Source organism: Micromonospora sp. WMMD882, from assembly GCF_027497255.1.
In the GTDB taxonomy this organism is placed as follows: domain Bacteria; phylum Actinomycetota; class Actinomycetes; order Mycobacteriales; family Micromonosporaceae; genus Micromonospora.
In genome coordinates, this window is sequence record NZ_CP114903.1 from 5,403,144 (window position 1) to 5,516,242 (window position 113,099).

General features: G+C 72.6%; 110 protein-coding genes and 4 tRNA genes (2 of these 114 cut by a window edge). 90 read left to right on the forward strand and 24 right to left on the reverse strand.

Translation table 11 applies throughout. The features are described from left to right. Positions 1–911, reverse strand: partial view of an alpha-N-arabinofuranosidase gene (locus O7606_RS23210; RefSeq protein WP_281596135.1) — the 5' portion only. The gene continues 601 nt to the left of window position 1, outside the view; only the first 911 of its 1,512 coding nucleotides appear in the window; its start codon is at positions 909–911; its stop codon lies off the left edge, out of view. Positions 912–993: 82 nt separating this feature from the next. On the opposite strand from O7606_RS23210, the gene O7606_RS23215 reads away from it, so the two are divergent. From O7606_RS23215 to O7606_RS23225, 3 genes are all read left to right on the forward strand, one after another. Further along, the gene (locus O7606_RS23215; protein ID WP_281599828.1) at positions 994–1,341 is read left to right on the forward strand and encodes a hypothetical protein; all 348 of its coding nucleotides are present in this window, start codon (positions 994–996) and stop codon (positions 1,339–1,341) included. Between the two features lie 142 nt (positions 1,342–1,483). After that, complete coding sequence (locus O7606_RS23220; RefSeq protein WP_281596136.1) at positions 1,484–2,077, forward strand: hypothetical protein; 594 nt, start codon at positions 1,484–1,486, stop codon at positions 2,075–2,077. After that, positions 2,074–3,579, forward strand: coding sequence for a hypothetical protein (locus tag O7606_RS23225; RefSeq protein ID WP_281596137.1), 1,506 nt, complete (start codon positions 2,074–2,076; stop codon positions 3,577–3,579). The genes O7606_RS23220 and O7606_RS23225 overlap by 4 nt, the downstream gene beginning before the upstream one ends. 122 nt (positions 3,580–3,701) lie before the next feature. On the opposite strand, the gene O7606_RS23230 is transcribed toward O7606_RS23225, so the two are convergent. Next, complete coding sequence (locus O7606_RS23230) at positions 3,702–4,427, reverse strand: methyltransferase domain-containing protein (RefSeq protein WP_281596138.1); 726 nt, start codon at positions 4,425–4,427, stop codon at positions 3,702–3,704. 86 nt (positions 4,428–4,513) lie between these two features. After that, positions 4,514–6,151, reverse strand: a complete 1,638-nt coding sequence (locus O7606_RS23235; RefSeq protein ID WP_281596139.1) for an ABC-F family ATP-binding cassette domain-containing protein — start codon at positions 6,149–6,151, stop codon at positions 4,514–4,516. Between the two features lie 63 nt (positions 6,152–6,214). On the opposite strand from O7606_RS23235, the gene O7606_RS23240 reads away from it, so the two are divergent. The 3 genes from O7606_RS23240 (at position 6,215) to O7606_RS23250 (ending at position 8,097) form a co-directional block, all read left to right on the forward strand. Beyond that, a complete protein-coding gene (locus tag O7606_RS23240) occupies positions 6,215–6,964 on the forward strand; it encodes an ROK family protein (protein ID WP_281596140.1) in 750 nt (249 codons plus the stop codon). A gap of 381 nt (positions 6,965–7,345) precedes the next feature. Further along, on the forward strand, positions 7,346–7,714 hold the full coding sequence (locus O7606_RS23245) for a tetratricopeptide repeat protein (RefSeq protein ID WP_281596141.1): 369 nt from the start codon (positions 7,346–7,348) through the stop codon (positions 7,712–7,714). A 128-nt stretch (positions 7,715–7,842) separates the two neighbouring features. Further along, positions 7,843–8,097 (forward strand): Smr/MutS family protein, encoded by a 255-nt coding sequence (locus O7606_RS23250; protein WP_088987488.1) that lies wholly within the window; start codon positions 7,843–7,845, stop codon positions 8,095–8,097. Between the two features lie 257 nt (positions 8,098–8,354). On the opposite strand, the gene O7606_RS23255 is transcribed toward O7606_RS23250, so the two are convergent. Both O7606_RS23255 and O7606_RS23260 read right to left on the reverse strand, forming a co-directional pair. Further along, positions 8,355–9,269 carry a hypothetical protein gene (locus O7606_RS23255; protein WP_281596142.1) on the reverse strand — a complete coding sequence of 305 codons (915 nt, stop codon included), beginning with the start codon at positions 9,267–9,269 and terminating at the stop codon, positions 8,355–8,357. A gap of 115 nt (positions 9,270–9,384) precedes the next feature. Then, on the reverse strand, positions 9,385–11,772 hold the full coding sequence (locus O7606_RS23260) for a M28 family peptidase (RefSeq protein WP_281596143.1): 2,388 nt from the start codon (positions 11,770–11,772) through the stop codon (positions 9,385–9,387). Positions 11,773–12,010: 238 nt separating this feature from the next. On the opposite strand from O7606_RS23260, the gene O7606_RS23265 reads away from it, so the two are divergent. The 7 genes from O7606_RS23265 to O7606_RS23295 all read left to right on the forward strand — a co-directional run bounded on the left by O7606_RS23265 (position 12,011) and on the right by O7606_RS23295 (position 21,138). Further along, positions 12,011–13,261 (forward strand): fused response regulator/phosphatase, encoded by a 1,251-nt coding sequence (locus O7606_RS23265; protein WP_281596144.1) that lies wholly within the window; start codon positions 12,011–12,013, stop codon positions 13,259–13,261. Further along, a complete protein-coding gene (locus O7606_RS23270; protein WP_281596145.1) occupies positions 13,258–15,072 on the forward strand; it encodes a sensor histidine kinase in 1,815 nt (604 codons plus the stop codon). Before O7606_RS23265 ends, O7606_RS23270 begins: the two co-directional genes overlap by 4 nt. After that, positions 15,069–15,521 carry a response regulator gene (locus O7606_RS23275; protein ID WP_281596146.1) on the forward strand — a complete coding sequence of 151 codons (453 nt, stop codon included), beginning with the start codon at positions 15,069–15,071 and terminating at the stop codon, positions 15,519–15,521. The genes O7606_RS23270 and O7606_RS23275 overlap by 4 nt, the downstream gene beginning before the upstream one ends. Further along, entirely contained in the window at positions 15,514–16,338 is an 825-nt protein-coding gene (locus O7606_RS23280; RefSeq protein WP_281596147.1) for an inositol monophosphatase family protein, read from the forward strand. Before O7606_RS23275 ends, O7606_RS23280 begins: the two co-directional genes overlap by 8 nt. Before the next feature lie 310 nt (positions 16,339–16,648). After that, positions 16,649–17,620: a hypothetical protein gene (locus O7606_RS23285; RefSeq protein ID WP_281599829.1), complete on the forward strand. Its 972-nt coding sequence runs from the start codon at positions 16,649–16,651 to the stop codon at positions 17,618–17,620. A gap of 108 nt (positions 17,621–17,728) precedes the next feature. Next, positions 17,729–19,216, forward strand: a complete 1,488-nt coding sequence (locus tag O7606_RS23290; RefSeq protein ID WP_281599830.1) for a fused MFS/spermidine synthase — start codon at positions 17,729–17,731, stop codon at positions 19,214–19,216. 188 nt (positions 19,217–19,404) lie between these two features. Beyond that, positions 19,405–21,138 (forward strand): serine/threonine-protein kinase, encoded by a 1,734-nt coding sequence (locus O7606_RS23295; protein WP_281596148.1) that lies wholly within the window; start codon positions 19,405–19,407, stop codon positions 21,136–21,138. A 29-nt stretch (positions 21,139–21,167) separates the two neighbouring features. On the opposite strand, the gene O7606_RS23300 is transcribed toward O7606_RS23295, so the two are convergent. After that, positions 21,168–21,833, reverse strand: coding sequence for a TrkA family potassium uptake protein (locus O7606_RS23300; protein WP_281596149.1), 666 nt, complete (start codon positions 21,831–21,833; stop codon positions 21,168–21,170). Beyond that, positions 21,823–23,157, reverse strand: coding sequence for a potassium transporter TrkG (locus tag O7606_RS23305; protein ID WP_281596150.1), 1,335 nt, complete (start codon positions 23,155–23,157; stop codon positions 21,823–21,825). Before O7606_RS23305 ends, O7606_RS23300 begins: the two co-directional genes overlap by 11 nt. A 181-nt stretch (positions 23,158–23,338) precedes the next feature. Between O7606_RS23305 and O7606_RS23310 the strand changes: the two genes are divergently transcribed. Continuing rightward, positions 23,339–24,484 (forward strand): glycerophosphodiester phosphodiesterase, encoded by a 1,146-nt coding sequence (locus tag O7606_RS23310; protein WP_281596151.1) that lies wholly within the window; start codon positions 23,339–23,341, stop codon positions 24,482–24,484. Between the two features lie 151 nt (positions 24,485–24,635). On the opposite strand, the gene O7606_RS23315 is transcribed toward O7606_RS23310, so the two are convergent. Next, positions 24,636–25,196 carry a hypothetical protein gene (locus O7606_RS23315; RefSeq protein ID WP_281596152.1) on the reverse strand — a complete coding sequence of 187 codons (561 nt, stop codon included), beginning with the start codon at positions 25,194–25,196 and terminating at the stop codon, positions 24,636–24,638. Between the two features lie 2 nt (positions 25,197–25,198). Beyond that, positions 25,199–25,735: a hypothetical protein gene (locus O7606_RS23320; RefSeq protein WP_281596153.1), complete on the reverse strand. Its 537-nt coding sequence runs from the start codon at positions 25,733–25,735 to the stop codon at positions 25,199–25,201. A gap of 584 nt (positions 25,736–26,319) precedes the next feature. On the opposite strand from O7606_RS23320, the gene O7606_RS23325 reads away from it, so the two are divergent. Beyond that, positions 26,320–26,826 (forward strand): AAA family ATPase, encoded by a 507-nt coding sequence (locus O7606_RS23325; RefSeq protein WP_281596154.1) that lies wholly within the window; start codon positions 26,320–26,322, stop codon positions 26,824–26,826. Between the two features lie 151 nt (positions 26,827–26,977). On the opposite strand, the gene O7606_RS23330 is transcribed toward O7606_RS23325, so the two are convergent. Further along, positions 26,978–27,208 (reverse strand): winged helix-turn-helix domain-containing protein, encoded by a 231-nt coding sequence (locus tag O7606_RS23330; RefSeq protein ID WP_281599831.1) that lies wholly within the window; start codon positions 27,206–27,208, stop codon positions 26,978–26,980. 544 nt (positions 27,209–27,752) lie between these two features. Here O7606_RS23330 and O7606_RS23335 point away from each other — a divergent pair. The 9 genes from O7606_RS23335 to O7606_RS23375 all read left to right on the forward strand — a co-directional run bounded on the left by O7606_RS23335 (position 27,753) and on the right by O7606_RS23375 (position 37,188). Further along, positions 27,753–27,962, forward strand: a complete 210-nt coding sequence (locus O7606_RS23335) for a DivIVA domain-containing protein (RefSeq protein ID WP_281596155.1) — start codon at positions 27,753–27,755, stop codon at positions 27,960–27,962. A 104-nt stretch (positions 27,963–28,066) separates the two neighbouring features. Continuing rightward, a complete protein-coding gene (locus tag O7606_RS23340; RefSeq protein ID WP_281596156.1) occupies positions 28,067–28,351 on the forward strand; it encodes a hypothetical protein in 285 nt (94 codons plus the stop codon). A gap of 267 nt (positions 28,352–28,618) precedes the next feature. Further along, a complete protein-coding gene (locus O7606_RS23345; RefSeq protein WP_281596157.1) occupies positions 28,619–29,824 on the forward strand; it encodes a substrate-binding domain-containing protein in 1,206 nt (401 codons plus the stop codon). Positions 29,825–29,832: 8 nt separating this feature from the next. Beyond that, positions 29,833–30,576: an ABC transporter ATP-binding protein gene (locus O7606_RS23350; protein WP_281596158.1), complete on the forward strand. Its 744-nt coding sequence runs from the start codon at positions 29,833–29,835 to the stop codon at positions 30,574–30,576. A 264-nt stretch (positions 30,577–30,840) separates the two neighbouring features. Beyond that, positions 30,841–31,695, forward strand: coding sequence for an ABC transporter ATP-binding protein (locus O7606_RS23355; RefSeq protein ID WP_281596159.1), 855 nt, complete (start codon positions 30,841–30,843; stop codon positions 31,693–31,695). Next, the gene (locus O7606_RS23360; protein WP_281596160.1) at positions 31,692–32,582 is read left to right on the forward strand and encodes a branched-chain amino acid ABC transporter permease; all 891 of its coding nucleotides are present in this window, start codon (positions 31,692–31,694) and stop codon (positions 32,580–32,582) included. Before O7606_RS23355 ends, O7606_RS23360 begins: the two co-directional genes overlap by 4 nt. Next, positions 32,579–33,715 carry a branched-chain amino acid ABC transporter permease gene (locus O7606_RS23365; protein ID WP_281596161.1) on the forward strand — a complete coding sequence of 379 codons (1,137 nt, stop codon included), beginning with the start codon at positions 32,579–32,581 and terminating at the stop codon, positions 33,713–33,715. The genes O7606_RS23360 and O7606_RS23365 overlap by 4 nt, the downstream gene beginning before the upstream one ends. 79 nt (positions 33,716–33,794) lie before the next feature. Continuing rightward, a complete protein-coding gene (locus tag O7606_RS23370; protein WP_281596162.1) occupies positions 33,795–36,107 on the forward strand; it encodes a DEAD/DEAH box helicase in 2,313 nt (770 codons plus the stop codon). A gap of 202 nt (positions 36,108–36,309) precedes the next feature. Next, positions 36,310–37,188 carry a hypothetical protein gene (locus O7606_RS23375; RefSeq protein WP_281596163.1) on the forward strand — a complete coding sequence of 293 codons (879 nt, stop codon included), beginning with the start codon at positions 36,310–36,312 and terminating at the stop codon, positions 37,186–37,188. 44 nt (positions 37,189–37,232) lie between these two features. On the opposite strand, the gene O7606_RS23380 is transcribed toward O7606_RS23375, so the two are convergent. After that, entirely contained in the window at positions 37,233–37,652 is a 420-nt protein-coding gene (locus O7606_RS23380; protein WP_281596164.1) for a helix-turn-helix transcriptional regulator, read from the reverse strand. Between the two features lie 212 nt (positions 37,653–37,864). Between O7606_RS23380 and O7606_RS23385 the strand changes: the two genes are divergently transcribed. Further along, the gene (locus tag O7606_RS23385; protein WP_281596165.1) at positions 37,865–38,179 is read left to right on the forward strand and encodes a hypothetical protein; all 315 of its coding nucleotides are present in this window, start codon (positions 37,865–37,867) and stop codon (positions 38,177–38,179) included. Between the two features lie 130 nt (positions 38,180–38,309). Here the strand turns inward: O7606_RS23385 and O7606_RS23390 are convergent, their stop codons facing one another. The 4 genes from O7606_RS23390 to O7606_RS23405 form a co-directional block, all read right to left on the reverse strand. Further along, the gene (locus O7606_RS23390; protein WP_281596166.1) at positions 38,310–39,455 is read right to left on the reverse strand and encodes an SAM-dependent methyltransferase; all 1,146 of its coding nucleotides are present in this window, start codon (positions 39,453–39,455) and stop codon (positions 38,310–38,312) included. A 138-nt stretch (positions 39,456–39,593) separates the two neighbouring features. Continuing rightward, complete coding sequence (locus O7606_RS23395; RefSeq protein ID WP_281596167.1) at positions 39,594–41,270, reverse strand: DEAD/DEAH box helicase; 1,677 nt, start codon at positions 41,268–41,270, stop codon at positions 39,594–39,596. 486 nt (positions 41,271–41,756) lie between these two features. Then, positions 41,757–41,984, reverse strand: a complete 228-nt coding sequence (locus O7606_RS23400; protein WP_013288692.1) for a DUF3107 domain-containing protein — start codon at positions 41,982–41,984, stop codon at positions 41,757–41,759. 64 nt (positions 41,985–42,048) lie between these two features. Further along, positions 42,049–42,714 carry a TetR/AcrR family transcriptional regulator gene (locus O7606_RS23405; RefSeq protein WP_281596169.1) on the reverse strand — a complete coding sequence of 222 codons (666 nt, stop codon included), beginning with the start codon at positions 42,712–42,714 and terminating at the stop codon, positions 42,049–42,051. A 1,270-nt stretch (positions 42,715–43,984) separates the two neighbouring features. Here O7606_RS23405 and O7606_RS23410 point away from each other — a divergent pair. The 5 genes from O7606_RS23410 to O7606_RS23430 all read left to right on the forward strand — a co-directional run bounded on the left by O7606_RS23410 (position 43,985) and on the right by O7606_RS23430 (position 50,410). After that, complete coding sequence (locus O7606_RS23410; RefSeq protein WP_281599833.1) at positions 43,985–46,051, forward strand: hypothetical protein; 2,067 nt, start codon at positions 43,985–43,987, stop codon at positions 46,049–46,051. 23 nt (positions 46,052–46,074) lie between these two features. Further along, positions 46,075–47,151, forward strand: coding sequence for an alpha/beta hydrolase (locus tag O7606_RS23415; protein WP_281596170.1), 1,077 nt, complete (start codon positions 46,075–46,077; stop codon positions 47,149–47,151). 5 nt (positions 47,152–47,156) lie between these two features. Then, a complete protein-coding gene (locus tag O7606_RS23420) occupies positions 47,157–48,017 on the forward strand; it encodes a DUF3152 domain-containing protein (protein ID WP_281596171.1) in 861 nt (286 codons plus the stop codon). Between the two features lie 202 nt (positions 48,018–48,219). Continuing rightward, the gene (gene moeZ, locus O7606_RS23425; protein ID WP_348651121.1) at positions 48,220–49,452 is read left to right on the forward strand and encodes an adenylyltransferase/sulfurtransferase MoeZ; all 1,233 of its coding nucleotides are present in this window, start codon (positions 48,220–48,222) and stop codon (positions 49,450–49,452) included. Between the two features lie 124 nt (positions 49,453–49,576). Beyond that, positions 49,577–50,410: a prenyltransferase/squalene oxidase repeat-containing protein gene (locus O7606_RS23430; protein WP_281596172.1), complete on the forward strand. Its 834-nt coding sequence runs from the start codon at positions 49,577–49,579 to the stop codon at positions 50,408–50,410. Positions 50,411–50,440: 30 nt separating this feature from the next. On the opposite strand, the gene O7606_RS23435 is transcribed toward O7606_RS23430, so the two are convergent. The 3 genes from O7606_RS23435 to proB all read right to left on the reverse strand — a co-directional run bounded on the left by O7606_RS23435 (position 50,441) and on the right by proB (position 54,086). Further along, entirely contained in the window at positions 50,441–51,457 is a 1,017-nt protein-coding gene (locus tag O7606_RS23435) for a methyltransferase (protein ID WP_281596173.1), read from the reverse strand. Between the two features lie 185 nt (positions 51,458–51,642). Then, positions 51,643–52,887, reverse strand: coding sequence for a glutamate-5-semialdehyde dehydrogenase (locus O7606_RS23440; protein WP_281596174.1), 1,245 nt, complete (start codon positions 52,885–52,887; stop codon positions 51,643–51,645). Positions 52,888–52,928: 41 nt separating this feature from the next. Beyond that, positions 52,929–54,086, reverse strand: a complete 1,158-nt coding sequence (gene proB / locus O7606_RS23445; protein WP_281596175.1) for a glutamate 5-kinase — start codon at positions 54,084–54,086, stop codon at positions 52,929–52,931. A gap of 13 nt (positions 54,087–54,099) precedes the next feature. Here proB and O7606_RS23450 point away from each other — a divergent pair, with 13 nt between their 5' ends. Genes O7606_RS23450 through O7606_RS23460 form a run of 3 tightly spaced genes read left to right on the forward strand, consistent with a single transcriptional unit; the run spans position 54,100 to position 57,388 of the window. Continuing rightward, a complete protein-coding gene (locus O7606_RS23450) occupies positions 54,100–54,411 on the forward strand; it encodes an MGMT family protein (protein ID WP_281596176.1) in 312 nt (103 codons plus the stop codon). 20 nt (positions 54,412–54,431) lie between these two features. Continuing rightward, positions 54,432–55,856: an MFS transporter gene (locus tag O7606_RS23455; RefSeq protein ID WP_281596177.1), complete on the forward strand. Its 1,425-nt coding sequence runs from the start codon at positions 54,432–54,434 to the stop codon at positions 55,854–55,856. After that, complete coding sequence (locus O7606_RS23460) at positions 55,856–57,388, forward strand: aminotransferase class V-fold PLP-dependent enzyme (protein ID WP_281596178.1); 1,533 nt, start codon at positions 55,856–55,858, stop codon at positions 57,386–57,388. Before O7606_RS23455 ends, O7606_RS23460 begins: the two co-directional genes overlap by 1 nt. 109 nt (positions 57,389–57,497) lie before the next feature. Here O7606_RS23460 and O7606_RS23465 read toward each other — a convergent pair whose 3' ends face one another. Beyond that, entirely contained in the window at positions 57,498–58,451 is a 954-nt protein-coding gene (locus tag O7606_RS23465) for a hypothetical protein (RefSeq protein WP_281596179.1), read from the reverse strand. 221 nt (positions 58,452–58,672) lie between these two features. Between O7606_RS23465 and O7606_RS23470 the strand changes: the two genes are divergently transcribed. The 3 genes from O7606_RS23470 (at position 58,673) to O7606_RS23480 (ending at position 61,200) form a co-directional block, all read left to right on the forward strand. Next, positions 58,673–59,248 (forward strand): NADH-quinone oxidoreductase subunit B, encoded by a 576-nt coding sequence (locus O7606_RS23470; protein WP_281596180.1) that lies wholly within the window; start codon positions 58,673–58,675, stop codon positions 59,246–59,248. 426 nt (positions 59,249–59,674) lie between these two features. Next, a complete protein-coding gene (locus O7606_RS23475; RefSeq protein ID WP_281596181.1) occupies positions 59,675–59,872 on the forward strand; it encodes a hypothetical protein in 198 nt (65 codons plus the stop codon). Between the two features lie 11 nt (positions 59,873–59,883). After that, positions 59,884–61,200 (forward strand): DUF2252 domain-containing protein, encoded by a 1,317-nt coding sequence (locus O7606_RS23480; protein WP_281596182.1) that lies wholly within the window; start codon positions 59,884–59,886, stop codon positions 61,198–61,200. Between the two features lie 7 nt (positions 61,201–61,207). Here the strand turns inward: O7606_RS23480 and O7606_RS23485 are convergent, their stop codons facing one another. Further along, positions 61,208–62,254, reverse strand: coding sequence for a glucose 1-dehydrogenase (locus tag O7606_RS23485; protein ID WP_281596183.1), 1,047 nt, complete (start codon positions 62,252–62,254; stop codon positions 61,208–61,210). Positions 62,255–62,429: 175 nt separating this feature from the next. Here O7606_RS23485 and O7606_RS23490 point away from each other — a divergent pair, with 175 nt between their 5' ends. Together O7606_RS23490 and O7606_RS23495 are read left to right on the forward strand one after the other, a co-directional pair. Further along, the gene (locus O7606_RS23490) at positions 62,430–63,272 is read left to right on the forward strand and encodes an NADH-quinone oxidoreductase subunit C (RefSeq protein WP_281596184.1); all 843 of its coding nucleotides are present in this window, start codon (positions 62,430–62,432) and stop codon (positions 63,270–63,272) included. Continuing rightward, positions 63,272–64,234: a complex I subunit 1 family protein gene (locus tag O7606_RS23495; RefSeq protein WP_281596185.1), complete on the forward strand. Its 963-nt coding sequence runs from the start codon at positions 63,272–63,274 to the stop codon at positions 64,232–64,234. Before O7606_RS23490 ends, O7606_RS23495 begins: the two co-directional genes overlap by 1 nt. A gap of 186 nt (positions 64,235–64,420) precedes the next feature. Here O7606_RS23495 and O7606_RS23500 read toward each other — a convergent pair whose 3' ends face one another. Next, on the reverse strand, positions 64,421–65,692 hold the full coding sequence (locus O7606_RS23500) for a S8 family peptidase (protein ID WP_281596186.1): 1,272 nt from the start codon (positions 65,690–65,692) through the stop codon (positions 64,421–64,423). Between the two features lie 285 nt (positions 65,693–65,977). After that, entirely contained in the window at positions 65,978–67,015 is a 1,038-nt protein-coding gene (locus O7606_RS23505; RefSeq protein ID WP_281596187.1) for a glutathione S-transferase C-terminal domain-containing protein, read from the reverse strand. Positions 67,016–67,677: 662 nt separating this feature from the next. Here O7606_RS23505 and O7606_RS23510 point away from each other — a divergent pair. The 8 genes from O7606_RS23510 to O7606_RS23545 all read left to right on the forward strand — a co-directional run bounded on the left by O7606_RS23510 (position 67,678) and on the right by O7606_RS23545 (position 76,957). Continuing rightward, positions 67,678–68,277: an NADH-quinone oxidoreductase subunit I gene (locus tag O7606_RS23510; RefSeq protein ID WP_281596188.1), complete on the forward strand. Its 600-nt coding sequence runs from the start codon at positions 67,678–67,680 to the stop codon at positions 68,275–68,277. Next, positions 68,274–68,798 (forward strand): NADH-quinone oxidoreductase subunit J, encoded by a 525-nt coding sequence (locus tag O7606_RS23515; protein WP_281596189.1) that lies wholly within the window; start codon positions 68,274–68,276, stop codon positions 68,796–68,798. The genes O7606_RS23510 and O7606_RS23515 overlap by 4 nt, the downstream gene beginning before the upstream one ends. After that, the gene (gene nuoK, locus O7606_RS23520; protein ID WP_281596191.1) at positions 68,795–69,142 is read left to right on the forward strand and encodes an NADH-quinone oxidoreductase subunit NuoK; all 348 of its coding nucleotides are present in this window, start codon (positions 68,795–68,797) and stop codon (positions 69,140–69,142) included. Before O7606_RS23515 ends, nuoK begins: the two co-directional genes overlap by 4 nt. Next, entirely contained in the window at positions 69,139–71,139 is a 2,001-nt protein-coding gene (locus O7606_RS23525; RefSeq protein WP_281596192.1) for an NADH-quinone oxidoreductase subunit L, read from the forward strand. The genes nuoK and O7606_RS23525 overlap by 4 nt, the downstream gene beginning before the upstream one ends. An 85-nt stretch (positions 71,140–71,224) precedes the next feature. After that, positions 71,225–72,784, forward strand: coding sequence for an NADH-quinone oxidoreductase subunit M (locus O7606_RS23530; protein ID WP_281596193.1), 1,560 nt, complete (start codon positions 71,225–71,227; stop codon positions 72,782–72,784). Continuing rightward, entirely contained in the window at positions 72,781–74,334 is a 1,554-nt protein-coding gene (locus O7606_RS23535) for a proton-conducting transporter membrane subunit (protein WP_281596194.1), read from the forward strand. The genes O7606_RS23530 and O7606_RS23535 overlap by 4 nt, the downstream gene beginning before the upstream one ends. A gap of 167 nt (positions 74,335–74,501) precedes the next feature. Continuing rightward, on the forward strand, positions 74,502–75,380 hold the full coding sequence (gene htpX / locus O7606_RS23540; protein WP_281596195.1) for a zinc metalloprotease HtpX: 879 nt from the start codon (positions 74,502–74,504) through the stop codon (positions 75,378–75,380). A 296-nt stretch (positions 75,381–75,676) separates the two neighbouring features. Next, positions 75,677–76,957 carry an MFS transporter gene (locus tag O7606_RS23545; protein ID WP_348651122.1) on the forward strand — a complete coding sequence of 427 codons (1,281 nt, stop codon included), beginning with the start codon at positions 75,677–75,679 and terminating at the stop codon, positions 76,955–76,957. A gap of 13 nt (positions 76,958–76,970) precedes the next feature. On the opposite strand, the gene O7606_RS27685 is transcribed toward O7606_RS23545, so the two are convergent. Next, complete coding sequence (locus tag O7606_RS27685; RefSeq protein ID WP_348651123.1) at positions 76,971–77,078, reverse strand: GNAT family N-acetyltransferase; 108 nt, start codon at positions 77,076–77,078, stop codon at positions 76,971–76,973. Between the two features lie 601 nt (positions 77,079–77,679). Further along, positions 77,680–78,174 carry a YajQ family cyclic di-GMP-binding protein gene (locus O7606_RS23550; RefSeq protein ID WP_281596196.1) on the reverse strand — a complete coding sequence of 165 codons (495 nt, stop codon included), beginning with the start codon at positions 78,172–78,174 and terminating at the stop codon, positions 77,680–77,682. Positions 78,175–78,330: 156 nt separating this feature from the next. Between O7606_RS23550 and O7606_RS23555 the strand changes: the two genes are divergently transcribed. The 44 genes from O7606_RS23555 to rpsE form a co-directional block, all read left to right on the forward strand. Next, positions 78,331–78,414, forward strand: a tRNA-Tyr gene (locus O7606_RS23555). A 1,166-nt stretch (positions 78,415–79,580) separates the two neighbouring features. After that, on the forward strand, positions 79,581–79,868 hold the full coding sequence (locus O7606_RS23560) for a hypothetical protein (RefSeq protein WP_281596197.1): 288 nt from the start codon (positions 79,581–79,583) through the stop codon (positions 79,866–79,868). Next, entirely contained in the window at positions 79,865–80,104 is a 240-nt protein-coding gene (locus O7606_RS23565; RefSeq protein WP_281596198.1) for a hypothetical protein, read from the forward strand. Before O7606_RS23560 ends, O7606_RS23565 begins: the two co-directional genes overlap by 4 nt. A 478-nt stretch (positions 80,105–80,582) precedes the next feature. After that, positions 80,583–80,735, forward strand: a complete 153-nt coding sequence (locus O7606_RS23570) for a hypothetical protein (RefSeq protein WP_281596199.1) — start codon at positions 80,583–80,585, stop codon at positions 80,733–80,735. Between the two features lie 122 nt (positions 80,736–80,857). Then, positions 80,858–83,389: a bifunctional diguanylate cyclase/phosphodiesterase gene (locus O7606_RS23575; RefSeq protein WP_281596200.1), complete on the forward strand. Its 2,532-nt coding sequence runs from the start codon at positions 80,858–80,860 to the stop codon at positions 83,387–83,389. A 108-nt stretch (positions 83,390–83,497) separates the two neighbouring features. Continuing rightward, positions 83,498–83,570, forward strand: a tRNA-Thr gene (locus O7606_RS23580). Positions 83,571–83,596: 26 nt separating this feature from the next. Then, positions 83,597–83,669, forward strand: a tRNA-Met gene (locus O7606_RS23585). Between the two features lie 128 nt (positions 83,670–83,797). Beyond that, positions 83,798–83,965 carry a 50S ribosomal protein L33 gene (gene rpmG / locus O7606_RS23590; RefSeq protein ID WP_013288652.1) on the forward strand — a complete coding sequence of 56 codons (168 nt, stop codon included), beginning with the start codon at positions 83,798–83,800 and terminating at the stop codon, positions 83,963–83,965. Between the two features lie 130 nt (positions 83,966–84,095). Then, positions 84,096–84,542 carry a MaoC family dehydratase N-terminal domain-containing protein gene (locus O7606_RS23595; protein ID WP_281596201.1) on the forward strand — a complete coding sequence of 149 codons (447 nt, stop codon included), beginning with the start codon at positions 84,096–84,098 and terminating at the stop codon, positions 84,540–84,542. 10 nt (positions 84,543–84,552) lie between these two features. After that, positions 84,553–84,945: a MaoC family dehydratase gene (locus O7606_RS23600; protein WP_281599837.1), complete on the forward strand. Its 393-nt coding sequence runs from the start codon at positions 84,553–84,555 to the stop codon at positions 84,943–84,945. Between the two features lie 162 nt (positions 84,946–85,107). Further along, a tRNA-Trp gene (locus tag O7606_RS23605) sits at positions 85,108–85,180 on the forward strand. 214 nt (positions 85,181–85,394) lie between these two features. Continuing rightward, positions 85,395–85,793 (forward strand): preprotein translocase subunit SecE, encoded by a 399-nt coding sequence (gene secE, locus O7606_RS23610; RefSeq protein ID WP_281596202.1) that lies wholly within the window; start codon positions 85,395–85,397, stop codon positions 85,791–85,793. A 29-nt stretch (positions 85,794–85,822) separates the two neighbouring features. After that, on the forward strand, positions 85,823–86,545 hold the full coding sequence (gene nusG / locus O7606_RS23615; RefSeq protein ID WP_281596203.1) for a transcription termination/antitermination protein NusG: 723 nt from the start codon (positions 85,823–85,825) through the stop codon (positions 86,543–86,545). Positions 86,546–86,743: 198 nt separating this feature from the next. After that, positions 86,744–87,175, forward strand: coding sequence for a 50S ribosomal protein L11 (rplK, locus tag O7606_RS23620; RefSeq protein ID WP_281596204.1), 432 nt, complete (start codon positions 86,744–86,746; stop codon positions 87,173–87,175). Positions 87,176–87,261: 86 nt separating this feature from the next. Then, positions 87,262–87,978 (forward strand): 50S ribosomal protein L1, encoded by a 717-nt coding sequence (gene rplA / locus O7606_RS23625; protein ID WP_281596205.1) that lies wholly within the window; start codon positions 87,262–87,264, stop codon positions 87,976–87,978. A gap of 528 nt (positions 87,979–88,506) precedes the next feature. Next, positions 88,507–89,067, forward strand: coding sequence for a 50S ribosomal protein L10 (rplJ, locus tag O7606_RS23630; protein WP_281596206.1), 561 nt, complete (start codon positions 88,507–88,509; stop codon positions 89,065–89,067). Positions 89,068–89,121: 54 nt separating this feature from the next. After that, complete coding sequence (gene rplL / locus O7606_RS23635) at positions 89,122–89,508, forward strand: 50S ribosomal protein L7/L12 (RefSeq protein ID WP_281596207.1); 387 nt, start codon at positions 89,122–89,124, stop codon at positions 89,506–89,508. Between the two features lie 572 nt (positions 89,509–90,080). Next, positions 90,081–93,521, forward strand: coding sequence for a DNA-directed RNA polymerase subunit beta (locus O7606_RS23640; RefSeq protein ID WP_281596209.1), 3,441 nt, complete (start codon positions 90,081–90,083; stop codon positions 93,519–93,521). 87 nt (positions 93,522–93,608) lie between these two features. Beyond that, positions 93,609–97,502 carry a DNA-directed RNA polymerase subunit beta' gene (locus O7606_RS23645; protein WP_281596210.1) on the forward strand — a complete coding sequence of 1,298 codons (3,894 nt, stop codon included), beginning with the start codon at positions 93,609–93,611 and terminating at the stop codon, positions 97,500–97,502. 146 nt (positions 97,503–97,648) lie between these two features. Next, positions 97,649–98,020: a hypothetical protein gene (locus O7606_RS23650; protein WP_281596211.1), complete on the forward strand. Its 372-nt coding sequence runs from the start codon at positions 97,649–97,651 to the stop codon at positions 98,018–98,020. A 704-nt stretch (positions 98,021–98,724) separates the two neighbouring features. Further along, positions 98,725–99,078: a hypothetical protein gene (locus tag O7606_RS23655; protein ID WP_281596212.1), complete on the forward strand. Its 354-nt coding sequence runs from the start codon at positions 98,725–98,727 to the stop codon at positions 99,076–99,078. Positions 99,079–99,542: 464 nt separating this feature from the next. Then, positions 99,543–99,917 carry a 30S ribosomal protein S12 gene (gene rpsL, locus O7606_RS23660; protein WP_007465318.1) on the forward strand — a complete coding sequence of 125 codons (375 nt, stop codon included), beginning with the start codon at positions 99,543–99,545 and terminating at the stop codon, positions 99,915–99,917. 1 nt (position 99,918) lies between these two features. Beyond that, positions 99,919–100,389: a 30S ribosomal protein S7 gene (rpsG, locus tag O7606_RS23665; RefSeq protein ID WP_046567226.1), complete on the forward strand. Its 471-nt coding sequence runs from the start codon at positions 99,919–99,921 to the stop codon at positions 100,387–100,389. Between the two features lie 75 nt (positions 100,390–100,464). Continuing rightward, positions 100,465–102,564, forward strand: coding sequence for an elongation factor G (gene fusA / locus O7606_RS23670; RefSeq protein ID WP_281596213.1), 2,100 nt, complete (start codon positions 100,465–100,467; stop codon positions 102,562–102,564). Between the two features lie 172 nt (positions 102,565–102,736). Next, a complete protein-coding gene (tuf, locus tag O7606_RS23675) occupies positions 102,737–103,930 on the forward strand; it encodes an elongation factor Tu (RefSeq protein WP_281596214.1) in 1,194 nt (397 codons plus the stop codon). Between the two features lie 351 nt (positions 103,931–104,281). Further along, the gene (gene rpsJ, locus O7606_RS23680) at positions 104,282–104,590 is read left to right on the forward strand and encodes a 30S ribosomal protein S10 (RefSeq protein WP_007073037.1); all 309 of its coding nucleotides are present in this window, start codon (positions 104,282–104,284) and stop codon (positions 104,588–104,590) included. Positions 104,591–104,601: 11 nt separating this feature from the next. Next, complete coding sequence (gene rplC / locus O7606_RS23685) at positions 104,602–105,267, forward strand: 50S ribosomal protein L3 (protein WP_281596215.1); 666 nt, start codon at positions 104,602–104,604, stop codon at positions 105,265–105,267. Next, positions 105,264–105,929, forward strand: a complete 666-nt coding sequence (gene rplD, locus O7606_RS23690; protein ID WP_281596216.1) for a 50S ribosomal protein L4 — start codon at positions 105,264–105,266, stop codon at positions 105,927–105,929. The genes rplC and rplD overlap by 4 nt, the downstream gene beginning before the upstream one ends. Then, positions 105,926–106,228 carry a 50S ribosomal protein L23 gene (rplW, locus tag O7606_RS23695; protein WP_088997375.1) on the forward strand — a complete coding sequence of 101 codons (303 nt, stop codon included), beginning with the start codon at positions 105,926–105,928 and terminating at the stop codon, positions 106,226–106,228. Before rplD ends, rplW begins: the two co-directional genes overlap by 4 nt. Positions 106,229–106,240: 12 nt before the next feature. Further along, positions 106,241–107,080, forward strand: coding sequence for a 50S ribosomal protein L2 (rplB, locus tag O7606_RS23700; protein WP_281596217.1), 840 nt, complete (start codon positions 106,241–106,243; stop codon positions 107,078–107,080). 12 nt (positions 107,081–107,092) lie between these two features. Then, the gene (gene rpsS / locus O7606_RS23705; protein ID WP_067359615.1) at positions 107,093–107,374 is read left to right on the forward strand and encodes a 30S ribosomal protein S19; all 282 of its coding nucleotides are present in this window, start codon (positions 107,093–107,095) and stop codon (positions 107,372–107,374) included. Positions 107,375–107,409: 35 nt separating this feature from the next. Then, positions 107,410–107,898 carry a 50S ribosomal protein L22 gene (gene rplV, locus O7606_RS23710; protein WP_281596218.1) on the forward strand — a complete coding sequence of 163 codons (489 nt, stop codon included), beginning with the start codon at positions 107,410–107,412 and terminating at the stop codon, positions 107,896–107,898. Beyond that, the gene (gene rpsC, locus O7606_RS23715; protein ID WP_281596219.1) at positions 107,898–108,782 is read left to right on the forward strand and encodes a 30S ribosomal protein S3; all 885 of its coding nucleotides are present in this window, start codon (positions 107,898–107,900) and stop codon (positions 108,780–108,782) included. Before rplV ends, rpsC begins: the two co-directional genes overlap by 1 nt. Before the next feature lie 3 nt (positions 108,783–108,785). Beyond that, complete coding sequence (rplP, locus tag O7606_RS23720) at positions 108,786–109,211, forward strand: 50S ribosomal protein L16 (protein ID WP_007465292.1); 426 nt, start codon at positions 108,786–108,788, stop codon at positions 109,209–109,211. Then, positions 109,211–109,447 carry a 50S ribosomal protein L29 gene (rpmC, locus tag O7606_RS23725; protein ID WP_088982056.1) on the forward strand — a complete coding sequence of 79 codons (237 nt, stop codon included), beginning with the start codon at positions 109,211–109,213 and terminating at the stop codon, positions 109,445–109,447. Before rplP ends, rpmC begins: the two co-directional genes overlap by 1 nt. Then, entirely contained in the window at positions 109,444–109,731 is a 288-nt protein-coding gene (gene rpsQ / locus O7606_RS23730; protein WP_281596220.1) for a 30S ribosomal protein S17, read from the forward strand. Before rpmC ends, rpsQ begins: the two co-directional genes overlap by 4 nt. A 97-nt stretch (positions 109,732–109,828) precedes the next feature. Next, on the forward strand, positions 109,829–110,197 hold the full coding sequence (gene rplN / locus O7606_RS23735) for a 50S ribosomal protein L14 (RefSeq protein ID WP_007465279.1): 369 nt from the start codon (positions 109,829–109,831) through the stop codon (positions 110,195–110,197). Further along, entirely contained in the window at positions 110,194–110,514 is a 321-nt protein-coding gene (gene rplX, locus O7606_RS23740; protein ID WP_281596221.1) for a 50S ribosomal protein L24, read from the forward strand. The genes rplN and rplX overlap by 4 nt, the downstream gene beginning before the upstream one ends. Further along, positions 110,514–111,083, forward strand: coding sequence for a 50S ribosomal protein L5 (rplE, locus tag O7606_RS23745; RefSeq protein WP_145815463.1), 570 nt, complete (start codon positions 110,514–110,516; stop codon positions 111,081–111,083). Before rplX ends, rplE begins: the two co-directional genes overlap by 1 nt. Position 111,084: 1 nt before the next feature. Further along, positions 111,085–111,270 carry a type Z 30S ribosomal protein S14 gene (locus O7606_RS23750; protein ID WP_007073023.1) on the forward strand — a complete coding sequence of 62 codons (186 nt, stop codon included), beginning with the start codon at positions 111,085–111,087 and terminating at the stop codon, positions 111,268–111,270. A 96-nt stretch (positions 111,271–111,366) separates the two neighbouring features. Next, a complete protein-coding gene (gene rpsH, locus O7606_RS23755) occupies positions 111,367–111,774 on the forward strand; it encodes a 30S ribosomal protein S8 (protein ID WP_018784557.1) in 408 nt (135 codons plus the stop codon). A 16-nt stretch (positions 111,775–111,790) separates the two neighbouring features. After that, positions 111,791–112,333, forward strand: coding sequence for a 50S ribosomal protein L6 (gene rplF, locus O7606_RS23760; protein ID WP_281596222.1), 543 nt, complete (start codon positions 111,791–111,793; stop codon positions 112,331–112,333). Further along, positions 112,330–112,719 (forward strand): 50S ribosomal protein L18, encoded by a 390-nt coding sequence (gene rplR / locus O7606_RS23765; protein ID WP_281596223.1) that lies wholly within the window; start codon positions 112,330–112,332, stop codon positions 112,717–112,719. Before rplF ends, rplR begins: the two co-directional genes overlap by 4 nt. A gap of 32 nt (positions 112,720–112,751) precedes the next feature. Then, positions 112,752–113,099, forward strand: the 5' portion of a protein-coding gene (rpsE, locus tag O7606_RS23770; protein WP_013288621.1) for a 30S ribosomal protein S5. The gene runs 267 nt beyond the window's last position; the window shows 348 of its 615 coding nt (coding positions 1–348); the start codon lies at positions 112,752–112,754; its stop codon lies off the right edge, out of view.

Consider the following 113,099-nt stretch of genomic DNA (forward strand, 5'->3'; position numbering starts at 1 on the left):
TCCGCCTGGAGGCGGGACTGGTACCAGACGTTCCACTCGTCGAAGGAGATCTTCAGCTTGCGGCGCTGGCGGAGCTTCGCCGCGACGTGGTCGGCGGTGGCCACCACCTCGTTGATGAAGTGGTCCATGTCGACCGCCGAAGCCAGCATGCTGGCCCGGTCGCCGTCGGACGGGTCGTAGTAGGTGTGCGCGGAGACGTAGTCGACGTGCTCGTAGGTGTGCTCCAGCACGGTCGCCTCCCAGGAGGCGAAGGTGGGCATGCCCCGACCGGAGCTGCCGCAGGCCACCAGGCTGACCGAGGGGTCGATCAGCTTCATCGCCCGCGCGGTCTCGGCGGCCAGTCGGCCGTACTCGTCGGCGGTCTTGTGGCCGACCTGCCAGGGGCCGTCCAGCTCGTTGCCGAGACACCAGAGCCGCACCCCGTACGGCCGCTCCGCGCCGTGCTTGCGGCGCAGGTCGGACAGCGCCGTCCCGCCCGGGTGGTTGGCGTACTCCAGCAGGTCGCAGGCTTCCTGCACGCCCCGGGTGCCGAGGTTGACCGCCATCATCGGCTCGACCCGGGCCTGCTCGGCCCAGGTCATGAACTCGTGCAGGCCGAAGGCGTTCGTCTCGATCGTCTTCCAGGCCAGGTCGAGTCGGCGGGGCCGGTCGGCGACCGGGCCGACGCCGTCCTCCCAGCGGTAGCCGGAGACGAAGTTGCCGCCCGGGTACCGGACGACGGAGACGCCCAGCTCGCGGGTCATGTCCAGCACGTCGGCGCGGAAGCCGTGGTCGTCGGCGGTGGGGTGGCCGGGCTCGAAGACGCCGCCGTACACGCAGCGCCCCAGGTGCTCCACGAACGAGCCGAAGAGCCGACGGTCGGCCGGGCCGATCGCGAAGGCGGGGTCGATCGTCAGCTGAGCGGTTCGCAAGGGTGCCCACCTCTCTGTCGTGTGGCCGGGCCACCCGGGTGTCCCGGACGTGGCCGAGAAGGCCGGTGTCTCGGTCAAGACGGTGTCCAACGTCGTCAACGGCTACCAGCATGTCCGACCGACCACCCCGGGGGCGAGTCGAGCAGGCCATCGCCGAGCTGAACCACCTGCCCAACCTCTCCGCCCGCAATCTTCGCAAGGGGCGCGCCGGACCGCGGCCCATGAGATCACCACCCACCTGATCGGCCTCGGCCGCCGCCGGATCGCCGCGATCGGCTCACCACGCGACCCGGAGGGGGCAGCGCGCGGCTGCGGCTCGCCGGCTACCGCGCCGCCCTCGCCGCCGCCGGCATCGGGTAGACGAACGCCTGGTCGCGCCCCCACCACCCCGTACCGCCTCGGACTCCGGGAGAGCGCCCTCGGCCGCTGACGTCCACCCGCCCGGGCGGATGTTGCGTCCAGATGCGACAGTCCTGATGTCCGTACGGGAACACCGATCGGGGGATGGGCGCGGTGCCGGCGGATCACGATGATGGCCGCGACACGCGGACCACCGCACACCTGGGGGCGAGATGAGCACCGATTCGAGCTGGGGCGACTACCTGTCCACCGACACCGCCACGACGGACGTGGGCGCCTTCGACACGTACGCCGCCGCGCCGGACCCGATCCTGCCCGACCCGATCCTGCCCGAGGCCGTTCTGTCGGACCCGGTCCTGCCGGAGGCTGTGCTGCCCGAGCCGGTGCTGCCCGAGCCGGTGGTCGACGCGGTGGAGACCGAGCTGACCGGCGCGGCGGCCGACCAGGACTGGTCCTCCTGGCACGCGGACAGCGGTGACCAGTGGGCCGACTCGGCGCAGGACTGGGTCGACTACGCCAACGACAACCTCGCCGCCGGCAACCTCGAGGTCGCCGAGAGCGCCTACGCGCACGCCGCCACCCACGCCGACATCGCCGAGAGCAACTACGACGTCTCGGTCGACTACTCCGCCCAGGCCGGCGCCCACGTCGACGCCGCCGCCGCCGAGGTCGCCCCGTACGACACCATGTCCTCCTCGTACGACGCGGGCTCGACGTACGACGCGGGGTTGTCCTACGACGCCGCCTCGTCCTACGACGCGGGCACCGGCTTCGACGCCGGCACGAGCTTCGACCTCGCGGAATGAGCTGGGCCGACACCCCGGACGCCGGGGGCCAGCCGGACCCGGCCGTCCTCGCCGCCGAGGCGGGACGGCTGAGCGCGGGCGCGCAACGCCGGATCGCCGCGCCGCCCAGCGTGGTCCGCCAGCACCTGCTCCGCGCCATCCGGGATCTCCACTTCGAGCTGCGGACCGAACAGCTCAGCCTCCTGGAGGCGGTCCGGGGCTCCAAACTGGGCGGGGTCACGCTCTCTGCCGCCCGGGTGCCGGTCGCCCTGCGGGTCGGGCTGGACACCGACGGCCCCGGCACCCGGATAAGCGTCCTGCTGGCCGACCGCTGGGCCGGCAAGGTCGGCCGCAACTGGGGCCTGACCTCGGTCTACGTCGAGCTCTTCGAGACCGTCCTCGGCGCGGTCGACGGCACCCTCGGCCGCCTCGACCCGAGCGCCGCCGCCACGTTCCCCGGCTGGTGGCGGCAGACCGGACCAGGCGACGTGGCGATCATGCAGAACGCGGCCAGCCTGGCCAACCGGGCCGGAACCGTGCTCTCCCGGCACGCCTCCCGCCTCCTCGACGGGGACACCGGGGCCCAGCGCCGGGCGGTGGTCAGCCGGGCCGGCGCCCGTACCGTCACCTTCGAGACGCCGCAGGCGGTCGCCGAGGTGCCGGCCGAGGTGGCGGACGGCATGCTGATGGTCGGCGCGCTGGTCGCGAGCCGCCCCGGTGACATGCCGCCCAGACTGGTGGCCCAGGTGCAGTCGCTGGTCTTCCGGATCGAGGAGCACCTCACCGCGCCCACCAGCGGCACCGGCGGCACCGGCGGCACCGGCGGCACCGGCGGCACCGGCGGCACCAACGGCACCGGCGGCACCAACGGCACCGGCGGCACCGGCGGCGCCGGCCCGACCCCGGACGCCCGGTTCGCCGTCGAGCCGGCGGACGTGCCGGTGGTGACCTTCCTGCACCAGCAGGCCCGACTCCGGGGCCTGCTGCCGGCGCGAACCCTGCGCACCTGCACCACCTGCCGGCTGGAGAAGGTCACCAACCCGGATCTGGAACGGTTGCAGGAGCGCACCCGGCGTACCCGAGACCTGGCCAGCAGCCTCAGCGCCGTGGTCACCCCGTACGTGCTGGCCGGCCGGCTGGTGCAGCTCAACGGCAGGGGGCCGAGCTTCGCCTGCCCGCGCTGCCAGGGCATGGACGCCGACGAGACAGTGGTGACGTACTGCCAGCGGTGCGGCGACCGGCGGGCCGAGACCGCCCTGCGGACCTGCTCGAAGTGCCAGTTCGACTTCCGCAGCCTGATCAGCGGCGACCGCCTCTGGCAACCCCGCGCCTCGTCCCCGCCCTCACCCGTCCCGCCCTCACCCGTCCCGCCCTCACCCGTCCCGCCGTCATCCACCCCGTCCTCATCCGTCCCGCCCTCATCCGTCCCGCCCTCACCCGTCCCGTCCTCACCCGTCCCGCCCTCAGCGGTGGACCCTGAGGCGGAACAGTGGCCGCGGCCCCCCGGGTATCGGCCGAACTGATCAACTCCCGCTCCTGATCCTTGATATGGGGGCATCGGCCAGCTCTGATGCCCTCATATCAAGGAAACGAAGTGGATCATGGGGGATCCGGGGCGGCGAGGGCGCCCCGGGGTCTGGGGGAGTCAGTCGAAGAAGCGGGCCAGGTGGGTTTTGTCTGGGCCGGGGGCGTCTCGGGTGAGTGGGGTCAGGTCGGCGAAGATCGAGGCCCCGTCGCAACCCACGTGCAACGGGTACCAGCGCGGCGTTCCCGGGGGGCGCTGCCCGCACACCCCCTTGATCGTCTGGACGTCGAGGAGCCGGACGTGGGTGGGGTCGGCGACCGCGTTGACGTGCCGCCACCACGGGCTCATCACGTGCAGGACGCCGCCCGGCCGGAGCACCCGGTGGCACTCGTCCAGCAGCGGCAGGAAGTCGATCAGGTGCTCCAGGATGTGCACCGCGAACAGCACGTCCACCGAGTCGTCGGCCAGCGGCAGCGCCCCGGACAGGTCCGCCACCGCGTCCACCCCGGGCGCGGGATAGATGTCCAGCCCGAGGTTGCCCGGGTACTGCTTGGTGCCGCCGCAGCCCAGATCCACCACGACCGGCGCCCGCCCGGCCACCGCGACCCGGCCCCAGACCCCGAACACCCCGGCCAGCCGCCCCACCCGGTCCCGGAGCAGGCGCAACTCGGCCGGTGCGGCCACCGCCCCGGTCAGGTGGGCCACGCCCCGGTCGAAGGCCACCTCCACCGAGAGGCCCCGCAGCCGGTCGTCGTGCCGGGCCTGGTCCGCCCACGCGTCGGTGAGAAACACGTCGATCGCCCGCAGCCGTTCGGCCGAGGGCGGGGCCTGCGCCAACGCGACCATCCGAGCCACCTCCCGCCGCCCGTTACCCGCATCCGCGCCCGGTATGCCCGATGCCTGCCGGCCGTGTCGACCCGGCTCGGTCGGGCTCAGTCCTCGGTGACCTGGCCGGCGGTGACGTGCAGGCGGCGGTTGGTGTGGACCGCGTCGAGCATCCGGCGGTCGTGGGTGACCAGCAGCAACGTGCCCGGGTAACCCGCCAGCGCCGTCTCCAACTGCTCGATCGCCGGCAGGTCCAGGTGGTTGGTCGGCTCGTCCAGCACCAGCAGGTTCACCCCGCGCCCCTGGAGCAGGGCCAACGCGGCCCGGGTGCGTTCGCCGGGGGAGAGGGTCGCCGCCGTCCGCAGCACGTGGTCGGCGCGCAGGCCGAACTTGGCCAGCAGGGTCCGCGCGTCCGCCGGTGACAGCTCGGGTACGGCCAGCCGGAACGCGTCGATCAGCGGCTGGTCGCCGAGGAACAGCCCGCGGGCCTGGTCGACCTCGCCGACCACCACCCCGGGGCCGAGCGTGGCGTGCCCGGCGTCCAGCGGCAGCCGCCCGAGCAGCGCCGCCAGCAGGGTGGACTTGCCGGACCCGTTCGCCCCGGTCACCGCCACCCGGTCGGCCCAGTCGACCTGGAGGCGTACCGGGCCGAGGGTGAACTCTCCCCGGCGTACCACGGCGTCGCGGAGCGCGGCCACGACGGCGCCGGCGCGGGGCGCGGCGGCGATCTCCATCCGCAGCTCCCACTCTTTGCGGGGCTCCTCGACGACGTCCAGCCGCTCGATCAGCCGTTCGGTCTGCCGGGCCTTCGCCGCCTGCTTCTCCGAGGTCTGCCCCCGGAAGTGCTTGACGTGCTTGTCCGGGTCGCTGGCCTTGCGGCGGGCGTTACGGACGCCCTTCTCCATCCAGGCGCGCTGGGTACGGGCCCGCTCCTCCAACCCGGCTTTCGTCTCGGCGTACTCCTCGAACTCGGCCCGCGCCTGGCGGCGCGCCACCTCGCGTTCCTCCAGGTACGCCGCGTACCCGCCGCCGTAGTGCCGCACCTGCTGCTGGTGCAGGTCCAGCTCCAGCACCCGGGTCACCGTCCGGGTCAGGAACTCGCGGTCGTGGCTGACCAGCACCGTGCCGGCGCGCAGCCCGGTGACGAACTCCTCCAGCTTCGCCAGCCCGGCCAGGTCGAGGTCGTTCGTCGGCTCGTCGAGCAGGAACACGTCGTACCGGCTGAGCAGCAGCGACGCCAGCCCGGCGCGGGCGGCCTGGCCGCCGGAAAGCGCGACCATCGGATGGTCCAGGTCGACGGTCAGACCCAGCTCGGCGGCCACCTGCTCGGCACGTTCCGGCAGGTCGGCGCCGCCGAGGGCGAGCCAGCGCTCCAACGCGTCGGCGTACGCGTCGTCGGCCCCGGGCGCGCCCGCGGTGAGCGCCCCGGTGGCGGCGTCCAGCGCGGCCTGCGCCGCCGTGACCCCGGTCCGGCGGGCCAGGAAGTCGCGGACCGTCTCGCCGGGGCGGCGCTCCGCCTCCTGCGGCAGGTGCCCGACGTTCGCGGTGGGCGGGCTCAGCGTGACGCCGCCGGCCTCCACCGGCAGCAACCCGGCGAGGGTACGCAGCAGCGTCGACTTGCCGGCCCCGTTCACCCCGACCAGGCCGATCACGTCCCCGGGGGCGACCACCAGGTCGAGCCCGGCGAAGAGGAGCCGGTCGCCGTGCCCGGCGGAGAGACCCTTGACGATCATCGTGGCGCTCATCAGGAGGCGAATGCTATCCAACCGACCGCCCGTCGGCCGAGCGGATTAGGCAGACTGACGGGGGTGACGACCACTTTGGCGATCGACTGCGGTGGCGGCGGGATCAAGGGGACGGTGCTAGACGAGGCGGGCACGATGCGCGCCCGGCCGTTGCGGGTGCCCACGCCGTACCCGCTGCCTCCGGCCCTGTTCGTCAAGACGCTGCTGGAGCTGGCCGGTCAGCTCCCGCCCGCCGACCGGCTGACCGTCGGCCTGCCCGGCATGATCCGGCACGGGGTGGTGGTGGCCACCCCGCACTACGTGACCCGGGCCGGGCCCCGCACCAGGGTCGACCCGGAGCTGCTGGCCCAGTGGTCCGGCTACGACGCGCGTACCGCCCTGGCCGACGCGTTCGGCGTGCCGACGCTGGTGCTCAACGACGCCGAGGTGCACGGCGCCGGGGTGGTCGCCGGCAGCGGCTGCGAGCTGGTGCTGACCCTCGGCACCGGGCTGGGCAGCGCCCTCTACGACGGCGGGACGCTCGCCCCGCATTTGGAGCTGTCGCACGCCCCGGTGCGCTGGGGCACCACCTACGACACGTACGTCGGCGAGCCGGAACGCCGGCGGCTCGGCGACGGCTTCTGGTCCCGCCGGGTCCGGCAGGTGGTGGACGGGCTGCGCCCGGTCTTCCGTTGGGACCGGCTCTACCTCGGCGGGGGCAACTCCCGGCTGATCCGCCCCGAGCAGCTCGCCCGGATGGGTGACGACGTGGTGGTCGTACCGAACACCGCCGCCCTGGTCGGCGGCGTCCGCGCCTGGCAGCTCCGGGTGTGACCCGGGCCGGGCCCCGCCCGTCCGGCCGCCGCCCGGGTCGGTCGTCGTCTGGCCGCCGCCCACGGGTGGCCTCCCGCGCCGGTCGCCGTACGGGCCGTCGCTCACGGGCGTCGGCGGGGTCGGGTGGACGCGGTGGGGTGGTGCCGGGCGGAGGCTGTCGAGCTGCCCCAGATATGGGGCAGCCCCACCGGGGTCCCGCCGCCCTTCCCACCGGGCCCCGCCGGCATCCCACGTGCTTCCCTGGTGTCCCGCAGTGACCCGCCCGGGACCTGTCCGGAGCCGCCCGGACTGCGGAAACCGTCGCGGGGAACAGTCGTGACCGGGGGAGCGTTGTGCCAGCGTCGGCGCAGGACGGTGGTGCGACACGAGGAGGTGGGTCGAATGGATCTTCTGGCGGACTACCGGCGGGCGACCATGTTCTTCGAGGCCGGTGACCCGACCGGGGCGGCCCGGCTGCTGGAGCCGATCGTCGAGGCCGAGCCCGGCAACACGGCGGTACGGCAGCTCCTGGCCCGGGCGTACTTCCAGTCCGCCCAGCTCGGGCGGGCCGAGACGCACCTGCGGGAGCTGGTCGACCGGGACCCGAGCGACCACTACGCGCACCACGTGCTGGGCCGGACGCTGGAGCGGCTGAACCGCCCGGCCGACGCGCTGCGGCACCTGCGGATCGCCGCCGCCATGTACGCGACGAACGACGCGTACCGGACGGCCCTGCGACGGGTCGAGACCCGGGTCGGCGGCGGACGCTGACCCCGGGGTGACAGTCGCCGGCCTACCATTGGCCGGCATGGAGCCGATCCGCCCGGTCGGTCGGCCCGACGCGGTGACGCGCGGGCCGACCGACCGGCGGGCGGCACGACACTCGACCGGGGCGTGCGATGAAACTCAAGCTGGACCTGCACGACATCTTCAACAAGGGCCAGGACATCGACCGGGCGCTGCGCGGAATCATGGACGAGGCGGTGGCGAAGAAGGCCACCCTGGTCGAGATCATCCCCGGTAAGGGCTCCGGCCAGCTCAAGAAGCGGGTGCTGCGCTTCCTCGACCAGAAGGACGTCAAACAGCTCTACCACCGGGTCGAGAAGGACTCGAAGAACTTCGGCCGCCTCTTCGTCCACTTCCGCTGGAAGTAGCGGGTAGCGGCGTCAGGGTGGCCTGCTTCTGCGCCAGCGGAGATCGAATCCGCGCCGCCGCCCGCTGTCCCAGATTCGGGGCAGCTCGACAGGCTCAACCCACCACACCGTCACCCCCGGGTGGGACGCTTCGAGGGCTCCCCGGAGCGGACGGTCGACACCGGCCAGCCGAGAATCCTCGTCCGGATTCGGCAGAGCCCCGGGCCGACTGACCCGGGGCTCTGCGCGAAGCGCGAAGCGCGAACTGAGCGGACGGCTCAGGGCGCCTCGACGGCGCGGACGGAGAAGGTGGCGACGTTGTCGCTCGGGTCGGCCTCCGGAGCCGGGTTCATCTGCCAGGCGCGGACCTCCAGGCCGCCCGTGCCCAGGTCACCGAGGGTGATGTCGGAGGCGGCGCCGAAGACCAGGTCGAAGGTGCGTTCCTCGCCCTCCATCATCGGGCCGCCGGGCACGCAGAAGTGGCTGCACTCGGTCCACGGGTCCCAGAAGCCGGCCGGCATGCCCACCGGGCGCACTTCGAGGCTGGTGTGCGGGGCGTCGCCGGCGTAGCGCACCGTCACCGGCAGCCGGCCCTCGAAGTAGCCTTCCGGCTGGCGGACGACGGTCAGGTCGCCGGTGACGCTGATCGCGGCGTCCGGCCGGGTGTCCCGTACGTACGGCTGGGGGTCGGCGAGCGAGCCGGTGGGCGAGCGGAACCGGGTCCGGAAGCTCTCCTGGGTGACCAGCGTGCCGCCGACCTTGACCGCGAGGGTCCCCTTGCCGGCTTTCATGGCGTACGGCTGGACGGTGGTGAGCACCTGGAAGGGCACGGTGAACTCCCGCCGCTCGCCCGGCGCGAGCATGCTGCCCGGCACGATGCACTCGACCTGGACCCGTCCGTCCGCCAGCCAGTCGCCGGGGCTGTAGCAGTCGGCCGCCCAACTGTCGTTCCGGTAGGAGCCGGGGACCGGCTCGGTGATCACGTAGCTGGCCCACACGGTCTCGGCGCTCTGGTTGGTCACCTCGGCCGTCAGGGCGCCCCGGTAGCCGCGTTCGGTGGGCTCCAGGACGAGCCGGTCAGCGACGCTGGCGGTGCCGGCGTCGGCCGTGGCGGGCGCGGCCTGCGCGCCCGGGGCCCCGGCGAGCGTGACCGCCAGCGCCGTCGCGGCCACTCCGGCCACTCCGGCCACCATTCTGGACATTCTGGTACGCATTTGACTCCCCCGTTGGGTCAACTGCTCGACGAGCGTCCATGATGGCAGCTCGCCCCGTCTCTCGCCGCCCCATTTCCGATCATCAGGCCCGGGATCAGAGGGAGTGCGTGCGGGCCACCGCCAGCATCTCGGAGGAGTGCGAGCCGACCACGCCGACGTCCGGTGGGCGGGGACGGAAGCCGGGCAGCGCGGCCAGGCCGTCGCTGGCGTCCATCACCCGCAGGTCCACCTTCTCCGTCTTCGGGGTCAGGGTCAGGGTCACCTCGACGCCCTCCGGCGGCGGGGCGTGGAAGACGATTCCGAAGTCCCACCGCTGCTCGCCGGTGATCCGGTCGAAGAACACCGGCCGCCCGGCCACCACCGCGTTCTGCACCATCGCGGTGGTCGTGTCGACGTGCAGGGTCAGCAGCCGGGCCTGCCGCTGCGGCACGATCCGCAGCCGCAGCTCACGGCCGACGGTGGTGCGGGTGTCGGCGAGCACCCGGACCTGTGCCGCCGGCAGGTCGGCCCGGGGCGCGGGGCCGGTACGCAGCTCGGTGTCGCCGAGCCCGGGGAACTCGTCGCCGACCTGTTCGACGCCGTCGACGTACCCGTCGGTCCAGGGTTGCGGGTCGGTCTCGTGGCTGAGCCAGCGGGCCTGGCCGGAGCCGGCGTCCAGCGCGTACATCAGGTGGGTGGGGATCGGGTGGGCGGCGTCGAACCGGTCCACCGACAGCCCGACCCCGGCGCACACCGCCGCCGCGAGCGTCGCGACCAGCGCGGGCAGCGCGCCCCGGCGGCGGGCCCGCGCGGCGGCCATGCCGCGCGCCCCACCGGCCTGTGGGTGCAGCAGGTCCACCACGGGCAGCGCGGCCAGGCCGAGCAGCGCCGCGAAGAGCGCGGCCACCGCCCCCATGCCCATCCCCAGCGCCGGGAACAGCAGCACCACGGTGGGCAGCAGCACCAGCACGCCGACGGCCGCCGCGGCGGTCACCGCGACCACCGGGCCGGGGCCGTCGATCCGCAGGGCCAGCGCGACCAGGCCGCCCAGCGCGCCGGCCAGGGCCGGCAGGGTCGTCAGGTACGACCCGCCGGGCGCGACCGCCGCCAGGGCCGCCCCGAACACGACCAGCCAGCCGAGGCCGCCGACGGCCAGCGCGGCCGGGCCGACCAGGCGGCGGGTCGACGCGTACCAGCCGAACAGGACGGCCGCGGCCAGCGCCAGCACGGCCAGCCGGTACCAGCCCGGCCGGTACGGGTCGAGCAGCTCGGCGTGCCCGGGGCGGAGCGCGCGCACCCCCGCCCAGAGCAGCCACGCGGTCAGCGGGGCGACGACCACCGGCACCACGGCCAGCGCGAAGCCGGCGGCCAGCCGGGGCAGGCTGGTCCGGCCGCGCCGCCGGGCCGCCCAGCCGAGCGCGCCGACGGCGAGCAGGGCGGCCAGCACCAGCGGCCAGGTCGCCCAGCCCGGGTAGCGGACCAGTCCGCCCGGCACCGGGAAGTACGTGGCGTCGTGCGCCGCGTACAGGTCGCCCAGGTCGGTCCGGCCGAACTCGCGGGCCAGGGCCAACGCGTTGTCCCCGTGGTGCTGGAGGCTGCGCCGGTCCATCGACTCCGGGGTGTCCAACGGGGTGTGGTAGATCGCCCCGCCGTCCAGGTACGCGGAGTTCAGCCCGACGAACCCCTCGGCCAGGAACGCGGTGAAGTCGGTGTCGTTCGGCAGCAGCCGGTACACCTCCACGGCGAACGAGGTGCCCACCGGGTGCGGGGCGGCCCGGCCGAACGCGTCCACCAGGGCGGCGTTGCGCCGGGACGTCTCGAACATGATCACCGGGCCGGTCGAGCCGCGTGCCTCCAGGTTCAGCACCACCCCGCCGTCGGCGGCCAGCGGATGCCCGGCGGCGAAGGCGGCGGCCCCGCACAGGCACGCCTCCTCGGCGTCGGTCAGCACGAACACGACGTCGTTGCGGGGGCGCGGGCCGCTGGTCAGCGCGCGGGCCACCTCCAGGATGGCCGAGGTGCCGGCCGCGTCGTCGTTGCCGCCCGGCCCGGACTGCACCGAGTCGTAGTGCGCCACCAGGAACACCCGTCCGGTCGGATCCGTGCCGGGCAGCCGGGCCACCACGTTGCGGACCCGGGCCAGCGTCGTGCCGCCGGCCGCCCCGCTGAGCTGCCCGGCCTCCGGGGCGACAGTGTCCTGCACTGAGGTTTCCAGGCCGAGGCCGCGCAGGGTGGTCTCCAGGTGGGCGCGGACCCGGTCGTTGGCCGGGCTGCCGGCCGGGTGGGTCTCGGCGGCCACCACCCGCACGTGCTCGTACGCCCGGGTGGCGCTGAAGCCGGCGGCGGGCGCGTCGGCCGGGGCCACCGCCGGCGTACGCAGGTCGAACAGGACGCCGGCGGCGACGGCGGCGAGCGCGGCGAGCGCGACCACGGCGGCGACCGGTCGGCGGCGGGGCCGGGCGAACGCCCGGTCGGCGGCCGACCTCGGAGGTGGTGCGTCCACGGCGTTCTCCTCGGCAGGGGGGTGAGGTGAGATGTTAGGAAGGGTCCCTCCGCCGCGCCAGGTGGCGGGAAGGATCCCTTCCGCTGCCTGTCCGGAATGTCAAGCGATGCGCAGTGACGGACCCCATTCCCGTCCGTGCCGTGGCCGTCGTGTTGTGTGCGACCGTTGTCTAATACAGGATCAGCAGGGCACTCGGAAGGAGCCCGACATCAGTAGTGATCTTCCGCGCCTCGCGGCGGTGACCCGGCCCGTGCCGGGAGCCGGGTCGACCGGTTCCACCGTCGCGCCGCTGGCGTACCCGCACGGCGGTCTCGGGCGGCACCCGACCCTGCCCCCGGGGGAACGGCTGCGGGTCCTGCTGGTCGAGGACGACGAGGGCGACGCGTTCCTCGTCGGCGAGCTGCTCGCCGAGACGAACTCGATGATCGACCTGCTGGTCGCGACAAGCCTCAGCGAGGCGCGGCAGCGGGTGGCCGGCGTCGACTGCGTACTGCTGGATCTCGGTCTGCCCGACGCGCAGGGCCTGGACGGTCTGCGGCAGGTGCTCGACATGGCCAGCGGGGCCGCGGTCTGCGTGCTCACCGGCCGCTCCGACGAGCACCTGGGCATCGTCGCGGTCGCCGAGGGCGCCCAGGACTACCTGGTCAAGGGGCAGGTCGACGGCATCCTGCTGACCCGGGCCCTGCGCTACGCGGTGGAACGGAAACGGGCCGACGAGAACGCCCGCCGGCTGCGCGAGGTGGAGCTGCGCCAGGCCGAGTCGGCCCGCCTCGAACGCGGTCTGCTGCCGCAGCCGCTGATGGAGACCGACGAGGTCGCCGTGCACACGTTCTACCGGCCGGGCCGGCACGCCGCGCTGATCGGCGGGGACTTCTACGACGTGGTGCAGACCCGGCCCGACCGGGTCGACCTGATCGTCGGGGACGTCTGCGGGCACGGGGTGGACGAGGCGGCGCTCGGCGTGGAGCTGCGGGTGGCCTGGCGGGCGCTGATCCTCGCCGGGGTGCCCGACGACGAGGTGTTGCCCGCCCTGGAGCAGGTGCTGATGAGCGAACGCCGGCTCCAGGAGATCTTCGCGACGGTGGCCACCACCCGGCTCGACCTGGCCGCCAACCGGGCCACCGTACGTCTGGCGGGTCATCCGCCACCGCTGCTGATCGCCGGGGGTAAGGTCGCGCCGGTGCCCGCGCCCGGTGGGCTGCTCCTCGGCGTACGACCCCGTCGGCCCATCGCCTACGACCTGGAGTTCTCCACCGATGACTGGTCCCTGCTGATGTACACCGACGGGCTGATCGAGGGGCGCGTCGGGGGCAGCGAGGAGCGACTCGACGTGCCGGGGCTCAGCGAGCTGGTCGCCGAGCCGGCCGCGCGGGCGGTGCCGCTGGCCGAGCTGCCCGCCTGGCTGGTCGGCCGGGCCGAGCAGATCAACGGCGGCCCGCTCGCCGACGACGTGGCGATGCTCCTGGTCACCCGGGGCGGTGGCCGGTGACGCCCACCGCGCGGGGTTGGACGTTGCGGCAGCGGGTGGTGGGCCTGCTGGCCGTGGTCGGGTTGCTGCTGGTGGCGCTGGCCGCCGCCGAGGCGGTCGTGGCGACGCAGAACCGTTCCCACACCAACGCCCTGCTGTCCAAGGCCGGCCCGTTGCGGGTGCAGAGCCAGGAGCTGCTCAACGCGCTGCTCGACCAGGAGACCGCCGTCCGGGGGTACGCGGTCAGCGCCGACCGGGCCGACCTGGCCCCGTACGACGGCGGGGTGCGGCAGGAGCAGGAGCGGCTGGCGTCGATGCGTCGACTCGCCGCCGGCTACGTGGGGATCGACGACGACCTGGACCGGGTCCAGGCACAGGCGGAGCAGTGGCGACGGTCGGTCGCGGCGCCGGTGATCGCCGCTGTCGAACAGAACGGCACGGCCGCCGGTCAGGCGCTGATCACCGACCAGACCCGGGCCCAGTTCGACCAGATCCGGGCCACCATGGCGCAGGTCGAGGCCGAGATCCTCACCGTCCGGCAGGCCACCGTGCGGCACGTGGAACGGACCGGCGACCTGCTGGTCATCCTGCTGATCGTGGCGGCGGCGGTGGTGACGGTCGCCGGTCTGCTGCTGCTGGTCTCGCTGGAGCGGATGGTGATCCGGCCGGTGACCGGCCTGGCCGGTCAGGTCCGCCAGGTCGCCGGGGGCGACTACCAGCACGGCATCGAGGGTTCCGGGCCGCCGGAGTTCCGCCAGCTCGCCGACGACGTGGACGCGATGCGCCGCAAGATCGCGAAGGACCTGGACGAGGTACGGCAGGCCCGCGAACGCATCGAGTGGGTCAACAGTCAGCTCCAGAAGCAGGCCGAGGAGCTGGTCCGCTCCAACCGTGACCTGGAGCAGTTCGCCTACGTGGCCTCACACGACCTCCAGGAGCCGCTGCGCAAGGTGGCGAGCTTCTGTCAGCTCCTGCAACGGCGTTACGCCGGGCAGCTCGACGAGCGCGCCGACCAGTACATCGCCTTCGCGGTGGACGGCGCGCAGCGGATGCAGCGCCTGATCAACGACCTGCTGGCGTTCTCCCGGATCGGCCGGCTCACCACCGGCTTCACCGAGGTGGACCTGGGCCGGGTGATGGGCGAGGTGGCCGGCCAGACCGAGGCCGCCCGGCAGTACGCCGACGCCGAGCTGACCTGGTCGTCGCTGCCGACCATCCGGGGCGAGGAGCCCCTGCTGACCAACCTGCTGGTCAACCTGGTCAGCAACTCGGTGAAGTTCCGTCGCCCGGACGTGCCGCCGAAGGTGCACGTCTCCGCCCGGCTGGTCGACGGCGAGTGGGAGATCACCTGCCAGGACAACGGCATCGGCATCGAGCCCGAGTTCGCCGACAAGATCTTCGTCATCTTCCAGCGGCTGCACTCCAAGGACGCCTACCCGGGCACCGGCATCGGCCTGGCGATCGTCAAGAAGATCGTCGAGTACCACGGCGGGCGGGTCTGGGTGGACACCGACCTGCCGGAGGGCACCGCGATCCGGTTCACCCTGCCGGCCCTCCCGGCGGACGTCGAGGCCGCCCGCGCCGACGCCGACGGGGCGGACGCCGCCCGCGCCGGGGAGGCCGGCGCTGAGGCCGACCAGTCGGCGCCGCCGGTCGAGGCGGAAGGCGGCGGGACCGCCGCCGACCGGCGGGAGAACGGGACGGTGGCCGCGGGCGCCGACGACAACGACAAAACCGGACCGGACGCGTCGACCGTCCCGGACGCTGACGGTCAGCGCCCGGGCCCGCCGGAGCCCCGACGACCGGGTGGCACGAAGGAGACAGTTACATGACCGCTCCGGCGGACGGCAAGAGCCCGATCGAGGTCCTCCTGGTCGAGGACGATCCGGGTGACGTGTTGATGACCCAGGAGGCGTTCGAGGAGCACAAGCTCCGCAACCGGCTGACCGTGGTCAGCGACGGGACCGAGGCGCTCGCCTACCTGCGGCACGAGGGCCAGTACGCCGACTCGGTGACCCCGGACCTGATCCTGCTCGACCTCAACCTGCCCCGACGGGACGGCCGGGAGGTGCTGGAGGAGATCAAGAAGGACGAGCGGCTCTGCCGGATCCCGGTGGTCGTGCTCACCACGTCCCAGGCCGACGAGGACATCCTCCGCAGCTACCAGTTGCACGCCAACGCGTACGTGACGAAACCTGTCGACTTCGAGCGGTTCATCTCGGTGGTCCGGCAGATCGACGAGTTCTTCGTCAGCGTGGTCAAGTTGCCGCCGCGTGGCTGACGACACCCTCTCCGACGAGGTCGGCGCCCTGCTCCGCAGCGTCGCCGACGAGATCGTCGTGCCGATGTTCTGTCGGCTGGAGGAGCACGAGGTCACCGAGAAGGCCCCGGGCGAGGTGGTCACCGTCGCCGACCAGCGCGCCGAGGAGATGATCACCGAGGGGCTGCTGCGGCTGCGTCCCGGCTCGGTGGTGGTCGGCGAGGAGGCGGTCGCCGCCGACCCCGACCTGCTCGACCACGTACGGGCCGGCGACGGGGACGTCTGGGTGGTCGACCCGATCGACGGCACCGCCAACTTCGCCGCCGGGCAGCGGCCGTTCGCCCTGATGGTGGCCCTGCTGACCGACGGCCGGCAGGCCGGGGGCTGGATCCTCGACCCGCTGGCCGGCGACCTCGCGGTGGCCCGGGCCGGCGTCGGCGCCTGCCTGGGCGGTCGGCCGGTCGGGTTGGCCGACGTCGTCCGGCCCCTGGCTGACCTGCGCGGCGCGGCGATGAGCCACTACCTGCCGCCGGACGCCCGGGACCGGGTGACCGACGGGGGCCGGCGGATCGGCGAGCTGCTTCCCGGGCAGCACTGCGCCGGCCGGGAGTACCTCGACGTGCTCTCCGGCGCGCAGCAGTTCGTCCTGTTCTGGCGCACCCTGCCCTGGGACCACCTCCCGGGGGCGTTGCTGGTCCGGGAGGCCGGCGGGGTGGCGCGCCGGTTCGACGGCGGCGAGTACGACCCGGCGGACGACGAGCGGGGCCTGCTGGTCGCCGCCAACGAGCGGATCTGGACGCAGGTGCACGCCGCGTTGCTCGACGGTCACGCCGGGTAGAGCTTTTCCGACCCGGGCGCTCGGCGGCTCCGTCCCGGCCCCGCGGTCCGGTATTGTGACCGGCGGTCCACGCCGGAGCGTGTCGTCGCCCCGTGCGGACGGGCCACGGCTGTCGTCGATCCGCGAGGACCGCGGCTGACGAGAGGAATCGGCTTTCGTGCGCAGGACGGCTGTTCCCCGGTGTCGCGTCCCCCGGCGGCCGGTCGCGTCGCGCGTCACCGCGTCCGCCCGCCGCTGGCTGGGCGCGGCACGGGCCGTCGCCCCCCGCCGGCCGGTCGCGGCGGGCGGCGTGGCCCGGGTGTCCCGGCGGTTGGTGGCGGCGCTGGCCGTGGCGGCGCTGCTGGTCGTCGCGCCCGCTCCGGCCCACGCCGAGCCCGACGAGGGCGGCACCAAGGCGCTGCGGGACGCCCTGGAGGCCAGCGCCAAGGGGCACATCGAAGCCAAGGCCAAGCTGGACAACTCCAAGAAGCGGCAGGCCGCGCTGACCGCCGAGCTGAAGCGCATCGAGTCCCGGCTGGTCGGGCTGAGCGCCCAGGTCGGCGAGGTGGCCGTCCAGTCGTACAAGCTGGGTCGACTCAACGCGACCGGGTTGCTGTTGCAGAGCACCGGCCCGGAGCAGCTCCTCCAGCGGGCCGCCGAGCTGGACGTGCTGGCCCAGCGGGACGGCAAGCGGCTGCGCACCCTCGCCGAGGAGCGGGACCGCGCCAACCTGGCGAAGCTCGCCATCGACGCCGAGGTCCGCGAGCAGCTCAAGCAGGTCAACCAGATGGCCAAGAAGAAGCGGGACGCGGAGAAGGCGCTCGCCGCGGTCAGCTCCGGCCCGAGCGGCGGCTTCGGCAGCGGTGGCTCCGCCTCGGCGCGGCCCGCGCCGCGCAACCCGGACGGCTCCTGGCCGAAGGAGTCCTGCTCGGTGAACGACCCGACCACCTCGGGCTGCATCACCCCGCGCACGTTGAACGCCCTCAAGCAGGCCCAGGCGGCCGGCTACCAGCGGCACGTCTCCTGTTTCCGCAGCGGCGGCTCCGGCGAGCACCCGAAGGGCCGGGCCTGTGACTTCTCCGCCGCCACCGGCGGCTTCGAGGACAGGACGGCCACCGGCGGCGACAAGAGCTACGGCGACCGGCTGGCCGCCTGGTGCGTCCGCAACGCCAGCCGGTTGGGCGTGCTCTACGTGATCTGGTACCGGCAGATCTGGCATCCCGGCACCGGGTGGCAGGCGTACGGCGGCAGCGGCAGCCCCGCCGCCGACCACACGAACCACGTTCATCTCTCCATGTACTGACCACGGCTACCAGGAACGCTGCGTACCATCGCAGCGGTGAGCTCCCCAGAGTCCCCCGTCGAGGTCGACGCCGCCGCCCCGGCGACGCCGGTCGCCCCGGTCCGGGCGCTGTCCAACGGTCTGGCCGCGTTCCTGGTCTTCTTCTCCAGCGGCGCGGTGCTGGTGCTGGAGACGGTCGCCCTGCGCCTGGTCGGCCCGTACGTGGGTGTGACGCTCCAGGTGACCAGTTCGGTGATCGGCATCGCGTTGGCCGCCATCGCGTACGGCACGTGGACCGGCGGCTGGCTGGCCGACCGCCGGGACCCGCGACCGATGCTCGCCCCGGCGCTGGTGCTGGCCGGCATCGCCACCGCGATCACCCTGCCGGTGGTCCGGTACGCCGGTGAGGTGCTGCGCGGCGACGCGGCCAGCGGGATCATCCTGTTGGTCGCGGCGGCAGTGTTCGTGCCGGCGGCGCTGCTGTCGGCGATCAGCCCGCTGGTGGTGAAGCTCCAGTTGGCCGACCTGCGGCGCACCGGTCAGGTGGTCGGGAAGCTCTCCAGCGTCGGCACCCTCGGCGGCATCACCGCGACCCTGGCCACCGGTTTCGTGCTGGTGGCGACCCTGCCCAGCTCGGTGATCATGGTCGGGTTGGCGGTGGCGCTCGGGTTGACCGGGCTCGCGCTCGGCCTGCACCTGCGGTGGCAGGACCGGACCGGGGTGCCCGGCCCGGCCCGGGTCAAGGCCGCCGTGGCGGTGCTCGGGCTGGCCGGGGCGAGCCTCGCCGCCGTCGCCCCCGACCCGTGCGACGTGGAGACCGCGTACCACTGCGCGTCGGTGCGGGTGGACGCCGACCGGCCGACCGGTCGGATGCTGCTGCTCAACTCCGCCCAGCACTCGTACGTCGACCTGGCCGACCCGACGTACCTGGAGTTCGCGTACACCCAGTGGATCGGGGCGGCGGCCGACGTGGTGGCCCCGGCGGGGCAGCGGCTGGACGCCCTGCACCTGGGTGGGGGCGGTTTCACCATGCCCCGGTACCTGGCGGCCACCCGCCCGGACACCGACAACCTGGTCTTCGAGATCGACGGCGGGCTGGTCGACCTGGGCCGCGCGGAGCTGGGCCTGCGTACCGGGCCGGAGCTGCGCGCCGAGGTGGGGGACGCCCGGATGCTGGTCGCGGAGGAACCGGCCGCCAGTCGGGACCTGGTGGTGGGAGACGCCTTCGGACATCTGGTGGTGCCCTGGCACCTGGCCACCCGGGAGATGGCCGCCGAGATCCACCGGGTGCTCCGACCGGGCGGCGTCTACGTGCAGAACGTCATCGACTACCCGCCGCTGCGGTTCGTCCGGGCCGAGGTGGCGACCGTCGCCGCCGAGTTCCGGCATGTCGCGCTGGTCGCTCCGCCGGCCGCGCTCGCCGGCGAGTACGGCGCGAACTTCCTGATCATGGCCTCGGACGCGCCGCTGCCGCTGACCGCGATCGCCCCCCGGCTGGGCGCGCTGGCCGAGCCGACCCGGGTGCTCTCCGGCGCCGACCTGACCGCGTTCGTCGGTGACGCCCTGGTGCTGACCGACGACTACGCCCCGGTCGACCAACTCCTCGCCACCGCCTGAACCGCCCGGCCTCCGCCGGCCCGGCTCCCGCCTCCGGGGCGAGCCGGCCACCCCAGATCGGTGATGCGGCGGTGTCCCCGTTCGAGGGCTCCGCCACATCCTGGAAACGGGGCGGCGCGCAGAGGTCGGGATGACCGATTCCGACGGTCCGGGTGTAGGTTCCCTGCCGCTGGGCAAGAAAGATGCCCATGGGTCGAGGGGGTCGAGGGGGCAGGACCGGGGCGCAACTGCTCGGCGAGCGGTACCGGTTGATCGAGCAGCTCGGCGCGGGCGGCATGTCCGTGGTGTGGCGCGGCTACGACGAGGTGCTCGGCCGGCAGGTGGCGGTGAAGGTGCTCGCCTCGCGGCTGGCCAGTGACCGGGCGTTCCGGCACCGGATCCGCACCGAGGCGCAGGCCGCCGCCCGGCTGGTCCACCCGCACATCACCAACGTCTACGACTACGGCGAGTCCCAGCAGGTCGGGCTGACCGTGCCGTACGTGGTGATGGAGCTGGTCGACGGCGAGCCGTTGACCGTCCGGCTCGGCCGGGACCGGCAACTGCCCTGGCCGGAGGCGCTCACCATCGCCGCCGAGACGACGTCCGCGCTGGCCGCCGCGCACGCCCGCGGCGTGGTGCACCGGGACGTCACCCCGGGCAACGTCATGCTCACCCCGACCGGGGTGAAGGTCGTCGACTTCGGCATCTCCGCGCTGACCGGCGAGAGCGAGAAGGGCCCGGACGGCGCGCTGCTCGGCACCCCGGCCTACCTGGCCCCGGAACGGCTCGACGACGGCCAGGTCTCCCCGGCCACCGACGTGTACGCGGTCGGGCTGCTCCTCTACCGGATGCTCACCGGCCGGCTGCCCTGGGCGGCGAGCACCACCACCCAGATGCTCCGCGCCCACCTCTACACCGAACCGGCGCCGATGCCCCCGGTGCCCGGCCTGCCCGAGCAGGTACGCGACCTGGTGCGCCGGTGTCTGGCCAAGCGCCCCGACCAGCGCCCGACCAGCGCCGAGCTGGCCCGTGCCCTCGCCGGGGCGGCGGGCGTGCCGGCTGCCGTACCGGTGTCACCGACCGCCGACCCGGGCCCGCTGGCCAGCGCCGAGACCACGATCCTGCCCTGGTCGGCGGAGACCGACGCGCTGCCGTCGTCGGTGCGTCGGGCCCGCCCGGCGGCGGGCCGGCGGCGGAGCCTGCAGGCGGCGGCGGTGGCCGTCGGGCTGTTGACGGTGACCGGCGTGGCGTGGGGGATGAGCGGTCAAGCCCCCGCCAGCGGCGACCAGACCGACCCGGACGCGACCCGGATGGCGCTGACCGCGCCCGCCCCCTGCCTGGTCTCCTACACGCTGGGCAGCGACGACGGTAAGACCTTCGCGGCAGACCTGACGCTGGCCAACACCGGTCCGGTCGAGTTGCGGGACTGGACGCTGCGGTTCGACCTGCCCGGCGAGCAGACGGTGACCGGCGCGAAGCCGGTCGAGGCACGCCAGCAGGGACGGACGGTCGAGCTGGCCCCGGCCGCCGACGCCGCGTCCCTCGCCCCGGCCGCCACCACGCGTATCGCGCTGACCGGCCGGTACGTCGGCGCGAACCCGCTGCCGGTGCGGTTCCAGGTCGGCGACCGGGCCTGCGACGTGCGGGTCTCCGGGGTCGCCGGCAGCGCGCCGTCGCCCACCGCCGTCACCCCCACCGCCACCACGGGCGGGAGGTCCGCCGCCACCGGAGGGGCGGGTGACGTCACGGCCGGCTCGTCCGGCGGCGCTGCGGTGGCCAAGCCCAGACCCGGCCCCGAGCCGAAGGCCAAACCCAAGCCCAAGCCGAAGCCGAAGGGCAAGGGTGAGGACACAAAAAAAGCGGCAAGCCCGGACCAGGACCGGGACGACGACGATGACGATGACGATGACGATGACGATGACGACGGTGACGACGATGACTGACGGGGTGGCGGCGCTCGGCTGACCTGGCCTCAGGTGAGCGCGGCGAAGCGCTGCACCTGGTCGATGGCGCCCTCCACGATGAGCAGGCAACCCTCGGCGAGCACGGTGTCCGGCCCCGCGTAGCGGAACCGCTCCCCGGGCTCCTTCGCGCCGACGACCATCACCCCGTACCGCTCGGTGAGCGCCGCCTCCCGCAGGGTCCGGCCGACCAGGGGCGGCGGCACCCGCACCTTCGCGATGGCGAAGTCCACGTCGATCTCGATGTAGTCGAGCATCTTGCTGACGATCAGGTGCGCGACCCGCTCCCCGGTCTCCGCCTCCGGGAAGACCACGTGCCGGGCCCCGACCGAGGAGAGGATCCGGGCGTGCTTGCCGGAGGTGGCCCGGGCCCAGATCTCCGGCCCGCCGATCTCGGCCAACGCGAGGACGGTCAGCACGCTCGCCTCGACCGACGCGCCGATGCACACCACCGCCCGCCGGTAGTCGCCCACCGCGAGCTGGCGCAGCGCTTCCTCCTCGGTGGAGTCCGCCTGCACCACCCGGTCCAGGTGGGCGGACCACTTCTGCACGACGGCCGGATCGCGGTCGACGGCCAGCACCTCGTGACCCAGCCTGCCCAGCGTGGCGGCCAGGTAGGTGCCGAACCGGCCCAGTCCGATCACCACCACTCCGGTGGGCCGCAGCTCAGCCGACAACGGGTTGCTCCTCCGGGTAGCGGTACAGCCGGCGTCGGGTGTTCAACGCGATCGCCGACCCGAGGGTGAGGGTGCCGACGCGGCCGACGTACATCAGGACGGCCAGGGCGAGCTGACCGGCGGCGGGCAACCGTGGGGCGACCCCGACCGACAGCCCGGCGGTGCTGAACGCGGAGGTCACCTCGAACAGCGCCTGGTAGTAGCGGACGCCCTCGGTCAGCAGGATCAACCCGACCGTCCCGGCGACGACCACAGCCAGGCTCAGCAGGGCCACGGTGAGCGCCTGCCGCTGGCTCGCCCCGGCCACCCGACGCCGGCCCACCGTGACGTCCGGCTCGCCCCGCACCTCGGCCCAGATGACGAAGGCGAGCAGGAAGAACGTGGCGACCTTGATGCCGCCGGCCGTACTGGCGCTGCCCCCACCGATGAACATCAGCGCGATGATCAGCAGGTAGCTCTCCTCCGCCAGCCGGGTCACGTCGAGCGTGCCGAACCCGCCGGTACGCAGGAACGCGTCCTGGGTGGACGCGACCAGCGCCTTCTGCGCCCAGCCCGCGGGGCCGAGCGTCAGCGGGTTGGTCCACTCGGCGGCCAGCAGCCCGACGAAGCCGACCAGCAGCAGGACGATGCTGCCCCACACGGTGAGCTTCGTGCTGACCGACCAACCGCTCGGCCGTCGCCACTCCCGGCCGGCCTCGAACAGCGCGGGGAAACCGAGCCCGCCGACGATCGCGCCGAGGGCCAGCGGCACGGTGACCCAGGCGTCGTACGCGAACCGGACCAGGCTGTCCGGGTAGAGCGCGAAACCGCTGTTGTTGAACGCCTGGACGGCGTGGAACAGCGCGTACCAGAGCGCCCGGCCGGGCGGATAGGCGTACGCGAGATGCAGCCGCGCCGCCACGACCACCGTGATCGCGGTCTCGCAGACCAGCACGGTCAGCCCGATCCGCAGCAGCAGCCGGCGGACGTCGCCGATGCCGAACTCGGCGGTCTCCGCCTGCACCAGCAACCGGTTGTGCAGCCCCAGCCGCCGGGACACCGTCAGCACGACCAGGGTGGCGCCGGTGAGGATGCCCAGCCCGCCGAGCTGGGTCAACACCGTGATCATCACCAGGCCGGGGGCAGCCCAGTAGTCCGACGTGTCGACCACGCTCATCCCCGTCACCGACACCGCCGAGGTGGCCGTGAACAGGGCGGTCATGAACGGGGTGAACCGGTGCCCGGCGTTGGCCTGGGGCAGCATCAGCAGGCCGGTGCCGAGCAGGATCGCCGTCAGGAACCCCAGGGGCACGAGCCGTACCGGATGACGAAGGAACCGGCGCACCAGCCCATCCTCGTGGCCGGATCGGATCAGGGGAGGCAAAACCGGCATCCCGCCCGCGGTCGGTCCGTCCTGCCGGACGTTCACCTTCCGGTCAGCCCGAGATCAGTCCCCGGTCGCCGATCGACGCTTGGCTGTGGGTGCTCCCCCTCGACGGGGCACTCTTCCACGACAGGAGACGGCGTTGCGACGTACCCTTTCCGCCCTCGGCGTGGCCGGCGCGCTGCTCACGGTCGCGGTGGCCGTGCCCACCGCCACGGCCGTCGGCGCCGCGCCCGAGGCCCGGGCGGACCGGTCCCGGGCCGGCGACCGGGCCGGCGACCGGGCCGGCGACCGGCCCATCGTGATCGCCCACCGGGGGGCCAGCGGCTACCGGCCCGAGCACACCCTGGAGGCGTACCGGCTGGCGATCCGGATGGGGGCCGACTACATCGAGCCGGACCTGGTCTCGACGAAGGACGGCGTGCTGGTCGCCCGGCACGAGAACGAGATCTCCGGCACCACCGACGTGGCGGCCCGCCCCGAGTTCGCCGCCCGCCAGGCGACCAGGACCATCGACGGGGTGCGGGTGACCGGCTGGTTCACCGAGGACTTCACGCTCGCCGAGCTGCGTACCCTGCGGGCCAAGGAGCGGCTGCCGCAGGTCCGGGTGACGAACACCGCGTACGACGGGCAGTTCCTGGTGCCCACCTTCCAGGAGGTCGTCGACCTGGCCCGCGAAGAGGGCCGCAAGCGGGGCCGGACGATCGGCGTCTACCCGGAGACCAAGCACCCCACCTACTTCCAGTCGATCGGGTTGCCGCTGGAGGAGCCGCTGGTCGCGGTGCTCCGCGCCAACAAGCTGACCAGGCGGAACTCGCCGGTGATCATCCAGTCCTTCGAGACGGCAAACCTCCGCAAGCTCGACCGCATGATCGACGTGCCGCTGGCCCAGCTCCTCGACGCCTCCGGCCGCCCGTACGACTTCACCGCCGCCGGTGACCCGCGCACCTACGCCGACCTGGCCACGCCGGCCGGGCTGCGGTGGATCGCCGGGTACGCCGACGGCATCGGCGCGAACAAGAATCTGATCGTGCCCCGGGACGCCGCCGGGAAGCTGCTCGCCCCGACCACCCTGGTCCGGGACGCGCACCGGGAGAAACTGATCGTGCACGCCTGGACGTTCCGCGCGGAGAACCAGTTCCTCCCCGCCGACTTCCGTGCCGGCGCCGACCCGAACGCCCGCGGCGACATCACCGCCGAGTACGAGCTGTTCTACCAGCTCGGCCTGGACGGCGTCTTCGCCGACCACCCGGACACCGCCGTCGCCGCCCGCGCCGGCCTCGCCTGAGCGGCCGTTTCTGCCTGAGCTGCCGTTCCTCCCCTGAGCTGCCGTTCCTGCCCGAGCTGCCGTTCCTCCCCGGGCCGCTCGCGCTGACCGGGCTTTCCTCTCCGCTGGCCCGCCACCCGCCGCCCGGGTGGCGGGCCAGCCCCGCCTCGGCTCAGTGGGCGGGGGGAAGCTCCTCGGGCCAACGCTGGTCGGCGACGTTGCGCCGCCACTCGGCGACCGGACGGGAGGCGCCAGCCGTCACCGCCGTCTCGTCCACCACCGGGAAGTCGGCGCCGCCCACCAGTTGGTGGGTGCCGCGTCCGCGTTCGGTGCGGGCGGCCAGCACGTACGTCGTGCCGGTCTCCAGCAGCGGCTCACCCGCCACCCGCCAGGTCTCGTCGCCGAGCGTGCCGCCGAGCTGGGTGACCCGCAGCGTGCGTACGGGCCGGCCCTTGAGGGTCTGCCGGACCCGCACGTCGAAGACGGTGTACGGGGTGCCGCCGTGCCGTTCCTGCACCTCGGCGACGCGCTCGACGGTGCCCACCACGACGTAGTCGGCGAACCCGGCGACCTTGGCGTCGTCGTGCACGTCGAAGGCGTACGAGGAGTGCACGACGTGGATCCCACCGGCCCCGGCGGACCGCCACGTCCCGCCCAGCGTGGCCCACCCCCCGACCGCCAGCGCGCCGGCGACGAGACCCACGACCAGCGCCTTGACCAGGCGACGAGGCATGTTCAGTACCCCCACACGGCGTGGTACGAGGTGACGTCCCAGGGCTGGAGGTTGTTGCTCATGTTCGGGTTGTAGCAGGCCGGGCAGGGGTCCATGACGGCGGCCTCCGGCCCGTGGCCGAGCTTCAGCGCGTGCCCGAGCTCGTGGGTGACGACGGCGTGCCGCTGCGAGGTGTTGTAGTCGTCCATCCAGTGCGTGTTCAGCTTCAGCTCGTCGGCCCCGCTGCTGCAGTCGAACCACCCGGCCCGGCTGTCGCTTGTCGACGTGTAGTCGGAGACGTCGACGTCGGCGTACGTGAAGGCGTCGTCGGGTCGGACGGTGATCGGGCTCAGCGCGTTCCACTGGTTGACCGCGTGCGACAGGGAGGCGTCGTACCTGGTGAAGTCGTCGTAGACGAGCTCGCCGCCGTCCACCGACGTGCAGTGGTCCAGTGGTGTCACCTCGGCCGACGCCGAGCGGCAGAGCCCACCGGTCACCACCAGCGACGCGACCGCGACCAGCGCCACCCACCCCATCCTCGGGAGCCTGTCACCCGACATCCGCCCTCCCTTTAATTGATAAATCTCGATATAACGTAGCGGGGTCCGCGCATGATCACAAGAAGTGTCGGGACGGATGCGATGGGTGACGCCAGACTGTCTTCCACCGGTCCGGGTGACCACGCCATGCGTCCACTGTCGACGACGGGAGCCACCTGGACCTGTTCGCCATCGGCACTGCCGAAAGCGCCATCCCGGCGCCGCTGCTCGGCGCGTTCATCGTCATTGCCCTGGTGGGGCTGCTCATCTTCCTCGTCGTCCGCCGTTGACGCGGATCAGCGCGCTCTTCCGGCCTTTCCCGGCGGACTTCCGGCAACCGTCGTGGCTTCCCTGACCGTCGCGGCGTTCCCGCCACCGTCACGCCCGAACCGAACGAACCGGGCCGGGCCGGGGTGGGCCGGGTCGGTGTGGGCCGGGTCGGGGCGGTGTGGGCCGGGATGGTGGGTGGGCCGGGTCGGGCCGTGATGGTGGCCGGGCCGGGTCGGGCCGGGATGGTGTGGGTGGGCGGACGCTGTCGAGCTGCCCCGTCCATGCGCCCCCACCGGGTCCGCGGGTAACTGCACTGGGCCGGTGCCCGGCTGATCGTGCTGAACGGACCGCCCGCATGCGGCAAGTCGACGCTGGCCCGCAGGTACGTCGAGGATCATCCGCTCGCGCTCGACCTGGACGTCGACCGGATCCGGGACCTGATCGGCGGTTGGCGTGACCACGCCGGCCCCGCCGGACTGCTGGCCCGCGCGGTCGCGCTGGCCGCCGCCCGGGCCGACCTGCCGAACGGGCACGACGTGATCGTCCCGCAACTGCTGACCCGCCCCGGGTTCATCGAGCAGGCGGAACGAGTCGCGTACGAGGTGGGCGCCGATTTCCACGAGATCGTACTGATGGACAGCCGGGGAGAACGCCCTGCGCCGCTTCCTCGACAGGTCCCGTACCAGCGACGACCTCACCCACCGCGACGCCGCGCGGATGCCCGACCGCCAGGGCGGCCCCGACGAGCTCGACGCGTTGGCCAGCTCGCGGGTGGTCGGGAGCTTGTCGCCCGGCCGCAACTCGCCGCTCTCGATCTTCGCGGTGATCTCGTGATCTGGTGATCTGGCGGTACGGGGCCTCTGCGGTGGGCATGTCGGACGACTCCAGCCGCCCTGTTCCCGGTCGCCTCCCGGGTGGACCGATCGACATGCTGGATCTTGGACACTTGCCGTCGCATATCGACGGCAAGTGTCCAAGATCCAGGTGAGCTGACTACTGCCCAGGGTGTTGAGCGACGAAGGTGCCGCGCCCCGACTGGCCAGTGATCAAATCCCGGTCGTGCAGCAGGGAGAGTGCGCGCGAGGCCGTGTTCATGTGGACCTGGTACGCCTCGGCCAGCTCCCGCGTGGACGGGAGCTTGTCGCCGGGCTTCAGCCCGCCGCTCTTGATTCTCGCGGTGAGCTCGTTGGCGATCAGGCGGTATGGGGGTTCTGCTGTGGGCATGGTGAAGGCTCCGGTTGGTCCGGCATCCTCGATCATGCCGGACTTACGCCAGTAACTGCAATAAGCGGTGGTGTCGCTACTTTCCGGGTTGGCCTACACAAGCATTTTGGGTGGGTCGTGGGTGTCCGGCTCCGGTTGGTTCGGCAAAGCCCTGGAGGCTGGACAACCCCAGTGGGCTCCGTGGACGTACCGCCGTCGAAGGTTGCGATCACGGAAGCCGGCGGCCCGGCCCGCATCCCCTTTCTGCTGGCCGGGCCGCCTTCCACTGCGCACGCGCCAGGGACGCGCCGTGACCCGTCGACGACGGTTACCACGGCGAAGAGACGGAGGGCGAATGAACATCCTGGGCAGACTGTTCCGGCCACGAGACGATCACCGCTCCGCGCGGCCACCCGACCACCGGCACGCGCCGCCCCCCGACCGCCGGCCGATGCCGCCTCCCGACCACCGGCACGTACCACCATCCGAGCGCCGGCCCACGGCGCGACCCGGCCGACGGCGGTCGCCGAACGAGGGGTGGTACCGCTCGGGGGCGGACCGGCCGTTGACCGCCGGCCAGGTACGCGAGCGGCAGTTCCGCAGCGTACGACGTGACGGGCTGGACCCCTCGGAGGTGTACGCGTTCCTGCGCCGGGTGGCCGGTGAGCTGGCCGCCGCCCGGCGCGAGCCGGCGTACACGGTCGAGGAGAACGTCCGGATCAAGCGGGCGCTGCGGAGTTGGCAGTCCCGCTTCGCGCCGAGGCTGCACCGATGAGCGCGGAAGCGTCCGTGACCGCGGGAGCTTCCGTGACCGGGGGAGCGTCCGTGACCGGGGGAGCGTCCGTGACCGGGGGAGCGTCCGTGACCGGGGGAGCGTCCGTGAGCGGGGAACGGCAACGGTTCGTGGCGCATCTGCCGGTGGTCGCCGCCGATCTGGCTGCCGCCCTGCGATTCGCCCGCTCGGTCGCTCAGGCGGTGAGCTTCCTCGCCGACGTGGATCGGGCCGAGGCCACCGTGTCGTACGAGGACGAGCAGGGCGTACGGCACCGGGTCTACTGCGACCGTCCGCTCGACGGCGGCCGACGCTGCCCACGACCCGCCCGCCACCTGGGCGCCTGCGCGCCCCACCCATCCGATCCCGCCATCCAGCGTCCGTCCCGCTGAGCGCGTCCGCTCCCGCCCGAAGCGTGTACGCCAGGCGTTGACAGGGTGCCGCCCCCTGCCTGCACGCCGTGGGGGAAGTCGACACCGTCATGAGCGGGCGGGTGGGGACGACGGCCATCGAAAGGAAACATCGGGGAGCACGGTTGTCCCCGGCGGCCATCCCGAGGGTGCCACTTGTGTGTGGTGACCACATGGCCCGTGGGTGACGTCACTCCTAGCGTGAGCCGACAACGAATTCTCTTCCCCGAAGCATCACGTGGAGTCGCCATGACGGTCCGGACGACGCGGCGCGCGGTCCTCGCCGCCGCCACCATGATGGCCGCGGCGGTCGCCGCGACCGCCTGCGGCAGCCCGCAGGAGACCGCCGGTGGTGGCGGTGACGACGCCGCCCCGGTCAAGGTCGGGCTGGTGTACTCCCAGTCGGGAGCGCTGGCCAGCTACGGCAAGCAGTACATCGAAGGGTTCCGGGCGGGGCTGGACTTCGCCACCGACGGAACCGGCAAGGTCGACGGCCGGACCATCGAGGTCGTCGAGGTGGACGACGCGGGCGACCCGGCCAAGGCCGTGTCGGCGGCGAAGGACCTGATCGGCAAGGGGCACAAGATCCTCGCCGGGTCCACCGCCTCCGGGGTGGCGTTGCAGGTCGCCCCGATCGCCGCGCAGAACAAGGTCCTGTTCATCTCCGGCCCGGCCGCCACCGACGGCATCACCGGGGCCAACCGGTACACGTTCCGGTCCGGCCGGCAGTCGTACCAGGACGTGGTGACCGCCCGGTCGTTCATCGGCGACCCGACCGGCAAGAAGGTCGTCGTGTTCGCCCAGGACGGCGCGTTCGGTGACGCCAACGAGGCTGCCGTCAAGGCGGTCATCGGCGGCGCCGGCGCGACGGTGAGCAGCGTCCGGGCCCCGGCCAGTGCCACCGACTTCACCCCGTTCGCCAGCCAGATCACCGCCGCCAAGCCGGATCTGCTCTTCGTCGCCTGGGCCGGCACGACCGCCCCGGCCATGTGGCAGACCCTCGACCAGCAGGGCGTGCTGACCTCCACCACGGTCGTCACCGGCCTGGACATCCGCGCCTCCTGGCCGACCTTCGGCGCGGCCGGCAGCAAGATCTCGTTCCTGTCGCACTACTTCGACGGGGCCAGCGACACGGAGGCCGCCAAGGCCGCCAAGGCGAAGGTCGCCGGCGGGACGCTCGACCTGTTCCACCCGGACGGGTTCGCCGCCGCGCAGATGGTGGTCCGCGCGGTGACCGAGGGCGGCGACGACGTGGAGAAGATGGTCACCGCCCTGGAAGGCTGGACGTTCGACGGGGTCAAGGGCCCGATGACCATCCGTAAGGAGGACCACGCCCTGCTCCAGCCGATGTACCAGGCCAGCCTGACCGGCAGCGGCACCGCGTTCACCGCGACCGCGCAGAAGGCCCTCACCGGTGACGAGACCGCCCCGCCGGTCGCCGCGATGAAGGGCTGAGGCGGAGCATGCTCGCCACCCGCGGTCTGACCTGGCGGATCGGTGAGGTCGCCATCGTCGACGACGTGGCATTCGACCTGTCGCCGGGGGAGTTCCTCGGCGTGATCGGGCCGAACGGCGCCGGCAAGACCTCGCTGTTCAACCTGATCACCGGCCTGCGTCGGCCCACCGCCGGCACGGTCCTGCTGGACGGCCGGGACGTCAGCGCCCTGCCGCCGCACCGGCGGGCCCGCCTCGGGCTGGGCCGTACCTTCCAGGCGTCGTCGGTCTTCGGCTCGCTCAGCGTGCGGGAGAACGTGCGGCTCGCCGTCCAGGCGTACCGCGGGGGTTCGATGAGGCTGTGGCGGCGGGCGGCGGCCGACCGGGAGGTGGTCGCCGCCGCCGACGCGGCGCTCGACCGGGTCGGCCTCGCCCACCGGGGTACGGCGCTCGCCGGCACCCTCGCGCACGGCGAGAAACGCAAGCTGGAGATCGCCCTGCTGCTGGCCGGGGAACCCCGGGTGATGCTGCTGGACGAGCCGATGGCCGGGGTCAGCGCCGAGGACGTGCCCGAGCTGGTCGGGGTGATCAGGTCGTTGACCGGGGACAGCGGTCGGGCGGTGCTGATGGTGGAACACCACATGGACGTGATCCTGGAGCTGGCCGACCGGATCGCCGTGATGCACCACGGCGCGCTGCTGGCCTGCGACACCCCGGAGACGGTGATGGCCAACCCGACCGTGCAAGAGGCCTACCTGGGAGAGCAACTGTGAGCGCGAGGAGTGAGCCGGGTTTGCGAGCCCCGCAGTCGCGAGCGAGAGGTGGGGCTTGTGAGCGCGAGGAGTGAGCCGGGTTTGCGAGCCCCGCAGTCGCGAGCGAGAGGTGGGGCTTGTGAGCGCGAGGAGTGAGCCGGGTTTGCGAGCCCCGCAGTCGCGAGCGAGAGGTGGGGCTTGTGAGCGCGAGGAGTGAGCCGGGTTTGCGAGCCCCGCAGTCGCGAGCGAGAGGTGGGGCTTGTGAGCGCGAGGAGTGAGCCGGGTTTGCGAGCCCCGCAGTCGCGAACGGAAGGTGACGCTCCGACAGCCGTCCTCACCGTCGAGGATCTGTCGGTGCGGATCGCCGGGCTGCACATCCTCCAGGGGGTGTCGTTCGAGGTCGCGCCGACCGGGGTGACCGTGCTGCTGGGCCGCAACGGGGTCGGCAAGACCACCACGTTGCGCGCGGTCGTCGGCCTCACCCCGGCCGGCGGGGAGGTGACCGGTCGGGTCCGGATGGGCGGGCGGAGCCTGCTCGACCGGCCCACCCACCGGCTGATCCGGGACGGGCTCGGCTACGTGCCGGAGGACCGCTGCGTGTTCGCCGGGCTCACCGTCGCGGAGAACCTTCGGCTCGCCGAACGGCGCGGCGCCTCTCCCGCGTACGAGCGGGTGTTCTCGCTCTTTCCGGAGCTGGAGCGGCGGGGACGCCAGCGGGCCGGCTCGCTCTCCGGCGGTCAGCAGCAGATGCTGGCGATCGGCCGGGTGCTGCTCAACGACAACCGGCTGCTCCTGGTGGACGAGCCGACGAAGGGGCTCGCCCCGAAGGTGGTGACCGAGGTGGCCGAGGTGCTGGAACGGGTCGCCGAGACGGTGCCGGTGCTGCTCGTCGAGCAGAACCTCGCCGTGGTACGCCGGCTGGCCGACTCGGCGGTGGTGCTCGCCGCCGGTCGGGTCGCCTGGACCGGCGACGCCCGGGACCTGCTCGCCGAGGCGGAGCTGACCCGCTCCCTGCTCGGCGTCGGCTCGGCGGAGGCCCCCCACGGCGACGGCCATGGCCACGGCCACGGCCACGGCCACGGCCACGGTACGCGGACGGCGGCGCACGCTCCGGCCGCGCGGAAGGACGGGCAACCATGAACACCGTCGTGCTGCTCACGTTGACCGGGCTGGGGTTGGCCGCGCTGTACTTCCTGGTCGCGTCCGGGCTGTCCCTGGTGTTCGGCTTGGCCGACGTGCTCAACTTCGCGCACGGGCTGTTCCTCGGCGTCGGCGCGTACGCGACCTGGTGGGCGGCGGGGAACCTGCCCGGCGCCGGCCCGGACGGCCTCGGGTTCGTGGTGGCCGCCGCGTTCGGGGTGCTCACCGGCGCGCTGGTCGCGGTGCTGGTGGAGCTGGTGCTGATCCGCCCGCTGTACTCCCGCACCATCGCGCAGGTGCTGGTCACCGTCGGTCTGTCGCTGGCCGGGGTGGCGCTGCTCCAGGCGGTGTGGGGGGCCGACCCGCGCCCGTTCCCGAGGCCGGAGTGGACCCGGGAGGTGACGTCGGTGCTCGGGGCGCGGGTGCCCAACGCCGGGCTGCTGCTGATCGTCGCGGCGGCGCTGGTGCTGGCCGCGCTGCTGGCGTTCCTCCGGTTCACCCGGTACGGCCTGGTGATCCGGGCCGGGGTGGAGAACCGGGAGATGGTCACCGCGCTCGGCATCGACGTGCGGAAGGCGTTCACCCTGGTCTTCGCGATCGGCGGGGCGGCTGCCGCGCTGGCCGGCGCGCTCGGCGGCGTCTACTTCGGGTCGGTCTCGCCGGGGCAGGGCGGCTCGCTGCTGATCTTCGCGTTCATCGTGGTGGTGATCGGCGGGATGGGCTCGGTGGTCGGTTCCGCTTACGCGGCGGTCGCGGTCGGGTTGCTGCAACAGTTCGTCAACTACTACGGCACCTCCGGCCTCGGTGACGTCTGCGTCGTCGCGTTGCTGGCCGTGGTGCTGCTGCTCCGCCCGCAGGGCATCGCCGGGAAGGTGGCCACCGCATGACGAACTCCGTGGTCGACGCGGTCACCGGTACGCCGGTCGCCGCCCCGCCCGCCGGGCCGCAGCGCCCGTCACGCTGGCAGCGGGTACGCCCGTTCCTGCCGTTGGCGGCGCTGGCGGTGGCGGCGGTCCTGCCGTACTCGACGGCGCGCCTGCCGGGGATCTTCGAGGGGCCGCTGAACTCGCCCGGCACCCTGCAACTGCTCGCCATCTGCCTGGTCTTCGGCGGGCTCGCCGCCGGCTACGACCTGCTGTTCGGGCGGACCGGGATGCTCTCCTTCGGGCACGCGCTCTACTTCGCCGCCGGCGTGTACGGCACCGACATCCTGGTCACCCGGGCCGGGCTGCCGCTGTGGCAGGCGGCGCTGCTCACCGTGACCGGCGGGACGATCCTCGCCGCGCTGCTCGGCGCGGTCGCGTTGCGGACGGTGGGTATCGCGTTCGCCATGGTGACGTTGGCGTTCGCCCAGGTCGGGGCGATCCTGGTGGCCCGGGACTTCGGCGGGCTGACCGGCGGCGAGGAGGGGCTGCCGCTGGACGTGTCCGGGCTGCCCGCCGCCCTGGTCGGGGTGACGAACACGGTGAACCTGTACTGGTTGGCGCTGGCGTACCTGGCGGTGGTGGTGCTGGTGGTGCACCGGGTGGCCGCCTCGCCGACCGGGCGGGTGCTCGCCGGGCTGCGCGACGACGAACGGCGGATCGGGGTGCTCGGGCTGGACCCGTACCGCTTCAAGCTTGTCGCGTTCACCCTGGCCGGCGGCCTGGCGGCGGGCGGCGGGGTGGTGTACTGCCTGATCGTCGGCGGCGCGTCTCCGCACATCACCTCCAGCGAGCTGACGCTGTCCCTGCTGGTCATGGTGGTGCTGGGTGGCCCCGGCACCCGTTGGGGGCCGGTGCTGGGCGGTGTCCTCTACATGTACCTGGACCACCGGCTGACCGCGTTCGGGGCGAGCGAGGCGGTCGACGCCCTGCCCGGGTGGCTCAGCGCCCCGCTCTCGCAACCGCTGTTCGTCCTCGGCACGGTCTTCATCCTGGCCGTCTACTTCTTCCCCGGTGGCCTGGCCACCCTCACCACCCGCCTCGCCCCCCTCACCCGCGCCCTCCGCACCCCCCGCTCGACCCCATCAGGCCGTTGATCATGAGGTTTTCGCGCCCCGGCGGCGCACGAAGCTCTTGATCGACAGGGTGGGCGGGGGTGGGTGGTAGGAAGGTGGGATGCGGGAGAGCGTGCGGGAGCGGGCGGAGGAGGTGCTGCGGCGGCTGGCGGGCGAGCACGCCCGCCTGCGGGAGGACCAGTGGCGGGCCATCGAGGCGCTGGTGGTCGACCGGCGGCGGGTGCTCTGCGTGCAACGCACCGGATGGGGCAAGTCGGCGGTGTACTTCGTCGCCACCGCCCTGCTGCGCGAGCGCGGTGAACCCGCCGGCCCGCCGACGGCGGGGGAACACAACGGGCCGGGGGAGCACGGCGGGCACGGGCCGACGGTGATCGTCTCGCCGCTGCTGGCGCTGATGCGTAACCAGGTGGAGGCGGCCGGGCGGGCCGGCATCCGGGCCCGCACCATCAACTCGGCGAACCTCGACGAGTGGGACGGGATCACCGCCGAGATCCACGCCGGCGCCGTCGACGTGCTGCTGATCAGCCCGGAACGCCTCAACAACCCCGACTTCCGGGACACTGTCCTGCCGAAGCTGGCCGCGACGACCGGGCTGCTCGTGGTCGACGAGGCGCACTGCGTCTCCGACTGGGGGCACGACTTCCGACCCGACTACCGCCGCCTGCGGACGTTCCTGGCGAACCTGCCGACCCGTACGCCGGTGCTCGCCACCACCGCCACCGCCAACGCCCGGGTCACCACCGACGTCGCCGAGCAGCTCGGCACCACCTCCCACGACCCGGACGACGTGCTGGTGCTGCGCGGCAGCCTGGACCGGGAGTCGCTGCGGCTGGGCGTGGTCGACCTGCCCAGCCCGGCGCACCGGCTCGGCTGGCTCGCCGACCACCTGGACCGGCTGCCCGGCTCGGGCATCGTCTACACGCTCACCGTCGCGGCGGCGGGGGAGACCGCCGACTTCCTCCGCTCGCGCGGCTACCCGGTGGCCGCGTACACCGGGCAGGCCGAGGACGCCGACCGGCGGGCCGCCGAACAGGACCTCCTCGACAACAAGATCAAGGCGCTGGTCGCCACGTCGGCGCTCGGCATGGGCTTCGACAAGCCGGATCTCGGCTTCGTCGTGCACCTCGGCGCGCCACCCTCGCCGATCGCCTACTACCAGCAGGTCGGCCGCGCCGGCCGGGCCGTCGCGCACGCCGAGGTGCTGCTGCTGCCCGGCGTCGAGGACGCGGCCATCTGGCGGTACTTCGCCTCGCTGGCCTTCCCGCCCGAGGACCGGGTCCGTACCGTGCTGGCCGCCCTGCGCGCCGACCGGCCGACCTCCACCCAGGCCCTCGAACCCGTCGTCGACCTGCGCCGGGCCCGCCTGGAGATGATGCTCAAGGTCCTCGACGTGGACGGCGCGGTCCGCCGGGTCCGCGGCGGCTGGCTCGCCACCGGCGAGCCGTGGGCCTACGACGAGGCCCGGCTGCGCCGCGTCGCCCAGGCCCGCGCCGTCGAGCAACAGGCCATGCGCGAGTACGCGACCACGCCCGGCTGCCGCCTGCGGTATCTACGGGAACGCCTGGACGACGACACGGCCACCGACTGCGGCCGGTGCGACAGGTGCGCCGGCCCCCTGTTCGACGACGCCGTGTCCGATCCGGCGCTCGCCGCCGCGCAGGCGTTCCTCGGCCGCCCCGGCGCGGTGGTGCCGCCCAAGAAGCTCTGGCCGACCGGGCTGGACGCGGTGGGCGTACCGCTGAAGGGGCGTATCCCGGCGGGCGAGCAGGCGCTGGCCGGGCGGGCCGTGGGGCGGCTCTCCGACCTGGGCTGGGGTGGCCGGCTGCGGGCGCTGCTCGACCCGGCGACGCTCGACGCGCCGGTGCCGGACGACGTGGCCGCGGCCGTCGTCGAGGTGCTCCGGGACTGGGCGCACGGCGACGACCCGTGGCCGCGCCGGCCGGTCGGCGTGGTGGCGGTCGGCTCCCGGCGTCGGCCCCGGCTGGTCGGCTCACTGGCCGAGCGGATCGCCGCCGTCGGCCGGCTGCCGCTGCTCGGCCAGGTCCACCCGACCGACCCGGCCGCCCCTGCTGCCGATCCGACGGCGGTCCAGGCTGGTCCGGCTGCCGGTCCGGCTGGTCCGGCTGCCGGTCCGGCTGGTCCGGCTGCCGGCCCGGCTGGTCCGGCTGCCGGTCCGGCGGGCGCAGGGGCCGGGGACGGGCCGCGCGGCAACAGCGCCCAGCGGGTACGCGCGCTGCACGACGCCTTCACCGTGCCAGCCGACCTGGCCGACGCCCTCGCCGGGCTCGCCGGGCCGGTGCTGCTCGTCGACGACCTGGTCGACTCGGGCTGGACGATGGCCATCGTGGCCCGGCTGCTCCGCCGGCACGGCGCGCCGGACGTCCTGCCCCTGGCCCTGGCGATCGCCGGCTGACCCGACTGATCCGGCCGGGCGGTCGCGGGCCGGCGGCTCCCGGGCCGGCCCCGACCACGGCCGGTCGCCGGCCGGGCGGGACGCTCAGGCGGTCGCGGGCCGGCCGGGGTGGAAAAGTTCCCCGGGCGGGCGGATTGCGACGGTCGCCACGCCCTGCCGATGTCGCCCGGACGCCGTCGACCCCGACGGTACCGTGGGCCCCATGACCGACCAGCTTCCCGCCAGCACGCTCCGGCTTGCGCTGGTGGTGGGCGGTCTGGTCCTCTCGCTGCTGCTCGGCTTCGGGGTGGGGCGGCTCAACTCCGGCCCGTCTTCGGCGGCCGGGTCGGCCCTGGCGGCCGGCGGCGACCACACCCACCCGCCGGGCGCGGGCGAGCCGGGCGTCGGCGGTCTGGCGGTCACCTCAGCCGGCTATACGCTGACCCCGCTGGGCGGGGAGTTCGCCGCCGGTCGGGCCGGCGAGTTCCGGTTCCAGATCCGCGACGCGGGACAGCGGCCGGTCACCCGGTTCGCGATCGTGCACGACCGGCCGCTGCACCTGATCGTGGTACGCCGGGACCTGAGCGGTTTCCAGCACCTGCACCCGGGCATGGCGGCCGACGGCACCTGGTCGGTGCCGTTGACCCTGCCGCAGCCGGGCGTCTGGCGGGCGTACGCGGACTTCACCGCGGTGACCGCCGACGGCACGCAGGTCCCGGTGACCCTGGGGGTGGACCTGGTCGCCCCCGGCGGGTACGTTCCCCGGCCGCTGCCGGCGGCGGACCGGCAGGCCACTGTCGACGGGTTCACCGTCGGCTACGAGGGCAGCCCCGCGATCGGGGTGGACGTCCCGGTGCGGTTCCGGGTACGGGCCGGCGCGACCACGCCGACGCTGGAGCCCTACCTGGGCGCGTACGGGCACCTGGTCGTGCTGCGCGAAGGCGACCTCGGCTACCTGCACGTGCACCCCGACACCGAGCTGGCCGGGGACGCGGTGGCGTTCCAGCTCACCGTGCCCGGCCCCGGCCGCTACCGGCTCTACTTCGACTTCCAGGTCGCCGGCCAGGTACGCACCGCCGAGTTCACACTGAGCGTCCCCTGATCCTGTGCCGTGCCGTGCCGTGCCGCGACGGGCCGTGCCGGCGGTCAGCCGGCCTGCCGGGCGGGGCGGCGGGCGAGGTAGCGCAGCAGGTCCCGGATCTGGTGTTTCTCGTCGGCCGGCACGGTCGGGTCGGCCAGCCGGGCCAGGATCATCTGCACGTCCGCCTCGACCGGGGCGTCGTCGACGGCACGCCGGGCCGTCGGTGGACCGTCGGGCAGCCCGAGCGCCCGGAAGGCCGCCGCGACCGGCACGTCCAGGGCGGCGCAGAAGCCACGCACCTTGGCCAGCTCCGGGTAGTCGTGCCAGTCGCCGGCCAGCCAGCGGAAGACCGTGGAACGGCCGACGCCGGTGTGGGCGGCCAGCTCGGTGACCGTCCAGCCCCGCTGCTCGCGGGCGTCGTCGATGACCCGCCGTACGAAGCGGGCGAAGGCCATCTGCGGCGTAGCCTCTGCGGAGGAACCCATCTGCGGATGTCCCTTTCCGGCCGGATGCACCGGACGGTGCCCTTCGAGGGTAATCCCACCTGCCGGATATGCGATTGCCCGAACGCCGGCGGATCGCCGACCGGATCCGTCCGTCAGTTCCTCCGCAGGGCCCGCCACCAGCGTCGAGGAGCAGCATGGCCGACTCCAGCCGTCCCCTGTCACACCGCCCGGGTGCGGTCAGCGTCTTCTTCGTGGCCAAAGCGGCAGTCTTCGCCGCCGGTTTCTGGGGCTGGCTGGTCGTCCTGGCGCTTCGGGGCGGGACGCTCGGCGTGCCGCACCTGCTGGCCGCGACCGGCGCGCTGGCGACCACCGCGGCGGGCCTGGCGCTCGGCGTCCGGCTGGCGTTGCAGCACAACGCCGCCGTCCGGCACGCCGAGTTGAAGCGGGTGCTGGTGGACATCTCCTGGAACGCCTTCGCCGCCGTGGGCAATTCGGAGAGCCCGGCCAAGGTCGTCCCCTTCCCGATGTCCCCGCCGGAGCCCGGCCGCCCGGGCCGGCGGCCGTGACGACCCCGACCGTCCAAGGCCGTGCCGACCCCGGCCTCCTGACCGTGCCGACCCCGGCCGTCTGACCGTCGGCCGTGACGGCTTCTGGCCGCCCCGGGTCGGCGGCGGTGGCGGGCGCCCGGCCGCCCGGTCAGCGGGCCGGGTCGAGCAGCGTCTCCAGACGTGGCGTGACCTGCCACTGGTCGACCAGGGTCCGGTAGTCGGAGCGCTGCTCGTCGCCCCCGACGCCGGTCCGGCGGGCGCGGATCAGCAGGTTCCGCGGCGTGTGCCGGGAGTCGACGAACTCCACCACCTCGGCCCGGTACCCGTGTGAGCGCAGCAGACCGGCCCGCAGGGCGTCGGTGAGCACGTCGGCGAACCGCTCCCGCAGGATGCCCTGCCGGGTGAGCAGCTCGTACGGGGCCGGCGCGGGCCGGGAGCGGAGCTGCGCGGCGATGTCGTGGTGGCAGCACGGGGCGGCCAGCACCCAGCGGGCCCCCCACCGCACCGCCCGGGCCAGCGCCTCGTCGGTGGCGGTGTCGCAGGCGTGCAACGCGAGCACCAGGTCGGGGGCCGGGTCCACCTCGGCGTCGAGGATGGCGCCGGCGACGAACCGGACCCGGTCGGCCCAGCCGAGCCGCTCGGCGATGGCGGTGTTGCGCTGCCGCTGGTCCTCCCGGACGTCCACGCCGACCAGCTCCACGGCCAGCCCACGCTGGTCGAGGTAGCGGTACGCGGCGAAGGTCAGGTAGGCGTTTCCGCAGCCCAGGTCGACCACGCGCAGCGGCCCGGTCAGGTCGTCGGGCAGCGTGGCGGCGAGCGCCCGCAGGAACGCGTCCACCTGGCGTCGCTTCGCCGCCGACCCGCCGATCTCGGCGAAGATCGGGTCACCCGGGTCGAGCAGGTACTCCTTCTCCCGGTCGTGCCCGTCGTGCGCGGCGGCCGCCCGGACGGCCGCCGACCGGTGCACCTGGGCCTCGCCGGACTTGGTCACCCGGAGTTGGACGGTGGCGTCCGTGGTCTCCACGTGCCAGTTGCCGAACGGCTCGGCGAGCAGGGCGTCGACGGCCGCGTCCGCCTCCGGTCCGGGGGCCACGTTGCGGGTGTGCGGGCGGTTGCCGTCGGAGGTGGAGATCTGGATCCGGGGCCCGGCCTTCAGGGTGACCGGGCGCAGCTCCGCGCGGACCACCGACGGTCGCCGCCCGCGTCGTCGTCCTGCCGCGACCGCCCTGGTGAGGGCCGGGTCGAGCAGCAGGGCACGGATGTCGGTGAGCGCGGTGTCGAGCGGTACGGCCATCCCCCCATCATCCCCGCCCCCTGCCGTACGCGAGGAAGGGCACCCTGTCCCGGCGTCGGGGGAGGCGTCCGGTCGTACCCGGAAAAGGGCGTGTCCCCCGGGCCGGGGTCGGCGCGGGGGACACGGGAGGCACGGACGTCAGTCGGCGATCGCCTCGGTCGGCACGCCGGCGCCCGTGGAGCGGCGACGACGACGGCGGCGGGGCCTGGTGGCGTCGCCCTCGGTGGAGCGGACGGCGTCCCCGTCGCCCGGGGTCGCGGCGGGCCGGTCGCCCGCCGTGGCCGGTCCGTCGGCCGACGTGTCGGTCCCCGCGGTGACGCCGTTGTCGGCGACGACCTCACCGGCCCGGCGGCGCCGCCGACGGCGCGGCGTGCGGGTCGTCTCCTCGTCGGCCGCCCCCGGGGCCGACGGGGCGGCGGGGGCGTTGTCGGTGGAGTCGGATCGCCGGGCGGGGCGGCGGGAACGCTCGTTCCGGCGGCCCCCCTCGCCCCGGCGGCGGCCACCGCCGAGGTCCTCCTCGACCTCTGCGGCCAGCCCGGCCCGGGTCCGCTCCGCGGTCGGCAGGGTGCCGGTGATCTCGGTGGGGATGCCCAGGTCGGTGTAGAGGTGCGGAGAGGTGTGGTACGTCTCCGGCGGCTCGGGGAGATCCAACCCGAGGGTCTTGTCGATGATCCGCCAGCGGGGCATGTCGTCCCAGTCGACGAAGGTCACCGCGACGCCGGTGGCCCCGGCCCGGCCGGTGCGGCCGATCCGGTGGGTGTAGGTGTCCTGGTCTTCCGGACAGTCGTAGTTGATCACGTGGGTGACGCCGCTGACGTCGATGCCCCGGGCGGCGACGTCGGTGGCGACCAGCGTGTCGATCTTGCCGGCCCGGAAGGCCCGCAGCGCCCGTTCCCGCGCGCCCTGCCCCAGGTCGCCGTGGACCGCGGCGACCGCGAAACCGCGGAAGTCGAGATCCTCGGCCAGCCGGTCGGCGGCCCGCTTGGTCCGGGTGAAGATCATGGTCAGGGCACGGCCCTCCGCCTGGAGGATGCGGGCCACGATCTCCATCTTGTTCAGCGAGTGGGTCCGGTACGCGAGCTGCTGGGTCTGCGGCGACGGGCCGGTCTCGGCGGTGTGCCCGGCGTGGATCGTCACCGGCCGACGCAGGAAGCGCCGGGACAGCGTGACGATCGGGTCCGGCATGGTGGCCGAGAAGAGCATGGTCTGCCGGTCCTCCGGCAGCATCGACAGGATCTTCTCGACGTCGTCGAGGAAGCCCAGGTCGAGCATGCGGTCGGCCTCGTCCAGCACCAGCGCGTGCACCCGGTCCAGCCGCAGGTGCTTCTGCTTGGCCAGGTCGAGCAGCCGGCCCGGGGTGCCGACCAGGATCTCGACGCCCTTGCGCAGCGTGTCGATCTGCGGCTCGTACGCGACGCCGCCGTAGATCGGCAGCACCCGCACGCCCCGTGTGCGACCGGCGGCGGCCAGATCCTTGGCGACCTGGATGCCCAGCTCGCGGGTGGGTACGACGACCAGGGCCTGCGGCACGCCGTCGCTGCCCTCGTCGGGCGCGAAGACCCGCTCCAGCAGCGGCACGCCGAAGCCGAGGGTCTTGCCGGTGCCCGTCGGGGCCTGCCCGATCAGGTCGGTGCCGCGCAGCGCGATCGGGAGCGCGTACTCCTGGATGGCGAAGGCGCGGGTGATGCCGGCGGCGGCGAGCGCCTCGACCGTCTCCTGTCGCGCGCCCAGCTCGGCGAAGGTCGGGGCCTCCGGACGTACCGGGGCTGTCGGGGCCAGCTCCTGGCCCTCCGGGATGAGATTCTGTTCGCTCATGTGGTGTTGGGGGTGCCCTCTCGTGGTGCGCCCCGTCATGTCATCAGGGCGCGGTCGGTAGTGGCGCGGGCCACACGGTCGGCGGCGGAGTCGCCGTGCCGGACCGGGCCGCACGCGCGCCGTGGGCAGGACGTCAGGCCGGATCGACGGCCGCACCTGCGGCAGGTGACCTCGCCGACGGCACCCACGGCAACTGCCCCATACTAGCTGGTGGAGCCGGCCGTCGTCCCGGTTCGATTCCGGGGCGGCTCAGCGGGGGGTGAAGGTTGTGACTCGGGTCACAAGGTGGCGGGCTGCGGACGTCTGCCCCGCTGGGCGACGACCTGCCCGGACGACCTACGCGCCCACCCGGGCGGACGACCGCCACCGGGCCGGACAACCGGGAGATTCGTGACACGACCGTGAAGAGCCGGAGCGCGTCGCGCCTCCGGTGGTCCGTCCGCGGCAGGTGAGGTGCTGGTCACCTGCCGCGGCGACCCGATGGGATCAGCGGACGGTGAACCCGACCGCCCGGGGCGACGCCTCGGCGATCTCCACGTAGGCGACCTTGCCGACCGGCACGATGACCCGCCGACCCTTCTCGTCGGTCAGCGAGAGCGTGCCCTCGCTCTTGGCGAAGGCGTCGGTCACGATCTGCTCGATCTCGGCCGGCGACTGGGCGCTCTCCAGAACCAGCTCGCGCGGCGCGTACTGCACGCCGATCTTGACCTCCACGGTGCCTCCTCATCCGGGCGAAATAGCCGCCCTGGGAAGGCTAGCCGATCCCGGGACGCAATGGTCACGCCGACTCGGTCTGGGCGCTCCCGGCCGGCGGCTCACCCTGGAGGGGGAAACTGGCGATCCCCCGCCAGGAGAGCGCGGCGAGCAGCGCCTCGGCCTCCGCCTTGGGCACCCGACGGCCACCGGCCAACCAGAACTGTGCGGCCGTCTCCGCCGCCCCCACCAGGCCGGACGCGAGCAGCTCGGCGTGCGCCCGGCTGACGCCGGTGTCGGAGATGATCGTGTCGGTGATCGCCGCGATGCAGCCCTGCTCGACCCGCTCCACCCGCTGCCGGACGGCCGGCTCGTTGCGCAGGTCCGACTCGAAGACCAGCCGGAACGCCTCGCTCTCGTGGTCGACGAAGTCGAAGTACGCCCGGACCGCCCCGCCGACCCGCTCCTTGTTGTCGCTGGTCTCCCGCATCGCCTCGTGCACCTTGGCCACTATCGCGTCACAGTGCGTGTCCAACAGCGCGAGATAGAGCTCCAGCTTGCCGGGGAAGTGCTGGTACAGGACGGGCTTGGAGACCCCGGCCCGCTCGGCGATGTCGTCCATCGCCGCCGCGTGGTAGCCCTGCGCGACGAACACCTCCTGCGCCGCCGCGAGCAGCTGCTTGCGCCGCGCCGACCGGGGCAGACGCGTGGGACGGCCGGCGGTCTGGGCGCCGTTCCCCACAGCCGTCATGGCAACCTCCGAGTTTCTCCGTACGGGCCGGCTCGCGCCGCCCGAGCCGGTCGGGTCACTCGTTCCGTCGCCGAATTGGCCCGCCGCTGTAACTTATCGCCACTGTCACCACACGGTAGCCTCAGCGGGGGCGACCAAGGAGCGCGCGGTGGATGAAACAGGGCAACCCGGTGCCGCCACCCCGGGAGAGCACGACGACGGGACGGGTCGACACGACGACCTGGCCCACTCGGCCAGTGCCTGGGCGCCGTCGGGCGCCGGCTGGTCGCGTGCCGCCGACGGCGGGTCCCGGTCCGAGCCGGCCCTGGGCGGGTGGCGTTCGTCCGAGCGTTCCCCGGACGCGGGTGGCGGTTGGGCCGCCTCGTCCACCCGGCACGGCGATCTGCCCGCGCCCCTGGTCGGGGCGACCGGTTCGCCGGTCGGCCCGAGTGAGCTGCCGACCCGGGTCAACGGCCGGCAGCGCGTCAACGGCCACCCGCGCCCCGACGGCCCCCCGTACCCCGACGGCTCTCCGCGCTCCGACGAGTCGGTGCGGGGCCGGCTGACCCCGGTCAGCGCGCCCCCCGGCCGGGCCGACGACACCCGTGATCCCGACCACGGCCGGTTGGCCGTGCCCGCCCAACGGCCCGCCCCCCCGACCGAGCAGCTCGGCGAGCCGGGGCCGGAGGCCGACGGAGCGCTGCGGCAGCCGACCGGCGGGCACCCCGTCGTCGCCCCGGAGCAGGCTCCGCTGCGCCACCCCACCGGCCCGCAACCCCTGGTCGACGCGGGCGGGGCGGTCCGGCAGCCGACCGGCGCGCACCCCGTCGTGACGCCCGGGGCGACCCGCTACCCGACCGGCGCCCACCCGGTGCTGCCGGCGGACACCGGGTCGGCGCGGCACGCTTCCGACGAGCCGCCGACCGCCCGTCCGGACCGCTGGCCGGGGGCGGGTCGACCGTCCTCCGCCCCACCGGCGCCGCACTCCGTCACCGGCCCGGGCGACAACGTGCCACCGGCCGGCCCGGGTGGCCCGGCCACCGACGATCCGTCGCCGGCCGCGCAGCCCGCCCCGCCGAGCTGGGCCCCCACTGCCGGCCCCGGCCCGGCCGACGCCGCCGACGCCGCCGACCCCGACCGGCCGGGCCGGGGTACGGCTGACTCCGGGCCTCCCCGGGGGTGGGGTGGCGACGATCCGGAGCGGCCCGCCCGGGCCGACGACGCCCCGCAACGACCCGCCTGGGCGGGTGGCGGCTGGGCCTCCCCCCGGTCCGGCGAGCCGGCCTCGCCCCTGCCCCGGGAGGACGACAGCCCCCGGTTCCGGGAGGACGACGGATCCCGGTCCCGGGAAGACGACAGCCCCCGCTCCCGGGAGGATGCCAGTCGCCGGTTCCGGGAGGACGGCGGATCCTGGTCCCGGGAGGGCGACAGCCCACGGCCCGGGGAAGACGACGACCCCTGGCCCCGGGGGTCGGGCGGCCCCTGGCCCCGGGAGGACGGCGCTCCCGGCCGACGCTCCCGGTCGGACCGCTTCCGGGACGACTTCCGGGGCGACGAGCCGGTCGGCCGCCGTTCCCGGGAGAGCCGCGCCCGCGAGGACGTTCCGGCCGGCTGGGCCCCGCCGCCGGACGCGGGCGCTCCCGGGTCGCGTGGCTTCGGTGACGCCGAGTCCGGTCGGCCTGTCGACCCCGGGTCGCGTGGCTTCGCCGACGCCGGGCCGCGCCGGCCCGTCGACACCGGGCCGAGTGGTTTCGGTGCCGCCGGGTCGGCGGGGTCGACCGAGGGTCGGGCCGCCGGCTACCCGTCCGCCGGACGCCGCGCCTACCAGCCGGAGGCGGAACCGCGTCCGCCGTACCCGGTGGACGAGACCAGCCGGGCGGCGGCCGGTCGTCCGGCGTTCGCGTCCTCGGCGGCCGGGCCCGCTGCGATGCCCGCCGACCAGCCGACGTCCCTGGCCGACGTCCGCGCCACCCGACCGTTCCGGCTCCGGCCGGAAGCCGCCGAAGCCGACCAGCCCCCACCGGTGGAGGTGCCCCCCGGTCACCATCCGGATCTCACCGGAACCGGTCCGGTTCCGTCGTCCGCCACGAGCGGCGCCGACCGCGCCGAACTTCCCCCGCCCGCGCCCGCCCCGGCGAGCGCATCCCCGTACACGGCCCGCCGATCCGCGCCCGACCCGGCTCCCCCGGCCGAGCCCACCGTCGCCGACCGTCGGCCGGACGGCAGGCCGGCGGTGCTGCCCCAGCGCGTACCCGCCGAGCCGGATGTGCCCGTCGTGCCGGAGCCGCCTGCCGTGGAGCCCCCCGCCCACACTCCCGAACTCGCCCGCATCGCCACCCACCTGCGTCGGGAGGACGAGCCGGCCCCGCCACAGGAGCGCCCGGAGGGGTTCGACGTCGACGCGATCCTCGACGCCGTCCGAGGGGTGGACGGGGTCCGTGACGCGTCGCTGCGACGTACCCCGGCCGGCGCGCACAGCCTCCGGCTGGACCTCGCCGACGGGGCGGACGCGGCGGAGGTGAGCCGGCACGTGGCCCGCCTGCTCCAGGAGCGGATGGGACTGGCCGCCGCGCCGCAGCACGTCCCGGACCCGTCCGCCGCGCCGCTGCGGCGACGCGGTGGGCCGCCGTTCGAGAGCCGCGTGCCGGACGCCCGCACGTCCGACGCGCGGACGTCGGCCGGCCAACCGCCGGAGACCCGGGCGTCGGCCGGTCGGATCCCGGAGGGACGCGCCGAGGTGCCGTCCGACGTGCGGCGGCGACGCCGCCCGCCGGGGCCGGCGCCGCGGGGCCGGGCCACGGTGGAGGAACAGCCGGCCGCGCCGGGCACGCCGTGTCCGCCCCCGGGCGGCGCGGCCACCGGCAGCCCGGTGACGCTCGGCACGTCGTACTCGGGTGGGCAGCGGACCACGACGGAGACCGCGCCGTCCCGGCCGCTGGACACCGGCGGCGTGCCCGGCCCCCGCGTGGTGATCGACCACGTCCAGGTGAGCACGTTCGGACTGGACGCGGACGTCGAGGTCCGGCTGATGGCCGGCGGGCGGGACGCCGCCGGGCAGGCCGTCGGTCCGGCCGTCGACGGGTACGTCCTGCGGCTGTGCGCGGTCGCCGCGGCGGCGGCCGTGGACGAGCTGCTGCGGGTCGCCGGCGCCGGTCGGGGGCGGTGTTTCGTCGAGCACGCGGCCGTGGTGCCCTTCGGCACCTGCGAGGTCGCCACGGTGGTCGTCCTGCTGGTCTGCGACGGCTGGGTCGAGCAGCTCGCCGGGTCGGCGCTGGTCTCCGGCGGCGACCCCCGACAGGCGGTGGTCCGGGCCACCCTGGCGGCGGTCAACCGCCGGTTGGAAGCGCTGCTGCGCTGACCGCCCCGGGGCAGACTGGAGGCATGAAGCACGCGAGCCTCTGGCCGGACGACCGACTGCCGGCCGGTCACCTGCCGCCCCCGTGGCCCGGCCGGTCGGTACGTCTCGACGGCACGCTGATCCACGTCCGGGACACCCCGGCGACCACCGGGGGCGCGGAGCCGGCCCTGTACGTGCACGGCCTGGGCGGCTCGGCGCAGAACTGGACCGACCTGGCCGGCCTGCTCGCCGACCGCCTCGACGGGCAGGCCATCGACCTGCCCGGGTTCGGGCTCAGCGAGCCGGCCGACCGGTACACCGTCGCGTCCCTCGCCGACCGGGTGGTCCGCTGGATCGAACACTCCGACCGGGGCCCGGTGCACCTGTTCGGCAACTCGCTGGGCGGCACGGTCGCGGTGCGGGTGGCGGCGTTGCGGCCCGAGCTGGTCCGGACGCTCACCCTGATCTCGCCGGCCCTGCCGTTCCTCGACGCCCGACGCTCCTTGCAGGGGCGCATGCTGCCCGTGCTGGCGATCCCCCGGGGCGAACGCCTGTTCGCCTGGCGGCTGGCCCGGCTGTCACCGGAGGTGATGGCGCAGCAGGTGATGGAGGCGTGCGTGGCCGACCTGAGCCGGATCGGCGAGCAGCGCCGCCGGGAGGCGCTCGAGGAGATCCGGCTGCGTCACGAGGCCAGCCATCACGCCGCCGCCTACCTGGGCACCTTCCGGGGGATCGTGTCCAGTTTCCTGCGGTCGTACCTGCGGGGGCCGGACTCGCTGTGGCGGCTGGCCGCCACGGTGCGCGCCCCCACGTTGGTGGTGGGTGGGCAGCGGGACCGGCTGGTCGACGTGCGGGTGGCCCCGCAGACCGCCCGGGTCGTCCCGGACAGCCGGCTGTTGATGCTGGACGCCGGGCATGTGGCGCAGATGGAGCTGCCCCGGACGGTGGCGCGGGCCGTGCTGGCTCTGCTCGACGAGGCGGCGGCCACCCGCCCGGCGTCGCCCGCCCCGCGCTCCGTCTCTCCCGCCCCGTGCGCCGGAGATCACGTCCCGCGATCCGGGGATTCCGGTCCGCGCCCCGGAGGTTCGGACGACCTTCCCGAGGTGGACGTGGCACGCTGAGCGGGATGTCCCCGTCGACTTCGTTCCCGTCCCGTCGCCCCCGGGCCCGTCGTCCGTTCCGGCGGCTCCGACCGTACGCGCTGGCCACCCTGGCCGTCGGCGTCGTGGTCGCCGCGGTGGCGCTGTCGGCCCGTTCCGCGACCGGGCCGACCGGCGCCGCGCCGGCCGCCGCCGGGTCGTTCGCCGCGCCGACAGCCTCGGCGGTCCCGCCGACCACGCCTGCCCCGTCGCAGTCGCCGTCGCCCATCCCGTCGCCGGTGCTGGCGCTGCCCGGTCCGGTGCCGTCCGCCGGGCAGGGCGCCTTCCGGTACGACGACGAGCCCGGCGAGCCGGCCGGGCGTGCGGGCGCCCTGCGGCGCTACCGGGTGGCGGTGGAGACCGGCTCCGGGGAGGATCCCCGCGTGGTCGGCGCCGAGGTGGCGCAGGTCCTCTCCGCGCCGGGAAGCTGGATCGGCAGCGGCCGGCTGCGCCTGCAACGGGTGCCGGCCAACGCCCCGCACGACTTCACCGTCTACCTGGTCACCGCCCGTACGGCGGGGCGGATGTGCGCGGCGGGCGGGGTGGACATCCGGGTCGACGGTCGGCCGTACACGTCCTGCCGGGCGCCGGGGAAGGTGATCCTCAACCTCGACCGGTGGCGGACGTCCGTGCCGCACTTCGTCGCCGCCGGGGTGCCGCTGTCGGTGTACCGGACGTATGTGGTGAACCACGAGGTGGGCCATGAGCTGGGTCACCGGCACGTGCGTTGCCCCGGCCGGGGACGACCGGCGCCGGTGATGATGCAGCAGACCCTCTTCCTCAACGGCTGCGTCGCGAACCCGTGGCCGTACCTGGACGGCCGCGAGCACACCGGCCCCCGCCTCTGACCCCGTGCCGCCCGTGGCTGATCCCCGTCCCGCCCGGGGGTGATCGACTCCGTCTCGCGGAGATTGGGGTGTCGCCCGCGGACGATGCTCCTGTTTTCGTGAAGTGGTGGTCCGGCCCCGCGCCGTGTCGGGTGGGGTGGTTGGGGTTATTCCCGGTCCCGCATGGCGGGCCAGGTGTCCCTCCTCATGGCCGGGAGGCGCTGTGGCGAGCAACAATGGCGCGGCAACCACCGCCGATCCCGGGGAGTCCACCGTGTCGTTGCCCCCACTCGTCGAGCCCGCCGCCGAGCTGACCGTCGACGAGATCCGCCGTTACTCGCGTCACCTGATCATCCCGGACGTCGGGGTGGAGGGGCAGAAGCGGCTGAAGAACGCCCGGGTGCTCTGTGTGGGCGCCGGCGGCCTCGGCTCGCCCGCGCTGATGTACCTGGCCGCCGCCGGGGTGGGGACGCTCGGCATCATCGACTTCGACACCGTCGACGAGTCGAACCTCCAGCGCCAGATCATCCACGGTCAGTCCGACGTCGGCCGGTCCAAGGCCGAGTCCGCGGCGAACACCGTACGGGAGATCAACCCGCTGGTCACCGTCGAGATCCACAACACCGCGCTGGACCGGGACAACGTCCGGGACATCTTCGCCCGGTACGACCTGATCGTCGACGGGACGGACAACTTCGCCACCCGGTACATGGTCAACGACGCGGCGGTGCTGCTCGGCAAGCCGTACGTCTGGGGGTCGATCTACCGGTTCGACGGCCAGGCGTCGGTGTTCTGGGCCGAGCACGGCCCCTGCTACCGCTGCCTCTACCCGGAGCCCCCGCCGCCCGGCATGGTGCCGTCCTGCGCCGAGGGTGGCGTGCTCGGCGTGCTCTGCGCGTCGATCGGCTCGATCCAGGTCAACGAGGCGATCAAGCTGCTCGCCGGGTTCGGTGAGCCGCTGGTCGGCCGGCTGATGGTCTACGACGCCCTGGAGATGACCTACCGCAAGATCAAGGTGCGGAAGGACCCGGCCTGCGTCCTGTGCGGGGAGAACCCGACCGTCACCGACCTGCTGGAGGACTACGAGGACTTCTGCGGCGCGGTGTCGGTCGAGGCGCAGGAGGCGACGCTCGACGCCACCATCACCGCCGCCGAGCTGAAGGAGTGGCAGGACGCCGGCAAGGACGTCTTCCTGGTCGACGTCCGTGAGCCGGCCGAGTACGAGATCGTCCGGATCCCCGGGTCGACCCTGATCCCCAAGGGCGAGATCCTCTCCGGCGCGGCGCTGTCGACGTTGCCGCAGGACAAGCAGATCGTGCTGCACTGCAAGTCCGGTGTGCGGTCGGCCGAGGCGCTCGCCGCGCTCAAGGCGGCCGGTTTCCGGGACGCGGTGCACGTCCAGGGCGGGGTGCTCTCCTGGATCAAGCAGATCGACCCGTCGCTGCCCACGTACTGATCCGCCGACCGACCGGGGTCTCCGCCGTCACGGCGGGGGCCCCGCGTGCGTCTCCCGGTACGGCGGCGGCCGGTGTGATCTTGTCCGAGCTGCCGGGACGTGCGCCGCCGCCGTCGGTAACGTGATGACCGTGGTCGATATCAATGCCGCCATCGGATTCGTCGTGGCGCACGGTGACGAGGTGGAACGCGCCAGGCTCTCCTGGCTGTGCGCCGGCGCCCCACCGTCGGCGGGGGCGCTCGCCGCGGCCGAGGTCGGGCCGACGCCGGACGGCGGCTGGCCGGCGGTCCGGGCCGGCGAGGTGGCCTCGGTCGACGCGACCTGTTTCCGGCTCGCCGAGCTGGACGACCTGGGCGCGCTGGGCCGTCCGGCGGCCCGCGCCGCGTTGGACTGGCTGGCCGCCCGGCAGTTGCCCGACGGAAGCTGGGAGGAGGACGCGGCGCTGGCCGACAGCGCCCCGGCCTGGGCCCGGCCGGGCGACCCGGAGGCCCGGCTGTACCTCACCGCCAACGCCGCCTTCTGGCTCAGCGTCGCCGGTCTGGACGCCCGGGCGGCCGGCCCGCTCGACCACCGGGTGGGCGGGGCGTACGCCGGGGTGGCGCACGCCGCCGCCCGGGCGCTGACCGACGCGCTCGCGCCGGACGGCACCTGGCCGTCGTACCTGGCGGTGGGGTGGCTCAGCGCCGCCGTCCTGCACCTGCGGCGGGCGTACGACGAGGCGGCGCGGATCCGGGCGGTCCTCGACGACCGGATCGGTGACATGTCCCCGGCCGACGTGGCCTGGTTGGCGTCGACGCTGTGCCGGGTGGGCGTGCCGGCGGCGGAGTGGACGCTGGTGGCCGCCCGCCGCCGGCTCGCCGCCACCCAGCGCAGTGACGGCGGCTGGGACAGCGACGACGGCCACCGCTTCGACGTGCACACCACCCTCGCCGTCGTCCGCGCCTTCCGGACGGGGTGAGCACGCCCCTCGCGGCGGGTGGCGGCACGCCTACGGGCGGCGGGCGATCACCGCGCCGTTGGCCCCGGGCGCGTCGAACGCGACGACGCGGACGTCGGTGAAGCCGGCGTCGACGAGCCAGTCGGCGTACTCGGCGCCGGAGTAGTTCCGGCCGCCCTCGGTCTCGACCAGCATGGTCATCCCCATCAGGGCGGCCGACCGGGGGCCGGTCCGGTCGTCGTCGAGCAGCAGCTCGCAGACGACGATCGCGCCGCCGGGGGGCAGGGCGGCGTGGCAGCGGGCGAGGATGGCCCGGTTCTGCGTCTCGTTCCAGTCGTGCAGGATCATGCTGAGCAGGATCACGTCGTGGCCGGTGGGCAGGGCCGGGTCGGTGAGGAAGTTCCCGCTGGCCGTGCCGATCCGGTCGGCCAGTCCGGCCGCCGTGATCTTCTCCTCCGCCTTGGCCCGGACGTGCGGCAGGTCGAACACGGTGGCCCGCAGCTGCGGGTAGCGGCGGCACAGCTCGACCGGGAAGGCCCCGGCCCCGCCGCCGACGTCGAGCAGCCGGCGGTGCGCGCCGAAGTCGTACGCCTCGCCCAGCGACCGGGCGGTGAAGCTGGACGTCGAGTACATCGCCTCCCAGAACATCGCCAGCATGCCCGGGTCGGCGGTGGTGAACAGCGATTCCTGGGTCTGCGGGTCCCAGGTCAGCGGTCTGTCGGCGCGCAGCGCCTCACCGAGCCGGTGGTACGGCAGGTAGGTGCGCTCGTCGCAGTAGCGCACCTGCCCGCCGAAGTAGTGCGGCCGGCCCGGCACGAGGAACTGCTCGGCCAGCTCGGTGTTGCGGTAGCCGGTGCCGGAGCGTTCCAGCAGGCCGAGTGAGGCGCAGGCGGCGAGCAGCAGGTCCGCCGGCCGTTCGGGCAGGTCGAGCTCCTGCTGGACCTCCTGCTGTGTGACCACCCGCCCTCCGGAGAGCCGCCCGAACAGGTCGAGTTCGACGGCGGCGGCGAGCGTCTTGAATGCCCAGTAACCGGTGGTGATCTCCATCAACGGAGTGGGGGTGATCATGGGCTACATATGATCATTTTTCTCCGTCACTGACTGTCAGGAATACGATACGCTGAGCCAGCGTGTCGGGCTGGCTTTTCGGCCAGCCCATGATCCACGGTACGGCCGACCACCCTCCACCGAACGGCGCGCCCGGCAGCCCGGCCGCGCCTCGACCCGGCCGCCCGCGACCCCGGCGGAGGCGGTCAGCCGCGCAGGTGGCCGTCGCCGGTGACCACGTACTTCGTGCTGGTCAGCTCGGGCAGCCCCATCGGGCCCCGGGCGTGCAGCTTCTGGGTGGAGATGCCGATCTCCGCGCCGAACCCGAACTCGCCGCCGTCGGTGAACCGGGTCGACGCGTTCACCATCACCGCCGCCGCGTCCACCCGGGCCACGAACTCCCGGGCCGCCGCCTGCGAGTCGGTGACGATCGCCTCGGTGTGGCCGCTGCCGTACCGGCGGATGTGCGCGACCGCCGCGTCCAGCGAGTCGACCACGGCGACCGAGATGTCCGCCGACAGGTACTCGGTGGCGAAGTCCTCGTCGGTCGCCGGCACCACCGCCGCCGAGTGCCGGGCGACCTCCGGGGAGCCGTGCACGGTCACCCCGGCCTCGGCGAACGCGGCCAGCACCGCCGGCAGGAACGCGTCGGCGACCCCGGCGTGCACCAGCAGCGACTCGGCGGTGTTGCAGGTCGACAGGCGCTGCGTCTTGGCGTTCAGGGTGATCGCCACGGCCTTCGCCAGGTCGGCTGCCGCGTCCACGTACACGTGGCAGTTGCCCACCCCGGTCTCGATCACCGGCACCGTCGACTCCTCGACCACCGTCCGGATCAGCGACGCCCCGCCGCGCGGGATCAGCACGTCCACCAGGCCCCGGGCCCGCATCAGCTCCTTGACCGAGTCGCGGGAGGACGCGTCCAGCAGTTGCACCGCGTCCGCCGGCAGGCCGGTGTCGGCGACCGCGTCGCGCAGCACCGCGACCAGCGCCGCGTTGGAGTTCGCCGCCGACGACGAGCCGCGCAGCAGCGCCGCGTTGCCGGACTTCAGGCAGATCCCGGCCGCGTCCACCGTGACGTTCGGCCGGGCCTCGTAGATGATCCCGACCACCCCGAACGGCACCCGGATCTGCCGTAGCTCCAGCCCGTTCGGCAGGGTCGACCCGCGCACCACCTCACCCACCGGGTCGGGCAGCGCGGCCATCTGCCGCAACGCGTCGGCGATGTCGGCCACCCGGCCCGCGTCCAACGCCAACCGGTCCAGCACGGCCGCGCTCAACCCGGCCGCGCGCCCGGCCGCCAGGTCCGCCCCGTTCGCGGTCAGGATCTCCGGGGTACGCGCCACCAGCGCGTCGGCCATCGCGGTCAGCGCGGCGTCCTTGGCGGTACGCGTCGCCACGGCCAGCTCGCCGGCCGCCTCCCGCGCCCGACGGGCCTGCTCCGAAACGCTCATCTCACTCCTCAGGTGGGTGGCGCCCCCGGGTCGGGGTCCGCCTACAGCAGCACCAGGTCGTCGCGGTGGACGACCTCACGTTCGTAGCCGGGGCCGAGCGCCGCGGCCAGCTCGGAGGTGGACCGTCCGAGCAGGCCGGGCAGCTCCACCGCGTCGTAGTTGACCAGCCCCCGGGCCACCGGCGCGCCCCGCACGTCGACCAGGTCCACCGGGTCGCCGGCGGTGAACGCCCCGTCCACGGCGGTGATCCCGGCGGGCAGCAGCGACTTGCGTCGGCCCACCACCGCCTGCACCGCCCCCGGGTCCAGGTGCAGCCGCCCCCGGGGCGAGGTGGCGTGCGCCAGCCAGAACAGGCGGGCGGTCGGCCGTCGGCGTACCGGATGGAAGAGCGTGCCCACCGGCGCGCCGGCCAGGGCGGCGGCGGCCAGCGGCGCGGCGGTGAGCACCACCGGGATGCCGAAGCCGGTGGCGATCCGGGCCGCCTCGACCTTGGTGACCATGCCGCCGGTGCCCACCCCGGCCCGGCCCGCGCCGCCGATCTCCACGCCGGCCAGGTCCTCCTCGCCGCGTACCTCGGGGATCCGGGTGGCGGACGGGCTGGCCGGGTTTCCGGTCCAGAGCGCGTCCACGTCGGAGAGGAGCACCAGCAGGTCGGCGTGGACCAGGGCGGCGACCAGGGCGGCCAGCCGGTCGTTGTCGCCGAACCGGATCTCCTCGGTGGCGACCGTGTCGTTCTCGTTGACGATCGGCACCGCCCGCAGGTCGAGCAGCCGGCGCAGGGTCCGGTACGCGTTGCGGTAGTGCGCCCGCCGGGTCACGTCGTCGACGGTGAGCAGCACCTGCCCGACGGTGAGGCCGTGCCGGGCGAAGCTGGCCGCGTACCGGCCGATCAGCAGGCCCTGCCCGACGCTGGCCGCGGCCTGCTGGGTGGCCAGGTCGCGCGGGCGTCGCGGCAGGCCGAGCGGGGCCAGGCCGGCGGCGATCGCGCCGGAGGAGACCAGCACCACCTCACGACCCGAGCCGGTACGCGCGGCGAGCGCGTCGACCAGCGCGGTCACCCGGTCGTCGGCCAGGCCGCCGGCCGGTGTGGTCAGCGAGGAGGAGCCGATCTTCACTACGATCCGTCGGGCTGCCGTGACTTCTTCGCGCACCCGCCCATTCTGCGCGGTCGGCTCCGCCCCGCCCGCCGCCGTTCCCATATCGTGGCTGGTCGTGACTCCTGACGAGTACGTGGAGGCGGTGCTCGACCTGGTCGAGCGGATTCCGCCGGGCCGGGTGATGTCGTACGGGGCGGTCGCGGACGCGTTGGCCGAGCGTTCCGGTCGGGCGTCGGCGCGGCTGGTCGGGTCGATCATGGCGCGGCACGGCGGCGGGGTGCCCTGGCACCGGGTGGTGAACGCGGCGGGTCGGCTGCCACCCGGCCACGAGCGGGAGGCCCTGGCCCGACTGCGCGCCGAGGGCGCCCCGCTGCGCGGGAACGGCGTGGACATCTCCGCCGCCGCCTGGTCACCGCAGCAGGGGTGACGTGAGTAGCATTCGGCTTCATGAGCGCGCCGCCGGCCGAGCTGCCCCGTCGGGTGCACCTCGGCTACGCCCTGGGCTCCCTGGTGACCGGGGCGTTCGGCACCGTGCCCGGGTTGCTGCTGCTGCCGTACCTGACCGACACGCTGGGCGTCGCCGCCGGGGTGGCTGCCCTGCTGGTGCTCCTGCCGAAGGCGTGGGACGTGCTGGTCAACCCGGTCGCCGGGCGGATCTCGGACCGGACCCGCTCCCGCTGGGGCGCCCGCCGGCCGTACCTGCTCCTCGGGGGTCTGGCCCTGGCCGTGCTGTTCGCCGCGATCTTCGCCGCGCCGTTCGGGACGGGGCCGGCGGACGGGGCGGGGCCGGGCGTCGCCGGGGCGTACGTGGCGGTGGCCTTCCTGGCGACCGCCACCGCGTTCGCGTTCTTCCAGGTGCCGTACGTGGCGATGCCGGCCGAGCTGACCGACGACTACACCGAACGTACCCGGCTGATGAGCTGGCGGATCGCCGTGCTGGCGGTGGCCATCCTGGTGTCCGGGGCGGTCGCGCCGCTGGTGGTGACCGCCGGCGGTGACGGGGTGCCCGGGTACCGCTGGATGGGGCTGTTCGTGGCGGCGCTGATCGTGGTCGGCGCGCTCGGGGCGTTCCTCGGCACCCGGTCCGCGCCGGCCGGCGAGGTGACGGAGAGCGAGCCGAGCCTGCGCGCCCAGCTCGCGGTGGCCGCCGGCAACCGCCCGTTCCGGGTGCTGCTGATCTGCTTCGTGGTGCAGTCCGCCGGGGTGGCGACCATCCTGGCCGGCGTCAACTACTTCGCCGATCAGATCATGGCCGCGCCGGAGACCGGGCCGACCGTGCTGTTCGCCTGCTTCGTCGGCCCGGCCCTGCTGGTCATGCCGGTGTGGACCAGGCTGGGCCGCAAGCTGGGCAAACGGGCCGGGCTGGTCGTCGCCTCGGCGCTGTTCGCGCTCGGCGCGGCCGGGCTGGTCGCCGCGCCCGTGCTGCCGGCGGTGGCGGTCTACCTGCTGGTCGCCCTGGTCGGCTGCGGCTACGCCGGGCAGCAGGTGTTCGCGTTGGCCATGCTGCCGGACTGCATCGCGTACGACACCGCGCGCACCGGCCGTCGCCAGGCGGGGGTGTTCACCGGAGTGTGGACGGCGGGGGAGACCTTCGGGCTGGCTCTCGGGCCGGGCATCTACGGGCTGGTGCTCCAGGTCTCCGGGTACGCCTCCTCGGCGACCGGCTCGGCGGCGGCGCAGTCCGACTCGGCCCGCCTCGGCGTGCTGCTCGGCTTCACCGTGCTGCCGGCGCTGCTGGTCGGCCCGGTGGTGCTCCTGCTGCGCCGCTACGACCTGACCGCCGCCCGGCTCGCCGCCGTCCGACAGCCCACCGACGGGCCGGCCCCCGCCGGGCCGCCCACCGACCCCGTACCGAAGGACGTGATCATCTGATGAGCGACCACGCGGAGCCGACCGGTCCGGGCCCGTCGAGCGACGGTCCGGGTACGGCCGCAGCCGGGCCGCCGCCCGCGCTGCCGGCGGTGGGGGTGCCCGCCGAGCAGGCGCTCGCCGAGATCCGGGCGCTGCGCGCCGCCGACCGCCCCACCCACGGCGGACGCCTCTTCGCGTACGTCTACGACCCGGCCGTGCCCGGCCTGGACGAGCTGGCCGGCGCGGCCCACGGGTTGAGCGCGCACGTCAACGGGCTCGACCCGACCGCGTTCCCGTCCCTGCTGGCGATGGAGAACGCGCTCGTCGGGGCGGCGGCGACGCTGCTCGGCGGCGGGCCGGGCGGCGGCGCCCCGGAGGCGGTCGGCAGCGTGACCGGCGGCGGCACCGAGTCGCTGATCCTGGCCGTGAAGGCCGCCCGGGACGCCCACCCGGAGATCGCCGAGCCGCGGATGGTGGTGCCGGTCAGCGCGCACGCGGCGTTCGCGAAGGCGGCGCACTACCTGCGGGTGGCGCTCGATCCGGTGCCCGTCGACAAGGTCACGCTGCGTCCGGCGGTCGCCGCCGTGGCCGCCGCGATCCGACCGGAGACCGTGCTGGTGGTCTGCTCCGCCCCGTCGTACGCGCACGGGGTCGTCGACCCGGTCGAGGAGATCGCGGCGGTGGCCGCCCGCGCCGGCGTGCGGTGCCACGTGGACGCCTGCTTCGGCGGCTGGACCCTGCCGTACCTGCGGCGGCTCGGGCGGCCGGTGCCGGCGTTCGACTTCTCCGTCGACGGGGTCACCTCGATCTCGGTGGACCTGCACAAGTACGCGTACGCCCCGAAGGGCGTGTCGGTGCTGCTGCACCGGGATCCGGCGCTGCGTGCCCCGCAGTACTTCGCGTACGCCGACTGGCCCGGCTACGCCATGATCAACCCGGTGGTCGCGTCGACCCGTTCGGGCGGGCCGATCGCCGCCGCGTACGCCACCCTGCGGCACCTCGGCGACGCCGGCTACCTGGAGCTGGCCGGCCGCACGCTGGAGGCGGTCGACCGGCTGGCCGACGCCGTCCGGGGCGTGGACGGGCTGCGGCTGCTGGCCGAGCCGGAGTCCACGGTGGTCTGCTTCGCCGCCGACGACCCCGACCTGGACCTGTTCACGCTGGTCGACGAGCTGACCGCGCGGGGCTGGCACACCCAACCCCAGATGGCGTACGCCGACCTGCCGGCCAGCGTCCACCTGACCGTGACCGCCTCGGTGGCCCCGCAGGCCGCCGGCTTCGGCACGGACCTGGCCGACGCGGTGGCGGCGGCCCGCGCCGCCGGCCCGGTGAAGCTGCCGGACGAGCTGCTGGCGTTGGCGTCGTCGCTGCCTCCGGAGGCGCTCACCCCGGAGCTGGTCACCGGGCTGGCCGCCGGCCTCGGACTGACCGGCGGCGTCGGCCTGCCGGACCGGATGGCCCCGGTGAACACGCTGCTCGACGCCGCGCCGCCGGCCCTGCGGGAACGGCTGCTCGTCGAGTTCGTCAGCCTGCTCCAACGTCCCGTTTACTGACCCGCCGACCGGGTTCCCGGCCACGGGGTCGGCGGACGGACATGCGCCCCCGAGCCGCACGTACGCCCGCCGACCCTGCCCCTGGCCCCGGCGCGGGGGCCGGCCGGGGTCACGCCTCGGCGGTGACCACCGTGAACGAGGCGGTGTCGTCCGCCGGGTCACGGTCGGGGACGTCGCCGCCCTCGTAGTGACTCGACACGGTGAAGACGCCGGTGCCGAGCGTCCCCACCGGGCTGCCCGCCGGAGCGGTCAACCTGATCCGGAAGGAGCGCTCCTCACCCTCGGCCAGCCGCCCACCGGGCACCACGAAGTAGGTCGCGAAGACCGGCAGGTCCACCGGGTCCATGTCGACGATGTCCATGCCGTCCGGCAGGGCCGAGCGCACCTCCAGCGAGCTGTGCGGGGCGTCGCTGTCCCAGCGGGCGGAGACCCGCATCCAGCCGGTGAAGCGGCCGTCGGCCTCCCGGGTCAGCAGCACCTCGGGCGGGGTGACGATGCCCGCGTCCCCGGTGGTGTCCTGCCGGTACGGGCGGACGCCGTCGGAGCTGCCCGAGGTGGACCGGAACAGGGTGCGGAAGTCCTGCCGCGCGGTCACCGGCGCGGAGTGGCCCAGCTTGACGCCCACCTGGCCGCCGGTCGCGTACATCGGGTACGGCTGCGGCGCGGTCAGCACCTCGAACCGGGCGGTGAGCCGTTGGCTCTGACCGGGCGGGACGTGGACCGCGCAGTCGAACGAGCGGCGGTACTCGACGGGGCCCGTGGTCATGCAGAGCTCGTCGGTCAGGGTGCCCTGCCACGACCCGGCCACCGGCTCGGTGACCCGCACGTGGCTGACGGCCTTCGCGCTGCCGTTGCTGACCGTGATGGTCACCTGACCCTGGTAGCCCCGGGACGTCGGGTCCAGCACGAGCCGGCCGACGTCGACGGTGACCCCGCCGCCGGTGGCGCCCGGGGCGCCCGTCGGGCCGGTGGCGGCGCCGGCCACGGTCGGGGCGATCGGTACGGTCAGCGCGGCGGCGACCCCGACCGCCAGACTCCGACGCCGGATGACGTTTGCGTTCATCGGTCTTTCTCCTGTCCCCGTGCGCGCCCGGATGGCGCGTCCGGACATCACACGTGTGGATCTGCCGGGATCGTTGCGCCCCGCCACTGCCGGAAAACCGACACCGGCCGGCCGTCGCGGTCACACCGGTCACCCGTGCCGTCGCCGGAACAGGTTGCGCCGTTCGCCCCGCCGGCCGCTGTGGTTGACTGTCAACTCGGGGACAGTGGAGGAGGGCCGAGGTGCAGTTGCCGGCAGTGCTCGGTGAGCCGATCCGGTTCGTGCTCAACTGGGGTCGCCGCTACTCGCTCTGGGTGTTCAACTTCGGGCTGGCCTGCTGCGCGATCGAGTTCATCGCCACCAGCATGGGCCGGCACGACTTCATCCGGCTCGGCGTGATCCCGTTCGCGCACGGCCCCCGCCAGGCCGACCTGATGGTCGTCTCCGGCACGGTCACCGACAAGATGGCCCCGGCGATCAAGCGGCTGTACGACCAGATGCCCGAGCCGAAGTACGTGATCTCCTTCGGGGCCTGCTCCAACTGCGGCGGCCCGTACTGGGACTCCTACTCGGTGACCAAGGGCGTCGACCAGCTCATCCCGGTCGACGTCTACGTGCCCGGCTGCCCGCCCCGCCCGGAGGCGCTGCTGCACGGCATCCTGCGCCTCCAGGAGAAGATCGCCGCCGAGCGGTCCGGCATCGGCGGCGTGCCCCGTCCGGACCCGCTGGCCTCCCCGGCCGACGCGCCGACCGCCGCGCCGCCCCGCCCGGTCGAGTCTCTCACCGCCCCACCGGTACGCCCCCCGAACGCCCCCTGACCAGCTCGTCGGTCTTGACGAGCTGCGCGACTTTCCTGCTGGCGTGGCTGTCGCAGGACGCCCGTCAGGGCTCCCGCGCCCGCCTTGAGGCCGCGGGGCGGTCACCCGTTGCTCTCGACGCGGCGACCCACGCTGCCCGGTCAGCGCGGGGTACACCTTCGGTTTGCCTGTCGAGCTGCCCCGTCCGTGCGCCCACCCTCCGCCCTGCCGGATCTTTCCGACGGTCGTCTGCGATCTCCCGGCTCCCCGTACAGACCCGATCGAGCCGTTCGCCCTTTCGGGGATATGCCTGGATTGTTCGGTCCATTGCCGCTGCCCCATATCCGGGGCAGCTCGACAGGCGCTCCACCGCATGGCGCCGGCCCCGCAGGAGGCCTTCCGACGTGTGCTCAGACCCGTACCGATGGCTCCTCGGCATCGGCGGACGTGGCGGTCGTGGTGGCGGCGGTGCTCGTGTGCCCCGGGCCGGCGGTCCGCCAGCCGGCCCGGGGCACGACCTGGCGGTGCCGGGCCTGCGGGATCGCCTGGCCGTGCCCACCGGCGAAGCTGCGGCTGCTCGGCGAACGGTTCGTCGGCTGGGCGCACGCGCGGGGGCAGCCGGGGAGGGTGGTGGACGGGGGCTAACCTGAGCGGCCATGACCCAGACCGTGGACCGCCGGTCCGCTCACATCGTCGACGTGCTCATCGCCGAGTTCGGCGCGTCGATGGCCCTCGATCCGGCGGCCTTCCGGCGCAAGTTCCGCAAGATGGCGGCCTCCCCGTTCGCCTTCTACCGGGGCAGCGCCGCCCTGTTCTACGCCGACCAGCGCGGCGAGTACGCCGACGACCGGTTCCTCGACGAGCGGACCAGCCGGGTGTGGATCCACGGCGACCTGCACGCGGAGAACTTCGGCACCTACATGAACGCCTCCGGGCAGCTCGTGTTCAACGTCAACGACTTCGACGAGGCGTACGTCGGACCGTTCTCCTGGGACCTTAAGCGGTTCGTGGCGAGCGTCGCGCTGATCGGGTACGCCAAGGCACTCTCCGACCAGGTGATCAGCGACCTGGTGACCACGTTCGCCGAGTCGTACCTGGCCGAGCTGAGCGCCATCGCCCACGGCGGGGACGACGCGATCGGCTCGATCACCCTGGACAACGCCGACGGGGTGCTGCGCCGGGTGCTCCAGCAGGCCCGGCTGAACACCCGGGTCGACCTGCTCGCCGCGCAGACCACCGTCGACAACTACGAGCGGCGGTTCTCCCTCGGCGACGGGGTCTACGAGGTGGACGCCGACACCCGGGCGGCGGTGTGCGCGGCGTTCGGCGGCTACCTGGAGACGCTGCCGCCGTCGGCCTCCGGGCTGCGGCCGGTCGCCGCGCAGGTCAAGGACGTGGTGCTGCGCAAGGGCGTGGGCATCGGCTCGGCCGGGCTGCCGTCGTACAACCTGCTGCTGGAGGGGCACACCCAGGCCCTGGAGAACGACGTCATCATCTACATGAAGCAGGCCCAGGTGCCCGCGGTGGCCCGGCACGTCGACGACGAGCGGGTCCGTGGCTACTTCAAACACCAGGGTCACCGTACGGCCGAGTCGCAGCGGGCGTTGCAGGCGCACGCCGACCCGTGGCTGGGCTTCACCGAGCTGGACGGGGTGGGCCAGCTCGTCGCCGAGGTCTCCCCGTACGCGGCCGACCTGGACTGGGCCGACGTCAACGAGCCGGAGGAGCTGGCCGGGGTGATCGCCGACCTGGGTCGGGCGGTGGCCCGGATGCACTCGGTGGCCGACGACGAGTCCAGCCACGACCTGGTCGACTACTCGACCGAGGAGGCGATCGTGGCGGCGGTGGACGCCGACCGGGACGGCTTCGTGACGTACCTGGTGGAGTTCGCCCACGCGTACGGCCTCCAGGCCCGCCAGGACCACCAGCTCTTCGTCGACCTGTTCCGTAACGGCCAGCTCCCCGGCCTCTGAGGTCGGCTCAGCGGGTGAAGTCCAGCACCACCTTGATGTCGTCGGCGGTGGGGGTGTACGCCTGCTCGTACGCCTCCACCGGCAGCCGGCGGGTGATCAGGCCGGCCAGCCACTCCGGGTCGGCCCGGCCGAGCGCGGCGGCGGCCAGTTGCCAGTGCCGCCGGTTGGCGTTCACCGAGCCGAACACGACGTTGTTCTCCAGCACCAGGGTGCGGTTCAGCGCCCCGGCGTCGAAGTCGATGGTGCGTCCGCCGCTGGAGACGCCGGTGAGGCAGATGATGCCGTTGTGGCCGGCCTTGCACATCACGTCCAGCACCACGTTCGGCGCGCCGGTGCACTCCAGGGTGATGTCCGGCTCGACCTCCAGCTCGGCGACCGGGCCGGTGTGGTACGTCGCCCCGAGCGCCGCCACCAGCGCCGGCTTCGGCCCGCTGGTCGTCCGGTCCAGCACGTGCACGGTCAGCCCGCGCTGGCTGGCCAGCAGCGCGGCGAGCAGGCCGATCGGCCCGGCCCCGGTGACCAGCACGGTCTTCGGCTGCCACTCGGCGCGCTGCCCGATCCGTTCGATGTGCTCCCACGCCTTCGCGACCACGCTCGCCGGTTCGAGCAGCACCCCCACCTCGGCCAGGCCGGGATCCAGGCCGACGGCGAACGGGGGCGGCACCCGCCACCGGTCCCGGGCGAAACCGGGCAGCTCCTTGATGCCGTGCTCGGTGTAGCGGCCGTTGCGGCACATGTCCCACTCGTCGACCGCGCAGTTGACGCACGGCACCGGGTCCGGATGCCGGACGATGCCGGCCACCAGGTCACCGGGGCGGAGCGTGCCGGTCGGGTCCTCCAGCACCCGGCCCAACGACTCGTGCCCGACGACCAGCGTGTCGGTGCCGGGCGGCGGCTGGCCGTACTCCCCGGCGACGATCTCGTGGTCGGTGCCGCAGATCCCCACGGCCAGCGACTCGACCAGGATCGCGCCCTCCTCGGGGCGCGGCTCCGGCCACCCGTCGTCCAGCCGCAGTGTGTCCGCCACTCCCGCCGTCACCGTTATCGCTCGCATCTCCTGATCGTCCCCGCCGCCACCGGCGTCCACACCCGCTTGTCCCGGATGATCATGACTCGGCGGTGGCGGCGTGGGCGCGGCCGTACGGCGGGGGCGGTGGCGTGGGGTCCGGTGGGCGGGGACGGGACCGCGGGCGGGTTCGGAGGGCCGGGTGGGCCCTAGGATCGGGGACATGGAGGCGGCGGAGGTGGGGCGGCGACTGGTCGAGCTGGTCGCGGACGACGCGGCGGTGGCGACGACGTCCGGCGGGCAGGGGTACGCGCGCGCGACCGTGGACGTGCCGGTCGCCCGCTGGGCGGACGCGCTCCGGGCCGCCCGCGACGACGCCGGGTTGGGCCTCGACTTCTTCGACTGGCTGTCGGCCGTCGACGAGTTGGACGCCGGCTTCGACGTGGTGGCGCACCTCTGGTCGACGGTCCACCGGCACGGGCTGCTGCTGCGGACCCGGGTGCCCCGGGACCGGGCCGAGCTGGCGTCGGTGGTGGCCGTCTATCCGGGCGCGGCCTGGCACGAGCGTGAGACGTACGAGATGTTCGGTATCACCTTCGCCGGGCACGACGACCTTCGGCCGTTGCTGCTGCCGCCCGAGTTCGAGGGGCATCCGCTGCGCAAGGAGTTCGTGCTCGCCTCCCGGGTGGCGAAGCCCTGGCCGGGCGCGAAGGAGCCGGGCGAGTCGGAGGCGGGCGGCGGTCGCCGGCCGATCCGACCTCCGGGCGTGCCCGCCCCGGGCGAGTGGGGCGTGGTGCCCACCCCGGCCGGCGCGGCCGGCGTGGGCGAGGGCCCGCGCGGCGGCGTCCCGGCCCGCCCGGCCCGCGCGCCCCGCCCGGCCCGCTGGCCCGCGACGGCCGCGCCGGACCCGTCGATGCCGGCCCCCCAGGACCAGCCGGGCCCGTCGTCCGCGTCGGGCCCGTCGTCCGCGCCGGACCGCTCGACGCCGGCCGTGCCGGACCCGCCGGCTGCCGGGGATCCGCCGGCGGCGCGGCCCGCCGCTGACGACGACGGGGGTACGGCCTGATGCCGCTCTGGTTGGAGCTGACCCTGCGGGTGGGCGGGGTGCTCGTCGCGTTCCTGACGCTGCCGTTGCTCGTCGGGCAGGTCGAGCACAAGGTGATGGCGCACATGCAGGGCCGGCTCGGCCCGATGTACGCGGGCGGGTTCCACGGCTGGGCGCAGCTCATCGCCGACGGCGTGAAGTTCGTGCAGAAGGAGGACGTCACCCCACGTGCGGCGGACCGGCCGGTGTTCCGGCTGGCCCCGGCGGTGGCGCTGGTGCCGTACCTGCTCGCCCTGCTGGTGATCCCGCTCGGCCCCGGTGACCTGGTCGGGCAGCCGCTGGACATCGGCCTGTTCTTCGTCCTGGCGGTGGTCGGGGTCGGCGTGGTGGCGGTGCTCATGTCGGCCTGGGCGTCGGCCAACAAGTACAGCCTCCTCGGTGGGCTGCGCGGGGCGGCCCAACTGCTCGGCTACGAGCTGCCGCTGGTGCTGGCCGCCGCCTCGGTGGCGATGGCGGCCGGCACGCTCAGCCTGTCCGGCATCGTCGAGGCGTGGCGGCCCTGGTGGCTGCTCTGGCAGGCCCCGGCGATGGTGGTGTTCTTCCTGGCCGGGTTGGCCGAGATCCGGCGTCCGCCGTTCGACATGCCGGTGGCCGACTCGGAGCTGGTCTTCGGGTACATGACCGAGTACACCGGTCTGCGGTTCGCGTTCTTCCTGCTCGCCGAGTACGTAGGCATCGTGGTGATCGCCGCGCTGACCACCGTGCTGTTCCTCGGCGGCTGGCAGGGCCCGTTCGCCGACGCCCAGCTCGGGTGGCTCTGGACGCTGCTGAAGGTGTTCGCCGTCTCGTTCGTGATCATCTGGCTCCGGGTGTCCTATCCGCGGCTGCGGGAGGACCAGCTCCAGCGGCTCTGCTGGCTGGTCCTGGTCCCCGCCGCCCTCGGCCAACTCGTGCTCACCGCCGCCGTCCGCGTGGCCTTCTGACCCCGTCCGCTCGCCTGCTGACCCGTCCCGTGGCCTGCTGGCCCGGTCCGCGTGGCCTGCTGGCCCGCCTTGATCCACTCCGTCTCGCCGATAAGGGTGTGACCGTCGGGGTCGACGGCGCGTTATCGCCGAAACGGAGTGGATCATGTCAGGCGGGGCCGGTCGTGGGGTCGGTCGCGGGGAGGGTTACTGGGTGGGGGAGCGGTAGAGCAGGCGGTTCGGCGAGCCGGGGCCCGGGTTGATCACCACGCCGGTGGTGGCCGCGCTGATCAGCGCGCTCTTGACCGTGGCCAGCGAGTGGGTGGGGTTCTGCTGCCGGTAACGCGCCAGCCAGCCGCTGACGTGCGGGGCCGCCATCGAGGTGCCCGACCAGCCCGATGCGGAGGCGGTGTTCGAGGCGATGCCGGCGGAGGTGATGTTCACCCCCGGGGCGAAGATGTCGACGCACGTGCCGTAGCTGGAGAACGAGGCCCGGTTGTCGGTGCTGTCGGTGGCCGCGACGGTGACGCCCCGGCTGGACCGGGGGCCGTTCGTGCAGGCGTCGGTGTTGAAGTTGTTGGCGATGAAGACCGGGTACACACCCGTGTTGATCATGTTTTCCACGGCGGTGTTCGGGGCGGTGCCGTAGCCCTGGAGGCTGAAGTTCGCCACCGAGACCGGGTCGTGGTTCCCGGCGATCCAGTCGACGCCCTCGATCAGGTCCGTGGTCCAGCCGGAGTTGTCGCACTTGAGGACCCGGACGGCCTTGATGGTCACCGACTTGGCCACGCCGTACGTCGCGCCGCCTACGGTGCCGGCCACGTGCGTGCCGTGCCCGTGGCAGTCGTTGGTGCCGTTGCCGTCGCCGACGGCGTCGTAGACCCCGCTGGCCCGGCCGCCGAAGTCGACGTGGCTGGCCCGGATGCCCGAGTCGACCACGTACACGGTGACGCCGGCGCCGGCCGAGGTGTACCCGAAGCTGTTGTTCAACGGCAGGTAGTGCTGGTCGATCCGGTCCAGCCCCCAGGACGGCGGGTTCGGCTGGGTGGCCTGGATCGACACTCCGCCGGTGCTGGTCAGGCCGCCCCGGATCCGGGTGTCCCGCTCGACGTACGCCACGGCGGGGTCGTTGCGCACCGCGGCCAGGGCGGCCGGGGGCAGGTGGGCCGCGTACCCGTCGAGCACGTGCCGGTAACGGTTGAGCACGGTGCCGCCGGCCCGTTCGGCGAGCGCGGCGGCGCGGTCGGTGCGGGCGGTCCGGGCGACGCGGTCGGCGTCGGCCTGCGGCGCGGAGAGCACCACGACGTACCGGTCCGGCGCGTACTCCGGGCCGCCGGCCCGCAGCGGGGCGGGCGCGGCCCGGCCGGGCGCCGGGTCCGGGGCCGCCGCCACCGGACCGGAGACGGCGGCGACCAACGCGCCGGTGAGCATTCCGGTGAGTACGCCGAGGCGTACCGTTCTGCCACCCAGCTTGCGCAAGGTTCGACCCTCCTCAGGGGTAGTCCATTGTGGACCGTACGGTTCGACGTCGGCGCGTCGGCCGGACGAGGAACCCCCTAAGTCGATCATTTTCAATTGAATGTCGTGTTACGCAACGAAGAACGTCGATGTGTTCGGGTGTGTCCGTTGTCACCGGACGGCCCGCCCACCCCGGAACTCCCGGGTGGGCGGGCCGTCGAGGCGACCACCTGTCGGCGCGGTGCGGGACTCACCCCAGCGGGCTGGGGCGCGGGGGGCTCTGGGCGCGGCGGGGTGGTACGCGCCTCAGCCCAGCGGGGTGTGGGCCGGCTCGACCCGTTCGGCCGGCGGCGGGGGCGGCGGGGGAGTGCCGTCGCCGAACGGCCGGCCGCCCAGGGCCTCCCGGCCGTGCGGGGTGAGCCAGTTCGCCAGATCCGGCCCGACCGGGACCACCCCGGTCGGGTTGATGTCCCGGTGCACCTCGTAGTAGTGCCGCTTGATGTGGTCGAAGTCGATGGTGTCGCCGAAGCCCGGGGTCTGGAACAGGTCCCGCGCGTACGCCCACAGCACCGGCATCTCGGCCAGCTTCTGCCGGTTGCACTTGAAGTGGCCGTGGTAGACCGGATCGAACCGGACCAGCGTGGTGAACAGCCGTACGTCGGCCTCGGTGACGGTGTCACCGACCAGGTACCGCTGGTCGGCCAGCCGCTCGCTCAACCAGTCCAGCCGGTCGAAGAGCCGGCGGTACGACCTCTCGTACGCGTCCTGGCTGCCGGCGAAGCCGCACCGGTAGACGCCGTTGTTCACGTCGGCGAAGACCGCCGCGTTGACCTCGTCGATCTCCGCGCGCAGCGGCTCCGGGTACAGCTCCGGCGCGCCGTCGCGGTGGTACGCGGTCCACTCGGTGGACAGGTCCAGGCTCATCTGCGCGTAGTCGTTGGTGACCACCTGGCCGCTCGGCACGTCCACCAGCGCCGGCACGGTGATGCCCCGCTCGTAGCCGGGGAAGCGCCGGAAGTACGCCTCGGCCAGCCGTTCGATGCCCAGCACCGGGTCGCGGCCGTCCGGGTCCAGGTCGAACGTCCAGCTCCGCTTGTCGTGGGTGGGCCCGGCCACCGCCATCGAGATGGCGTCCTCCAGCCCGAGCAGTCGCCGTACGATGATCAGCCGGTTCGCCCAGGGGCAGGCCCGGCTCACCGCCAGCCGGTACCGGCCGGGCTCCACCGGCCAGCCGTCCCGCCCGTCGGCCGTGATCCGGGTGGCGATGTACCGCTGGTCCCGGGTGAACTCGCCGCCCGGCTCGACGTACTTTCCGCCGGTGCGTTCCAGAATCTCGTCGCTCACGTCGCCCCCTCGCGCCCTGCCCGATCCCCCCGCCCGTCCCATCATTGCCGATCGGCGGCCCGCCGGCCCGGTGGGTCGCGGCGGTTGCTCCCCAGGTGGGGCGGCGACGACGACCCGCGGGCCCACGCCGCCGGCCACCGTCCGCCGCCCGCGTCACGTACGGCTTCGCTGCCGACCGACTGCCCGTCAGCATCTGGGGGAGCGAACCCGTGCCGCTCTCACTACCCGCAGTGACGTCGGGCGACGTGCTCCCCACCCTCGCGCGTGCTTTGCTCTGCACCCAGATATGCGACGGTCGCCCTCGGTGGTCGGGAGTCGCTCCCGGGTGACAACCAGTCCTGAACATTCCCCCTGCTCGCGGCGGTGTCGCGTATCCGGGTGCAGAGCAAAGGGCGTAGCGCGGCGTCTCTTGGTCGCGGAGAAGTCACTCACCGCACACGAGCGCCATCGCCGAGGATGTTGACACGGAGAGTCACCGGCGTTGGCGCTGGACATCATCGGTGTCCGCGCGCCGGGCCGTGAGGGTGATTCCGGGTCGGGGCGCTGCCCCGGTCAGCGGCGCCGGGGGGTGATCCGGGCGATCGGCATCGTTCTCCCCGTCGTCCACCGTACCGCCGGCAAGTGCGGGGTGGTGGTCGCGCGCGCCGGGGGAACCGGGCAGGATGAACGGCATGAGCGACGAGGGGGTGCCGGGGAGCGGCCTGGTGAAGGGACTGGCGGTCACGTTGAGGACGATGACCCGCCGTACGCACACCCAGCAGTACCCGGACGTGGCCCCCGAGCTGCCACCGCGCTCCCGGGGGGTGATCGCCCTGCTGGCGGAGAACTGCACGGTCTGCATGCTGTGCGCCCGCGAGTGCCCCGACTGGTGCATCTACATCGACTCGCACAAGGAGGAGGTGGCCGTGCCCGGCGCGGCCCGCCCCCGGCAGCGCAACGTGCTCGACCGGTTCGACATCGACTTCTCGCTCTGCATGTACTGCGGCATCTGCGTCGAGGTCTGCCCGTTCGACGCGCTCTACTGGTCGCCCGAGTTCGAGTACGCCGAGTACGACATCAAGGACCTGCTGCACGACAAGGAGCACCTGGGGGAGTGGATGGCGACCGTACCGCCGCCGCCCGCGCACGACCCCAACGGCGAGCCGGCCAAGGAGGAGACCACCGCCGCCCGCAAGGCCGCCGCCGCGTCCGGGCCCGCCGCCCGGCCGACCGCCGCTCCGGTGCGCCCCGACGCCCCGACCGGGGAGGGGACGGCGCGGTGACCGGCGCGGACGTGCTGCTGCTCGCGCTCGGCGCGGTGACGGTCGGCGCGGGCGCGCTGGTGGTGACCACCCGGCACCTGGTCCGGGCCGGGCTGTACCTGGTGGTCTGCCTCGGCGCGCTGGCCGGGCTGTACCTCGTCCTTACCGCCGAGCTGGTCGCCTGGGTGCAGGTGCTGATCTACGTCGGCGCGGTGGTGGTGCTGCTGCTGTTCGCGGTGATGCTGACCCGCGCCCCGATCGGGGCCTCCGACGACCTGGACCGCCCCGGCTGGCCGGCCGCCCTGATCGGCGGCGGCGCCGGGCTGGGCCTGGCCGCCCTGCTGGTCGACGCGTACCGCTGGTCGACCGTGGAGCTGCCCGAGGCGGGCACCGCCGAACGCCTCGGCGTCGAGGTCTTCGCGCGCTGGGTGCTGCCGTTCGAGGTGCTCTCCGTCCTGCTGCTGTCCGCGCTGGTCGGCGCGATCGTGATCAGCCGCCCCGAGATCGGCGCGCGCCCCGACGACCGGGGAGCCGTCAGGTGAGGCCGGTCATCCCGTACGTCACCGCCGCCCTGCTGTTCGGCCTCGGCGGGTACGGCGTGCTGCGGCGGCGCAACGCCGTGCTGGTGCTGATGGCCGTCGAGCTGATGCTGAACGCGGTCAACCTGATCCTGGTCACCGCCGACACGACGGTCCGGGCCACCCTGCCGCACGGCGGTCAGGTGTTCGCGCTGTTCGTGATCGTGCTGGCCGCCGCCGAGATCGGGGTGGGGCTGGCCATCGTGCTCCAGCTCTACCGGCTGCGGGCCAGCGTGACCGTGGACGAGGTGCCGTTGACCGAACGCGCCGACGACGCCGGGACGCCCGCCGAGGAGGTCGCCCGGTGAACCGCGCCCAGACGCTCGGCGCGCTGCTGCCGGCCGTACCGCTGGTGGCGGGGTTGACCGGGTTGCTGCTCGCGCCGTCCCCGCGAGGCCGCGCCGGCAGCGACGCGGCCCGGGGCGGGGGTGACGGCCGCGCCCCCGGGGAAGGCGCGCGGCGGGCCGCGATCGGGCTCGGCGTGGCCGGGGCGGCCGGGGCGCTGCTGCTCGCGGTGGCGCTGCTGGTCACCGTGGACGCGCCGACCGAGACCGCCCGCACCTGGATCATGCTCGGCGAGCTGCGGGTCACCCTCGGCGTCCGGCTCGACGGCGCGGCGGCGCCGGTGGCCGTCGCGGTGACCGCGGTCGCCCTGGCCGTGCAGGTCTACTCGGTCGCCTACCTGCGGCGCGGCCCGCACGACGACGTCGACGTCGACCACCGCTACCCGCCGTACGCGGCGCAGATCAGCCTGTTCACCGCGGCGATGCTGCTGGTGGTGGTCTCCGGGGACCTGATCCTGCTGCTGGTCGGCTGGGAGGTGATGGGCGTCTGCTCGTACCTGCTCATCGCCCACGACCGGCGGCTGCCCGAAGCCCCGGCCGCCGCGACGAAGGCGTTCCTGGTCACCCGGGTGGGTGACGTCGGATTCCTGCTCGGCATCGCGCTGCTCGGGGTCAGCGCCGGCAGCTTCCGGATCGCCGACGTGCTCGCCCACGACCACGCCACCGGCACGCTCACCGCCGCCGGCCTGCTGCTGCTCGCCGGGGTGGCCGGCAAGAGCGCCCAGTTCCCGCTGCACACCTGGCTGCCGGACGCGATGGCCGGCCCCACCCCGATCTCCGCGCTGATCCACGCCGCCACGATGGTCGCCGCCGGGGTGTACGCGGTCACCCGGCTGTACCCGCTGTTCGAGGCGGCCCCGGTCACGCTGACCGTGCTCGGCGTGACCGCCTCGGTCACCCTGCTGCTCGGCGCGTTCGCCGCCACCGCCCAGGACGACCTGAAACGGGTCCTCGCCTGGTCCACCGTCTCCCAGCTCGGGTACCTGACCGGGGCGCTGGCCGTCGGCGCGCCCTCGGCGGCGCTGTTCCACCTGCTCACCCACGCCGCGTTCAAGGCGCTGCTGTTCCTGGCCGCCGGCGCGGTCATCCACACCGTCGGCACCACGCTGATGTCCGGCATGGGCGGGCTGCGCCGCGACCTGCCGGTCACCTTCTGGTGCACCGTCGTCGGGCTGGGCGCGCTGGCCGGGCTGCCGCCGCTGTCCGGTTTCTTCAGCAAGGAGAGCGTGCTCGCCGCCGCGCAGGAGGCGGCGCTGCACGACGCCGGCCCGACCCCCGCCTGGGTGGGCTGGCTGGTGTGGTTGGCCGGGCTGCTCGGCGTCGCCGTCACCGCCTGGTACGCCACCCGGCTGCTGCTGCGCACGTTCCTCGGCCCCCGCCGCGCCGAGCTGGCCCACCCGCACGACCCGCCGGCCCTGATGCGCTGGCCGATCCTGCTGCTCGCCGTGCCCGCCGCCCTGCTCGGCCTGGCCGCCTTCCAGCCGGCGTTCACCGACCGGCTGGCCGCCCAGACGGGCGGTGACCTGGCTGCCCCGTCGGGCGGTGAGCTGGCCGCCCCGTCGGGCGGTGAGCTGGTCCACCTCGGGCCGGAGCTGCTGCCGCCGCTGGCGTTGCTGGCGCTCGGGGCGGGGCTGGCCTGGTGGCGGTGGCGGCGGGACCCGACCGTCGACCCGGCGGCCACGCTGGGTCCGCTGCGGCCCGTGTTCGCGTCCGCGTTCCGGCTCGACGACGTCCAACGCGCCCTGGTGGTACGCCCGGTCGTCGGCCTGGCCCGACTGGCCCGTACCGCCGACGAGCAGGTGGTGGACGGGGCGGTCGAGGGCAGCGGACGGGCCGCGCGTGGGCTCGGCGGCGGGCTGGCCGCCCTGCACCGGGCGGCCCTGCCCCGGGCCGCCGTGGCGGTGCTGGCCGGCGCGCTGCTGATCGGCCTCGCCGCCGCCGTCCTCGGGGGCGTCCGATGAGGCCCGGGCGCGGGACCGGGCAGGCGGCCGCCAGCCGGGCCGACGCGGGTCCGGTCCGCCGGGGCGAGCCGCTCGGGGGTGTGGCATGACGTTCGGTCAGTTCCTGCTGGTCGCGGTGCTGGCGGTGCCGGCGCTCGGCGCGGCCGTGGTCGCCGCGCTGCCCCGCGACCCGGCCCGACTGGTGGGCGTGGTCGTCGCCGCGATCACCCTGCTCGCCACGCTGCCCCTGGCCACCGGCGACGGCTCGTGGACGGCGTACACCGTCACCGAACCCGCGGTACGACCCTGGCACCAGGTCGACCTGGCCTGGACCCCCGCCCTGGACCTGCGCTTCCACCTCGGCGTGGACGGCATCTCGTACCCGCTGGTCGTGCTGACCGCCCTGCTCACCCTGCTCTGTTGCGGGTACACGCTGTGGCGGGAACCCGCCGGCGGGCGCGGCGGCGCCCTGGTCGCGTTGCTGCTGGTGATCGAGGTCGGCATCCTGGGCACCTTCCTCGCCCTCGACCTGGTGCTGTTCTTCCTCTTCTTCGAGGTCGTCCTGCTCCCCATGTACGCGGTCATCGCCGGCTGGGGCGGCACCGCCGACGCCGCGCCCGCCCGCGGCCACGCCGAGTACCGGCCGGTGGACCGGGCGGGCGCGCGGGCGGCGGCCCGGAAGTTCGCCCTCTACACCCTGGCCGGCTCGGTGCTGCTGCTGGTCGGCGTGTACGTGGTGGTCTCCGCCGCCGGCACCGCCGACATCGTCACGCTGACCGGCGGCGCCGGCCTCTCCCGGAGCGCCCAGATGGCCGCGTTCGTCCTGCTCGGGCTGGCGTTCGCGGTGAAGAGCCCACTGTGGCCGCTGCACACCTGGCTGCCCGCCGCGCACACCCAGGCGCCCACCGTCGGCAGCGTGATCCTCGCCGGGGTGCTGCTCAAGATGGGCACGTACGGGCTGATCCGGGTCGCCGTCGGCGTCGCCCCGGAAGGGGCCCGCTGGGCAGCGCCGGCGCTGGGCGTGCTCGCCGTCGCCGCGATCATCGTCGGCTCACTGGTCTGCCTGGCCCAGAGCGAGCTGAAACGGCTGATCGCGTACTCCAGCGTCGGGCACATGGGGTTCGTGCTGCTCGGCGTGGCCACCCTCACCACCACCGGCATCCAGGCCGCGCTGATCGGCAACGTCGCCCACGGCGTCCTCACCGGTCTGCTGTTCTTCCTGGCCGGGGCGATCAAGGACCGTACCCACACCGGGGAGCTGGGCGAGCTGTCCGGGCTGCGGGAGACCGCGCCCCGACTGTCCGGGCTGCTCGCGTTCGCCGCGATCGGCTCGCTCGGCCTGCCCGGCCTGGCCGGCTTCTGGGGCGAGGCGTTCGCCGTGGTCGCCGCGATCGAGGTCGGCGGGCCGCTGTGGACCACGCTGGGCGTGCTCGCGGCGCTGGGCGGGGCGCTCACCGCCGCGTACCTGCTGCGCCTGCTGCGTCGGGTCACCCACGGCCGACCCAGCCCGGCGGTGGTCGGCATTCCCGCAGGTGTCGCCGTCCCGGAGTGGGTCGTGTGGGCGCCGCTGGCGTTGCTCGCCCTGGCCGTCGGGCTCGTGCCGGCGCTGGTGCTCGGCGTCGCCGAGTCGCCCGTCGCCGCCCTCGTGGAGGTGATCCACCCGTGAGTCTCGTGCAGACCGTCGACCACGTGGCGCTGCTCCCGGCGTACCTGGCCGCCGGGACCGCCGTACTCGTGCTCCTGGCCGACCTGCTGGTGGCCCGGCCGCGCGTCACGGTGGCCGTGGCGGCGCTCGGCGCGGCGGCCACCGCGCTCGGCGCGGCGCTGGTCGGGGCCGGCGACGACCGGGGCACGTTCTGCGTCGACGACGGCTGCTCGTACGTCGCCGACGACCGCGCCGGCCTGGTCGGGGTGGTGTTCGCCCTGCTCACCCTCGGGGTGCTGGCGTTGTCCGGGCCGCTGCTGCGGGCCGGTCGGACGCCGGCCGGGGAGTACTGCTTCCTCCTCGCCTGCTCGATGACCGGCGGCGTGGTGCTCGCCGCGGCCGGCGACCTGATCACCCTGATCGTCGCCCTGGAAACGCTCACCCTGCCGCTGTACGTGCTGGTCGGGCTGCGTCGGGGCAGCCTGGCCGGGGCGGAGGCGGCGGTCACCTTCTTCGTGGTCAGCGTGGTGGCCACCACGGTCACCCTGCTCGGCGCGGCCCTGCTGTACGCGGTCACCGGTCGGCTGCACCTGCGCCCGCTGGGCGACGTCCTCACCGACGGGTCCACCCTGCTCGACCTGCCGCTGACCACTGTCGCGGTGACGCTGGTGCTGGCCGGGCTGGCGTTCAAGGTGGCGGCGGTGCCGTTCCACGCCTGGGCGCCGACCACGTACGACGGCGCTCCGGTGCCGGTGGCCGCGTACCTGTCGACGGCCTCGAAGCTGGGCGGGGTGGTGGCGCTGCTAGCCGTCGTCCAGCACGCCCTGCCGGCCACCGTGACCGGCCCGACACTGGCCCTGCTCGCGGTGGCCACCATGACCGTCGGCAACCTGGTGGCGCTGCGGCAGCGCCGGATGGTCCGGCTGTTGGCCTGGTCGTCGGTGGCGCAGGCCGGCTACATCCTGGCCCCGCTGGGCGCTTTGGCGCTGTCCGCCGGCCGCACCGGGGACGCCCGGGCCGCCGGGTACGCCGCCGTCGTCGCGTACGCGGTGTTCTTCGTGCTGCTGGAGTTCGCCGCGTTCGCCGGCGTGGTGGCGTTGCGCCCGGCCGGCGCGGACGGCGGCGCGATCGACGACTACCGGGGCGCGGCGCGGCGGCGGCGCTGGGTGGGGGCGGCGTTCGGGCTGGCCCTGATCGGCCTGGCCGGGCTGCCGCCGGGGCTGGCCGGGCTGTTCGCCAAGGTGACCGTGGTGCGTTCCCTGCTGACCGGCGGGGCCGGCTGGCTGGCCCTGGTGGTGGCCCTGAACGCGGTGCTCGGTCTGACCTACTACCTCAGGGTGGCCGCCACCCTGTACGTGCCCTCCACCGGCACGCCCGCCGCCAGCGATCCTGCCGCCAGCGGGTCCGCCTCTGGCGGGTCCGCGCCCGGCGGCCTCGCGATCGGCGGGTCCGCCATCGGCCAGCCCGCCGCCGACCGGCCGGGTCGGGTCGTGGTGACCGCCCTGGCCGCCGCGACCGCCCTCGCCGTTCTCCTCGGCCTCGCCCCGCAACTCCTGCTCGCCCTGACCTGATCGGTCTGCCGTCCCCTTTCCAGGTAACTCACAGTCATGAGAGGGACGGTTACCGGGTACCGGAGTGTTGTACCGGTCGACGGATCCCGCACGGATCCGGGCACGGACCCCGGTGGGCGACATGTCGGCGCGGGATCCGGGCCGATCCGGGCACCGAAGGAGTGATCGTGCACCACAACCGTCTCAAGACGGCCGCGCTGCTCGGCCTGCTCACCTCACTGATCCTGGCGGTGGGCTACTGGTTCGGCGGCAGTGGCGGCCTGGTCGTCGCCGTCGTCGTGTCGTTGCTGATGAACGGCGTCACCTACTTCTACTCGGACAAGCTCGCCCTGCGCTCGATGCGGGCGCAACCGGTCAGCGAGGCACAGTTCCCCGAGCTGTACCGGATGGTGCGGGAGTTGGCGGCGGAGGCCCGGCAGCCGATGCCGAGGCTGTACGTGAGCCCGACCGCCCAGCCCAACGCCTTCGCCACCGGCCGCAACCCGAAGAACGCGGCGGTCTGCGTCACCCAGGGCATCACCGAGATCCTCGACTACCGTGAGTTGCGCGGAGTGATCGGGCACGAGCTGTCGCACGTCTACAACCGGGATATTCTCATCTCCAGCGTGGCGGCGGGCCTGGCCGGCATCATCACCATGCTGGCGAACCTCGCCTTCTTCATCCCGCTCGGCGGCAACGACGAGGACGGCCCGAACCCGGCCGTGCTGCTGTTGACCATCATCCTCGGCCCGATCGCGGCCACGGTGATCCAGTTGGCGATCAGCCGGAGCCGGGAGTTCCAGGCGGACGCCTCCGGCGCGCAGCTCACCGGGGACCCGCTGGCGCTGGCCAGCGCCCTGCGGAAGATCCACACGGGTACCCAGCGTCGGCCGTTGCCGGCCCAGGGGCAGCTCACCAGCACCGCTCACCTGATGATCGACAACCCGTTCAAGAAGGGGGGCGGGATCGCCGCGCTCTTCGCCACCCACCCCCGCATGGAGGACCGGGTACGCCGCCTGGAGCGGATGGCCGCCGCGAACACCGGCCCGGTCCATTTCCAGCGCTGACCGCCCACCGCGCCGGCCGCTCGGCCCCGCTGGTCCTGCCCCGCCAGTGATCAATTGAATATCCCTGAAACGGCGGTGTCCCCAGACGCGGACACCGCCGTTTCGGCGATCTGGCGCGGCCCTGCGGCCCTGCGGCCCCTCGGCGCGCGGGCCCCTCGGCCCGCGGCGCGCAGCCCCCGGTAGGCGCTGGAGGGCGCTGATCCGGCTTGCCGCTCGTTGGGCAGACAGGGGCGGGGAGCCGGTCGGGGCAGGTGCCGGCGACGACGGCCCGCCGGCGCGTACCCGAGGAGAACCTGATGGCCGCACCGCGTCGTTACCAGGCCGGGTACCGGGCCGTCTGGCGGATCCCCGGCGCGCCGGTCCTGCTGGTCACCGGCGTCGTCGGCCGGCTCGGGGTCGGCATGACCCCGCTCGCGCTGCTGCTGCTGGTCGAGGAGGTCACCGGACGCTACGCGCTGGCCGCCGTCGCCGGTGGGGTGTACGCGCTGTCGGGGGCGGCGTGCAGCCCGGTCGTCGGGCGGCTCGCCGACCGGATCGGCCCGACCCCGGTGCTGCTGACCACCGCGGTCGCCCATCCGATCGCCCTGCTCGGTCTGCTGCTCGCCAGCCGGGCCGGGGCCGACTCACTGCTCCTGGTCTACGTCGCGGCGGGGCTGGCCGGCGCCACGTATCCGCCGCTGACCGCCGCCATCCGGGGCGCGTGGAACCAGCTCACCACGGTCGCCAGCGGCCGGTACGCCCTGCGCGGCACCGCCCTGGCCGCCGAGACCGCCGTCATGGAGGTGGTCTTCGTCCTCGGGCCGCTGCTGGTGGCCGCGTTCGTGCTGGTCGCCGACGCGGCGGCGGCCCTGGTCGGGGCGGCGGCGGCGACCCTGGCCGGCACCACGGGCGTCGCCCTCGGCCAGGTCATGCGGAACTGGCGACCGCATCCCCGGCACGCCCACGCCCGTGGGCTGGGCCCACTACGGGTGCCGGGCTTCCCGGCGCTGCTGTGCTGCGTGGCGGGCCTCGGGCTGGCGTTCGGCGCGGCCTCGGTGACCATCCCCGCGTACGCGAGCGCCCGCACCGACGCCGACGCGCAGAGCCTGGCCGGCCTGCTGCTGGCGGTCTGGGGGCTGGGCAGCGCGGCCGGCGGACTGTGGTTCGGCGCCCGTCACCCGGCCCGCGCCATGACCCGGCTGTACACCTGGCTGCTGGGCGGCCTGGCGACGAGTTTCCTGACGTTCGCGGTGATGCCCGGTCCGCTGGCGCTGGGCGTGGCGCTGCTCCTCGGCGGGGTGACCATCGGCCCCGCGCTCACCCTGCAGAACACCCTGGTCGGGCTGGTCACCCCGGCCGGCATGTTGCACGAGGCGTACACCTGGGTGATGACCATGTCGGTGGGCGCGAGCGCCGCCGGCGGCGGCGTCGCCGGTCTGATCGTCGACCGGCCCGGCGGTGTCCCGTGGGCCTTCGTCTTCGCGGCGGCGGCGGTCACCGTCGCGGCCGGGGTGGCGGGCCGGCCCGGCGGCCCCATCGCCACCGCCGAGACCCGGGCGGTACGCGCGCAGCACGGCCTGACCCCCGAGCCGGCCTGACCGGGGCGCACGCTCACCGGGCCAACCCCTGCCCCTGGTACTCGGGCAGCACCAGCCAGCCGATCTCCGCGCCCGGCGTTGCGTCCTCGTCGTGCCGGGTGAGGGTCGCCGTGCCGGCCACGCTTCCCGACGCCGGCGGTCCACCACGATCATCCTGACCAGGTCGCCACCGCTGGCCACCAGTTCGACGCCAGGCCCACCTGCGCCTCGGCCAGCTCCCGGGGGGTACGGCCCACCAAGGTGGGCCATCATCGTCGGGTCGCAGCGCATCCGCACGTACGCCGCCTCGTCGCCCGCTGGACGTCCCGTAGCCGCACGCTCCCCGGTCGCGCTGCCGCGCGGCGGAGGTCACCGACCACTGTCTCCCCGGCCGGGCCGTCCTGCTCCCGCCGCCACCGCAGGTACGCGTGGAGTTGCTCGTCGCTTCGGCGGCCCCGACGTACAAGCTGACGCCTGGCGGCGTGTGCCGGTACTTCAGCCCGCGCCGGTCGGCGGAGCCCAGTAACTGCGGCGGGATCTCCTCGTCGTGGTCGCGTCCCATGCCGCCATCCTGGTCACCGCCGCCACCGGTCCCGCCCGCCTCGCGCCCGCTCCGCTCGGGACCGGCCGGCGCAGGCTCGGGCGGGGCCGTCGTCCGGGTGGCCAGTCCCCTCCTCGAAGCCCTTTGGAGCTGCCCCGGATACGGGGCGGTGTGCGTCACCCCGGCCGTGCGGGGTGGGTGGTCAGCGGTAGTTGGTGAACTGGAGGGCGACTCCGAAGTCCTCGGCCTTGAGCAGGGTGATGACGGCCTGGAGGTCGTCCTTCTTCTTGCCGGTGACCCGGAGCTGGTCGCCCTGGATCTGCGCCTGCACGCCCTTCGGCCCCTCGTCGCGGATCTTCTTGCTGATCGACTTGGCCTTGTCCGAGTCGATGCCCTGGATCACCTTGGCGTCGATCTTGAAGATCTTGCCGGAGGAACGCGGGTCGCCGGCGTCCAACGACTTGAGCGAGATGTTCCGCTTGACCAGCTTCTCCTTGAAGACGTCCAGCGCGGCGCGCACCCGCTCCTCGGTCTCCGCCTGGAGGCTGATCGCCTCCTCACCCGACCAGGAGATCTCCGCGCCGGTGCCCCGGAAGTCGAATCGCGTCGAGAGCTCCTTCTCCGCCTGCCGGAGGGCGTTGTCGACCTCCTGGCGGTCGACCTTGCTCACGATGTCGAACGACGGGTTGGCTGCCATGATCCTCTGCTCCTGCTTGCTGTCCGGCGGTCTCTGAACGTGTCACGGGTCGCCACCGCAGCGGTGCGACCCCCTGACCGTACCCGGTTGCGTGGCCCCTGGGGCGAGCCGCTATCCTTGCTCCGCTGCCGCGTTACGGCGTGGCGGCGACGCCCTGGCGGGTTGCCCGAGCGGCCAATGGGAGCGGACTGTAAATCCGTCGCGAAAGCTACAGAGGTTCGAATCCTCTACCCGCCACCAGGCAACGTAAAGGCCCTTGACCTGCGGAAACGCGGCTCAGGGGCCTTTGTCGTCAGCGGCTGCTGTCGCTGCCCCAGGCATCCGAGACGCCGGGCGCCAGCGGGCGCGAAGGGAGAAGTTCCCCGCAGCTTGTCGCGCATCGGGTCCGATCGGCGAGACCGGCGCGGTCGCTGGGTGGGCATGCATCCGAAGCGGTGGTATCCGAAGCTGTGGTATCCGACGCGGTGGTATCCGACGCGGCCGGGTGAACGGGTGGAGCTACGGCTGGTGCCCGACCGGTTCGTCATCCATCTGCCCGTCACCGCCACCGACCTGCCCGGCGCGGTCTGTCTCGCCCGGCGGTCACGCGTGCTGCGCCACCGTCAAGCGGGACTGCCGTCCGGCCGGGAAGTCGCCCGGCTGCTCGGTCGGCCGGGAAGTCGCCCGGCTGCTCGGTCGGTGGACGCGTGTGCTGCCCTGCGCCGACCTGGGCGAGACCACGGTCTCCCGCGCGAGGACGGCCAGGCCGTACGGCACCGGTCTGCTGCGACGCCCGGATGCTGGAGCCGACGCTGCCTGCTCCGCGCCGACCATGACGGACCCGGTGCCCGCCGCCTCGCCAGACCGGGCTCCGGATCTTGGACAGTTTCCGTCGTAATAAGACGGAAACTGTCCAAGATCCGTGAGGGAGAGAAAGCTGAGCGGAGACCGGGTGACGCGGGCTTGGTCCAGAGGAGGTTCGGGCCGGTGGCGGCGTCAGCGTTTGGTGGCGGACCGGTGGCGGCGTCAGCGCTGGGAGGCGGACCTGGGGCTGTCGACGACTCCGGGCCCGGTTCGTGCCAGGCGGGCACGCGCCCCGTATCTGGGGCAGCTCGACAGCCTCCGCTGTCCCCTCACACCCTGCCGGAGTCCGGGCGCTCGCACACCTTCGGAGTCCGGGCCCTCGCACACCTCCGGAGTTCGGGTCCTCACCTCCTTCGGAGTCCGGGCCTCCCCCGAGGGCGGGGCAGGTGCGGCTGGTCCAGGCCGGGTGGACGGCATGGCCAGGGCGGTCGACAACGCCGGCCGTGACGGGACGACATCGGCGGACCGCGCGGGTGATCGGGCGATTTGCGGGGATAGGCCCGTTGTGGGCACGGTAGGCTGCGGGATTGCCAATAAAAGCCACATTCCATGATGAGGTACGCATGGCATACACCGCATACGTCTTCGAGTACGTGTACTCCGGCAACAGTTTCAGCGTCTACCTGCACGGCTTTCCCCGGGACACGGCTGTCGCCTACTCGGTCCGGCCGGTCCGGGTGGTCGGCGGCGGGGCCCCGATCGGAGCGCGCCTCACGGTGGGCCCGGTCTACCCGCACGTGGACGGCACCCTGGCCCGGGTCGCCGACGTGGAGGGGATCTGGCACGACCACATCGGCAGTCCACCCTGGTCCTTCATCATGCTCGACGCCATCGAGGAGGCGATCTCGTGAATACCGTGGGGCCCGAGATCGAGTACCACGTCTGGCACACGCCGGACGGGGAGGTGCGCGGCGTCGGCCGGATCGCCCCCGGCGCGCCGGCGAACCTGCACGCCGTACCGCTGGAGCCGGGCCACCCCGGTCTGCGGGTGACGACCGTGCGGATGCCCGAGGTGACGGATCCGACCTTTTTCGACGGTGTGCTGCTGCGGGAGGGTCGGTTCGTGGCGCGGGGGGAGTCCCACTGACGTCGTCGGGGCGGGTCGCGGATGGACCCGGGACTGCGGGAGCGGCTCAGCGCAAGAGTCGGATGCCCGCTTCCCTGTCGTTCGACATTCCTCTATTTTTGATGCTCCGCGTCGGTGCTGCTCGCGGGGCGGCGGGACGCGGAACCGTACGGGTTGACGGAGCGCCGGGCCGTCGGGGGTGACGGAGCGCCGGGGCGTCGGGGCAGGTGGAGGTACGTGACCGGTGGGAGCATTGATGCCGATCTTGGGGTTTGGTGGTGAATCATGTAGTGCGTCAACATGCGCGGGAAGGTGCAGATGATGAGATGAGCGCCGAAAATGGGGGCACCTGATCGGAGCCGGGGTATGTACGAACGGTCGGAACCTGCCAAATCCCCGGTAGGGCCGGTGTCTCACCCTTTGCTCGTTCGGGCCCCTGTGGCACGATCGTGGAACTCCATCCATCTTCCCCCGCACCCCCCGTGACAGGAGCGCACTGATGTCTGGTCGGAAGCCTCTCCGGTTCGCCGCAGTCATGGCGCTGTTGGCCCTCTCCGTGGCGGCCGGCAGCATTGTCGGCACCGACACCGTCGGCCCGCTCGCCGACTTCGAGTGGAGCGCTCCGTCGCTGCTCAGCAGCATCCTGCCCTGAGGCGGGCGGCCACTGACCGGCTGGTCCGGGGTCCGTGGCCGGCGCCTCACGACGGAACGCGCGGCGATGCCGAGGAGCGGTTGGCTGGAGGCCCGTCGAGTTACGAGTACTGAGGGAGCTGGATGCCGAGCGTCCGCCCGTCGTCGCGCAGATCGACCGACCAGGCCTGGCTGATCACCGGTCCGCTGGCTCTCTTCGCCGTCGTCTGCTCGGTGGCCCTCGCCCTCATCTCGCCGCCGCTGCCCCGGAACCTGGCGCTGGCCGCCGCCCTGCTCGTCATCATGCTGGCGGCCGGCAGCCAGCGGCTGCACTTCGTGATCCGTCGGCAGGGCCTGACGGTCAATGTCACCGAGATACCACTGGTCCTGGCGTTCTTCTGGCTACGGCCGCTGACCGTGGTGGTGATCGCCGTCGTGGCGGTGCTCATCCTCCAGGTCCGCAGCCGGATCTCGCCCACCAAGCTCTGGTTCAACGTCGCCAAGGCGGGCGCGTCGGCCTCGCTCGCCGGGCTGGTGCTGACCGCGCTGCCTCCCCTGGAGGAGATCAGCAGTCCGGGCACCTGGCTCACCCTCTTCGGCGTGGTCAGCGTGAACACCCTGGCCGGTCTGGCGGCGGTCAGCGGGGTGATCTCCCTGGTGCACGGCTGGCCGGCCGGCTGGGAGGTGATCCGCACCGGCGGTCCGCAGCTGCTCAGCTCGGCGGTCAACGTGATCGTCGGCCTGGTGGTGCTGATCGCGATCGAGACGAACTGGTGGGCGCTGGTCCTGATCGCCGTGCTCGCGGTCGCGCTGGTGGTGGTGTACCGCTCCTACGCGCAGTTCTTCCGCCAGCACCGCACGCTCGGCGACATGTACGAGCTGACCCGGGCGATGACCGCCAGCGGGCAGGACGGCACCCTCATCGACGTGCTGCTCGGCCGGATCCGCAAGCTCATGCAGGCCGAGTACGCGGTCCTCTGGCTGCCCGCCCAGGGCCGGCACTCCGAGGTCATGCTGACCGCCCGGGTGGACAGCTCCGGTCTGCTCGACGTCGCGCCGACCCCGGCGGTGGTCCGGGAGGAGGCCCGCCGGCTGCGGCGCACGCTGGCCTGGGGCGTCCGGCTCGACGGCGGCGAGCGGTTGCAGGCCGTGCTGCGCAACAGCGGGGTCAAGGACGTCATCGCGGTGCCGCTGCGCTCGGGTCAGGCGGTGATCGGCACCCTGGAGGTGGTGAACCGGCTCAGCGACCTGGGCCACTTCACCGCCGACGACGTGCCGGTCTTCGAGACGGTGGCCGCGCACGCCGCGGTCGCCCTGGAGAACAACCGCCTGGTCGACCGGCTGCGCCACGACGCGTACCACGACGGGTTGACCAAGCTGCCCAACCGCCGGCGGATCACCGAGGCGCTCGGTGAGGCGGTGCGGATCCGGGCCCCCGGCGAGGTGGTCGCCGTCCTGCTCTTCGACGTCGACGACCTGCGTCAGGTCAACGAGTCCCTGGGGCACGCCGCCGGGGACTCCGTCCTCACCGAGGTCGCCGCGCGGCTGCGCGCCTCGGCGCCGGCCGCCGCCCTGGTGGGCCGGCTCGGCGGGGACGAGTTCCTGGTGACCCTGCGGGTGGAGAGCGCCGACGCGGCCCTGGAGCTGGCCGCCGGGCTGCGCGAGCAGATCCGCGACGAGATGGTCTTCGAGGCGCTCACCCTGGACGTGAACACCGCGGTCGGCGTCGCCGTCTACCCCGACCACGGCGCGGACCCGACCACCCTGCTGCAACGGGTGGACCTGGCGGCGACGGCGGCGAAGTCCGTGCCCGGCAGCGTCCAACTGTTCAACCCGGCGCTGGAGTCCCGGTCGCTGCGCCGGCTCGGTATCGCCGGTGACCTGCGCCGGGCGTTGGACTCCGGCGAGGTGGAGGTCTACTTCCAGCCCAAGGTGACGCTGCGGGACCGCCGGCTGGTCGGGGTGGAGTGCCTGGCCCGCTGGGAGCATCCGGCGCACGGCACGGTCATGCCTGAGGATTTCGTCGCGGTGGCCGAGCACACCGGCCAGCTCGGCCGGTTGACCGAGCTGGTGTTGCGGGAGGGGCTGCGGCGCAGCCGGGACTGGGCGCACGCCGATCAGCCGCTCTCCGTCGCGGTCAACCTCTCCGCCCGTACGCTCACCGACCGGCACTTCCCGGCCCAGGTCCGCGAGCTGCTGACCGAGTACGACGTGCCGCCGCACCAGCTCACCTTCGAGATCAAGGAAACCGGCGTGCTGGACGGCGCGGACCGGCCGATCCCGACCCTCCGGCGGCTACGTGACCTCGGGGTACGGCTCTCGGTGGACGACTTCGGCACCGGTTACTTCTCGCTGGCGTACCTGCGGCGGCTGCCCGTGCACGAGGTGAAGGTGGACCGCTCCTTCGTGCAGGGCATGGCGACCGATCCGGGTGACCTGGCGATCGTCAACGCGGTGGTCACGCTCTCCCAGCAGTTCGGGTTGGCGGTGGTCGCCGAGGGGGTGGAGAGCGAGCTGACCCTGGAGCTGCTGGAGGACATCGGCTGCGACATCGGCCAGGGTTTCCTGTTCAGCCGTCCGCTGCCGTACGAGCGGCTGGAGGCGTGGTTCGGGGCCCAGACGGAGGTCGAGGCGTTGCCCAGCGCGGACGTCCGTCGCCTGCGTGTGGTGCCCTGACCTGCCGTGACGGACGCCCCGGCGGATACCGGGGGATCCGATTTCACTCCCGGGGAACGGCCGTGTACTGTTACCCCTGCGCGGCACCCCGCAGGGGTGATCGGGTAGGCCCCCTTAGCTCAGTCGGCAGAGCGTCTCCATGGTAAGGAGAAGGTCTACGGTTCGATTCCGTAAGGGGGCTCAGAGGGTCCGGCTGGGCCCACCCGCGGCGGTGTAGCTCAGATGGCAGAGCAAGCGGCTCATAATCGCTGTGTCGCCGGTTCAAGTCCGGCCACCGCTACTCTCGTCCTCCGGGCACCTCCCGGTGGTCGGTGGAACGGGCGCCATTGGCGCCCACTTTGCATGTCCGCGTAGTCAGCGCGTAGGCTGCTACGCCGTAGTTGATCCTAGCGAGGAAGGCACTCCGCCGTGGCGAAGGCGACCGATGTCCGGCCGAAGATCACTTTGGCGTGTGTGGAGTGCAAGGAGCGCAACTACATCACGCGAAAGAACCGCCGTAACGACCCGGACCGCATCGAGCTGAAGAAGTTCTGCCCCCGGGACGGCAAGCACACCGTCCACCGCGAGACCCGCTGACCCACGGCCGGCGCTCGGCCGGCCCGGTTCCGCACAGTTCGCGTACGCCGATCCGGCGCGCAGGGCGCGGCATGTCCGCCACCTCAGCGCGTACCGGATCGGCGTTTTCGCGTACGTGTAGGTTCTCGGCATGCCACTGGACCCGTCCTTCGTCGGCCGGACCTATCCGCCGACCGCCCCCTACCAGGTGGGCCGAGAGAAGATCCGTGAGTTCGCCACCGCGATCGGGGCCACCGACCCGGCCCACCACGACCCGGAGGCCGCCCGCAAGCTCGGGTACGCCGACGTGGTCGCCCCGCCCACCTTCCCGGTGCTGATCACGATGGCGGCGAGCCGTCAGGTCGTCGAGGACCCCGACCTGACGGTGGACTACAGCCGGGTGGTCCACGGCGACCAGCGGTTCGCCTACGTCCGTCCGGTGGTCGCCGGGGACGAGCTGGTCTGCGCGAACGTGATCGAGGAGGCCAACACCCGTCGTGGGCTGGGCTTCCTGACCACCCGCACCGACGTCACCACGGTCGCCGGCGAGCCGGTGGTCACCGTCTGGTCGAAGCTCGTCGTACGCGGGGAGGAGTGAGATGACCGAGTTGGACCTGCCCACCAGGACGTACCGGATCACCCGGGCCGACCTGGTCCGCTACGCCGGCGCCTCCGGTGACTTCAACCCGATCCACTGGAACGACCGGTTCGCCACCGCGGTGGGCCTGCCCGGGGTGATCGCGCACGGCATGTTCACCATGGCGCTGGTCGGCCGGGCGGTCACCGAGTGGGCCGGCGCCCCGGACGCGGTGGTCGACTACAGCGTCCGGTTCGCCCGCCCGGTGGTGGTGCCGGACGACGACGAGGGCGCCGAGGTGGTGGTCGACGCGAAGGTGCGGGAGATCACCGAGGACGGGCTGACCAGGCTGGACCTGACCGCCACCTGCGGCGGGGAGAAGGTGCTCGCCCAGGCGCGGGCGACCGTCCGGATACCCCGCTGACCTGCGGCGGGACGCTGCCGGGGCGCGGTTTCGACGAGGATCGCGACCTGTTGGGGGCAGACCGGTTGGGAAACTGGGGCAGGTACCCGTACACTGGTCCGCCGTGGGGCAAGTGACCCCTGTACCGATCTGCGTGTCGGTGCGGGGCGAGCGTCGCCGCACAGGGGTGTAGCTCAATTGGCAGAGCAGCGGTCTCCAAAACCGCAGGCTGCAGGTTCAAGTCCTGTCACCCCTGCGCCTCAGGCCTGACCGTTCCCGTGGGTCGCGCCGCCGCACCGGCGGCGTTCGGCCCGTGGTGGTGGCATCAGCGGGGTGGCTCCGAGGCATCGGGCCCCTCCCGGCTGGTCCCGCCGGCCGCGGCCCGTCGCGGGACGGTTGGTCCGGCCGGCGTGACCAGCGCCGCGTACGCCACCAGGCGTACGAACCGACATCCCGCGACGGAGGGCGAAGTGGCCGACAACAAGCGGCGCGGCGAGGACGCCGGCGACGACCGTCTCGACGACGAGACCGTCGAGGGCGTGGCCGACGACGACGCCACGGACGCCACCGACGCGGACGAGCCGGTCTCCCGGGGTGGCACCGCGACCAAGTCGCGGGCCAAGGCGGAGTCCGCCGACAGCAAGCCGAAGACCAAGTCGGACGACAAGGTCGGACTGTTCGGGCGCGTCGCGCGGTTCTTCCGCGAGGTCGTGGCCGAGCTGCGTAAGGTCATCTGGCCGACCCGCAAGGAGCTGCTGACCTACACCGCGGTGGTGGTCGCGTTCGTGACGGTGGTCACCGCGCTCGTCGTCGGATTCGACTTCGTGTTCGCCAAGGGCGCGCTGCTGGTCTTCGGCGGATCCAGCTGACCAAGCGATACAGACGGAAGTGAGCGAGCGTGCCTGATTACGACGAGACCGCCGGATCCGCGGACGAGCAGTCCTCGGTGGTGACGGCGGCGGGTGACGAGTCGGTCGAGGCCGCCAGCGAGTCGGAGTTCCCGCTGACCGAGCCGGCCCCGGAGGAAGAGTTCGACCCGGTGGCCGAGCTGCGGCAGAAGCTGCGCTACGCGCCGGGCGACTGGTACGTGGTGCACTCCTACGCGGGCTACGAGAACAAGGTCAAGACCAATCTCGAGACCCGGATCACGTCCCTCGACATGGAGGACTACATCTACCAGGTCGAGGTGCCGACCCGGGAAGAGGTCGAGGTCAAGAACGGCAAGCGGTCGCAGGTCCAGGCCAAGGTCTTCCCCGGCTACATCCTGGTCCGGATGGAGCTGACCGCCGAGTCGTACTCCTGCGTGCGTAACACCCCCGGGGTCACCGGTTTCGTCGGGGCGACCGACCGGGCCGACCGGCCGGCGCCGCTCTCCCTCGACGAGGTGCTGAAGTGGCTGGCCCCGGCGGTGGAGACCGAGCAGAAGAAGGCGAAGCCCGAGGTGCGGGTCCTCGACTTCGAGGTCGGTGACTCGGTCACCGTCACCGACGGCGCGTTCGCCTCGCTGCCGGCGACGATCAGCGAGATCAACGCCGACCAGCAGAAGCTCAAGGTGCTGGTCTCCATCTTCGGTCGGGAGACCCCGGTGGAGCTGAACTTCAACCAGGTCGCCAAGATCTGACGCGCCGACGCGGGGCGGTGGGCCGGTCCCGCCGCCCCGCGTCGCGTTCCACGTTTCGCCGCAGCCCGCGGCCCCGGGAAGAGCGGGCCGCGGGCTGCGCTACCCTAGAACGTCGCCCCCGCCCTGTCGTGCTGACCGTGTGCGACCGCGCGGGTGACGCGAGACCCACTTTTCCCGCTTCACGTCCCAGGAAGAGACATGCCTCCGAAGAAGAAGCTCGTCAAGACGTTCACGCTTCAGCTCCCGGCGGGCCAGGCCACTCCGGCGCCGCCGGTCGGCCCCGCGCTCGGTCAGCACGGCGTCAACATCATGGAGTTCTGCAAGTCGTACAACGCGCAGACCGAGTCGCAGCGGGGCGACATCGTCCCCGCCCAGATCAGCGTGTACGAGGACCGGACCTTCACCTTCGTGCTGAAGACCCCGCCCGCCGCCCGCCTGCTGATCAAGGCCGCCGGTGTGCAGAAGGGTTCCGGCGTCCCGCAGAAGGACAAGGTCGGCTCGGTCACCCGCGCCCAGCTCCGCGAGATCGCCGAGAAGAAGATGGCCGACCTGAACGCCAACGACCTGGACCACGCCGAGCGGATCATCGCCGGCACCGCCCGGTCGATGGGCATCACCGTCAACGACTGACGTCGGTCACCACCGCACCAAGATCCATTTCGTGGGAGGGCGCGTGACGCGCGACGCCCGCCAGAGACCACAGGAGTAGTCAGAACATGCAGCGCAGCAAGAGCTACCGCAAGGCCGCCGACGTCGTCGACCGGTCGAAGCTCTACACCCCGGCCGAGGCGGTCAAGCTCGCCAAGGAGACCACCAACGTCAAGTTCGACGCCACGGTCGAGGTCGCCATGCGCCTCGGCGTCGACCCCCGTAAGGCGGACCAGATGGTCCGCGGCACGGTCAACCTGCCGCACGGCACCGGTAAGACCGCCCGCGTGATCGTCTTCGCCGCCGGCGCCAAGGCCGAGGAGGCCGCCGGCGCGGGCGCCGACGAGGTGGGCACCGACGAGTTGGTCGCCCGGATCCAGGAGGGCTGGCTCGACTTCGACGCGGCCATCGCCACTCCGGACCAGATGGCCAAGATCGGCCGGATCGCGCGGATCCTGGGCCCGCGCGGTCTGATGCCGAACCCGAAGACCGGCACGGTGACCATGGACGTCGCCAAGGCCGTCGCCGACATCAAGGGCGGCAAGATCGCCTTCCGGGTGGACAAGCACTCCAACCTCCACCTGATCATCGGCAAGGCGTCCTTCTCGGAGACGCAGCTCATCGACAACTACGCCGCCGTCCTGGACGAGGTGCTGCGGGTCAAGCCGTCCGCGGCGAAGGGCACCTACCTCAAGAAGGTCACCCTCACCACCACGATGGGCCCGGGCGTCCCGGTCGACCCGAAGCTGGTGAAGAACCTGCAGGAGGCCTCGGCCGAGGGCTGAGCAGCGGCAACACCGCCTCGGGGCGTCGTCACGTCGGTGACGGCGCCCCGAGCCGTTTCCCGCCACCCGCCCTCTCCGGGCGCGGCGCTCGACGTTCTCCCCCGATGTAGGGGCGTCCGCACGACGGATGGCCCCCATATCCGGGATGTGGCACGCGGCGCGGGGACGGGGACGGGGCGCGGGGGAGGAGTGGGCGGGGTCACCGGGGGGTGATTTGGTGGGCCGGGTGGCTGTCGCGTACTCTTCGGGTGTCATCCGTGCTGTCATGGATGAGGTACCACCCAGAGACCGCTGGTCACCGTGCTTCGGCACGGTCGAAGGTCCCGCGTACGACGGGCGACCCGCGCAGGGCGGCACAGCGAAACACCGGCTCGTGGCACGTGGTCCGCCGACCGCGTCGCCGTCCGGCTGGCCCTCGCCCCGTGCGCCCCGCGCCGGGGCTTTTCTCGTTACCCGCGTTTCCTCCGCCACCATCGACGCCTCCCGGCTTCGCTGGTGACCAGCCTGGCGCAACGAGAGAGGAGGGACATGGCGGACAAGCCGATCCGGGCCGACAAGGCCACGGCCGTCGCCGAGCTGACCGACCAGTTCCGTGGCGCGGGCGCCACCGTGCTGACCGAGTACCGCGGTCTGACGGTCGCCCAGCTCACCCAGCTGCGACGCGCGCTGGGCCGGGAGACCACCTACATGGTCGCCAAGAACACGCTGGCCAAGCGTGCGGCGACGGACGCCGGCATCGCCGGCCTCGATGAGCTGTTCACCGGTCCTACCGCGCTGACTTTCGTTTCGGGCGACGTCGTCGAGGCGGCGAAGGGGCTTCGCGACTTCGCGAAGGCCAACCCGAAGCTCGTCATCAAGGGCGGTGTCTTCGAGGGCAGGGCCATCTCCGCGGCCGAGGTCACGAAGCTCGCCGATCTGGAGTCCCGTGAGGTGCTGCTGGCCAAGCTGGCCGGCGCGATGAAGGGCAACCTGAGCAAGGCCGCGGCCCTGTTCCAGGCCCCGCTCGCCAAGACCGCCCGTCTGGCAGCCGCTCTGCAGGACAAGCGCGAGCAGGAACAGCGCGAGAAGGAAGGCGCCGAGCAGGCCTGAGGCCTTCCGGCACCCCGGTTCGATCTTCCGTAGATTTAGGAAAGGACGCCAGACATGGCGAAGCTCAGCACCGACGAGCTGCTCGACGCGTTCAAGGAGATGACGCTGATCGAGCTCTCCGAGTTCGTGAAGCAGTTCGAGGAGACCTTCGAGGTCACCGCCGCCGCTCCGGTCGCCGTCGCCGGCCCGGCCGGCCCGGCCGGCCCGGCCGCCCCGGTCGAGGAGGAGAAGGACGAGTTCGACGTCGTCCTGGAGTCCGACGGCGGCAAGAAGATCCAGGTCATCAAGGTCGTGCGCGAGCTGACCGGCCTGGGCCTCAAGGAGGCCAAGGACGCCGTCGAGGCCGCTCCGAAGGCCATCCTGGAGAAGGTCAACAAGGAGACCGCGGACAAGGCCAAGGCCAAGCTCGAGGGTGAGGGCGCCAAGGTCACCCTCAAGTGACCTCAGGTGGGCCTCGCCGGTGCCCGGCTCGCGTGAGCTGAGGCACACCTCGCGGACCGACGGGCGGTGATCCTTCGATGGATCACCGCCCGTCGTGTTGGTGTCGGCGGCCCGTAGTGGCCGTGAGCAGGACTTTGATCTGTAGGGCCGGTGACGCTCCGGCATCGACCGGTCGCAGCCCGATGGGAAAGAGCTCTCCGGCGGGTGATCAGCCCTTGACGTGAGCCGGGCCGGGCAGGCACGCTGACACAGCAAGACCTTCCACGCTTGCGACGGCCCAGCCCCGGGTAAGGCCTGCGGCAGCACCATGCCCCAGCCCCCAGGGTGGTCCAGCGGGAGCGCCGCGTTCCGAGCGGCCCGGTCGACCCCGTTCGAGGGGTCCCGAGGCACGTTTCGCGGCGACCTGCGGGGTGGGCTGGACAGCGGTTAGCCGTTCGGCTACACTGCTAGTTTGCGCTGCCTTCCGATCTCGACCCCTGCGCGGAATGTCCGAATATGGGCGTTTCATGTGGGGTCATTGGAGTGCACGCGTACCAGCCGTTCTGCAGCACCGGTCCTCGGAAGGACGCATCTTGGCAGCTTCCCGCCCTGCGAAGACCAGTCGTACGTCGAGCGCTTTCGCTCCCCGCCGTGTCTCATTCGGCAGGATCACCGAACATCTCGAGGTCCCCAACCTCCTCGCCATCCAGAACGAGTCCTTCGACTGGCTGGTCGGCAACGAGGCTTGGCAGGGCCGGTCGGCTGACGACCCGCACGCACGCTCGGGCCTCGCGGAGATTCTCGACGAGATCAGTCCCATTGAGGACTTTTCCGGCACGATGTCACTGTCCTTCTCCGCTCCGCGCTTCGACGAGGTCAAGGCCTCGATCGAGGAGTGCAAGGAGAAGGACCTGACCTACTGCGCGCCACTGTTCGTGACCGCGGAGTTCACCAACAACACCACCGGCGAGATCAAGAGCCAGACGGTGTTCATGGGTGACTTCCCGATGATGACGCCGAAGGGCACGTTCATCATCAACGGCACCGAGCGCGTCGTGGTCAGCCAGCTCGTCCGCTCGCCGGGCGTCTACTTCGACAAGCAGCCGGACAAGACCTCCGACCGCGACCTCTCCAGCGTCAAGGTCATCCCGAGCCGGGGTGCCTGGCTGGAGTTCGACATCGACAAGCGCGACACCGTCGGTGTCCGTATCGACCGTAAGCGCCGGCAGGCCGTCACCGTCCTGCTGAAGGCGATCGGGTGGTCGGCCGAGCAGATCCGCGAGCGGTTCGGCTGGTCCGAGTTGATGATGACCACCCTGGAGAAGGACCACATCGCCGGCCAGGACGAGGCGTTGCTCGACATCTACCGGAAGCTCCGCCCTGGCGAGCCGCCGACCCGCGAGAACGCCCAGACCCTGCTCGACAACCTCTTCTTCAACCCGAAGCGGTACGACGTCGCCAAGGTCGGTCGGTACAAGTTCAACAAGAAGCTCGAAGTCCAGGTGCCGATCACCACCGGCACGCTGACCGAGGACGACATCGTCGCCACCGTCGAGTACCTCTGCCGGCTGCACGCCGGTGAGGAGGGCTACGAGGCCGACGACATCGACCACTTCGGCAACCGGCGGCTGCGTACCGTGGGCGAGCTGATCCAGAACCAGGTCCGGGTGGGTCTCTCCCGGATGGAGCGGGTCGTCCGCGAGCGGATGACCACCCAGGACGTCGAGGCGATCACGCCGCAGACCCTGATCAACATCCGCCCGGTGGTGGCGGCGATCAAGGAGTTCTTCGGCACCTCGCAGCTCTCCCAGTTCATGGACCAGACCAACCCGCTGGCGGGCCTGACCCACCGGCGACGGCTGAGCGCGCTCGGCCCGGGTGGTCTGTCCCGGGAGCGGGCCGGCTTCGAGGTCCGTGACGTGCACCCGTCCCACTACGGCCGGATGTGCCCGATCGAGACGCCGGAAGGCCCGAACATCGGCCTGATCGGCGCGCTGTCCACGTTCGCCCGGGTCAACCCGTTCGGCTTCATCGAGACGCCGTACCGGAAGGTCGTCGACGGTCGGGTCACCGACCAGATCGACTACCTGACCGCGGACGAGGAGGACCGGTTCGTCAAGGCGCAGGCCAACGCGCCGCTGCTGGCCGACGGCAGCTTCGCCGAGGACCGCGTCCTGGTCCGTCGTAAGGGCGGCGAGACCGAGGACGTCGCGCCGTCGGCCGTCGACTACATGGACGTCTCGCCGCGGCAGATGACCTCGGTCGCGACCGCGATGATCCCGTTCCTGGAGCACGACGACGCCAACCGGGCCCTGATGGGCGCGAACATGCAGCGTCAGGCCGTACCGCTGGTCAAGGCGGAGTCGCCGCTGGTCGGCACCGGCATGGAGTACCGTGCCGCGGTCGACGCCGGTGACGTCGTGGTGGCCGAGGTCGGCGGCGTGATCGAGGATCTCTGCGCCGACTACATCACCATCCACCAGGACGACGGCCACCGCCGCACCTACCTGCTGCACAAGTTCCGTCGCTCCAACGCCGGCTCCTGCGTCAACCAGAAGCCCGTGGTCTTCGAGGGCGACCGGGTCGAGGCCGGTCAGGTCATCGCCGACGGTCCGTGCACCGACGAGGGCGAGATGGCGCTCGGGCGCAACCTGCTCGTGGCCTTCATGACCTGGGAGGGGCACAACTACGAGGACGCGATCATCCTGTCGCAGCGCCTCGTGCAGCAGGACGTGCTCACGTCGATCCACATCGAGGAGCACGAGGTCGACGCCCGGGACACCAAGCTCGGCCCGGAGGAGATCACCCGCGACATCCCGAACGTCAGCGAGGAGATGCTCGCCGACCTCGACGAGCGCGGCATCATCCGGATCGGCGCCGAGGTCGTCCCCGGCGACATCCTGGTCGGCAAGGTCACCCCGAAGGGCGAGACCGAGCTGACCCCGGAGGAGCGGCTGCTCCGCGCGATCTTCGGCGAGAAGGCGCGTGAGGTCCGGGACACCTCGCTGAAGGTGCCGCACGGCGAGACCGGCACGGTCATCGGCGTCCGGACCTTCTCCCGCGAGGACGGCGACGAGCTGCCGCCGGGCGTCAACGAGCTGGTCCGGGTCTACGTCGCCCAGAAGCGGAAGATCCAGGACGGTGACAAGCTCGCCGGCCGGCACGGCAACAAGGGCGTCATCTCCAAGATCCTGCCGGTCGAGGACATGCCGTTCCTGGAGGACGGCACGCCCGTCGACATCGTGCTCAACCCGCTCGGCGTGCCGGGCCGGATGAACATCGGCCAGGTGCTGGAGACCCACCTCGGTTGGGTCGCCAAGACCGGTTGGCAGGTCGACGGCGACGACATCGAGTGGAAGCGGGCGCTGCGCTCGATCGACGCCGCCGAGGCCGAGCCGGACACGAACGTGGCCACGCCGGTCTTCGACGGCGCCCGGGAGGAGGAGATCTCCGGTCTGCTCGCGTCGACCCTGCCCAACCGGGACGGCAAGCAGCTGATCGGCTCCTCGGGCAAGGCGCAGTTGTTCGACGGTCGGTCCGGTGAGCCGCTGCCGGACCCGATCGCGGTCGGCTACATCTACATCCTCAAGCTGAACCACCTGGTCGACGACAAGATCCACGCGCGGTCGACCGGCCCGTACTCGATGATCACGCAGCAGCCGCTGGGTGGTAAGGCGCAGTTCGGTGGCCAGCGGTTCGGCGAGATGGAGTGCTGGGCCATGCAGGCCTACGGCGCGGCGTACGCGTTGCAGGAGCTGCTGACCATCAAGTCCGACGACGTCCTGGGCCGGGTGAAGGTCTACGAGGCGATCGTCAAGGGCGAGAACATCCCCGAACCGGGCATTCCCGAGTCGTTCAAGGTGTTGCTCAAGGAGCTCCAGTCACTCTGTCTCAACGTCGAGGTGCTCTCGTCCGACGGCGTGGCCCTGGAGATGCGTGAGACCGACGACGAGGTGTTCCGGGCGGCGGAGGAACTCGGCATCGACCTCTCCCGCCGGCCCAACGAGGGTGTGAGCAGCGTCGACGAAGTCTGATCGGGCCGGGCGCGGCGGCCCCGCCCGGCCGCCGCGCCCGATCCGCCGAACCATCAACCGAGCTGACTTGATGTGAGGGATAACCAAGTGCTCGACGTCAACTTCTTCGACGAGCTGCGCATCGGTCTCGCCACCGCCGACGACATCCGTCAGTGGTCCCACGGCGAGGTCAAGAAGCCTGAGACGATCAACTACCGCACCCTGAAGCCGGAGAAGGACGGGCTCTTCTGCGAGAAGATCTTCGGTCCGCAGCGGGACTGGGAGTGCTACTGCGGTAAGTACAAGCGGGTCCGCTTCAAGGGCATCATCTGCGAGCGCTGCGGCGTCGAGGTGACCCGCTCCAAGGTTCGCCGGGAGCGGATGGGTCACATCGAGCTGGCCGCTCCGGTGACCCACATCTGGTACTTCAAGGGCGTGCCGAGCCGGCTGGGCTACCTGCTGGACCTCGCCCCGAAGGACCTCGAAAAGATCATCTACTTCGCCTCGTACGTCGTGACGAGCGTGGACGCCGAAGCGCGTCACCGCGACCTCTCGACCATCGAGAACGAGATCCTGGCCGAGAAGCGGCAGGCCGAGAACAGCCGCGACTCGGAGATCGAGAAGCGGGCCGCCAAGCTGGAGGCCGACCTGGCCGAGCTGGAGGCCGAGGGCGCGAAGGCGGACGTCCGGCGCAAGGTCAAGGAGGGCGGAGAGCGCGAGATGCGCCAGATCCGCGACCGGGCCCAGCGCGAGATCGACCGCCTGGACGAGGTGCTGGACACCTTCCGCAAGCTGGACTCGAAGCAGCTCGTCACCGACGAGCTCCTCTACCGTGAGCTGCGGGACCGGTTCGGTGAGTACTTCACCGGCGGCATGGGCGCCGAGGCGATCAAGGCCCTGGTGCAGAACATGGACCTCGACGCCGAGGCGGAGAACCTCCGCGAGATCATCCGCTCCGGCAAGGGCCAGCGGAAGATCCGGGCGCTGAAGCGGCTGAAGGTCGTCGCGGCGTTCCTCAACACCCGCAACTCGCCGCTGGGCATGGTGCTGGACTGCGTCCCGGTCATCCCGCCGGACCTGCGCCCGATGGTGCAGCTCGACGGTGGCCGCTTCGCGACCTCCGACCTGAACGACCTGTACCGGCGGGTGATCAACCGGAACAACCGCCTCAAGCGGCTGATCGACCTCGGCGCGCCCGAGATCATCGTCAACAACGAGAAGCGGATGCTCCAGGAGGCCGTCGACGCGCTGTTCGACAACGGCCGTCGGGGTCGTCCGGTCACCGGCCCGGGCAACCGGCCGCTGAAGTCGCTGTCCGACATGCTCAAGGGCAAGCAGGGCCGGTTCCGGCAGAACCTGCTCGGCAAGCGGGTCGACTACTCCGGTCGTTCCGTCATCGTCGTCGGCCCGAAGCTCAAGCTGCACCAGTGCGGCCTGCCCAAGCAGATGGCGCTGGAGCTGTTCAAGCCGTTCGTGATGAAGCGGTTGGTCGACCTCAACCACGCGCAGAACATCAAGTCCGCCAAGCGGATGGTCGAGCGGCAGCGGCCGGTCGTGTGGGACGTGCTGGAAGAGGTCATCGGCGAGCACCCGGTGCTGCTCAACCGGGCGCCCACCCTGCACCGACTGGGCATCCAGGCGTTCGAGCCGCAGCTCGTCGAGGGCAAGGCCATCCAGATCCACCCGCTGGTCTGCACGGCGTTCAACGCCGACTTCGACGGTGACCAGATGGCGGTGCACGTGCCGCTGTCCGCCGAGGCCCAGGCCGAGGCGCGGATCCTGATGCTGTCGTCGAACAACATCCTCAAGCCGGCCGACGGCAAGCCGGTGACCATGCCCACCCAGGACATGATCATCGGTCTGTACCACCTCACCCACTTCACCCCGGGCGGCAAGGGCGAGGGCCGGACCTTCAGCTCCGACGCCGAGGCGCGGATGGCGTTCGACAACGGCGAGCTGCACCTGCAGTCGCCGGTGCGGATCCGGCTGCGTGGCATCACCGGCATCGACAACGGCGCCGGGGCCGAGCCGTGGGTCGCCCCGGAGGGCTGGGTCGAGGGCGAGCCGCTGATCGTCGACACCACCCTCGGTCGGGTGCTGTTCAACGAGACCATGCCGGTGGGCTACCGCTTCGTGAACTACGAGGTGCGCAAGGGGCAGCTCTCCGCGATCGTCAACGACCTCGCCGAGCGGTTCCCGAAGGTGGCCCTGGCGGCCACCCTGGACGGGCTCAAGGAGGCCGGTTTCCACTGGGCCACCTGGTCCGGCGTCACCATCGGCATGGAGGACGTCGTCACCCCGCCGAGCAAGCAGGAGATCCTGTCCCGGTACGAGAAGGAAGCCGACCGGATCGACAAGCAGTACCAGCGGGGCCTGATGACCGGTGAGGAGCGCCGCGGCGAGCTCATCGAGATCTGGACGAAGGCCACCAACGAGGTCGCCAAGAACCTGGAGACCTCGCTGCCCCGCGAGAACCCGCTGTGGAAGATGATCCACTCGGGGGCCCGCGGTAACCTGCTCCAGCTCCGGCAGATCGCCGCGATCCGTGGTCTGGTGGCCAACCCCAAGGGCGAGATCATCCCGCGACCGATCAAGTCGAGCTACCGGGAGGGTCTGTCCGTGCTGGAGTACTTCATCTCCACGCACGGCGCGCGGAAGGGTCTGGCGGACACCGCGCTGCGGACCGCCGACTCGGGTTACCTGACCCGGCGTCTGGTGGACGTGTCGCAGGACGTCATCATCCGCGAGGAGGACTGCGGCACCGACCGGGCCATCCCGATGCAGGTGGGCCAGCGGCTCGACGGCACCCTGGTGGTGCACGAGCACGCCGAGACCGGCGTGCACGCCCGTACCCTGGCCGACGACATCAAGGGGCCGGACGGCACCGTCGTCGTCGAGCGGGGCGCGGACCTGAACTCCATCCTGGTCGACCGGATCGTCGCGGCCGGGGTGGAGACGGTCCGGGTGCGCAGCGTGCTGACCTGCGAGTCGAAGCTCGGCGTCTGCGGCGCGTGCTACGGCCGGTCGCTGCCGACCGGCAAGACCGTGGACATCGGCGAGGCGGTCGGCATCATCGCCGCCCAGTCGATCGGCGAGCCGGGCACCCAGCTCACCATGCGTACCTTCCACACCGGTGGTGTCGCGGGTGAGGACATCACCCAGGGTCTGCCCCGGGTCACCGAGATCTTCGAGGCCCGGATCCCGAAGGGCAAGGCGCCCATCGCCGACACCCCCGGCCGGATCCGGATCGAGGACGGCGAGCGCTCGCGGAAGATCATCGTGATCCCGGACGACGGCAGCGACGAGATCGTCTACGACAAGATCTCGAAGCGGGTCCGGCTCCGGCCGGGCGTCCACGACGGCGGTCACGTCGAGGTCGGCGAGAAGCTCACCGAGGGCACCATCGACCCGCACGAGCTGCTGCGCATCCTCGGCCCGCGCGCGGTCCAGGTCCACCTGACCCAGGAGGTCCAGGAGGTCTACCGCTCGCAGGGTGTGCTCATCCACGACAAGCACATCGAGATCATCATTCGCCAGATGCTCAAGCGGGTGACGGTCATCGACTCCGGCTCGACCGAGTTCCTGCCGGGCGTGCTCGTCGACCGGGCGCTGTTCGAGTCGGAGAACCGCCGGCTCGTCGGCGAGGGCGGCGAGCCCGCCGCCGGTCGTCCGGTGCTGATGGGTATCACCAAGGCGTCGCTGGCCACCGACTCGTGGCTTTCGGCGGCCTCCTTCCAGGAGACCACCCGGGTGCTGACGGACGCGGCGATCCACGCCCGCAGCGACTCGCTGATCGGCCTGAAGGAGAACGTCATCATCGGTAAGCTCATCCCGGCCGGTACCGGTATCTCCAAGTACCGCAACGTCCGGGTCGAGCCGACCGAGGAGGCGAAGGCCAAGGTCTACTCGATGACCGGCTACCCGGAGACCGACTACGGCTTCGGGCCGGCCAGCGGCCAGGCGGTGCCGCTGGACGACTTCGACTTCGGGTCGTACCGCTGACGCAGTGACGACGAGGCCCCCGGCGGACGCCGGGGGCCTCGTCGCGTTCCCGGCCGGCCCCGCGCGTCGGCGGCGTGGCCCGCTCCGGGTGGGCCGGTCCGGGCTCCGGCCGCGGGGGAGCGCCTCCGGACGGCATGATGGAGAACATGACGACGGCACCCGGGCAGGAGACGCCCGTCGCGCGTCCGGGGCTGCGGCACCCCCTCGACCCTGACCCGGCGCGCTCGACGAAGGCCCGGGCGGTGTTCGCCCTCGGGCTGATCGCCGCGCTGACCGGCGTCCTCCTGGGCGGGGTCGTGCCGGCGACGGTGGCGCTCCTGCTGTCCCGGCAGGCCCGCCGGGAGGCGTACGCGTCGGGGGGTTTCCTCACCGGCGCGGCCTGGCTGATGCGGGGGGAGCGGCTGGCCTGGGCCGGTCTCGGCCTGGCCGCCCTGGCGGTGGTGATCGCGGTGGTCGTCGGGGTGGTCCGGATGACGGACGCCCCCTTCACCCAGGACTTCGCCCCGAACGTGAACTGACGGCCGGGTGGTCGACCACGGCCGACGCCCACCGGCGGTAGCCTGACCCCCCGGCACCCACCCGGGCGCTGACCGGCGCCTGTCGACAGGAGGACCTCGTGACCGAACCGCCGCAGCCGTCGGCCGGCGACCCGGCGCAGCCGGCGGTCTCCCCGGACCCTGCCCACCCGGCGGATGCCGACCGGCCCGGCCCGCCGCCGCCCGCCGCCGGAACGCCCGCCGTGGTGCCGACCACCCCTGGACCGCCCGCCGCGGGAGCGGCCGACGGGCCGCCGGTTGGGGGAGCGGCTGATATTCCGCCGGCTCCGTCGGCGTTTCCGGCCCCGGCTCCGTTGCCGGCGCCGGCCCCCCTGCCTCCGCCGCGCCCGACGCCGCCGTCCGGTCCCGTGTCCTCACCGGCCGTCGCGGCGCAGCCTGCGCCCGCTGTTTCGCCGCCCCCGGCGACGGAGGGCTCCGGGTCGGGGCCGCGTCCTGCGGACTTCGGGCCGGCGCAGCATCCGGCCGGGGGTTTCGGGCCGGGGCAGCAGCATTCGGCCTGGGGATTCGGACCTGGGGCGCATCCTCCGGCGGGTTTCGGGCCGGGAGTGCCGTCCGGCGCGGCCCCTGCTCCCGCTGGCTGGGGTGGGCCGCCGGCGCCTCCGCCACCCCGGGAGGCGCAGCGTCCGCCGAAGCGGGTCGAGCCGGTCCCGGGCACGCCGTTCGGGGTGGCGCATCTGGAAGTGCCGCCGGTCACCTCCGGTCTCGCCGTGGGCTCGCTGGTCGCCGGCATCGTCTCGTCCCTGGTCGCCCTGCTGGTCTGGTGCTTCGGCCTGGCCGGCGCGGCGGACGGCTGGGGAGCCTGGGCGGCCGGGGCGTTCACCCTGCTCGGTCTGCTCACCGGCGCGGGCGCGATCGTCGCCGGGCTGCTCGGCGCGCGGCAGGTACGGCGGCCGGCGCCGCCGCCGGCGGTCCGGTTCACCGGTCGTGGGTTGGCCGTGGCGGGGATCAGTTGCGGCGCGGCCGGACTGGGGCTCAGTCTGCTCGGTCTGGCCCTGTCGGTGGTCCTCCAGTTCGCCTGAACCGGGCCCCGAGGGGCGTCGGCGAGGGGAGCGGCTACACTTGTGAGTCGTAGATGTCCGACGCGGACGGGCAGGTCGACGGAGCCGAGAGGGGCGGGGACGCATTCTCCCGGACCACCCCGTTTTGACCTGCACGCTTGTGGTAGGTAGTCTTTCCCCTTGTGCCCGGCCAGCCCGGGCGGGTCGTGCGTGCGCTGAGCCTGGCAGCACAGTCGCCGGGCAGCGTCACGAACACAGCCACAACTCCTGGCGTCGGGGTGACCTGTGTCAGGACGAAATACCCGGTGCGGGCGCACGCGTCGGCACCGGAAACCGTGCGTCGAGCGACACGCCCGACCGCGGGTACCGGGACCACCGCGAGGCGGCCCTGGTCGGAATGTAGGAGAGCCGTTCCGCAGAGGCAGGGCGGCTACGAGCAGACGGCGCGGCCGCGTGGAAGCGGCCGAAGGGAGCGGAGAAACCCGGTGCCCACCATTCAGCAGTTGGTCCGAAAGGGCCGTCAGGCCAAGACGACCAAGACCAAGACCCCGGCGCTCAAGGGGTCTCCCCAGCGGCGCGGCGTGTGCACCCGCGTGTACACCACGACCCCGAAGAAGCCGAACTCGGCGCTGCGTAAGGTCGCTCGTGTCAAGCTCAGCAGCCAGATCGAGGTGACCGCCTACATCCCGGGCGTGGGTCACAACCTGCAGGAGCACTCGATCGTGCTCGTCCGTGGCGGCCGGGTGAAGGACCTCCCCGGCGTGCGTTACAAGATCGTTCGCGGTTCGCTCGACACCCAGGGTGTCCGTAACCGCAAGCAGGCGCGCAGCCGTTACGGCGCGAAGAAGGAGAAGAGCTGACATGCCGCGTAAGGGACCCGCTCCGCGGCGGCCGCTGGTCGCTGACCCGGTGTACAACTCGCCGCTGGTCACCCAGCTCGTGAACAAGATCCTGCTGCGCGGCAAGCGCCAGCTCGCCGAGCGCATCGTGTACGCGGCCCTGGAGGGCTGCCGCGAGAAGTCCGGCACCGACCCCGTCGTCACCCTCAAGCGGGCGATGGACAACGTCAAGCCCACCCTGGAGGTGCGCAGCCGCCGGGTCGGTGGCGCCACCTACCAGGTCCCGGTCGAGGTGCGCCCCGCGCGGGCGACCACCCTCGGGCTGCGCTGGCTGGTGACGTACTCCCGCGCCCGGCGCGAGAAGACCATGGTCGAGCGGCTCATGAACGAGCTGCTGGACGCCAGCAACGGCCTCGGCGCCGCCGTCAAGCGGCGTGAGGACACGCACAAGATGGCCGAGTCGAACAAGGCCTTCGCGCACTACCGCTGGTAACACAGCTGGTTCCGGCGTCTCCGGGCGCCGGAACCACCACCAGTTGAGTCGAGACGACGATAAGTAGGGATTGAAGTGGCCGCCGCAGCAGACGCGCTCGCCAACGTACGCAACATCGGCATCATGGCGCACATCGATGCCGGTAAGACCACGACCACCGAGCGGATCCTGTTCTACACCGGCATCACGTACAAGATCGGCGAGGTCCACGAGGGCGCCGCCGTCATGGACTGGATGGAGCAGGAGCAGGAGCGGGGGATCACCATCACCTCCGCGGCCACCACCTGTGCGTGGAAGGGCCACACGATCCAGATCATCGACACGCCCGGGCACGTCGACTTCACGGTCGAGGTCGAGCGGAACCTGCGCGTCCTGGACGGCGCGGTCGCGGTCTACGACGGCGTGGCCGGCGTGGAGCCGCAGACGGAGAACGTCTGGCGGCAGGCCGACAAGTACAACGTCCCCCGGATGTGCTTCGTCAACAAGCTCGACCGGACCGGCGCCGACTTCTTCCGTTGCGTGCAGATGATGGTCGACCGGCTCAACGCCACGCCGCTGGTGCTCCAGATCCCGATCGGGCTGGAGGCGAACCACATCGGCGTCGTCGACCTGGTCGGCATGCGCGCCCTGACCTGGCGTGGCGAGACCCAGAAGGGTGAGGACTACGCGGTCGAGGAGATCCCGGCCGACCTCGCCGACTCCGCCGCCGAGTGGCGCGAGAAGCTGATGGAGACCCTCGCCGACGTCGACGACGCGGTGATGGAGAAGTACCTGGAGGGCGAGGAGATCTCCCAGGAGGAGATCAAGGCCGCCATCCGTCGGGCCACCATCGCCGGCAAGGCCAACCCGGTCGTCTGCGGCTCCGCCTTCAAGAACAAGGGCGTCCAGCCGATGCTCGACGCGGTGGTGGACTACCTCCCGTCGCCGCTGGACATCCCGGCCATCGAGGGTGTCGCCACCGACGGCGAGACCCCGCTGTTCCGGAAGCCGTCGAACAGCGAGCCCTTCGCCGCGCTGGCCTTCAAGATCCAGACGGACAAGCACCTCGGCAAGCTGACCTACGTCCGTCTCTACTCCGGCACGCTGGAGTCCGGCTCCCAGGTGGTCAACTCCACCAAGGACCGCAAGGAGCGGATCGGCAAGATTTACCAGATGCACGCCAACAAGCGGCAGGAGCGCAGCTCCGCCCAGGCCGGCGACATCATCGCGGTGCAGGGTCTGAAGCAGACCACCACCGGTGACACCCTCTGCGACCCGGCGAACCCGGTCATCCTGGAGTCGATGACCTTCCCGGAGCCGGTCATCGAGGTCGCGATCGAGCCGAAGACCAAGGCCGACCAGGAGAAGCTCAGCACCGCCATCCAGCGGCTCGCCGAGGAGGACCCGACCTTCCGCGTGAAGCTGGACGACCAGACCGGTCAGACGGTCATCTCCGGCATGGGCGAGCTGCACCTGGACATCCTGGTCGACCGGATGCGCCGCGAGTTCAACGTCGAGGCGAACATCGGTAAGCCGCAGGTGGCGTACCGCGAGACGATCCGCCGTACGGTGGAGAAGATCGAGTACACCCACAAGAAGCAGACCGGTGGCTCCGGCCAGTACGCCCGGGTGATCATCAGCGTGGAGCCGCTGCCGCTCGGCAACGACGCCCCGACCTACGAGTTCGCCAACGCGGTGACCGGTGGCCGTATCCCCCGGGAGTTCATCCCCTCGGTGGACGCGGGCGCGCAGGACGCCATGCAGTACGGCATCCTCGCCGGCTTCCCCCTGGTGGGCGTCAAGCTCACCCTGGTGGACGGCCAGTACCACGAGGTCGACTCGTCGGAAATGGCATTCAAGATCGCCGGCTCGATGGCGATGAAGGAGGCGGCCCGCAAGGCCGACCCCGCTCTCCTTGAGCCGATGATGGCCGTTGAGGTCACCACCCCGGACGAGAACATGGGTGACGTCATCGGTGACCTCAACTCCCGTCGCGGCATCATCCAGGCGATGGAGGAGCGCGGCGGCACCCGCGTCGTCCGCGCCCTGGTGCCGCTGTCGGAGATGTTCGGCTACGTCGGCGACCTGCGGTCGAAGACCCAGGGCCGGGCTAGCTACAGCATGCAGTTCGACTCCTACGCCGAGGTTCCGGCCAGCGTGGCGAAGGAGATCATCGCGAAGGCCACGGGCGAGTAGTCTGCTCGTCCGCGGCCTCCGCGGGGCTGCATGAGACCGGGCCTGTAGGCTTCACCGCCGCAAGTCCCACAAGCTCTCCGACCGTCTCGGTCGGAAAGGCTGTCGACAGAGTCCTAAGCGTCACCACGGCGCGCCGGGGCGTACGAACCAAGAAGTCCACAGGAGGACACCAGTGGCGAAGGCGAAGTTCGAGCGGACTAAGCCGCACGTCAACATCGGCACCATTGGTCACATCGACCACGGTAAGACGACGCTGACGGCGGCCATCACCAAGGTCCTGCACGACGAGTTCCCGGACCTGAACCCGTACACGCCGTTCGACGAGATCGACAAGGCGCCGGAGGAGAAGGCCCGCGGTATCACCATCTCCATCGCGCACGTCGAGTACCAGACGAGCAACCGGCACTACGCGCACGTCGACTGCCCCGGGCACGCCGACTACATCAAGAACATGATCACCGGCGCCGCGCAGATGGACGGCGCGATCCTGGTGGTGGCGGCGACCGACGGCCCGATGCCGCAGACCCGCGAGCACGTGCTGCTGGCCCGTCAGGTCGGTGTGCCGTACATCGTCGTGGCGCTCAACAAGAGCGACATGGTCGACGACGAGGAGCTCCTGGAGCTCGTCGAGCTCGAGGTTCGTGAGCTGCTCTCGAACCAGGAGTACCCGGGTGACGACCTGCCGGTCGTCCGGGTCTCGGCGCTCAAGGCCCTCGAGGGCGACCCGGAGTGGACCGGCAAGCTCCTGGAGCTGATGAACGCCGTCGACACCGCGATCCCGCAGCCGGAGCGCGAGACCGAGAAGCCGTTCCTGATGCCGATCGAGGACGTCTTCACGATCACCGGTCGGGGCACCGTGGTCACCGGCCGCGCCGAGCGCGGCATCCTCAAGCCGAACGAGGAGGTGGAGATCGTCGGCATCAAGGAGAAGTCGATGAAGACGGTCTGCACCGGTATCGAGATGTTCCGCAAGCTGCTCGACGAGGCCCGCGCGGGCGAGAACGTCGGTCTGCTGCTGCGGGGTATCAAGCGCGAGGACGTCGAGCGCGGCATGGTGGTCGTCAAGCCGGGCACCTCGACCCCGCACACGGAGTTCGAAGCGACGGTCTACATCCTCTCCAAGGAGGAGGGCGGCCGGCACACCCCGTTCTTCCAGAACTACCGTCCGCAGTTCTACTTCCGGACCACGGACGTCACCGGCGTCGTCACGCTGCCCGAGGGCACCGAGATGGTCATGCCGGGCGACAACACCACGATGACCGTGAAGCTGATCCAGCCCATCGCGATGGAGGACAACCTCAAGTTCGCGATCCGGGAGGGTGGCCGTACGGTCGGCGCTGGTCGCGTCACCAAGATCATCAAGTGAGCTGGGTAACCCCGATTAGACCCGCCGCCGGTCGTGCGGCATACTAGTCAGGTTGCGTAACGACAGTTCGTCGCCTGCGTTCGGATTTTCGCCGAACCTCCGGGTGAGAGGACAGTCGAGCGTAGGGTGGTTGGCGGTTTGCCGCCAACCACCCTCGCACGGCGTTCAGGTCGCGGTAGTGCGATCGGCGCCTTGACCCACCGCGCGGTCGGTATCGCTCCGGAGTCCCGGGGCGGAGCTTGGCCCGAGGGCGCGACACGCCCGACCGCGGGGGTCGGCGGAAGTGGGCCTGTGCCAGCCGGTACAGGCGCCCGCGACACAGCGGCATCGAGAGAAGGAACAGAAGCCACCATGGCGGGACAGAAGATCCGCATCCGGCTCAAGGCCTATGACCACGAGGTCGTCGACTCCTCGGCTCGGAAGATCGTCGAGACGGTGACGCGTACCGGGGCGCAGGTCGCTGGCCCGGTGCCGCTGCCCACGGAGATCAACCGTTTCTGCGTCATCCGCTCGCCGCACAAGTACAAGGACTCGCGCGAGCACTTCGAGATGCGTACGCACAAGCGGCTGATCGACATCATCGACCCGACCCCCAAGACGGTCGACTCGCTCATGCGCCTCGACCTGCCGGCTGGCGTCGACATCGAGATCAAGCTGTAGGGACCGGACAAATGGACAGGCAAGTAAAGGGGATCCTGGGCGCGAAGCTCGGCATGACCCAGGTCTGGGACAACAACCGCGTTGTGCCGGTGACCGTGGTGCAGGCCGGCCCGTGCGTCGTCAGCCAGGTTCGTAGCGCCGAGAAGGACGGTTACTCGGCCATCCAGCTGGCCTACGGCGCGATCGACCCGCGCAAGGTCAAGAAGCCGATCAGCGGCCACTACGCCAAGGCGGACGTGGCGCCGCGCCGGCACATCGTCGAGCTGCGCACCACGGACGCCGGCGAGTACGCCCCCGGCCAGGAGGTCACCGTCGCCGAGTTCGCCCCCGGCGTCTCGATCGACGTGACCGGCAAGACCAAGGGCAAGGGCTACGCCGGCCCGATGAAGCGGCACGGCTTCCACGGCCTGCGGGCCAGCCACGGTGTCGAGCGCAAGCACCGCTCGCCCGGCTCGATCGGCGCCTGCGCCACCCCGGGTCGTGTCTTCAAGGGCACCCGGATGGCCGGCCGGATGGGTGGCGTGCGCTACACCGTCCAGAACCTGACCGTCCAGGCGGTCGACACCGAGAACAACCTCCTGCTCGTCCGTGGCGCCATCCCCGGCCCCAAGGGCGCGCTGGTCCTGGTCCGTACCGCGGCCAAGACCAAGGTGAAGAAGGGCGGTGCGGCGAAGTGACCGCGGTTGACGTGATCGCCGTCGACGGCACCAAGAGCAGCTCCGTCGAGCTGCCGGCCGACATCTTCGACGTGCAGGCCAACGTCGCGCTGATGCACCAGGTCGTGGTGGCCCAGCTCGCGGCCGCCCGGCAGGGCACGCACAAGACGAAGACCCGTGGCGAGGTCTCCGGTGGCGGCAAGAAGCCGTACAAGCAGAAGGGCACCGGTCGGGCCCGGCAGGGCTCGACCCGCGCGCCGCAGTTCGCCGGTGGTGGCGTGGTGCACGGTCCCGTCCCGCGTGACTACAGCCAGCGGACCCCGAAGAAGATGAAGGCCGCCGCCCTGCGTGGCGCCCTCTCCGACCGGGCCCGCGCCGGCCAGGTGCACGTCGTCGAGGCGTTCGTCACCGGCGAGAAGCCGTCCACCAAGGCGGCGCTGGCCACGCTGACGAAGCTGACCGCGGCCCGGCGGGTGCTGGTCGTGCTGAGCAGCACCGACGAGCTGAACTGGGTGTCGCTGCGGAACCTGCGCAACGCGCGGGACAGCCGGGTGCACCTGATCGAGGCCGGCCAGCTCAACACGTACGACGTGCTGGTGGCCGACGACGTGGTCTTCACCAAGGAGGCCCTGGACGAGTTCCTGGGCGTTCCGGCCGAGACCACCGAGGAGGGTGGCAAGTGAGCACGATCGCTGACCCGCGCGACATCATCGTGGCGCCGGTCGTCTCGGAGAAGAGCTACAGCGAGCTGAACCGGAACTGGTACACCTTCCTGGTGCACCCGGACGCCAACAAGACCGAGATCAAGATCGCTATCCAGCAGATCTTCAACGTCCGCGTCCTGACGGTCAACACCCTCAACCGCGAGGGCAAGCGCAAGCGGACCCGTACCGGGTTCGGTCAGCGCAAGGCCACCAAGCGCGCGATGGTGAAGCTGGCTGACGGTGACCGTATCGAGGCCTTCGGCGGCCCGGTCAGCTGAGGGGTGTAGACAATGGCTATCCGTAAGTACAAGCCGACGACGCCGGGCCGGCGTGGTTCCAGCGTCGCCGACTTCGCCGAGATCACCCGGTCCACGCCGGAGAAGTCGCTGCTGGCGCCGCTGCCGAAGAAGGGCGGACGCAACGCCCACGGCCGGATCACCACCCGGCACCAGGGCGGCGGACACAAGCGTCAGTACCGGATCATCGACTTCAAGCGGGTCGACAAGGACGGCGTGCCGGCGAAGGTCGCGCACATCGAGTACGACCCCAACCGCACCGCGCGCATCGCGCTGCTGCACTACGCCGACGGCGAGAAGCGCTACATCCTCGCGCCGAAGGACCTCAAGCAGGGCGACGCCGTCGAGTCCGGCCCGACCGCCGACATCAAGCCCGGCAACAACCTGCCGCTGCGCAACATCCCGGTCGGCACCACGATCCACAACGTGGAGCTGCGTCCGGGTGGCGGGGCCAAGCTGGCCCGTTCGGCCGGCGTCGGCATCCAGCTCCTGGGCCGGGAGGGCGCGTACGCCACCCTCCGGATGCCGTCCGGTGAGATCCGGCGGGTCGACGTGCGCTGCCGCGCCAGCGTCGGCGAGATCGGCAACGCCGATCAGTCGAACATCAACTGGGGCAAGGCCGGCCGGATGCGGTGGAAGGGCAAGCGCCCGACCGTCCGTGGTGTCGCCATGAACCCGGTCGACCACCCGCACGGTGGTGGTGAGGGTAAGACCTCCGGTGGTCGCCACCCGGTCAACCCGAAGGGTAAGCCCGAGGGCCGTACCCGTCGCAAGGGCCAGCCGAGTGACCGGCTGATCGTCCGCCGTCGCTACGCCACGCGTAAGCGCGGCTGAGGGAGATAAGACATGCCTCGCAGCCTGAAGAAGGGCCCGTTCATCGACGACCACCTGCTCAAGAAGGTGGAGACGCAGAACGAGAAGGGCTCGAAGAACGTCATCAAGACCTGGTCGCGGCGCTCGACGATCATCCCGGACATGCTCGGGCACACGATCGCCGTGCACGACGGGCGCAAGCACGTCCCGGTGTTCGTCACCGAGGCGATGGTCGGGCACAAGCTCGGCGAGTTCGCGCTGACCCGCACGTTCAAGGGTCACGAGAAGGACGACCGGAAGAGCCGCCGCCGCTAGGCGAGCCACGGATAGAGGATCAAGGGGTTACAGCGATGCCAGGAAAGGGCGACGCTCCGGTGCTTCCGGGCGCGCGGGCGATTGCGCGACACGTGCGCATCTCGCCGATGAAGGCGCGCCGGGTGGTCAACCTCGTCCGCGGCCTGCCCGCGAAGGAGGCCCTCACGGTGCTGCAGTTCGCGCCGCAGGCGGCGAGCGAGCAGGTGTACAAGGTGCTCGCGAGCGCGATCGCCAACGCGGAGAACAACGAGCGGCTGGACCCCGACGCGCTGCTCGTCAGCGAGGCGTTCGTCGACGAGGGCCCGACCATGAAGCGGTTCCGGCCGCGGGCGCAGGGCCGGGCGTACCGGATCCGCAAGCGCACGTGCCACATCACCGTGGCGGTCGAGGCGGTCGCGCCGGCGGCGCCGAAGAAGTCCGCGGCGGCGAAGAAGTCGGCCCCGGTCAAGCAGGCCGAGCAGGCTGAGCAGGCCACGCAGGCGGAGCCGACGGAGACGCAGAGCAAGACGGAGGGCGCCGAGTAATGGGTCAGAAGGTTCACCCGCACGGGTTCCGGCTCGGCATCTCGACCGACTGGAAGTCCCGCTGGTTCGCGGACAAGCTCTACAAGGACTACATCGGCGAGGACGTCAAGATCCGCCGCATGATGTCCAAGGGGCTGGAGCGGGCCGGCATCTCCAAGGTCGACATCGAGCGGACCCGGGACCGGGTCCGGGTCGACATCCACACCGCCCGTCCGGGCATCGTCATCGGCCGTAAGGGCGCCGAGGCGGACCGGATCCGCGGCGAGCTGGAGAAGCTCACCGGCAAGCAGGTGCAGCTCAACATCATCGAGGTGAAGAGCCCCGAGTCGGACGCGCAGCTCGTCGCCCAGGGCGTCGCCGAGCAGCTCTCCAGCCGGGTCAGCTTCCGTCGGGCGATGCGCAAGGCGATGCAGTCGGCCATGAAGAACCCGGTCTGCAAGGGCATCCGGGTGCAGGTCTCGGGTCGTCTGGGCGGCGCCGAGATGAGCCGGACCGAGTTCTACCGCGAGGGCCGGGTGCCGCTGCACACGCTGCGGGCCAACATCGAGTACGGCTTCTTCGAGGCCCGTACCACCTTCGGCCGGATCGGCGTGAAGGTCTGGATCTACAAGGGCGACGCGGTTCCGGGCCGGGAGGCCCCGGCCGAGACCGCCCCGTCCCGCCCGCGTCGTGAGCGTGGCGACCGTCCCGAGCGTCCGCGTCGCGGTCGCTCCGGTTCCTCCGGCACCACCGCCGGCGGCACCGAGGCTGGTCGGGCCGCCGCGACCACCGTCGCGCAGCAGGCCGAGACGCCGAGTGGCGAGCCGGTCGACAGCGCTGCTGTCGCCGCGGCCGCGACCACCCCGGCCGACTCGCAGCCGGCAGAAACGCAGCAGGAGGGCTGACAGATGCTGATGCCGCGCAAGCCCCCGAAGGGCTTCCGCAAGCCGCACCACCCGGACCGCAGCGGCGCGTCCAAGGGCGGGAACCGGGTGGTGTTCGGCGAGTTCGGGATCCAGGCTCTCGAGCCGGCGTACGTCACGAACCGGCAGATCGAGTCGGCTCGTATCGCGATGACCCGTCACATCAAGCGTGGCGGCAAGGTCTGGATCACGATCTTCCCGGACCAGGCGCTGACCAAGAAGCCGGCGGAGACCCGGATGGGTTCCGGTAAGGGCTCGCCCGAGTGGTGGGTCGCCAACGTGAAGCCGGGGCGGGTGCTCTTCGAGATGTCCTTCCCCAACGAGCAGATCGCGCGAGAGGCGATGCGTCGCGCGATCCACAAGCTCCCGATGAAGTGCCGCATTGTGACGCGCGAAGTGGGTGAATCCTGATGGCAGCGGGCGTTAAGGCCGCCGAGCTGCGTGAGCTCTCCGAGGAGGAGCTGGTCACGAAGCTGCGGGAGGCCAAGGCGGAGCTGTTCAACCTCCGGGTGCAGGCCGCCACCGGTCAGCTCGACAACAACCGGCGGCTCCAGGTCATCCGTCGGGAGATCGCCCGGATCTACACGATCATGCGTGAGCGTGAGCTGGGGCTCTCGGCCGCGCCGACTGAGGTGACTGCATCATGAGCGAGACCACCGAGAACACCACCACCGCCACCGTGCGGGCCCGCCGCAAGGTCCGTGAGGGCCTGGTGGTGAGCGACAAGATGGACAAGACCGTCGTCGTCGAGGTCGAGGACCGGGTCAAGCACGCGCTGTACGGCAAGATCATGCGCCGGACCAGCAAGCTGAAGGTGCACGACGAGCAGAACGCCGCCGGCATCGGCGACCGGGTTCTGATCATGGAGACCCGGCCGCTGTCGGCCACCAAGCGGTGGCGGCTCGTGGAGATCCTGGAAAAGGCCAAGTAGCGAAGGCTCAAACTCGCCCGGCGTGCCAGTCGGGCGCGGGTTCCGCCAGGCTCCGGCCGCCACGCGGCCGGAGAACCGGCAGACATAGGAGATAGACGTGATTCAGCAGGAGTCGCGACTGCGCGTCGCCGACAACACGGGTGCCCGGGAGATCCTGTGCATCCGGGTTCTCGGTGGCTCCGGTCGGCGCTACGCGAGCATCGGCGACGTCATCGTGGCCACCGTCAAGGACGCGATCCCCGGCGCCGGTGTGAAGAAGGGCGACGTCGTCAAGGCGGTCGTCGTTCGCACCGCCAAGGAGCGTCGGCGGCCGGACGGCTCGTACATCCGCTTCGACGAGAACGCCGCCGTCATCATCAAGGACGGTGGGGACCCGCGCGGTACCCGTATCTTCGGCCCGGTGGGTCGTGAGCTGCGGGACAAGCGGTTCATGAAGATCATTTCTCTCGCGCCGGAGGTGTTGTGACCGTGAAGGTCAAGAAGGGCGACACGGTCATCGTCATCGCCGGCAAGGACAAGGGCGCCAAGGGCAAGGTCATCGCGGCCTACCCGCGCCAGGACAAGGTCCTCGTCGAGGGCGTGAACCGCGTCAAGAAGCACACCCGCGTGAGCACCACCCAGCGCGGCGCCAAGACCGGTGGCATCGTCACCCAGGAGGCCCCGATCCACGTCTCGAACGTGCAGGTCCTGGACTCCGATGGGAAGCCGACCCGAATCGGGTACCGGATCGACGAGAACGGCCAGAAGGTCCGCATCGCGCGTAGCTCCGGTAAGGACCTCTGATGACCACGGCTACCGAAACCAAGACCCTGCCGCGCCTCAAGGAGCGGTACCGTAACGAGATCGTGGCCAAGCTGCAGGAGCAGCACAACTTCGCGAACCCCATGCAGGTTCCGCGGTTGGTCAAGATCGTCGTCAACATGGGTGTCGGCGAGGCCGCTCGCGACGCCAAGCTGATCGACGGCGCCGTGCGCGACCTGGCCACCATCACCGGCCAGAAGCCGCAGGTGCGGCGGGCGACCAAGTCGATCGCGCAGTTCAAGCTCCGTGAGGGCATGCCGATCGGCGCGAAGGTCACCCTGCGCGGCGACCGGATGTGGGAGTTCCTGGACCGGCTGCTCTCCATCGCGCTGCCGCGTATCCGTGACTTCCGCGGCCTGGACGGGCGCAAGCTCGACGGGCACGGCAACTACACGTTCGGCCTGACCGAGCAGTCGGTGTTCCACGAGATCGACCAGGACAAGATCGATCGTCAGCGGGGCATGGACATCACCGTGGTGACCACCGCCACGACCGACGACGAGGGCCGGGCGCTGCTCAAGCTCCTGGGCTTCCCGTTCAAGGAGAACTGAGATGGCCAAGAAGGCGCTGATCCTCAAGGCGGCCGCGAAGCCGAAGTTCTCGGTTCGCGCGTACACCCGCTGCCAGCGGTGCGGACGTCCCAAGGCGGTCTACCGCAAGTTCGGTCTCTGCCGGGTCTGCATCCGGGAGATGGCCCACCGCGGTGAGCTGCCCGGCGTGTCCAAGGCCTCCTGGTAATAGCCCGGCGCGCTCCGCGCGTCCGCTGCACTGTCTCTTCGCCGTAGGCCCCGGGCGTACCCGCGGGAACCCCGGCGAGAAAGGTAGACGAAATCCATGACGATGACCGACCCGATCGCAGACATGCTCACGCGTCTGCGGAACGCCAACCAGGCGTACCACGACCGGGTGACGATGCCCTACTCCAAGATCAAGGCGAACATCGCCGAGGTCCTGAAGTCCGAGGGTTACATCGCCACCTGGTCGGTCGAGGAGCCCGAGGAGGGCGCCGTCGGCAAGCGACTGGTCGTCGAACTGAAGTACGGCCAGAACCGGGAGCGGAGCCTGGCCGGCATCAAGCGTGTCTCCAAGCCCGGTCTCCGGGTGTACGCCAAGTCGGACGGGCTCCCGCGGGTGCTCGGCGGCCTCGGCGTGGCGATCATTTCGACGTCCCAGGGGCTGCTGACCGACCGGCAGGCCCGCAAGCGGAGCGTTGGCGGGGAAGTCCTCGCCTTCGTCTGGTAACGGGAGACAGGTAGAAATGTCGCGTATTGGACGTAAGTCGATCCCGGTGCCTTCCGGCGTCGACGTCACCATTGACGGCCGGACCGTCAAGGTCAAGGGCCCCAAGGGCGAGCTGTCGCACACCGTCGCCGAGCCGATCACGGTGGAGCGGGGCGAGGACGGCACGCTGCACGTCAACCGGCCGAACGACGAGCGCAAGGCCAAGGAGCTGCACGGCCTGAGCCGTACCCTGGTCGCGAACATGATCGTCGGGGTGACCGACGGTTACCGCAAGAGCCTGGAGATCGCCGGCACCGGTTACCGGGTCACCGCCAAGGGCAAGGACCTGGAGTTCGCGCTCGGGTTCTCGCACCCGGTGCTGGTCCCCGCGCCGGACGGCATCACCTTCACCGTCGAGAAGCCGACGCTGTTCCACGTGGCCGGCATCGACAAGCAGCTCGTCGGTGAGGTCGCCGCCAACATCCGGAAGATCCGCCCGCCGGAGCCCTACAAGGGCAAGGGTGTGAAGTACCAGGACGAGGTCATTCGTCGCAAGGCCGGAAAGGCAGGTAAGAAGTGAGCGCCACGCTGCTCAAGCGCCGCCGCGGCGTCGCCGCCAAGCGTGCCGTCGGGCGTGCGCGTCGGCACTTCCGGGTCCGCAAGAACGTCAACGGCACCCCCGAGCGTCCCCGCCTGGTCGTCACCCGCTCGCTGCGGCACATCGTGGCCCAGATCGTGGACGACACCAAGGGTCACACCCTGGCGTCGGCCTCGACCCTGGACGCCTCGCTGCGCGGCACGGAGGGCGACAAGAGCGCCCTGGCCGGCAAGGTCGGCGCCCTGCTCGCCGAGCGGGCCAAGGCCGCCGGCGTCTCGAAGGTCGTCTTCGACCGCGGTGGCAACCGGTACGCGGGGCGGGTCGCCGCCCTGGCCGACGCCGCTCGCGAAGCCGGGCTCGAGTTCTAGAAACCCCGTCACGAGAGAGAGGAAAGCTGCTGATGCCAGGTCAACAGCGCCGTGGCGGCGGGTCCGGTGGCAACGAGGGTGGTCGCCGCGACAACCGCCGTGAGGGCGGTCGCGGAAACGCGCCCGTCGAGAAGACCCCGCACCTCGAGCGGGTCGTCGCGATCAACCGCGTCGCCAAGGTCGTGAAGGGTGGTCGTCGCTTCAGCTTCACCGCCCTGGTGATCGTGGGCGACGGCGACGGCACCGTCGGCGTGGGCTACGGAAAGGCCAAGGAGGTGCCCGCGGCGATCGCCAAGGGCGTCGAGGAGGCCAAGAAGCACTTCTTCAAGGTGCCGCGGATCGGTCAGTCGATCCCGCACCCGGTCACGGGCGAGGACGCC

Excerpts from the sequence above, each read along its gene's own strand:
- O7606_RS23220 (WP_281596136.1), top strand. The coding sequence starts at position 1,484 with ATGAGCACCGATTCGAGCTGGGGCGACTACCTGTCCACCGACACCGCC.
- O7606_RS23225 (WP_281596137.1), top strand. The coding sequence starts at position 2,074 with ATGAGCTGGGCCGACACCCCGGACGCCGGGGGCCAGCCGGACCCGGCC.
- O7606_RS23230 (WP_281596138.1), bottom strand. The coding sequence starts at position 4,427 with ATGGTCGCGTTGGCGCAGGCCCCGCCCTCGGCCGAACGGCTGCGGGCG.
- O7606_RS23235 (WP_281596139.1), bottom strand. The coding sequence starts at position 6,151 with ATGAGCGCCACGATGATCGTCAAGGGTCTCTCCGCCGGGCACGGCGAC.
- O7606_RS23245 (WP_281596141.1), top strand. The coding sequence starts at position 7,346 with ATGGATCTTCTGGCGGACTACCGGCGGGCGACCATGTTCTTCGAGGCC.
- O7606_RS23250 (WP_088987488.1), top strand. The coding sequence starts at position 7,843 with ATGAAACTCAAGCTGGACCTGCACGACATCTTCAACAAGGGCCAGGAC.
- O7606_RS23255 (WP_281596142.1), bottom strand. The coding sequence starts at position 9,269 with ATGGTGGCCGGAGTGGCCGGAGTGGCCGCGACGGCGCTGGCGGTCACG.
- O7606_RS23275 (WP_281596146.1), top strand. The coding sequence starts at position 15,069 with ATGACCGCTCCGGCGGACGGCAAGAGCCCGATCGAGGTCCTCCTGGTC.
- O7606_RS23295 (WP_281596148.1), top strand. The coding sequence starts at position 19,405 with ATGGGTCGAGGGGGTCGAGGGGGCAGGACCGGGGCGCAACTGCTCGGC.
- O7606_RS23315 (WP_281596152.1), bottom strand. The coding sequence starts at position 25,196 with ATGCCTCGTCGCCTGGTCAAGGCGCTGGTCGTGGGTCTCGTCGCCGGC.
- O7606_RS23320 (WP_281596153.1), bottom strand. The coding sequence starts at position 25,735 with ATGTCGGGTGACAGGCTCCCGAGGATGGGGTGGGTGGCGCTGGTCGCG.
- O7606_RS23330 (WP_281599831.1), bottom strand. The coding sequence starts at position 27,208 with ATGCCCACAGCAGAACCCCCATACCGCCTGATCGCCAACGAGCTCACC.
- O7606_RS23345 (WP_281596157.1), top strand. The coding sequence starts at position 28,619 with ATGACGGTCCGGACGACGCGGCGCGCGGTCCTCGCCGCCGCCACCATG.
- O7606_RS23350 (WP_281596158.1), top strand. The coding sequence starts at position 29,833 with ATGCTCGCCACCCGCGGTCTGACCTGGCGGATCGGTGAGGTCGCCATC.
- O7606_RS23360 (WP_281596160.1), top strand. The coding sequence starts at position 31,692 with ATGAACACCGTCGTGCTGCTCACGTTGACCGGGCTGGGGTTGGCCGCG.
- O7606_RS23365 (WP_281596161.1), top strand. The coding sequence starts at position 32,579 with ATGACGAACTCCGTGGTCGACGCGGTCACCGGTACGCCGGTCGCCGCC.
- O7606_RS23370 (WP_281596162.1), top strand. The coding sequence starts at position 33,795 with ATGCGGGAGAGCGTGCGGGAGCGGGCGGAGGAGGTGCTGCGGCGGCTG.
- O7606_RS23375 (WP_281596163.1), top strand. The coding sequence starts at position 36,310 with ATGACCGACCAGCTTCCCGCCAGCACGCTCCGGCTTGCGCTGGTGGTG.
- O7606_RS23380 (WP_281596164.1), bottom strand. The coding sequence starts at position 37,652 with ATGGGTTCCTCCGCAGAGGCTACGCCGCAGATGGCCTTCGCCCGCTTC.
- O7606_RS23390 (WP_281596166.1), bottom strand. The coding sequence starts at position 39,455 with ATGGCCGTACCGCTCGACACCGCGCTCACCGACATCCGTGCCCTGCTG.
- O7606_RS23395 (WP_281596167.1), bottom strand. The coding sequence starts at position 41,270 with ATGAGCGAACAGAATCTCATCCCGGAGGGCCAGGAGCTGGCCCCGACA.
- O7606_RS23405 (WP_281596169.1), bottom strand. The coding sequence starts at position 42,714 with ATGACGGCTGTGGGGAACGGCGCCCAGACCGCCGGCCGTCCCACGCGT.
- O7606_RS23415 (WP_281596170.1), top strand. The coding sequence starts at position 46,075 with ATGAAGCACGCGAGCCTCTGGCCGGACGACCGACTGCCGGCCGGTCAC.
- O7606_RS23420 (WP_281596171.1), top strand. The coding sequence starts at position 47,157 with ATGTCCCCGTCGACTTCGTTCCCGTCCCGTCGCCCCCGGGCCCGTCGT.
- O7606_RS23430 (WP_281596172.1), top strand. The coding sequence starts at position 49,577 with ATGACCGTGGTCGATATCAATGCCGCCATCGGATTCGTCGTGGCGCAC.
- O7606_RS23435 (WP_281596173.1), bottom strand. The coding sequence starts at position 51,457 with ATGATCACCCCCACTCCGTTGATGGAGATCACCACCGGTTACTGGGCA.
- O7606_RS23440 (WP_281596174.1), bottom strand. The coding sequence starts at position 52,887 with ATGAGCGTTTCGGAGCAGGCCCGTCGGGCGCGGGAGGCGGCCGGCGAG.
- proB (WP_281596175.1), bottom strand. The coding sequence starts at position 54,086 with ATGGGAACGGCGGCGGGCGGGGCGGAGCCGACCGCGCAGAATGGGCGG.
- O7606_RS23455 (WP_281596177.1), top strand. The coding sequence starts at position 54,432 with ATGAGCGCGCCGCCGGCCGAGCTGCCCCGTCGGGTGCACCTCGGCTAC.
- O7606_RS23460 (WP_281596178.1), top strand. The coding sequence starts at position 55,856 with ATGAGCGACCACGCGGAGCCGACCGGTCCGGGCCCGTCGAGCGACGGT.
- O7606_RS23465 (WP_281596179.1), bottom strand. The coding sequence starts at position 58,451 with ATGAACGCAAACGTCATCCGGCGTCGGAGTCTGGCGGTCGGGGTCGCC.
- O7606_RS23480 (WP_281596182.1), top strand. The coding sequence starts at position 59,884 with ATGACCCAGACCGTGGACCGCCGGTCCGCTCACATCGTCGACGTGCTC.
- O7606_RS23485 (WP_281596183.1), bottom strand. The coding sequence starts at position 62,254 with ATGCGAGCGATAACGGTGACGGCGGGAGTGGCGGACACACTGCGGCTG.
- O7606_RS23490 (WP_281596184.1), top strand. The coding sequence starts at position 62,430 with ATGGAGGCGGCGGAGGTGGGGCGGCGACTGGTCGAGCTGGTCGCGGAC.
- O7606_RS23495 (WP_281596185.1), top strand. The coding sequence starts at position 63,272 with ATGCCGCTCTGGTTGGAGCTGACCCTGCGGGTGGGCGGGGTGCTCGTC.
- O7606_RS23510 (WP_281596188.1), top strand. The coding sequence starts at position 67,678 with ATGAACGGCATGAGCGACGAGGGGGTGCCGGGGAGCGGCCTGGTGAAG.
- O7606_RS23530 (WP_281596193.1), top strand. The coding sequence starts at position 71,225 with ATGACGTTCGGTCAGTTCCTGCTGGTCGCGGTGCTGGCGGTGCCGGCG.
- O7606_RS23545 (WP_348651122.1), top strand. The coding sequence starts at position 75,677 with ATGGCCGCACCGCGTCGTTACCAGGCCGGGTACCGGGCCGTCTGGCGG.
- O7606_RS23550 (WP_281596196.1), bottom strand. The coding sequence starts at position 78,174 with ATGGCAGCCAACCCGTCGTTCGACATCGTGAGCAAGGTCGACCGCCAG.
- O7606_RS23560 (WP_281596197.1), top strand. The coding sequence starts at position 79,581 with ATGGCATACACCGCATACGTCTTCGAGTACGTGTACTCCGGCAACAGT.
- O7606_RS23570 (WP_281596199.1), top strand. The coding sequence starts at position 80,583 with ATGTCTGGTCGGAAGCCTCTCCGGTTCGCCGCAGTCATGGCGCTGTTG.
- O7606_RS23575 (WP_281596200.1), top strand. The coding sequence starts at position 80,858 with ATGCCGAGCGTCCGCCCGTCGTCGCGCAGATCGACCGACCAGGCCTGG.
- O7606_RS23595 (WP_281596201.1), top strand. The coding sequence starts at position 84,096 with ATGCCACTGGACCCGTCCTTCGTCGGCCGGACCTATCCGCCGACCGCC.
- rplK (WP_281596204.1), top strand. The coding sequence starts at position 86,744 with ATGCCTCCGAAGAAGAAGCTCGTCAAGACGTTCACGCTTCAGCTCCCG.
- rplA (WP_281596205.1), top strand. The coding sequence starts at position 87,262 with ATGCAGCGCAGCAAGAGCTACCGCAAGGCCGCCGACGTCGTCGACCGG.
- rplJ (WP_281596206.1), top strand. The coding sequence starts at position 88,507 with ATGGCGGACAAGCCGATCCGGGCCGACAAGGCCACGGCCGTCGCCGAG.
- rplL (WP_281596207.1), top strand. The coding sequence starts at position 89,122 with ATGGCGAAGCTCAGCACCGACGAGCTGCTCGACGCGTTCAAGGAGATG.
- O7606_RS23650 (WP_281596211.1), top strand. The coding sequence starts at position 97,649 with ATGACGACGGCACCCGGGCAGGAGACGCCCGTCGCGCGTCCGGGGCTG.
- rpsG (WP_046567226.1), top strand. The coding sequence starts at position 99,919 with ATGCCGCGTAAGGGACCCGCTCCGCGGCGGCCGCTGGTCGCTGACCCG.
- rpsJ (WP_007073037.1), top strand. The coding sequence starts at position 104,282 with ATGGCGGGACAGAAGATCCGCATCCGGCTCAAGGCCTATGACCACGAG.
- rplC (WP_281596215.1), top strand. The coding sequence starts at position 104,602 with ATGGACAGGCAAGTAAAGGGGATCCTGGGCGCGAAGCTCGGCATGACC.
- rplB (WP_281596217.1), top strand. The coding sequence starts at position 106,241 with ATGGCTATCCGTAAGTACAAGCCGACGACGCCGGGCCGGCGTGGTTCC.
- rpsS (WP_067359615.1), top strand. The coding sequence starts at position 107,093 with ATGCCTCGCAGCCTGAAGAAGGGCCCGTTCATCGACGACCACCTGCTC.
- rplV (WP_281596218.1), top strand. The coding sequence starts at position 107,410 with ATGCCAGGAAAGGGCGACGCTCCGGTGCTTCCGGGCGCGCGGGCGATT.
- rpsC (WP_281596219.1), top strand. The coding sequence starts at position 107,898 with ATGGGTCAGAAGGTTCACCCGCACGGGTTCCGGCTCGGCATCTCGACC.
- rplP (WP_007465292.1), top strand. The coding sequence starts at position 108,786 with ATGCTGATGCCGCGCAAGCCCCCGAAGGGCTTCCGCAAGCCGCACCAC.
- rpmC (WP_088982056.1), top strand. The coding sequence starts at position 109,211 with ATGGCAGCGGGCGTTAAGGCCGCCGAGCTGCGTGAGCTCTCCGAGGAG.
- rpsQ (WP_281596220.1), top strand. The coding sequence starts at position 109,444 with ATGAGCGAGACCACCGAGAACACCACCACCGCCACCGTGCGGGCCCGC.
- rplE (WP_145815463.1), top strand. The coding sequence starts at position 110,514 with ATGACCACGGCTACCGAAACCAAGACCCTGCCGCGCCTCAAGGAGCGG.
- O7606_RS23750 (WP_007073023.1), top strand. The coding sequence starts at position 111,085 with ATGGCCAAGAAGGCGCTGATCCTCAAGGCGGCCGCGAAGCCGAAGTTC.
- rpsH (WP_018784557.1), top strand. The coding sequence starts at position 111,367 with ATGACGATGACCGACCCGATCGCAGACATGCTCACGCGTCTGCGGAAC.
- rplF (WP_281596222.1), top strand. The coding sequence starts at position 111,791 with ATGTCGCGTATTGGACGTAAGTCGATCCCGGTGCCTTCCGGCGTCGAC.